This is a genomic window from Methylobacterium sp. OAE515 (genome assembly GCF_041806315.1).
Lineage (GTDB): Bacteria > Pseudomonadota > Alphaproteobacteria > Rhizobiales > Beijerinckiaceae > Methylobacterium > Methylobacterium tardum.
The window spans coordinates 5,078,330-5,191,507 of the sequence record NZ_JBGMUV010000001.1 but is presented as its reverse complement, the minus strand read 5'-3'; the positions used below and the strand labels follow the sequence as shown (position 1 = coordinate 5,191,507).

Genomic DNA, 113,178 nt, shown 5'->3' with positions numbered 1-113,178 from the left:
AGCGGATCGTGGCCGCGACAGGCCTGCGCGGCCTTGCCAGCGCCGACCTCCTGGTCGACGGGACCGACTGGTGGCTCACCGAGATCAATCCGAGGCCCGGCGCAACCCTCGACATCCTCGACCGGCGCGGGACGCCGCTGCTCGCGGCCCACATCGTCGCCTGCCTCGGCACGATGCCGGATCCCGGACCGCATCCGGCGGGTGCGGCGGCCGCGCAGATCTGTTACGCGGACCGTGAGCTTGCGCCTGTGCCGGCCCTCGACTGGCCGGACTGCGTGCGCGACCGACCGTGCCCCGGCTCGGTGGTCCGCCGCGACGCGCCGCTCTGCACGGTGCTGGCCGAAGGCGTGGACCGGGCGGAGGTGCTCGCCCTGTTAGAAACGCGGACGGCACACCTGCGGGCCGTCTGCGCGGCGAAGAAAACACACCCCGAGGAAGCCCCGTCATGAGTGCCAGCCAATCCTACCCCAGCATCAACGCGCTCTCAGGCCCCCTGGTCGAGCGGCTCGTGGCCGACGCCGCGACGCTGCGGCTCTCCGTGTCGCAGGCCGCCGGCGGCGCCCGCATGGTCGATGCCGGCGCGCAGGCGCGGGGCTCGATCGAGGCCGGGCGGCGGATCGCCGAGATCTGCCTCGGCGGCCTCGGAACCGTCACCATCGTGCCGAGCGGTCCGATCGCGTCCTGGCCGTACTCGGTGACGGTCCACTCGGCCGACCCGGTGCTCGCCTGCCTGGGCAGCCAGTACGCCGGCTGGAGCCTCGCGGACGAGACCGGTGATTCCGGCTTCTTCGCCCTCGGCTCGGGCCCGGGCCGCGCGGTGGCGGCCGTCGAGGACCTGTACCAGGAGCTCGGCTTCCGCGACTCCGCCACCAAGACCGCCCTCGTGCTGGAAGCGGCGGGCGGCCCGCCCGAGAGCGTCGTCGCGAAGGTCGCCGAGGCCTCCGGCCTCAAGCCCGAGGATCTGACCTTCATCTTCGCGCCGACCCAGAGCCTCGCCGGCTCCACCCAGGTCGTGGCCCGCGTTCTCGAGGTCGCCCTCCACAAGGCTCACACGGTCGGCTTCGATCTGCACGCCATCGTGGACGGGATCGGCTCGGCGCCGCTGTCGCCGCCGCACCCAGACTTCATCAAGGCGATGGGCCGCACCAACGACGCGATCATCTACGGCGGCCGGGTCCAGCTCTTCGTGGATGCCGACGATTCCGACGCCAAGCAGCTCGCCGAGCAGCTGCCCTCGACGACGTCGAGCGATCACGGCGCGCCCTTCGCCGAGATCTTCGCGCGGGTGAACGGCGACTTCTACAAGATCGACGGCGCCCTGTTCTCGCCGGCCGAGGCGATCGTCACGTCGGTGCGCTCCGGCGCCACCTATCGCGGCGGCCGCCTGGAGCCGACGCTGGTCGACGCGTCCTTCGTCTGAGGGGCGACGCTTTCCCGGGGCGATGCGCCGGCACCTCCCCGTCATCCCGGGGCCGCGCAGCGGAACCCGGAATCCAGACACACCGAGGTGCCAGGGATCGGCACCGACGGCGGTTCTGGGTTCCGGGGTCGCCAGTGGCGCCCCGGAAGGACGGCGCGGCTGGTCGCCCGAGAAGCGGCTCGCTCGCGCAAGACAAGGCTTCCCATCCGTGGACCTCGAGCGGGCGGGAGACCGACCCCGCCTCGGGCTTGCTCCCGGCCCGTCGGGCCCTGCCGTGAAGGCGGCTCTCTCCCGTGACAATCAGGACCCCCATGCGCATCGGGCTCGCGGCCGATAACGGCACCTGGCACAGGAACCGCCTGCTTGCGGCCCTGCGCGCGAGCGGCGTCGAGCCGGTGCTGTTCTCGCTGGCCGACGTGGCCGTGGTGACCGGCGGCAACGAGCCCCTGCGCGTGCCGGGCTTCCCCGACGCCCTGCCGGACGGCGTCCTGATGCGGACCATCGCGGGCGGCACCTTCGAGGCGACGACGATGCGGCTCGGCGTGCTGCACGCCCTGGTCACGGCGGGGGTCACCGTCTGGAACGCGCCGACCGCGATCGAGCGCTCGGTCGACAAGGCGGCGACCTCGCTGCTCATCGACCGGGCCGGGCTGCCTACGCCGGCCACCTGGGTGTTCTCGAAGCGCGAGGCGGCCGCCGACTTGGTCGCCGCCGAGGCGCGTCCGGGCGCGCCGCTGGTCCTGAAGCCGTTGTTCGGCTCGCAAGGGGAGGGGCTCGCCCTGATCGAGCGCCCGGAGGACCTGCCCGATGAGGAGGCCGTGGCGCGGGTCTACTACCTCCAGCGCTACGTGCCGCGCCGGGACGGTCTGTGGCGCGACTACCGGGTGTTCGTCTGCGACGGCCGGGCGATCGCCGGCATGATCCGCGAGGGCGATGGCTGGATCACCAACGTCCACCGGGGCGGCCGGCCGCTGCCCTGGGCGATGCCGCGCGCCGCCGCCGAGCTGGCCGAAGCGGCTGCCGCCGCGGTCGGGGTCGATTATTCCGGCGTTGACCTCGTCGAGGACGGGGAGGGCGGGTTTTCGGTCCTCGAGGTCAACTCCATGCCGGCCTGGTCGGGGCTCCAGACCGTATGCGAGGCCGACATCGCCGCCGCGGTGGTGCGCGGCTTCCTCACCGCGACCCGCGGCGCTAGCCGCCCCCGGCTCGTGGTGGCATGACCGGGCTCGACGCAGCGCTGATCGGCACGCTCTACCGGGCCGCCTGCCTCGCCGAACTCGACGCCCTCAAGCCCGGCAACGTCCACGCCTACGCGGCCGGCCACCGCATGGAGGTGGCGGATTTCGTCACGAGCGCCGACGTCTCAGCGGGCGCCCTTGCCGAACAGGGCGCGCAGGTCGGCGCCCGGATCCGCGGCGGCGTCGCCGCCACGATGGCGGCGGTGGGCCAGAACACCAATCTCGGCATTCTCCTCCTCTGCGCGCCGCTGGCCGCCGCCGCCGAGCGGGGCCAGACCGTCGCGTCTGTGCTCGGCAACCTCGACCGCACGGATTCGGAGGCGGTCTTCGCGGCGATCCGCCTCGCCAATCCCGGCGGGCTCGGCCGCGCCGGCCGGCACGACGTCTCCGCCGCGGCGCCCGGCTCGCTCATGGACGCGATGGCGGAGGCCGCCGACCGGGACCGCATCGCCCGGGCCTACGTGACCGGCTTCGCGGACGTGCCGGCGATCGGCCTCGCGGCCCTGAACACGGCCCGCGCCGAGGGCCTCGATCCCGCTTGGTGTACGACCGCCATCCACTTGGCCTACCTGCGCGCGGTGCCCGACAGCCATATCGCCCGCAAGCACGGCCCGGCTTCGGCCGACGGCGTCCGCCGGGAGGTCGAGGCTGCCCTCGCCGGGCTCGATCTCGCCCAGCGGCCGGTCGACGCGCTGCTCGCCCTTGATGCCTCGCTGAAGGCGCGCGGCCTCAACCCAGGCACGAGCGCCGATTTCACGGTGGCGACGCTGTTCTGGGACGCGCTCGCGGCCGCCGGTGCAGCTCTGGCCTGAACCGCGCGCACGATCCGGTGTTTCCCGTACGGACGACTTAGAAATTCCTTCATGTCAGGGCCTTGCGCGGGTTGTGAGCCGCAGGGCCCCGCTGTAGGGTCCGCCGCGCTGTCCGGCCCAACCGGCTCGGCCCATCCGGCTCGGCCGGCATGGTCGGGCGCCGATAACAAGGATGGCTTCCCGGCCGCGGCACCGCCCGGCGCGCGGCTTTTTTCGGAATCCAGGGAGAGACACCGAATGGCGAAGATCACCAAGGTTCAGGTCGGCGAAGCGCTCGTCGGCGAAGGCAACGAAGTCGCCCACATCGACCTCATCATCGGACCGCGCGGTTCGCCGGCCGAGACGGCCTTCTGCAACGGCCTCGTGAACAACAAGCACGGCTTCACCAGCCTGCTCGCGGTCATCGCGCCGAACCTGCCGTGCAAGCCGAACACCCTGATGTTCAACAAGGTCACCATCAACGACGCCCGTCAGGCCGTCCAGATGTTCGGCCCGGCCCAGCACGGCGTTGCCAAGGCCGTGCAGGACGCGGTGGCCGAGGGCATCATCCCGGCGGACGAGGCCGACGACCTGTACATCCTGGTCGGCGTGTTCATCCACTGGGAGGCGGCCGACGACGCCAAGATCCAGAAGTACAACTACGAGGCGACCAAGCTGTCGATCCAGCGCGCCGTCAACGGCGAGCCGAAGGCTTCGACGGTCACCGAGCAGCGCAACTCCGCGCAGCACCCCTTCGCCGCCAACGCTTAGATCGGGGACGGTCCTGGGCAGAGCGCGCCTCCGCCCGCACCGCGGGGCCTGATCCAGCGACTGGCTTCGATCTTTCTTGGCCGATAGGTAGGTCCTTGAACGGGACGGCGCGAGCCGTCCCGTTTTTTTGTGCGTCGCGTGCCGGCCATCGCGCGGCGCAGGACGTCATTGCAGGCCCACGGCATTCCTGGCCTTCTGAATTCCGGGTCGCTCCGCTGCGCGCCGCGATGGTTCATCCGGTCACCGATCCACGTCGACACGTGTCTTCGACCCGCCCCGTCATCCCGGGGCCGCGCAGCGGAACCCGGGATCCAGACACGCCGACGCGGCAAGGTCGGGCACCGCCAGCGGGTCTGGATTCCGGGCTCGCCTTCGGCGCCCCGGAATGGCGGCGCGGGGTTCCGCAGCGCCGCGAGAATCCAGGCGTCGGCTCGTCAACGCACGGGATCCGACCCTCGCGGCGCTGCGCCATCCTCAGTGCCAGGCGATCTGGACATTGAGGTCCCGGGTCTTCGCGGCGACCGCCGTGCCAGCCGTCAGGCCGGTCGTACGCACCGTGATCGGCGGTTCGACGCCGTTCGCCTCCAGGACGTTCAGGGCGATCGTGGGCTTGATCGCGAAGTCGACGTTCTGCGGGACGTCGCTGGACGCGAACGCCACCTGCTCGGGTCACGCCAATCACGTTCCCGTACTGATGCCGCGGACCGCCGCGGCAGACGTCATGCAGGCCGGCCACAACGTCGTCTTGACCAGAGCCCGGCCGCGGCAGCGGCAGGGGGAGCAGAGTCCAACAGAAAAGGGGCCGCCCTTCGGCGACCCCCTTCCTTCGTCTCGACGGGTGGCTTGGACTTAGAAGTCCATGCCGCCCATGCCGCCGCCGCCCGGCATCGCGGGAGCGCCGCTGTCCTTCTTCGGGGCGTCAGCGACCATCGCCTCGGTGGTCACCAGCAGGCCGGCCACGGAAGCCGCATCCTGCAAGGCGGTGCGCACCACCTTGGCCGGATCGACGATGCCGGCCTGGATCATGTCGACATACTCTTCGGTCTGGGCGTTGAAGCCGAAGGTCTCCGACGAGGTGTTGTCGGTGATCTTGCCGACCACGATCGAGCCCTCGACACCCGCGTTCTGGGCGATCTGGCGCAGCGGGGCCTCAAGAGCCTTGAGGACGATCTTGATGCCGGCCTGGACGTCCGGGATCTCGGACTTCAGCTCGGCGACCGCCTTCTTGGCGCGCAGCAGCGCGGTGCCGCCGCCCGGAACGATGCCTTCCTCGACCGCCGCGCGGGTGGCGTTGAGGGCGTCGTCGACGCGGTCCTTCTTCTCCTTGACCTCGACCTCGGTCGCGCCGCCGACGCGGATCACCGCGACGCCGCCTGCGAGCTTGGCCAGGCGCTCCTGCAGCTTCTCACGGTCGTAGTCCGAGGTGGTCTCCTCGATCTGCGCCTTGATCTGCGAGATGCGGCCCTCGATGTCGGACTTCTCGCCGACGCCGTCGATGATCGTGGTGTTCTCCTTCTCGATGCGCACGCGCTTGGCGCGGCCGAGCATGGGGAGCGTCACGTTCTCAAGCTTGATCCCGAGATCCTCGGCGATCATCTGGCCCTTGGTCAGGATCGCGATGTCCTCGAGCATCGCCTTGCGGCGATCACCGAAGCCCGGCGCCTTGACGGCCGCGACCTTCAGGCCGCCGCGGAGCTTGTTGACCACCAGCGTGGCCAGAGCCTCGCCCTCGATGTCCTCGGCGATGATCAGGAGCGGCTTGCCGGTCTGGACCACGGCCTCAAGCACCGGCAGCATGGCCTGGAGCGAGGAGAGCTTCTTCTCGTGGATGAGGATGTAGGGGTCCTCGAGCTCGGCGACCATCTTCTCCGCGTTCGTGATGAAGTACGGGGAGAGGTAGCCGCGGTCGAACTGCATGCCCTCGACGACGTCGAGCTCGGTCTCGGCGGTCTTCGCCTCCTCGACCGTAATCACGCCCTCGTTGCCCACCTTCTGCATGGCGTGGGCGATCATCTCGCCGATCTCCTTGTCGCCGTTGGCGGAGATCGTGCCGACCTGGGCGACCTCATCGGAGGTCGAGACCTTCTTGGCGCGCGCGATGATGTCCTTCACGGCGGCCTGGGTGGCGAGGTCGATGCCGCGCTTCAGGTCCATCGGGTTGATGCCGGCGGCGACGTACTTGGCGCCCTCGCGGACGATGGCCTGGGCCAGCACGGTCGCAGTGGTGGTGCCGTCACCCGCGATGTCGTTGGTCTTCGAGGCCACTTCGCGCACCATCTGGGCGCCCATGTTCTCGAACTTGTCGGCGAGCTCGATCTCCTTGGCGACCGTCACACCGTCCTTGGTGATGCGCGGGGCGCCGAAGCTCTTCTCGATTACGACGTTGCGGCCCTTCGGGCCCAGCGTCACCTTCACCGCGTCGGCGAGGATGTCGACGCCGCGCAGCATCTTATCGCGGGCGTCGGCGGAGAAACGAACGTCTTTCGCTGCCATGGTTTGCCTCTTGTCTCGTTGGGTTCTGCCCCAAGGCCTCAGGCGGCCTCAAAGGGCGGGGACGGATGGTCCGATCAGGCGGCGACGACGCCCATGATGTCGGATTCCTTCATGATCAGGAGGTCCTGACCGTCGATCTTGACCTCGGTGCCGGACCACTTGCCGAACAGGACGCGGTCGCCGGCCTTCACGTCGAGCGCGTTGACGCGGCCGGACTCGTCGCGGGCGCCAGGACCGACGGCGACAACCTCGCCCTCCTGCGGCTTCTCCTTGGCGGTGTCCGGGATGATGATGCCGCCCTTGGTCTTCTCTTCGCCTTCGATGCGACGGACGACCACGCGGTCGTGCAGCGGACGGAACTTCATGAGCTGCCCTCTTGCTTCAGGTCTGGAGTTGGCGTTGATGCGGCCGGCGGGACCGCTTGCGAACTCGACTGTTAGCACTCTGTCTCGGCGAGTGCCAAAGACGGCCGCGAGATAGGCCCGGCTTGGTTCCGAGTCAAGGCTGTCGCACCCCCGCGCGACGGTGCGATGACGCGCCGGCGGCTCTCTGTCTCCCACGTGGATAACGCGCTCTCATGCTGAGCCTGCACGGACCTGAAGGCCCGGTGGCGCTGCAACCCGGCAGCCCGATCGCGCACAACACCGTGTGGCTCGACCTGAACGACCCGACGCCGGAGGAGGCCAAGGCCGTCGAGACCGCGACCGGCTTGCGCGTCCCGTCCCGGGCGGCGCTCTCGGAGGTCGAGACGTCGAGCCGCCTGCGGCGGGTGAAGGGCGGGCTCTCGCTGTCGACGCCGATGATCACGTTCGAGCAGAGCGCGTCGCAGTTGAAGCCGCTGGGCTTCCTGCTGACCAAGGACCATCTCGTCACGATCCGTTTCCACGACCTGCGCGCCTTCGATTCCTCCGCGAAGCGCATCGCGGACGGCGACGGCAGCACGGCCCCGAGCGAAATCTTCCTCGTCGTCCTGGAGGAGCTGGTCGACAGCCTCGCGGACGCCCTCGAGGACATGGCGGCGGAACTCGATTCCCTCTCGACCCGGATCTTCGACTTCGACGTCCGCGGCGCAGACCGCCGCCGGCTGGAGAGCCCGCCGCCCCGCCGCCGCGACCTCGCCCTGCGCCGGATCCTGCGCGGCATCAGCAACCGCGGGAAGGTGCTGGGCAAGATTCGCGCGAGCCTGCTCGGGCTGGAGCGGATCGTCCCGTTCGTGTCGGCCGCCTGCGATGGGCTCGGCCTGCCCGAGGATGGGCGCTTCGATACGATCCGAAGGGACATCGAGTCCCTGGACGAGTTCGAGACCCGGCTCGCCGAGAACGTGCAATTCCTCCTCGACGCGGCTTTGGGCCTGATCAACATCGAGCAGAACAACGTCTTCCGGGTGCTGACGGTCGTCTCGGTGGTCGGTGTCCCGCCGACGCTGATCGCCTCGATGTACGGCATGAACTTCAAGCACATGCCGGAGCTGGAATGGGCCTACGGCTATCCCTACGCGCTCGGCCTGATCCTGCTCAGCGCGATCGCGCCGGTGATTTACTTCCGTCTCCGCGGCTGGTTCTGATATTGGCAAGTTCATTATAGTCAATATCAGATATTTCTATAGCAAATTTCGATTTTTAATGCGATGAAGGCGTGAAAACCATTTCGGCGGACCGTATCTTCCGAAGCATTCAGCGATGGCGATATCGCATTTGGACATCGATTAGCGCGTTGTTAACCGGACGGAAGCTATAGAGCCGTCCGGAGGAACCAATTGTGACCATGTTCAAGCGAGCAACGTACAGCGAGGCGCAGGCCAAGATCGAGGCGCTCGACCGGCCCTTGGCCATCATCGAGTTCGCGCTGGACGGCCGCGTGCTGCATGCGAACGAAAACTTCCTTAAGGTGATGAAGTACGCGCTCAATGATGTCGTCGGCAAGCATCACCGCATCTTCGTTGAAGACGCCTATGCCGCAAACGCCGAATATGCGGCGTTCTGGGACAGGCTGAAGGCCGGCCACTACGTGACCGGGGAATTTCCCCGGATCGATAAGGACGGTACCACGATCTGGCTCGAGGCGACCTACAACCCGATCCTCGACGCGAAGGGCCAGCCGGTGAAGGTGGTCAAGTTCGCCTCCGACATCTCGGCGAAGAAGAAGGAGATTACCCGCCTCCTGACGATGATCGACAATGTGCCGGTTGCGGTCATGACCGCCGACATGACCGACGATTTCAAGATCGATTACCTGAACGCCACGTCGCGCAAGACCCTGTCGACGATCGAGCAGCACCTGCCGATCAAGGTCGACGCGATGCTCGGCAGTTCGTTCGACGTCTTCCACAAGAACCCGCACCACCAGCGCACCATGCTGGCCGATGCCAGCCGGCTGCCGCACACCACCAAGATCAAGGTCGGGCCGGAGACGCTCAACCTGCAGGTCACGGCGGTGAACGACGAGAAGGGCCGCTACCTCGGGCCGATGCTGACCTGGGCCGTCGTCACCGCGCAGGTGAACATGGAGACCGAGGTCAAGCGGGTCGTCGAGGCGGTCGGATCCGCGATCCAGGAGATGCAGAGTTCCGCCGAGGGGCTGATGCAATCGGCCGAATCCGCGCGGCACAAGGCGTCGTCGGTGGCCGCCAATTCCGAGCAGATGAACGGCGCGATTCAGGAGATCTCCGGGCAGGTCGGCCGGGTCTCGGAGCGCGCACAACAGATCGCTGTCCAGGCTGAGACCACCGACGCGACGATGCGGCAGCTCGCCGACAACGCCCGCAAGGTCGACGCCGTCGTCGGCATGATCAAGTCGATCGCCGACCAGACCAATCTGCTGGCGCTCAACGCCACGATCGAGGCGGCCCGCGCCGGCGCGGCGGGCCGGGGCTTCGCGGTGGTGGCCTCGGAGGTGAAGGCGCTGGCCGAACAGACCGCCAAGGCCACCGGCGAGATCACCCAGCAGGTCTCGGCGATCCAGAGCGCCACGGGTGATGCGGTCGGCGCCATCGAAATGATAACCGCGGCCGTGGGCGAGCTCTCGAAGCTCACGCTGTCGATGGCGAGCGCCGTGGAGGAGCAAGCGGTCTCGACCCACGAGATGGCCGGTAATATCGGCGGCGTCTCCGAGGCCGCCAACGCCACCGGTCAACTCGCGCAATCGGTCCAGGGCATCGCCGAGAGCCTCGCCGGCCATTCGGCGAGCCTGTCGGAGAGCGTGATCCGGTTCATGAGAACGGCGTGAGCAAACCCGAACGCGTCCCACGCGGGGCGCGCCGTCCTTGCGGGCGCGGCGAGGCCGTCCCGGGCGACGCCACGTCGCGCCATGCCGCGCGGCCCTGGATCACGTTACTTCGCTCGTGATGACGATGACGGCGCGCGCTCAGTCCCGAGCGAGCTGCGCCCGACCGATCGCGAAGACCCGCCCGTCGCCGAGGAGGTGGGCGGTAAAACCCTTCGGGAACAGCCCTTCGATCGCCTTGGCGCGGACGTTCAGGCCGCCGGCATAGGCCCCGAAGGCCGGCATCACGAGGCGCGACCCGTCAGTGACGAAGCAGCGGCGGCGCACCGCCCGCCCGCGCATCGCGACCTTGCCGCAGGGATGCAGATGGCCGGCGATCTCACCGGTCACAGGTTCCGGGCTCGGCTCGTGGCGCAGGACGAGGCCGCTGATCGTCAGCGCGTCGGCGTAGCGGCCGCCGACGCCCTCGCTGACCGCCGCATCGTGGTTTCCGGCGATCCAGACCCAGTCGCGGCCCTCCTGCAGCGCCGCCACCATGGCGCGGTCGCCCGGCTCCATCCGCTCGGGCCCGCGGGCATCGTGGAAGGAATCGCCGAGCGCCACCACGCGGACGGGATCGTGGCGCACCACGGCCTCGTGCAGGCAGGCCAGGGTCTCGCGGGTGTCGTAGGGCGGCAGGAACTGACCCGAGCGGGCCGCGTAGGACGAGCCCTTCTCCAGGTGGAGGTCGGACACGATCAGCGTCCGGTGCTCCGGCAGCCAAAGGCCGCCGCAGAGATCGAGCACCAGGGTCTCGCCTGCCAACTGCAGGGTGGGGTGCTTGTGAGTCTTCTCGAGTCTCAGGCCGGCCGCCAAGATCGCATCCTCGGAATCGTCGGGGGAGGGCGGATCGACGGTCAGGACAGAGCCTCTTGGAGAAGCTCCGCCTCGGCCTCGGCCAGGATCTCGTCGGCACCCTCGCCGTAGACCCGCTCGCGCCCGATCTCGAGCATCACGGATACGGAGAGCGGCGAGACCCGGTCGAGAGACCTGTGGATGATTCGCCCCTGGATGCGCTCTAGCATCATGCCGAGGCGCCTCACGTCGAGGAGTCCGGTTGCCGCATCCTGCCGCGCCGCCCGCAGCAGGAGGTGGTCGGGCTGGTGCTTGCGCAGCACGTCGTAGATCAGGTCGGTCGAGATCGTGACTTGCCGGCCGGATTTCTTCTGACCCGGATGGTGGCGCTCGATCAGCCCGGCGATGACGGCGCATTGCCGGAAGGTGCGCTTCATCATGGCCGATTCATCGAGCCACGCCTCGAGGTCGTCGCCGAGCATGTCGACCGCGAACAGGTCGCCGATGAAGTCCGGGTCGAGGGCGGCACGTTCGGAGACGTCGCGGGTCGTCCAGATCGCGATGCCGTAATCGTTGGCCGCGAAGCCCAGCGGCCGCAGCCCGTCGCGCTCCAGCCGGCGGGTGAGCAGCATGCCGAGCGTCTGGTGCGCGAGACGTCCCTCGAACGGGAAGGCCGTCAGGTAATAGCGCTTGCCCCGCGGAAAGGTCTCGACCAGCAGGTCGCGCTCGCCCGGCAGGACCGAGCGGCGGCGCTGCTGCAGCAGGTACTCGCCGATCTGCTTCGGCAGGCGATCCCACGCGAACGGGTCGGCGATCAGCGCCCGGACCCGCTCGGCCAGGAAGGTCGAGAGCGGGAACTTCGCGCCCGCGTAGGACGGGATCGCCGGGTCGGTCCCAGCCGGTGCGCGGGTCACGAGGCACTCGTCCTCGGCGAGTCCCTCGAAGCGCAGGGTCTCCCCGGCGAACAGGAACGTGTCGCCGACCGTCAGCGTCTTGGCGAACTCGTCCTCGATCTCGCCGAGCACCCGGCCGGTCTTCGGCAGGACGGTACCGGGCTTGCCGCGCAGGGTCCGGCCGAGCCGCACCCGCACCCGCGCCGCCTCGACGATGGTGCCGACATTCATCCGGTAGGCCTGGGCAGTGCGGGCGTCGCGCACGCGCCAGAGCCCGTCCGGCCCGCGCAGGATCTTGGCGAAGCGCTCGTAGGCGCGCAGCGCGTAGCCACCGGTGGCGACGTAATCGACCACCTGCTCGAAGGATTCCCAGGTCAGCCCGGCATAGGGCGCCGCCGAGACGATCTCGTCGTAGAGGTCGACCGGGTCGAAGGCGTCGGCGCAGGCCATGCCGAGCACGTGCTGGGCGAGCACGTCGAGGGCGCCCTGCCTGGCGTCGGGGGTGTCCTGCGCGGCCTCCTCCACGGCGTCGAGCGCCGCCTGGCACTCCAGCATCTCGAAGCGGTTGCCGGGGACGAGATAGGCCTTCGAGGGCTCGTCCATCCGGTGATTGGCCCGGCCGATCCGCTGCATGATCCGGCTCGCGCCCTTCGGCGCGCCGACATTGACCACGAGGTCGACGTCGCCCCAGTCGATGCCGAGATCGAGGGTCGCGGTACAGACGATCGCCCGCAGCTGGCCCGCCGCCATGGCGGCCTCGACCCGGCGGCGCTGCTGCGCGTCCAGCGAGCCGTGGTGGATCGCGATCGGCAGCGCGTCCTCGTTGAGCCGCCACAGCTCCTGGAAGGTGTACTCGGCCTGGAGACGCGTGTTCACGAAGACCAGCGTCGTCCGGTGCTCCTTGATCAGCGCGTAGATCGCCGGCATCGAGTGCCAGGCGGTGTGGCCGGAGATCGGCAGCGCGCGACCGAGGTCGAGCATGCGCAGATCCGCCTTCGCGCCGCCGACGACGGTGACGAGATCGGCCATGGGCGGCGCGACGGGCGCCCTCTCCCGTGCGGGAGAGGAACCCGTGCCCGATTTCTCCACCGCGCTGGCCCTCTCTTCGTGGGATATCGAAGGCGCGCCTGAAGACGGCGGAGGGGGAAGCGGCCCCTGCGGCACCAAATACTTCCGCAGCTCGTCCGGCTCGCGGACCGTCGCAGACAGCCCGATCGCCGCGAGCCCCGGGCTCAGCCGGTGCAGCCGCGCCAGTGCCAGCGACAGCAGATCACCGCGCTTGGACGTCACCAGCGCGTGCAGCTCGTCGAGCACCACGCAGCGCAATCCCGAAAAGAACGCCTCCGCCTCGCGATGGGCGATCAGCAGCGCCAGTTGCTCCGGCGTGGTCAGCAGGATGTCCGGCGGGCGGCTGATCTGGCGGGTGCGCTTGTGGGCCGGCGTGTCGCCGGTGCGTGTCTCGACCCGCACGGGCAGCGCCATCTCGGCGATGGGCGCGTCGAGGTTGCGGGCGATGTCGACCGCCAGCGCCTTCAGCGGCGAGACGTAGAGGGTGTGGAGCCCGGTCGGCTTCAGCTTCTGCGGCCCGCGCTCCGCGAGGGCGACGAGGCTCGGCAGAAAGCCCGCGAGCGTCTTGCCGGCGCCCGTCGGCGCCACCAGCAGGGCCGAGCGGCCCGCCCCGGCGATCCGCAGGAGGTCGAGCTGGTGCGGCCGGGGCGCCCAGCCGCGCGCCGCGAACCAGGCCCGGAACGTCTCCGGCAGGGTTTCAGAGGGAACGCTCAGGCGAGCGCCATCAGGAAGCGGTCGATCAGCTCCAGGGCCCGCTCGCTCATCGGGCTCGGATAGCGGGCGAAGACGTGGCAGCCGCCGGGATAGATCGCCGTGTGGCCGCCATTGCCCGCCGCGGCCCAGCGCGCCGACATGTACAGCGTGTCGTCGAGGAGCGGATCGGCGGTGCCGATGGTGAACAAAGCGGGCGGCAGGCCCTTCAGGTCAGCGTAGATCGGCGACACGTCCGGCCGGCGCCGGTCGATCCCCTCGCGGACGTAGCCGTCGGCAAATTTGGTGAGGTCGCGGGTGTTCACGACCAGGCGCTCCTCGCCCCAGTTCCGCACCGAAGGGGTCAGGCCCAGGTCGAAGAAGCCCGCGTTGAGGTTGGCGCCGCGGAAGGCCCGCGGGAGGTTGTGCTTGTCGCGCAGGCGCAGCAGCACCATCACGGCGAGGTGGGCGCCGACAGATTCACCGCCGATCGTCAGGGCGTGGATACCGAACTCGGCCTTGCCGGGACCGGCGAGCCAGAGGGCCGCGGCCTCGCAGTCGAGCAGGGCCGCCGGGTAGGGGTGCTCGGGCGCGAGGCGGTAATCCACTGAGAGGGCGACGAAGCCGCAGGTGTCGGCGATCCGCTCCAGCCACGGATCCTGCTCGTCGGCCGAGCCCCAGACCCAGCCGCCGCGATGGATGTGCAGATAGGCGCCGCGCAGCTTCGTGCCCGGCTTCGGGTGGACCACGCGGAGCCGGAGCGGGCCGCCCGGACCCTCGATGGTCAGCCATTCGGCGCGGGCGCTGTGCGGCATCGCCGGCGCCGCCTTGGTGCCGGCGCGGCGGCGCTCGCGCACCTCGGCGATCGGCAGCGACCAGGGATCCGGCAGGGCGGCATGCGCCGCGACGATCTCGGCATTGATCCGGATCGTCTCGGGATCGATCGTCGCCGGGTCGAACAGGGCGTGGTCGATCATCGTGCGTTTGGTCCCGTCGGTGCTCGGAGCCTCTCACGAAGCTCCCGAGCCTGGGGAGCGCTCTCCTGAGCCAACGCGGCGCAGCGAAAGTTTCGCGAGGTGCCTCATCCATCGCCTGTCCCGACATCTTGGCGGGACAGGCGCCGCTTGCCATCTGGGGTTCGCGGGAGAAACCCGCCAACGCTCGATCCGCGCTCGGGTTTCGCCGCGGTGTGGTGTGCCGGTCACGGTTCTGCCGGCTTCGTCGCCGATCCGGACGGCTCAAGGCTCACGAGGACGCAATGCTCGTCGATCACAACCGACGCCCGCAGGGCTTCGAGCAGGGAGCCCCGGGTCCGGACGGCGCCTACGGGGCAGGGCCCTATCGAACGCGCGAATCGGGGCTGCGCCGCTTCCTCGGCGGCTCGCCCGTCGGGGTGTTCGTGCGCCTCCTGTTCCTGTCGGTGCTGGTCGGCGCCTTCATGTCGATGCTCGGCCTGACGCCTGGGCGCCTGTTCTGGCACCTATACGATTCCGCCCGGGCGCTGATCGATATCGGGCTCGCCTCGCTGCACGATTTCGGCGGCTGGATCGTCGCCGGGGCGATCGTGGTCGTGCCGCTGTGGCTGATCGCACGGCTGTTCGCGGTCTCGCGCTGAGGCCGTGCCCGCGATCGAGCGAGCCGACGATGATCCGGAGCCGTTCAGACCGGCCCTCAGCCGGTCGTTCCGGGGCCGCGCAGCGGAGCCCGGAATCCAGAGCCGCCGTCTTGGCCAGCCCCGGCATGCCGGTGTGTCTGGATTGCCCGCCGCCCGGCGTGCCCCTCCAGGTCCGAGCTCGCCTGCCGAGCCCGACACGTCGGCGCATGGCTGAGGGTGTTCGATCGCGTCGCGGTTGCTAAGCTTGCGGCATGACACACGCCCTGGTCAGTCCCGGCCGGCCGACGCACCGCCGCGTGCTGGCCCTGGCGCTCCCGATGACGCTGGCCAACGTCACGACGCCGATGCTCGGCTTCGTCGGCGCGGCGGTGATCGGCCGGCTCGGCGACGCGGCGCTCCTCGGGGCCGTGGCCCTCGGCGCCGTCATCTTCGACGCGATCTTCTGGTCCTTCGGCACCCTGCGCATGGCGACCGCGGGCCTGACCGCGCAGGCGGTGGGGGCCCGCGACAGCGCGGAGGTCGACCGCATCCTCGCCCGGACGCTGGCGGCGGGCGGTCTGATCGGGCTCGTCCTGGTGGCGCTGCAATGGCCGCTGGCGGCGGTCGCCTTCGCGATCAGCGGCGCGAGCGAGACCGTCGTCGTCGGCTTGGCGGTCTATTTACACACCCGCATCCTGTCCGCCCCCTTCGTGCTGGCGAATTACGGCGTGCTCGGATCGGTGCTGGGCCGCGGGCGCACGGATCTCGGCCTGCTGCTGCAGGTGGCGATCAACCTGGCCAATATCGGGCTGACCCTGGTTCTCGTCCTGGGCCTCGGCCTCGGGCTGATGGGGGCGGCGTTGGCGACCGTCTGCGCCGAGGCGACCGGGCTCGGCCTCGGGCTGATCGTGCTGGCGCGCCTCGGGTCGCGGCCATTCCGGGTGCCGCTGCGCGACCTGCGCGATGCCGCAGCGCTCCGCCGGACCCTCAGCGTCAACATCGACGTGATCCTGCGGACGCTGGCGCTGATCACCGGCATCGTGCTGTTCTCGGCCCTCGGGGCCCGACAGGGCGACGTGGTGCTCGCCGCCAACTCGGTCCTGTGGAATCTCTTCCTGATTGGCGGCTTCTTCCTCGACGGCTTCGCCACGGCGGCCGAGACCCTCTGCGGTCAGGCGGTCGGCGCCCGGGATGCGGCGGCCTTCCGCGGCGCGGCGTCCCTGTGCCTGCGCTGGTGCCTCGGCTTCGGGCTCGCGGTCAGCCTGCTGTCGCTCGCGGGCGGCCACGGCTTCATCGATTTCGTCACCACCAGCGGGCCGGTACGCGAGACCGCGCGGTCCTACCTGCCGTTCGCCGCGCTGGCACCCCTCGCCGCCGCAGCGCCGTTCGCCTTCGACGGGATCTATATCGGCGCGACCTGGACGCGGGCGATGCGCAACCTGATGCTGTGCGCGCTCGCCGCCTACGGCGCGATTCTGACGGTCGTCCAGGTTCTGGGCCTCGGCAATACCGGGCTCTGGCTCGCCTTCATGGCGTTCCTCGGCGCCCGGGGCCTGGGCCAGGCGATCGCCTTCCCGGCCCTGGCCCGCAGGACCTTCGCGGAGAGAGCGGCGTCTCCCCTCGAACGGGCAGCCTGAGGCGCGCGGGTCCTAGTGCGGATCCTTCCAGCCCGTGCGCGTCGGCGCGGGCGGTGCGGTGCGCGCGACGGCGCCCGTCGCGCGCGGCAGGTCGGCCTCCGCGCGGCGCGGGTAGGACCGCCGCGCGCCCGCGTAGCCGTACCGGCGGCCGCGGCGGACATGACGGCGCCCCCGCTCCGTCGAATTGCCCACGAAGCCGCCGACCACCGCGCCCGCGACCGCGCCGATCGGCCCGCCGACAAGGGCGCCCGCGACCGCGCCCGAACCGACGCCCATCGTGGTCCGGCTCTGCGCCCAAGCCATGCCCGGGGTGGCGAGAGCGCCGACCAGTGCAAGGGCAACCAAGGTCTTGTTCATGCCTGTAAGTCCGATGTCTCAGAACTGACTTCGGTCGGCCTTTAAACGTCGGAACGTGACCAAACCGCGGCTTCGATCCGCGATGACCGGCACCGGTATCAAACCGGGTGCGGACTCACCGGTCCCGACCAATGGGGTGTGGAATGGCCGCGCGCGTGCTTTAGGGTGCACCGCAACGATGGCCGCCGGGCGGCCGCATGAGGGAGGAGCCCATGGCAACGACGACCGACCTGCGCCTGCGCCGGAGCGTGCTGTACATGCCCGGCTCCAACCAGCGGGCCCTCGACAAGGCGAAGTCGCTTCCGGTCGACAGCATCATCCTCGACCTCGAGGACGCGGTCGGGCCGGAGGAGAAGGAGATCGCCCGCGAGCAGGTCTGTGCCGCCGTCAAGAGCGGGGCCTATGGCAGCCGCGAGCTGGTCATCCGCGTCAACGCCCCCCAGACGCCCTGGGGCGAGGCGGATCTGCACGCGGCGATCGAGGCCAAGCCGGACGCGATCCTGATGCCGAAGGTGTCGTCCCCGGCCGTGCTGGAGAGCATCGCCGACCGGCTTGAGTCCCTCGACGCGCCGGAGGGCATCGCGATCTGGGCGATGATCGAGACCCCGGCCTCGATCCTGAACATCCAGGAGATCGCCCGCGCCAAACGCGATCCCCGCAACCGCCTGACCTGCCTCGTCCTCGGCACCAACGACCTCGCCAAGGACACCTGGGCGAAGATCGTCCCCGGCCGCGTGCCGATGCTACCCTGGATGATGATGGCGCTAGCGGCGGCTCGGGCCGAGGGGTTGGCCATCCTCGACGGCGTCTACAACGACATCGCCGACACGGAGGGGTGCCGCGAGGAATGCCGGCAGGCGCGCGATCTCGGCTTCGACGGCAAGACCCTGATCCACCCGACGCAGCTGGAGCCGGCCAACACCTCCTTCGCGCCGACCGAGGAGGAAGTGCGCCGGGCCAAGCTCGTCATCGAGGCGTTCGAGCGGCCGGAATACGCCAAGCGCGGCGCGATCAAGCTGGAGGGCCGGCTCTACGAGCGGCAACATCTCGGCGTGAACCGCCGGGCGGTGACCTGGGCCGAAGCGATCAAGGCGAAGGGGTTCTGAGCGCAGCGCCGCCCGGTATCCGCGCACCCGTCCTGGCGAGCGGAGCGAAGCCCTCCAGGGTGGCGCCACATCCTAGTCTGTCGCGCTGCCCTGGGTCACGTCGCTACGCTTGTGATGACGGCGGAGCCGACGGCACCGAAGGTCCAGAATCGGTGGTCGTGAAGCGCGTCCGCTGCGTGCGCCCGTCGCGCGCCGTCACGGTGACCAGCCCGGCCTCCTCAAGCCCGGCCACCGCCCGCAGCACGAATGCGTGCTCCACCCCGAAGGTGCGGGCGAAGGCGCGGCTGTCGCCGGGCAGGCCGAGGTCGAGCGCGGCCAGGAGACCCGCCTCCAGGGACGTCAGCCCGGGATGCGCGGCCGACATCCGGTCCAGGGCGGCGACGAACGCCGCCTCATCGGGCGTGTCGCTCACGCCGCCGCGCGCGCCTGCAGGGTGACCAGCACCGACTTGGAGGTCGGCGTGTCGCTCTTCTCCCCGAAGGTCGAGAGCGGCACCAGCACGTTCAGCTCCGGGTAATAGCCCGCCAGCGATCCCCGCGGCATATCGAACGGCACGAGCCGGAAATCCTCGGCTCGCCGGGTGATGCCGTCATCGTGCGTGCCGACGATGTCGACGCGCTCGCCCAGCCGGGCGCGGATCTCCGCGAGATCGTCCGGATGGGCGAAGACGACACGGCGCTCGCCATAGACGCCCCGGTAACGGTCATCCAGGCCGTAGATCGTGGTATTGTACTGGTCGTGGCTGCGGAAGGTCTGCAGCACGTAGGTGTCGCGCGTCTTCTGGGCGGCTTGGTGCTCAGTCTCCGCCGGCAGGGTGTCCGCCGAGAAGTTGGCCCGGCCCGTGGCGGTCTCGAACACCCGCTCGGCGGCGAGGTTGCGCAGCATGAAGCCGCGCGGCTTGCGCACCCGGGCATTATAGCCGGTGAAGCCCGGGATTGTGGCGGCGATTGCCTCGCGGATCCGGTCGTAATCGGCGGCGAACCCCGCCCAGTCGATGGACGACGACCCGACCGTCGCCCGGGCCATGCCGGCGATGATGGCGATCTCCGAGCGCAGCTCCTTCGAGGCCGGCTTGTTGATGCCGCCCGACCCGTGGACCATGCTCATCGAATCCTCGACGGTCACGATCTGGATCTTGCCCTCGTCGTTGCGGTCGATCTCGGTCCGGCCGAGGCAGGGCAGGAGGTAGCCGACCGTGCCCGGCACCAGATGGGCGTGGTTGAGCTTCGTGGCGATGTGCACGGTGAGCCGGCAGGAGGCGAGCGCCTGAGCGACCACCGGGGTGTCGGGGGTCGCCCGCAGGAAGTTGCCGCCGAGCCCGATGAAGGCCTTCGACGTGCCGTCCCGCATGGCGCGGATCGCCGCCAGGACGTTGTGGCCGTGCCGGCGCGGCATGGCGAGGCCGAAATGCTGCTCCAGGGACTCCAGGAAGGCGGCGGCCGGGCGCTCGTTGATGCCGACGGTCCGGTCGCCCTGGACGTTGGAATGGCCGCGCACCGGGCACAGGCCCGCGCCGGGCCGGCCGATATGGCCCCGCAGGAACAGGAGGTTGGCGATCTCCCGGATCGTCGCCACCGAGTGACGATGCTGGGTCACGCCCATGGCCCAGGTCGCGATGACCCTTTGCGCCCCGAGATAGACGTCCGCCATCGCGGCGATCTCGTCCATGGTCAGGCCGGATTGGTCGAGGATCGCGTCCCAGGAGGTCGCGTCGACCGCGGCCCGGTAGGCCTCGAATCCCGCGGTGTGGTGCTCCACGAACGCGCGATCCAGGAGCGAGGGCCGGCCGGCCGCCAGGGCCTCGGCCTCGCGGGCGAACACCACCTTGGCGATGCCCCGGAAGGCCGCCATGTCGCCGCCCGAGCGGGGCTGGAGATAGTGGCTGGCGATCGGGCGGCTGGCGCCGCGCAGCATCTCGACGGTGTTCTGCGGGTCGGCGAAGCGCTCCAGGCCGCGCTCGCGCACCGGGTTGAGCACCACGACCTTGGCGCCGCGCTCGGCCGCCCGGCGCAGGTCGCCGAGCATGCGCGGATGGTTGGTGCCGGGATTCTGGCCGACGCAGAAGATCGCGTCCGCCTTCTCGAAATCCTCCAGCAGCACCGTGCCCTTGCCGATGCCGATCGCCTCGATCAGCGCGACGCCGCTCGCCTCGTGGCACATGTTCGAGCAGTCGGGGAAGTTGTTGGTCCCGTAGGCGCGGGCGAAGAGCTGGTAGAGGAAGGCGGCCTCGTTCGAGGCGCGGCCCGAGGTGTAGAACTCGGCCTGATCCGGGTGATCGAGCCCGCGCAGGGTTGCGCCGATCTCCGCGAAGGCCTCGTCCCAGCTCACCGGCAGGTAGCGGTCGCTGGCCGCGTCGTAGCGCATCGGGTGGGTCAGGCGGCCCTGACCCTCGAGCGCGTAATCGCTCCAGCCTCGCAGCTCGGTCAGCGTGTGCTTGGCGAAGAAGGACGGCTTCGTGCGCTTGTCGGTGGCCTCCCAGGAGACCGCCTTCACGCCGTTCTCGCAGAATTCGAAGGACGAGCCGTGCTCCGGGTCGCCCCAGGCGCAGCCGGGGCAGTCGAACCCGTCGGGCTGATTGGCCTTGAGCAGGGCGCGGGCCCCGGTGAGCGGCGCGCGGCTGCCGAGCAGGTGCTTGCCGCAGCTCTTCAGAGCGCCCCAGCCGCCGGCAGCGGATGAGCGCTTGGAAGACCCTTCAGACTGGGCCATGAACCGTCCTGGATTGGGTGACGCGAGGTGTCTCGCAGACGCGAGATAAGCGTCTCCGCGCGGCCCTCACAATGGCGTGCGCGCGCAGGCCCCTCATGCACGGGACACAGGCTAAGCTCCCGCTCCGCAAAGCGTTTCTAAACTGTGCGGCGAAGTTGGGTCATCCTGGTCGTGAGGTGTTCAGGTCCCGGGACCCGCTCCGTCATCGCGAGTGCAGCGAAGCGACCCAGGGCAGCGCGACCTGGATCAATGTGGCGCTGCTGGATCGCTTCGCTCCGCTCGCAAAGACGGCCTTGCGCGGCCCCTTGGGTCCGGGATCCGGATCACGCGCCGCGCGCGAGATCCGCGGCGTCGCGCCCGACGACCTGCTGGAGCGCGGTGATGCCTTCCTCGTTCATGCGCCGCACCAGCCCCGCCTTGATGCGTCCGACGAGGCCCGGCCCCTCGTAGACCAGCGCCGAGTAGAGCTGCACGAGGCTGGCGCCGGCGAGGATCTTGGTCCAGGCGGCCTCCGCGGAATCGACGCCGCCGACCCCCACCAGGGGCAGGCTGTCTCCGATCCGCAGGCGGGTCTGCGCCAGCATCCGGGTCGCCGGCCCGAACAGCGGGCGGCCGGACAGCCCTCCGGTCTCCCGGGCGAGGGCCTGCTCGACCAGGCTCGCGGGTCGCGCGACCGTGGTGTTCGAGACGACGAGGGCCTGCACGCCGCGCCGGAGCGCTGTCGCGCAGACCGCGTCGAGGGCGTCCAGCGCCATGTCGGGCGCGATCTTCAGGAGGATCGCGGCCGAGGCGCCGGCCGCGTCGCGGGCCGCGACGGTCCGGGCGAGCAGCTCGTCCAGGAAGGCCTCGCCCTGGAGGTCGCGCAGGCCCGGCGTGTTGGGCGAGGAGACATTCACGGTGACGAAATCGACGAGCGGGGCCAGCGCCGCCGTGCAGGCCGCGTAGTCGGCGAGGCGGTCGACCGAATCCTTGTTGGCGCCGATGTTGACGCCGACGATGCCGGGCCGTCCTGTCCGGGCGCGCAACCGGGCCGCCACGACATCGAGCCCTTCGCTGTTGAGGCCGTAGCGGTTGATCACCGCACGGTCCGCCGCGAGGCGAAAGACCCGCGGCTGCGGGTTACCCGGCTGGGGCCGCGGTACGACCCCGCCGACCTCGATGAAGCCGAAGCCGAGACCGAGCAGCGCGTCGGGCACACGGGCGCCCTTGTCGAAGCCGGCCGCGAGGCCGACCGGATTGGGAAAGCGGCGGCCGAGCAGATCGACCGCGAGGCGGGGATCGTCTTCGCGCCTCCGGCCGGACGGCAACAGGGCGAGCGCCCGCAGCGTCAGATCATGGGCGCGCTCGGCATCGAGGCCGTGGAGCAGCGGCCGGACGAGGGGAAAGGCGACGTCGATCATGCCGGCAGAAGCCCGGCCGGAAAGACGTGGCGCCCATCCGCGCCGAGGGGGAGCGCATCGACCGATCGCACCGCCGTAAGCGGCAGCGCGCCGTAGAGATGCGGGAACAGATCGCCGCCGCGGGAAGGCTCGTAACGCAGGTCATCCCCGAGCGCCCCGGGCTCGACGGCGACGATGAACAGATCATCCTGTCCGGCGAAGTGGCGGGCGGCGGTCTCAGCGACCTGGGGCGGCCGTGGAAAAGTGGATGAAGCCGTCCTGCCGATCGACCGGTGCGCCGGTGAAACGACCTGCGGCCTCCGCCTCGCGCCACAGCGCGCGTGGACAGATCTTGTAGATGAGCGGCATCGAAGCTCCCCGAAAACCGACGCGTCGATAGAGGCGCCGCGCATCCTCGGCAACTCCGGGACTCCCGTCTGATTCGAGGAGCGATTGCATTCTGCTGCCCGTAGTTCTACTTTCCTACGACTAGGCTGACCGTCACAAAGCCGTGTCCGAGGCGGGAGACCCGTACCGGACCGAGAAATGTCTAGTATTTCGGCGCGTACCCGGCGGGTGCTGAGCGTACCTGGCGGAAAGATCGTCCCTTTGCCTCCGAGGCAGCCGAAGCCCGGCTGCGAGACGGGGGCGCCAGCCCGCTCACGGTGAGCCTCCGAGCCCGCTATGCTGTCGCACGAGCAGATCTGGAACGCCATCGACAGGCTCGCCGAGCGGCACGGCTTCTCGGCCTCCGGGCTGGCCCGGCGGGCGGGCCTCGATGCCACGAGCTTCAACCGCTCGAAGCGCGTGGGCGCCGACGGGCGCAAGCGCTGGCCGTCGACCGAGTCGGTGTCGAAGGTGCTCGCCGCGACCGGGTCCAGCCTGGACGAGTTCCTGCGGCTCATCGAGGCCCGGGAGATCCCGGCGCGCACGATGGTCCCCCTGATCGGCCTAACCCAGGCCGGCGCCGGCCGCCTCTTCACCGACGAGGGCATGCCCACCGGGGGCGCCGGCTGGGAGGAGATCGAGTTTCCGGATCTCGGTGAGGAACGGGCCTTCGCCCTGGAGATCCAGGGCGATTCCATGCTGCCGCTGTTCCGCGACGGGGACGTGCTGATCGTCTCGCCGACCGCGAGCGTGCGCAAGGGCGATCGCGTCGTGGTTCGCCTGCATGGCGGCGAGGTTCTCGCCAAGGAATTGAAGCGGCGCACCGCCCGTACGGTTGAGCTGGCCTCGCTCAACCCGGAGCACGAGGACCGGCTGCTGAACCTCGGCGAGGTCGCCTGGATGGCCCGGGTGATGTGGGTGCGCCAGTAGCGGGCCGGTTCGGTGGCCGATCGCGCGCCGCGGCTTGGCCACGACACGGTTCGTCGCTATCGGTTGCCCGTCGCGGATCTTCCGCATCCGCTCAGCGCGAAGTGAGCATGGCGCAGCCGGGTACGGGTCATGGAGCAGGTCCGGGCGCACCGCTCACGGATGAAGCCCGCAGGCTGCTCGACGCCCTGCCGACGGCGAGCCTCCTCTTCGATGCGGAGGGCCGGATCCTTCACGTGAATCCGTCCGCCGTACGCCTGACCGGCTTCCCGGCGGCCGACCTCACCGCGCGCGGTCTCGACCTGATCCTTGCGCCGCGGGGAAACGCGCCCGATCCGCTTCAGGACGGCGATCAGGAGTTTCCCGCCACCGGCGCGGACGGAACGAGCTTCTGGGCCTGCCTGACGACGGTGCCGCTGCCCGGCTCGGCCTGCCGCGTCGGGCAGATCCTGAACGTCACGGGCCGCCGCGAGGCGGAGGGTGCGCTCGCGCTGTCGCGCCAGCGCGAGGCGCTCGGCCTGCTGACCAACAGCGTGGCGCACGAGTTCAACAACTTCCTGCAGATCCTGATCGGCTACATCGACGGCCTGAAGCGCCGCCTCGGCGACCGCCAGGAGCCGTTCATCCAGCGGGCGATCTCCCGCTCCGCCGATGCGACCGAGCGGGCCGCGATCCTCACGCGCCAGCTGCTGGCCTATTCGCGGCGCATCGCCCCGGAGGTGCGCGCGGTCGATCTCGACGCGATCGTGGCGGAACTCGCCGGGCGCCTCGCGCCCGACCTGCCGGCCGGGATCCGCCTCGTCGTGTCGGCGACGCCGGGCCTGCCGCGGGCGATCAGCAACCCGACGCAGATCGAGTTCGCCCTGCGGCATCTGGTCGCCAATGCCTGCGAGGCGATGCCGTCCGGCGGCACCCTCACCCTCTCGACCTTCCGGGTCGATCCCGGCGATCGGGCGATGCAGCAGCCCGACGAGGGCATCGTCGGGATCGCGGTTGCCGATACCGGCCAGGGAATGTCGCCGGAGATGCTCGCCCGCGCCCTGGCGCCGTTCCAGACGAGCCGCGAGGCCGGGCGCGGGGCGGGCCTCGCGATCGTGCACGGCTTGATGAAGCGCCAGAACGGGACCATCACCCTCGACAGCCGGCCGGCCGAGGGCACGCAGGTCCGGCTGTCGTTCCCGGCAGCGCCCGATCGCACGCTGCATTAAGCACGCTGCGCTCCGGAATCATCGCGCAGGACTAAAACCCGCGCTGAGCCGTTCCCATATCGTCACTGGCGCTCTGCGCCGTTCAGTTCTCGTCCCTAGAGGCGTGTACATGCTTACCCAGATTTCGCGCCGCCGGCGTGTGGCCGCCCTTCTGGCGCTGGCCACGGCGCTGACCGTCGCGGCGCCGGTCGTCGAAGCCCGTCCGGGCGGCGGCGGGTCCTTCGGCTCCCGCGGCTCGCGCACCTACACGGCGCCGTCGGCGACGCCGACCGCGCCCGGCGGCGGCATGACGATGCAGCGCTCGCAGACCGCGCCGTCCCCCGGCATGGGCAGCCCCGGCATGCAGGCTCCGGCCGCGACCGGACGCCGGTTCGGCGGCGGCTTCTTCGCGGGCCTGCTCGGCGCCGGTCTGATCGGCGCCCTGCTCGGCGGCGGCTTCTTCGGCGGCCTCGGCGGCCTGGCATCGATGATCGGCCTGCTGTTCCAGGTCGGGCTCGTGGTCCTCGTCGTGATGATGGCCCTGCGCTTCTTCCGCCGCCGGAACGAGCCCGCCGGCGCCGGTGCGCCCTACGCCCGCTCGTCGCTCGACGATCAGCAGGGGGCCCGCAGCCCGATGGGCGGTGCTCAGGGCGGCCCCGCTTCCGGCATGTTCGGAGGCGGCCAGCGCCCGCCGCAGACGCGCCCGGTGCAGATCGGCCCGGCCGACTTCCAGGCGTTCGAGCGGCTGCTCGGCGACATCCAGGATGCCTATTCCCGCGAGGATCGCGTCACCCTCGGCAATCTCTCGACACCCGAGATGGTGAGCTACTTCGACGAGGAGCTGCGCAACAACGCGGCCCGCGGCGTGGTGAACAAGATCTCGGACGTGAAGCTGCTCCAGGGCGACCTGGCGGAGTCGTGGGGCGAGGACCGCACCGACTACGCCACGGTGGCGATGCGCTACGCCCTCAAGGACGTGATGATCGAGCGGAACAGCGGCCGCGTCGTCCAGACCGACTCCTCCGAGGCGACGGAGCTCTGGACCTTCCTGCGCCAGCCCGGCCGCGGCTGGGTGCTCTCGGCGATCCAGCAGACGCGCTGAGTGCGACCGCGCTCCGGCCTCCGGGCCGGAGCTGCAATCATCTCTTTCACGCCGGCGCCGTCACCGCGGTGCCGGCGTTTCTGTGTGCGTCCCACAGATTGGCAAGATCCACGAAGCCCGCGACCGGGACTTCCTCGGCCCGCGCCGTCTCGGACAGCTGGGCCGCGGCCAGCAGGGCGCCGGCATCCGGAGTCAGCGCCTTGAGGCTCTGGCGCAGCATCTTGCGGCGCTGGCCGAACGCCGCCCGGGTGACGGCTTCCAGCGCCTTGGCCCGGCAGGGCAGGGGCTGCGCACGCGGCAGCAGCCGCACCACGCTCGACGTCACCTTCGGGGGCGGCACGAACGCCGAAGGGCTGACGTCGAACAGGATGTCGGCCTCGGTGCGCCAGCCGCAGAGGACGCCGAGCCGGCCGTAATCGGCCCGGGTCTCGGGCCCGGCGACGATGCGCTCGGCGACCTCGCGCTGGAACATCAGCACCGCCTGATCCCACCAGGGCGGCCAGACCTCGCCGTCGAGCCAGCCGGTGAGCAGCGCGGTCCCGACATTGTACGGCAGGTTGGCGACGATCCGGGCCGGACCCGAGCCCACGAGCGGCCGCGGATCGAAGGCCAGCGCGTCTGCATCGACGACGTGAAGCCGGCCCGGATAGTGGGCGGCGATCTCGGCGAGGGCCGGCAGGGCCCGCGGGTCGCGCTCGATCGCCACCACGCGCGCGGCGCCCTCGGCCAGGAGCGCGCGGGTCAGGCCGCCCGGTCCGGGGCCGACCTCCACCACCGTGACGCCCTCCAGCGGCCCGGCGGCCCGGGCGATCCGGCCAGTGAGGTTCAGATCGTAGAGGAAGTTCTGGCCGAGGGCCTTCTTGGGCTCCAGCCCGTGCCGGGCGACGACGTCGCGGAGCGGCGGCAGGCCGTCACTGGCGGTCACGGCGCGCGCTCACAGCTCATCCTCGGGACCGAAGTGCCGGGCGCCGGCCGTCGGCGGTCGGCCGGCATAGACGCTGAACGGGATGACCTCGGCCCCGCCGGGCGCCGCTCCGGTTCGGCCGGCCTCGGTCGCCGCGAGCCTGTCGGCGAGACGCAGGGCCGCGATCAGGCTGTCGGGCCGCGCGACGCCCTTGCCGGCGATGTCGAACGCGGTGCCGTGATCCGGCGAGGTGCGCACGAACGGCAGCCCGAGGGTGACGTTCACGCCGTCGTCGAACGCGATGGTCTTGATCGGGATCAGGGCCTGGTCGTGGGTCGGCGCCAGGGCGACGTCGTAGGTCTCCCGGGCGCGGGCGTGGAACAGCGTGTCGGCGGGCAGGGGCCCGCGGATGTCGATCCCCTGCGCCCGCAGCCTCGCCACCGCGGGGGCGAGCACGTCGCGATCCTCGTGGCCGATCGTGCCGGCCTCGCCGGCATGCGGGTTCAGACCCGCGAGCACGAGGCGCGGCTCGGGCAGGCCGAAGCGGTCCCGCAGATCCCGGGCCACGATGGTCGCGGTCTCCTCGACGAGCTCCTGCGTCAGGAGGCCCGGCACGTCCTTGAGCGGGACGTGGATCGTCACCGGCACCACCGAGAGACCGGCGCTCCAGATCATCATGACCGGCCGGGGCGGCGTGCGGCCGGCGGGCACCGACAGGGCGGCCAGGAACTCGGTGTGGCCCGGATGGGCGAAACCGGCCCGGGTCAGCACGAACTTGGCGATCGGGTTGGTCACCACGGCGGCGGCGCGGCCGGCCTTCACGAAGCCCACCGCGGCCGTGATCGACTCGATGGTGGCGCCGGCGTTGACGGGATCCGGAATGCCGGGCGCGGCGGCCACGCTCGCGCCGCTCGGCAGCGGCACCACGGGAAGGGCGCGGGGAAACACCTCGGCCGCCGTCTCGGGATCGACCTCGGCCACGGGGACCGGCCGGTTCAGGCGGTGGGCGAGGCGCTCGATGAAGGCCGGATCCCCCACGAGGAAGAACGGCGGCAGCGGCGCGGCGCCGCCACGCCCGAGCCAGGCGCTGAGCGCCAGCTCCGGACCGATCCCGGCGGGGTCTCCGAGGGTGAGGGCGAGGGGCGGCATGGACGGTCTATAGCGCCCGCGCGGCGCGGGCGCATCCTCGGCGCGGGCGGTTCGTGAGGCGCATCGCGGCCGGTGCGCTGTCCTCCGTCATTCCGGGGCCGCGCAGCGGAGGCCGGAATCCAGAACCACAACCGCGCCGAACTGCGGCAGCGACGGCGCGTCGGGGCCGCCCGCCTCCGGCGGCCCCTCCGGGTCCGGGCTCGCCCGCGGCGCCCCGGAAGGAAGGGCTGCTTCGATCAGGCCGCCGGCGCGGATCCAGGAAACCGGTCGCCGCAGCTTGCGGCGGGGCCTCACCGCACCGAGGCGATACCGTCCGCCGTGGTGGCGGTGCCGACGTTCTGGCGCAGATCCGCCTCGCCCAGGGTCTTCAGCTCGACCCGCAGCAGCACGGTCTGGTTGCGCTCGCGCACCCCGGTGGCGGTCGCGATCGGCGAGTTGATGTAGTTCAGCGAGACGGTGGTGCACTCGTCCTGATAACCGCCGCCGAAGCTCGCGCCCGACAGGTAGAACCGGCCCGGGTTCTGGTAGAGCGGCACGGTGCCGATCGGGTTCGCCAGGTAGGACGTCAGCGCGTCCGTGTAGGTGTTGCGCACGTCGAGGTAGTGCGTCAGGTCGACGAGCAGCGAGCCCGAGAGGAACCAGTTCGGCGTGATGTTGTAGGTCGCGGTGGCGGTGATGCCCTCGCGGTAGTGGCTGTAGCCGAGAAGCGGCTGCGCCTCGTAGTACGAGTAGAAGGCCGACACGGTCAGGGGCAGGAACGGCGCGAACCGCGCCGTGGCGCCGGTCTCGAACCGCGCGACGTGGAAGTCGGCCTGGTTGAACCGGGCCCGGGTGATGAACGTGATGTTCTGGTTCGGCGAGACCTGGAACCGGCCGACGAAGTCCGACCGCTGCGTCTCGAGGCCGGAATCGAGGCCGACATTGGCGATGTCGCCGCGCCGGAACGAGTTGACGCCCGCGAGCTGGATCGACTCGCCGAACAGCACGTTCGCGTACCAGCCGGACGGGGTCACCACGGAGTACTGGCCGCCGAGGTTGGTGCGCACGCCGCCCTCGACCCGGTCGTAGCCCGAGAACTTGTCCCACTCGAACAGCGACGTGTCGTCGAACACGAGGCTCTGGGCATCCTCGTTCGGCAGGCGGCCGATCCGGGTCTCGGAGGGACGCGCGATGATCTGGCCGATCGGCTCCAGGGTGTGGACGCCGAGCGCCCCGAAATTGGCGACGAACGGGTAGCGGTAGTCGAGGCCGACGGCCGGCATGACCCGGCCGGCGAAGCCATCATCGATCTTGGCCACCTGCGGCGCAAGGTCGTTCTGGTAGCCCGAGAAGCTCGGGTTGGTGAAGAACGCGTCGGTGCGCAGATACGCGAACGGCGTGAACTTCTGGCCGAGGTCGTCGATGAAGCTGCGGCGCCAGGACAGCTCGGCGGAGGCGCGGGTGTTGGTGCCGGCCAGCCCCTGGATCAGGCAGGTGCCGCGCTGGAAGATCGTGCAGGTCTGGTAGAGCGGGAAGCTGACGCCGTTCACGCTCGGCGAGAACAGGTAGCTCGAGGTCCGCGGCAGGCCCTGGTACTGCGTCGTCTCGCGGGTCAGGCTGGTGATGTTGGCCTGGAAGCGCACCTCGCCGCCGATCTCGGCGGGGCCGTTGATGCGCTTGTCGTAGTCGATGACCGGGGCGACGATCGGCTGCTGCTTCTGCCAGTCGAAGCTCGACAGGCCCTTGAAGTAGTAGCCCCGCGCCTCGAACCACGAGCGGTCGCCCTGGCCGATCAGGAAGGCGGTCGAGGTCGCCTCGCGGAAATAGTCCGTGGTGATGTTCTGGTTGCGGATCCGGTAATTGTCGAGGAACCACTTGTCGGTGACGCCGACGAGGTCCCAGCCGGTGCGCCAGCGCGGGTTGATGTAGAATCGGCCCTGCGATTCCACCGAGCCGCGGAAGTCGCGCTCGCCGGCACCCAGCGGGCTCGGCAGAAAGGCCGAGGGCGTCGTCTGCGAGATGCCGGACAGGCGGATGTTGTAGAAGCCGTTGTCAATCCGCTGGCGGAACTCGCCCTGAGCGAGCAGGCCCTGGCGGCTGAGCAGGGTCGGCGTCAGCGTCAGGTCGTAGTTCGGCGCGAGATTGATGAAGTACGGGAGCGACACGCCGCTGCCGAGGGCGGTCGTCGAAATGAAGCGCGGCGTCAGGAAGCCGGTCTTGCGCTTCACGGTCGGATCCGGCGCCTCGAAATACGGCAGGTAGGCGACCGGGATCCCGGCGAGTTCCAGGGTGGACTCGTCGAAGTAGACCGTGTGGGTCTCGTTGTCGTGGATGATCTTCTTCGCCTTGATCTGCCAGAGCGGCGGCGTCTCGGGGTTGTCCTTACAGGGCTCGCACGCGGTGTAGCTGCCGGACTCGAAGCTCGTCTGCTCGCCGTTCAGCCGCTCGGCCCGCGGCGCGGAGAACCGGGTGCGCACGGTCTCGAACTTGCGCTGGACGGTCTGCTGGCCGCGGAACGCGTCGACGAAGCCGGTCTTGAAGTCGTCGGTGAGCTCCATGCGCTCGCCGGTCACGACCCCGCCGTCGGCCTCCGTCAGGCGGACATTGCCCTCGGCGAAGACCCGGCCGGTGTTGCGGTCGTAGCGGACGCGGTCGGCCTGGAGCGTGCGCGGGCCGTAGTGCAGCTCGGCATTGCCGCGGGCCGTCACGGTGCTGCGGTCGTTGTCGTAGATCAGCTCGTCGGCCTCGACGAGGAGCTTGTCGCCGGGCTTGCCGGCCTTCACGGCGGGCAGACCTTGGGCATGCGCGGACACTCCGCCGGCCAGGGGCACGGCGAGCGCCAGCGCGGCCAGGAGCCCGGCCTTCCGCAGGATGTCGGCGACCTTACGCAACGCGTGTCCCAACCCCTGTGACGTCCACCGCCACGAACCTCAACACCCGTCTCCCTGCCCGCGAAGGATCGCGGATGTCAGCCGTCTTCCTGGTACAGAAGCGTGAGCGTACCGAGAAGACTGCCTACCACGGCGGGGAACCAGGCCGCCACCGGTGCGGCGACGAGTCCGGACGCGCCCAGCCCCTCCATGACCTGCCGGATCACGTAGAGGGCGAAGCCGGCCGCGACGCCACCGAGGACGAGTTTGCCGACACCACCAAAGCGGAAGAACCGTAAGGAAACGGTTGCCGCGACGATAACCATGGCGACGAACAGCACCGGCCTTGCCCACAGGACATCGTACTGGAGGCGGTACCGGGTGGCGTCCAAACCGGCCCGCTCGGTGCGCGCGATGGTTGTGGGAAGTTGCCAGAAAGGCACAGATTCCGGCGGGGTGAAGCGCTGGCGCACCTGCCCGGGGTCCAGGTTCGAGGCGATCAGGTAGGTGTCGAACGACTCGGGCGGTGCGTCCGGTGTGAGAACGCGCACATCGGAGAGCTCCCAGTAGCCGTCGTGGAGCGTCGCGCGGGCCGCCACGAGCTGCTCGGCGAACTTCCCGGCCTCGTCGAAGGTGAAGACCGAGACGCCGGCGAGCGTCGTGCTGCCCTCGATCGCCGTCTCGGCGCGCAGGATCGCCTCGCCGTCGGATCCCCGCTGCCGGATCCACAGGTCCTTGCCCGAGCCGGCCTTGGTGGCTTTGGCGAAGATCTTCGCTTCAATTTCGGTCGAGCGCTGCTTCAGCATCGCCGAGACCGGGTTGTAGACCCCGACCGCCAAGGCGCCGAGCGCCAGCGCCACGAAGACGCCCGGCTGCAGGAACTGCCACGCGGAGATCCCGGCGGCCCGAGCGACCACCAGCTCCAGCTTGCGCGAGAGCTGGAGCAGGGCCGCCATCGACCCGAACAGGACCGCGAAGGGCAGCACGCCTTCCGCCACCGCGGGGGTTCGGTAGAGGGAGAGCTGCGCCATCAGCCCCGTGGAGGCGCCCTGGGTCTCGCCGGCCCGGCGCAGCAGCTCGACGAAATCCAGCGTGTAGACCAGCGCGAACACGGTGACGAAGACGCCGAGCACCGTGCGAGCGAAGCGGGCGGCGAAGTACCGCCCGAGGGTCGGACCGATCAGCATCATCGGATCAGGCCGCCGGCGCGAGGCGCTGTCCGCGCATCAGGCCCCAGGTTCCCCGGACCAGGGCGGCGTTGAACGCGCGCACCCGCGGGCCGAAGAAGATCAGGAGGCAGGAGAGCCCGATGGCGAGCAGCGGCGCGCCGTAGACGGCCGCCACCGCAGCGGGGCTGCGCGCCGCGGCGCTCACCGCCGCGAAACCCGCGATGCGCAGGCCGACCACCGCGAGGATCGCCCCGGCGACCGCGAGGCCGCGCCCTTGGCGCGTCGTGCGGGGATCGCCCAGAGCCGCGAAGGCGATGAAGACGAGCGCCAAGGGGTACAGGCAGGCCGAGAGCCGGTCGTGCAGCTCGGCCCGGAAGCGGCCCTTCTGGAGCTTGTAGTAGCCCTCGGTCGTATCGGGGAACAGGAGCTGCGCCGTCGAGCGCTCGCGCGGCTTGTAGATCGTGTCGGAATCGGGCGGCGCGAACGCCGCGAGGTCGATCGTGTAGCGCTCGAAGGTCAGGATCGAGGAATCGCGCGAGTCCTTCTGCTGCTGGTGGACGCTGCCGTTCTCCAGGATCAGGTAGCTCTGGCCGTCGATATCGACCGCGTTGCCCCGGTCGGCGAGGTAGACCTTGGTCTTCCCGGCCTCGCGCCGGTCCTGGATGAACAACCCCTTGAGGGTGCCCCCCGGCCCGCGCTCGCGGAAATGGAAGGTGATGCCGTTGTCGAGCTGGGTGAACTGCCCTTCCTTAACGACGTTGGCGATGAAGTCGCCGCGCACCCGGGTGATCACGTCGCGCAGCTCCTGGAAGCTCGCCGGCATGACCACAATCACGAGGAAGCCCGCTAGGAAGCTGACGATCAGCGCCAGGGTCAGGAACGGCCGCAGCAGCGAGCGCGGCGGCATCCCGGCCGCCGACATGACGATCAGCTCGGAATCGCCGTTGAGCTTGTTCAGCGCGTAGATCGTGCCAATGAACAGGGCCACCGGGGCGATCACCACGAGGAGAGTCGGCAGCGACAGGCCCGTGACGAACAGGAAGACCAGCAGGGTCTGGCCCTTGGCGGTCACGAGGTCGAGCTCGCGCAGCGCCTGCGTCAGCCAGATCGTCCCGGTCAACCCGACCAGGCAGGCGAGGGTGGCGCCCAGGGCGATCCGAAAGATGTAGCGTTCGATCTGCCTCATCGGCCCGGCAGCCCCGCTCGTCCTCTCGCGCCCTCGGGGCCGCAGGGACCCGACAAAAGGGGCGATTCCAGGGCTGTCGCGCCGCGTTGCGTTCTCCGCCTCAGCGGCTACACAGGGCGAATGACCTGTGCGGCGCGCAGGTGCGTAGTGCAGCTCCGGGATAACGGTCAGGGCGACGGGCATGGCGGACGGTATCGAGATCGGGTTCGGCCCCCTGGAGCAGAGCGGCCAGGGTCCCGGCGGATCGGGCGATCTCGTGGTTTTCGTCGGCGACGACCTCGTCCTCGGAGCGGCGGCCCGCGACGCCCTGGGCGCTTCCGGGGCCGATCTCGTCGCCCGCGCCGCGTCTTCCGAGAAGTTCAAGGGCCGCTCGCTGACGGCGCTCAGCCTCCCGGCCCCGGCGGGCGTCAAGGCCGACCGCCTCGTGGTCGTCGGCCTCGGCTCCGACAAGGACCGCGCCAAGACAGACTGGCCGGCGCTCGGCGGCTTCACCGCCAGCAAGGTGGCGGGGCGGACCGCCCGGGTGGTGCTCGACTGGCCGGGCGCGACGGTGACGGCGGCGCAGGCCGGCGAGTTCGCCCTCGGCGCGCGGCTGCGCAACTACACCTTCGACCGCTACAAGACCAAGAAGAAGCCCGATGCCGACGACAAGTCCGGCACGGCGCTGACCCTGCTGCTCGCCGACCAGGGCGCTGCGGCGCGCGAAGGCGAGAACGCCCGGACGCTGTCGGACAGCGTGATCCTGGCGCGCGACCTCGTGAACGAGCCGCCGAACGTGCTCTTCCCGGAGGAGTTCGCCCGGCGCGCCTCGGAATTGTCGCAGCTCGGCGTCGAGATTGAGGTGCTGGAGCCCGCGCGGATGCGCGAGCTCGGCATGGGCGCGCTGCTGGCCGTGGCGCAGGGCTCCGTCCGCGAGCCGCGGCTCGTGATCATGCGCTGGAACGGCGGCCCCGCCGGCGAGGCGCCCGTGGCGCTTATCGGCAAGGGCGTGATCTTCGATTCCGGCGGCATCTCCATCAAGCCCGGCGGCGGCATGGAGGACATGAAGGGCGATATGGGCGGCGCGGCCGCCGTCGTGGGCGCGCTCCGCGCGCTCGCCGCCCGCAAGGCGCGCTGCAACGTGGTCGGCGCCATCGGCATCGTCGAGAACATGCCGGACGGCGGCTCGTACCGGCCCTCCGACATCGTGACGTCGATGTCGGGCCAGACCATCGAGGTGATCAACACCGACGCCGAGGGCCGCCTCGTGCTGGCCGACGTGATCACCCACATCGTCCGCAGCGCCAAGCCCAAGGCGATCGTCGACCTCGCGACGCTGACCGGCGCCATCATCGTGGCGCTCGGCCAGGACATCGCCGGGATGTTCTCGAACGACGACACGCTGGCGAGCAACATCAACGCCGCCGGCGAGGCGACGGGCGAGAAGGTCTGGCGGATGCCGCTGATCCCCGCCTACGACAAGGCGATCGATTCCAAGTTCGCCGACATGAAGAACACCGGCGGCCGTCACGGCGGCGCCGCCACCGCGGCCTCGTTCATCAAGCGCTACGTCGAGGACGTGCCGTGGGCGCATCTCGACATCGCCGGCGTGGCGATGTCGTCGAACGCGAGCGAGATCAACCGCAGCTGGGGCGCCGGCTGGGGCGTCCGCCTGCTCGACCGGCTGATCCGGGATCACTACGAGGCCCGGTAGGATCGCGCGCGGGCCGTCCGCGGACGGACCGCCATCAAGCCCGCTCACGGAGCGGGCCGACCCCGCGTTTCGGACGCCGCGCCCGGCTCGGGACCCTGCATGATGCCTGCGCCCTCGCACGCCGCCTTCCAGCCAACCGCGACAGGCCTCGCGGCAGGCCAGCACCGGGGCGGCAATCTCCTGCAGGCCTCGATCCCGATCCTGGCCATGCTGATCGCCGTGGCGCTCGTGGCAGGGACCGGCTTCAGCCAGCGCTCGGCGGTCCCGGAGGTCGCCGAGCCGTGGGTCTTCGGGTACTTCGCCGGGCGCTATCCGCTCTTCGCCTTCGCGCTGGTCTACGGTCTCGCGCACCTCGCGACGGCGGCGGCGGAGCCGGGTCCGGCCTCCGTCCCGCGCCGGGTCCTGTTCGGCCTCGCCGGCGCGGCATTCCTGCTGCTCGCCGGCCTCTACCCGACCTTCGGGGGTCTCGTTCTGCGCGCCGGTTTCGCGACGGGCGGGATGGCGTTCCTCACGCATCAGCCCCTCTGGCTGGCCTACGCGCTCGGCGCGGGCGTGGCGGCGGCGGTGTTCGGCGGCGTGCTCGGCCTCTTCGTGATCGCGGCGAACCGCGCCCTGAGGCCGCGGCTCAGCCGGATCGGCTCCGGACTCCTGGCCTTCCTGGCCCTCTGGTTCGGCGCGGCCGTGATCGGTCTCGGCGGCAGCCTGGGCCTCGGCCCCTGGCCGCACCGCGCGCTGCGGCCCGACGAGGCCGGTCTGGCCGCGCTCCTCCTGGTCGCCGCCGCCCTGCCGCATGCCGCGCTGGCGACAGTGAGCCGGCATCGACGCGGCGCCTGAGGCCCGCGCCTTGCGGGCCGGCCTCCGTTCCCGCAGAGTTGCCGGGTTCTGCGTTGGGGGGACTCGGCCGTCCAGAGCCGTGCCCACGGGAGGCATCGCGATGCATGAGGCGAACGTGATCGTGCACGGCGCTCAAGCGCCCAGGTCCGTACGGAGGCCGTCCCCACCGACCGATCTGGCGTCGGATCGCCCCTGGCTGGCCTCATACCCGGCCGGTGTCCCGGCCGAGATCGACGTCGCGGGCCTCGGGACGCTGGTCGGCCTGTTCGAGTCCAGCGTCGCCGCCTTTGCCGATCGCCCCGCGATGCTGTGCTTCGGCTCGGCCATGACCTACGCCACCCTCGGGCAGCAGGCGCGCGACCTCGCGGCCTGGCTGCAGGGGCAGGGCCTGGCGAAGGGCGACCGCGTCGCAATCATGCTGCCGAACGTGCCGGCCTACGCAGTGGCGATCTTCGGCGTCCTTCTCGCCGGTGGCACAGTGGTCAACACCAACCCGCTCTACACGCCCCGCGAATTCGCCCAGCAGATCAACGATTCGGGCGCACGGATCCTGATCGTCCTGGAAAATTTCGGCGCCACGGTCGCGGCGGCGTTACCGGACGTGAAACTCGACCGGGTTGCCCTGGTCGGCCCGGGTGACGGGCTCGGGCTCAAGGGTCAGGTGATCAACCTCGCCAGCCGCCACGTGCGCAAGGCGGTGCCGCCGTTCCGGCTGCCGGAAGGTCTGGCGGTGCCGTTCACCACCGTCCTGCGCCGGGGCCGCAGCCTGCCGCGGGCCTCGGCGCGGGTCGAGCCGGAGGATCTGGCGTTCCTGCAATATACCGGCGGCACGACCGGCATCGCCAAGGCCGCGATGCTCAGCCACCGCAACATCATGGCCAATGTCGAGCAGTCGCAGCTCTGGTTCAACTCGAAAGATCCGAGCATCCGGCGCTGCGCGGTGACGGCCCTGCCGCTCTACCACATCTTCGCGCTGACCGCGTGCTTCTTCCAGTTCATGCGCAACGGCGGCGCGTGCCTGCTGATCCCGAACCCGCGCGACTGCGACGGCATGGTGAAGACGCTGAGCCGCACCCGCTTCACCCACCTGATGGGCGTCAACACGCTGTTCAACGTGCTGATCAACCATCCGAAGATCGGCACGGTGGACTTCTCGCATCTCGACTTCGTGGTCGGTGGCGGCACGGCCGTGCAGCGGGCCGTGGCCGAGCGCTGGAAGGCGCTGACCGGCAACACGATCATCGAGGGCTACGGCCTGTCGGAGACCTCGCCGGTGGTCTGCGTCAACCCGCACGGGATGCGCGACTTCTCCGGCACGATCGGCTTCCCGCTCCCCTCCACCGAGGTCTCGATCCGCGATGTCGCCGGACAGGTCGCGCCCGTCGGGCAGCCGGGGGAGATCTGCGTCCGCGGCCCGCAGGTGATGCGCGGCTACTGGAACCGCCCCGAGGAGACGGCCCGCGCGATGACCCCGGACGGGTTCTTCCGCACGGGCGACGTCGCGGTGATGCAGGCCGACGGCCAGTTCCGCATCGTCGACCGGATGAAGGACATGATCCTCGTCTCGGGTTTCAACGTCTATCCGAACGAGGTCGAGGACGTCCTGGCCGCCCACCCGGCCGTGCTCGAATGTGCCGTGGTCGGCGCGCCGAGCGAGGAGACCGGCGAGATGGTCGTCGCCCACATCGTCCTGAAGGATCCCTCGGTCTCGACCGATGCCATCCGTTCCCACGCGCGCACCCAGCTCACCGGCTACAAGGTCCCCCGGCGGGTGGTCCTGCACGACACGCTGCCCAAAACCAATGTCGGCAAGGTGCTGCGCCGGATGCTGCGCGACGAGACGCCCGCGGCCTGATCGCCGGATGCCGGCCTGCGTCGCGACGCCGCCCTCGCGGCGCGTAACCGCAACGCGCACGGCGCCGAAAGGTGAGGCTGCGGCGCTTACCCACCTGTCGGCCCGGGCCGATCTGTGGGTTGTGCGCATAGGACATCCGAGGAGGCGGCCATGTTGATCAAGCGCAGGCGCGGTTGGGAGATTCCGGAGCATCTGGTCACGCCGGAGGCCGTCTTCCTGAACCGGCGCGCGCTGATCGGCGGTGCGGCCGGACTCGCAGCCGGATCGCTCCTGGGTGGCCGATCTGTCCTCGCCGCGGGCGATCAGCCGCTCTACCCGGCGCCGCAGAACCCCGCCTACACCCTCGACCGGCCGCTGACGCCGGAGCGCTATAGCGCCGACTACAACAATTTCTACGAGTTCGGCACATCGAAGATGGTGCTGCCGGCCGCGAACGCGCTCAAGACCCAGCCCTGGACGCTGAAGATCGACGGGCTCGTAGAGAAGCCCTTCGAGATCGGCGTCGACGACCTGATCCGGAAGGTCGGCCTCGAGGAGCGGCTCTACCGCCACCGCTGCGTCGAGGCGTGGTCCATGGCGGTGCCGTGGACGGGCTTCCCGCTCTCCAAGCTTGTGGCGCTCGCCAAGCCGACTTCGGGGGCGAAGTACATCCGCTTTGAGACGTTCATGGACAAGGCGATGGCGCCCGGTCAGCGCGCGTTCTTCTATCCCTGGCCCTACACCGAAGGCCTGACGCTCGCCGAAGCCGGGAACGACCTCGCCTTCATGGTCACCGGGATCTACGGCAAGCCGCTGCCCAACCAGTTCGGCGCACCGATCCGCGTCGCGGTGCCGTGGAAGTACGGCTTCAAGTCGGCGAAGTCGCTGGTGAAGGTGTCGTTCACAGCCGACAGGCCGAAGACCTTCTGGGAAGGGCTCCAAGCATCGGAATACGGGTTCTGGGCCAACGTGAATCCGGCTGTTCCGCATCCGCGCTGGAGCCAGGCCACCGAGCGCGTGCTCGGGACCGACCAGCGCGTGCCGACGCTGATCTACAACGGCTACGGCGAGCAGGTCGCGGGCCTCTACAAGGGGCTGGAGGGCGAGCGGCTGTTCGTGTGATGCGGCTTCCGCTCGACCGCTTCGGTCGATGCGTTCCTCGCCGTCATGATGCGTAAGGCGAAGCGACCCTGGGCAGCGGAACGTCGGAAGGCGTCGCGCTGCCTGGATTGCTTCGCTCCGCTCGCAAGGACGGCGGGGCTGATGTGAGCCGACGGAAGCGGATATGAACCGCGCGCAGCGCTCAGTAGGTCCAGCGCTGCGCCTTCGAGACCAGGAAGTCGCGGAACGCCTGGACCCGGGCCACGGAGCGCATCTCCTCGGCATAGACGAGATAGCTCTCGAGGCTCGGCATCTCGGTGTCGCGCAGCACCTGCACCAGCTGCTGGTCGCCGTCGACCGCGTAATCCGGCAGGATGCCGATCCCGGCGCCGGCCTCCATGGCGCGCTGCAGGGCACCGATGTTGTTCACGGTGAGGTGCACGTGGCGCCGCTCCCGCCCGTCGCGGCCGGCATCGGCCAGCCAGTGCGCGGCGAGGAGGTATGACGGCTCGTTGCCGCCGAACGACACGAGGCGGTGGTCGTCGAGATCCTCGATCGTCTTCGGCTCGCCGAAGCGCTTGACGTAATCCTGGCTCGCGAAGGCGTGGTAGTGGACGGTGAACAGCCGCCGCTGGATCAGATCCGGCTGGGCCGGACGCCGCATGCGGATGGCTACATCCGCCTCACGCATGGCGAGATCGAGCTCCTCGTTGGTGAGGATCAGCTCGATCCGCACGTCCGGGTAGAGGTCGAGGAACTCGCCCACACGCTGCGACAGCCACGACGTCCCGAGCCCCACGGTCGTGGTGACCTTCAGGTCGCCGGTCGGACGCTCGGAGGTCTCGACGAGCCGCGCCCGCGTGTTCTCCAGGCGGAGCTTCATGTCGCGCGCGGCGCGGAACAGAAGATCGCCCTGCTCGGTGAGGAGCAGACCCCGCGCATGGCGGTGGAACAGCGGCGCCTTCAGTTCGCGCTCCAGGGCACTGATTTGCCGGCTGACGGCCGACTGGCTGAGCCCGATATCGTCGCCCGCCTTGGTGAAGCTGCCCGCCTCCGCGACGTTGAGGAAGATCCGGATCTTATCCCAATCCAAGGCAAGAACCCCTACCAGCGCGAGCTCGGCGCCCATGCCCGAAGGAGCCGGGCAGGCGGCGTACGAAGCGGATCGCCGGGCGAACTGCGCGGTACCGATGGCGGAGAGGCACTCCCGGCACCGCGCGGGTATGCAATTGCTGCATCCCGGCGCAGTCAGCACTCCTATGCGCATGGTGCATGATCCGGCGCAAGCACCCGGATCGGGAAGTTGTTGAAAGCACGGCCCGCCAGCACCGGTTGTGTGCTGGCGTCGGCGCCTCATTCGGCCGCGGCAGCCTGGACCGGGCTCTCGCCGATCTCGAGATTGGCCAAGAACTTCTCGGCCTCGAGGGCGGCCATGCAGCCCATGCCGGCGGCGGTGATCGCCTGCCGGTAGACGTCGTCCGTCACGTCGCCCGCCGCGAAGACGCCCGGGATCTCGGTCTCGGTGGTTCCGGGCTTCACGCTCAGGTAGCCGCCATGGCGCATGGGCAGCTGCCCCTCGAAGATCGCGGTCGCCGGCTGATGGCCGATGGCCACGAACACGCCGTCGGCCTTCACCTCGCTGATCTCCCCCGAGCGCGGATCCTTGAGCCGGACATGGGTCACGTTCGGCGCGGGCTTCTGCACGCCGCAGATCTCGGCAATCTCCCGGTGCCAGAGCACCTCGACGTTGGGATGCTTGAACAGGCGCTCCTGCAGGATCCGCTCGGCCCGGAAGCTGCCGCGGCGGTGAACAACCGTCACCTTGCTGGCGATGTTGGCGAGGTAGAGCGCCTCCTCGACCGCGGTGTTGCCGCCGCCGACCACCACGACCTCCTTGCCGCGGAAGAAGAAGCCGTCGCAGGTCGCGCAGGCCGAGACGCCGCCGCCCTGGAAGGCCGCCTCGGAGGGGATACCGAGCCACTTGGCCTGGGCTCCGGTGGCGATGATCAAGGCATCGCAGGAATAGGTCTCGCCGGAATCGGCCTCCAGCCGGAACGGCCGCTGCTTGAGAGCGACCTTCGTAATGTACTCGGAGACGATCCGGGTGCCGACATGCTCGGCCTGGAGTCGCATCTGCTCCATGAGCCACGGGCCCTGGATCGCCTCGGCGAAGCCCGGGTAGTTCTCGACATCCGTGGTGATCATCAGCTGGCCGCCCGGCTGGAAGCCGGAGATCAGCAGCGGCTCGACCATGGCGCGGGCGGCGTAGATCGCCGCCGTGTAGCCGGCGGGTCCCGAGCCGATGATCACGAGCTTGGCGTGGGTGTGGGCCATCTGTCTCGATCTCCTCAGGCCGGTCCGGCCGCGCGGCGCGCAGCATAGGCGTCGGCGAGCGCCTGCGCGATCACCGGCGTGGCATCGATGGGCTTGTACGTCAGATCCGCCAACTGACCGGTGAACGGGCGCAGAGCCCCGGCGATCGCCAGCCCGGCGAACATCCGCCGATGCCGGATATAGGTGCGCGGCAGGTCGAACAGCAGGACCGGCGCACCGGTGGACACGGCCTCGCTGACCATGTTGGCCGAATCGGAGGTCACGACGATCGCCTCGGCGAGCGCCAGCATGGCGACGTAGGGGTTCTCGCCGGTGCCGTCCCAGAGAAAACCGCCGGTCTCGGCGGCAAGGGTTTTGACGGCGTCCCGGAGCGGGTTCGGCGTCCGGCGGGAGATCGTCACCATCAGCCGGCAGCCCTGCTGGGCCAAGCCGCGCAGATCCTCGACGAGGCGGGCCATATCGGTCTTGCGGTAGCTCAGGTGGCGGCTGTCGCCGCCGACCAGCACCGCCACGCGCGGGCCGTCGAGGCGCGCGAGCCGGGGATCCGGCCGGGCGCGGGCTGCAGCCAGGCGCGCCGCGGTGACCAAGTGCGGGGCCGTCAGGGTGGTGAAGACGTTGGGACCGCGCAGGTCGTCGTAATCCGGCACCCAGATGAAGTCGGCACTGTCCGCGCCGGTCCGGGGATCCTTCAGGAAGGCCGTGAACGTCCGGCCGGCCGTTGCGCGGCGCACCACCCGCAGATAGGGCACCGACCGGCGCCCGGAAGCGATCAGGAGATCGGGATAGGGTCCCGACAGGGCGCCGCCCCGGCGGCGCGGCCCCTCGCGCGGATCGATCGGTCCCCAGGGCGCCATCCAGCCGAACGGCCCGGAGGCCGGCACCTGTCGGATCTCGAAATCGAGGCCCAGCGTCTCGGCGATGCCGACGCACTGGTTCTCATCGCCGGCCTTTCCGTCGGTGACGATCCAGGCGCGCGCGCGGGCCAGTTCGGGCAGAGGTTGAAATCGCGCGTCCGGGCGGTTGCGCAGGGCGGATGTCGCCTCCGTCACATCGATGCTTGCCATGCGCTTTGCTCGGGAAACCCGCTTCTGCCCCGGTGCCGAACCCGACCGCCGGAGCACCGTATTTCGAGATCAACCCTCAAGCTTACTCCCGCGGGAGATCCCGGGCGAGCCACTGGGCGTAGATGTCGGCGATGGCGGCGAGGCGACGTCCCTCGAATTGCGGCCCATACCACGCCCCGCCATAGCTCGACGGCGTCGCGGTCATCTGCGGATGCCGTCCGAGCACTTGGCCCTTGGGCCCGACCAGCAGGGCCTCGCCCTCCATGTAGTCGGTCTGGAAGTTGCCGCCGAAGCCCGGCCGGCCACCGCTTCCGGCATAGGGCCGCAGCGACAGGCTGCTCACCACCACGACAAGGCGCGGCCCGCGGCCACCGATCCGGCCGGCGAAGTTCTTCCGCAGGGCGTCGGTCAGGTCGGCCGCCAGCGCCTCGGCTTGAAGACCCGCGCCCTTATCGAGCAACGGCCGGACATCGACGCGGATGTCGGAGAAGAGCGGTGTCGCGGGGAAATCGCTCGCCGCCGCGGATCCCGCGACGGCACCGAGGAGCAGGCCAGCGAGCCGGCCCCAGGAACGCGGCGGCATGGTTCAGGCGCCGTACTGGACGGCGACGACCTCGTAGGACTTGCCGCCGCCCGGCGTCGTGACCTCGACCGTATCGCCGACGCCCTTGCCGATCAGCGCCCGGGCGATCGGCGAGGTGATCGAGACGCGGCCGGAGCGCACGTCGGCCTCCGGCTCGCCCACGATCTGGTAGGTCTTCTCCTCCTCCGTGTCCTCGTCGACGAGCTTCACGGTGGCGCCGAACTTGATCTTGTCACCGGAGAGCTTCGTGACGTCGATCACTTCTGCCCGCGCGATCATGCTCTCGAGCTCGAGGACGCGGCCCTCGTTATGCGACTGCGCCTCCTTGGCGGCGTGATACTCGGCATTCTCCGACAGGTCGCCCAGCGCGCGGGCTTCCGCGATCGCCTGGATGATGCGCTGGCGCTCCACCTGCTGGCGGTGCTTCAGCTCCTCTTCGAGGGCTGCGAGCCCGCGCACCGTGATCGGAACCTTGTCTATCGCCATCGTCTCGCGCCACAATGAAGAGGCCCGGCCGAGAGTGTAGCACTCCCTCCGGGCCACGAAATGAAGTCAGCGGAGCCCTGAGGCTCAGGCCGCGAAGTATTCCTGCAACGCACGAACCTTGAGATCGCCTTCTAGATAGGCCTTGATCCCCTCGGCCGCGGCCATCGCGCCGGCTAGAGTGGTGTAATACGGCACCTTATGCAAGAGGGCCGCGCGCCGGAGCGAACGTGAGTCCGAAAGGGCTCCGGCCCCCTCGGTGGTGTTCAGCACGAGGTGGATCGCGCCGTTCTTGATCGCGTCGACCACATGCGGTCGGCCCTCGAGAACCTTGTTGATCCGCTCCGCCGGAACGCCGTGCTCCACCAGATAGCGCTGCGTGCCGCCGGTCGCCAGGATGGTGAAGCCGAGATCGGACAGCAGCTTCATGGTCGGGAGGATGCGCGCCTTGTCGGCATCCCGCACCGAGACGAACACGGACCCGGCCTTCGGCACCTGCGTGCCGGAGCCGAGCTGGCTCTTGGCGAAGGCCACGCCGAAGCTGGCGTCGAGCCCGATCACCTCGCCGGTGGAGCGCATCTCCGGCCCGAGCAGCACGTCGACGCCGGGGAAGCGCGCGAAGGGGAAGACGGCTTCCTTCACGGCGATGTGCGGCAGCACCTTCGGCTTGAGCCCGAAAGTCGCCAGCGGCTCGCCCGCCATGATCCGCGCCGCGATTTTGGCGATCGGCTCGCCGATGACCTTGGCGACGAACGGCACCGTGCGCGAGGCGCGGGGGTTCACCTCCAGCACGTAGATGACGCCGTCCTTGATGGCGTACTGCACGTTCATCAGGCCGACGACGTTCAGCGCCAGCGCCATGGCCTTCGTCTGCCGCTCCAGCTCATCCATGGTCTCGGGCGAGAGCGAGCGCGGCGGCAGGGAGCAGGCCGAGTCGCCGGAATGGATGCCGGCCTCCTCGATGTGCTCCATGATGCCGGCGATGAACACGTCCTTGCCGTCGCAGACCGCGTCGACGTCGACCTCGACCGCGTCCGACAGGTAGCGGTCGAACAGGAGCGGGTTCTTGCCCAGCACCGTGTTGATCTGGCCGGTCTTGTCGTTCGGGTAGCGGGCCTTCACCTCGGAGGGGATCAGGCTCGGCAGCGTGTCGAGGAGGTAGTCGGCGAACTGCGTCTCGTCGCGGATGATCGCCATGGCGCGGCCGCCGAGCACGTAGCTCGGGCGCACCACGAAGGGCAGGCCGAGATCGGCCGCGACCAGCCGGCTCTGCTCCACCGAGTAGGCGATGCCGTTCTTCGGCTGCTTCATCGCGAGCTTGTCGAGGAGCCGCTTGAACTGGTCGCGGTCCTCGGCGAGATCGATGGCGTCGGGCGAGGTGCCGAGGATCGGCACGCCGGCGGCCTCCAGCGCTCGGGCGAGCTTCAGCGGGGTCTGGCCGCCGAACTGTACGATCACCCCGTGCAGGGTGCCGGCCTGCCGCTCAGTCTCGATGATCTCCAGCACGTCCTCGGCGGTGAGCGGCTCGAAGTAGAGCCGGTCCGAGGTGTCGTAGTCGGTCGAGACCGTCTCCGGGTTGCAGTTGACCATGATGGTCTCGTAGCCGGCGTCCGACAGCGCGAAGCATGCGTGGCAGCAGCAATAGTCGAACTCGATGCCCTGGCCGATCCGGTTCGGGCCGCCGCCGAGGATCACGACCTTCTTGCGGTCCGAGGGCTGCGCCTCGTCGACGACGGTGCCGGCGAAGGGCGCCACGTAGGTCGAGTACATGTAGGCGGTGGGCGACTTGAACTCCGCCGCGCAGGTGTCGATCCGCTTGTAGACCGGGCGCACCGCGAGCGTCCGGCGCTTGGCCCGCACTTCGGCTTCCTCCAGGCCGGCCAGCACGGCGAGGCGCGCGTCGGAAAAGCCCGCCGCCTTGAGCTGGCGGAAGGCGCCGGCCGTGCCCGGCAGGCCGTGGGCTTTCACCCGGTTCTCCAGATCGATGATCGCCTGGAGCTGCTCCAGGAACCACGGGTCGATCTTGCAGGAGGCGTAGACCTGTTCGTGGCTGACGCCGAGCCGCAGCGCCTGCGCGACCTTGAGCAGCCGGTCCGGGGTCGGGGTGCCGATGGCGGCCTTGATGGCGTTGTGGTCGTCGCCCTTGCCCAGCCCCTCGATTTCGATGTCGTCGAGACCGGTCAGGCCGGTCTCGAGCGAGCGGAGCGCCTTCTGCAGCGATTCCGCGAAGCAGCGGCCGATCGCCATGGCCTCGCCCACCGACTTCATGGCGGTGGTCAGCGTCGGCTCGGCGCCCGGGAATTTTTCGAAGGCGAAGCGCGGGATCTTGGTGACGACGTAGTCGATTGTCGGCTCGAACGAGGCCGGCGTCGCGCCGCCGGTGATGTCGTTGGCGATCTCGTCGAGCGTGTAGCCGACCGCGAGCTTGGCCGCGACCTTGGCGATCGGGAAGCCGGTGGCCTTCGAGGCGAGCGCCGAGGAGCGCGATACGCGCGGGTTCATCTCGATCACGATCATGCGCCCGTTCTCGGGGTTGATCGCGAACTGCACGTTCGAGCCGCCGGTCTCGACGCCGATCTCGCGGAGCACCGCCAGCGATGCGTCGCGCATCACCTGGTATTCTTTGTCGGTCAGCGTCAGCGCCGGAGCGACGGTGATCGAATCGCCCGTGTGCACGCCCATCGGGTCGATGTTCTCGATGGAGCAGACGATGATGCAGTTGTCGTTCCTGTCGCGGACGACCTCCATCTCGTACTCTTTCCAGCCGAGCACGCTCTCCTCGATGAGCACCTCGTTGGTCGGCGACGCGTCGATGCCGCGCTCGACGATGTCGAGGAACTCCTCGCGGTTGTAGGCGATGCCGCCGCCGGTGCCGCCCATGGTGAAGGACGGCCGGATGATCGCCGGCAGCCCGACCTCGGCGAGCGCCATCAGGGCCTGGCCGATCGCGTGCTCGCCGTAGCGCTTGCGCCGCTCCGTCTCGCCCGCGGCCCAGCTCTTCTCGTAAGCCGTCAGCGCCGCCTGGCGGGCCGCCGGATCGGTATTGGCCGCCTCGATCCTGGCGATCTCGGCCAGGTAGGCCTGACGGTCGGCCTTCTTGGCCGCGGAGGCGTTGGCGAGCGCCGATTTCGGGGTGTCCAGCCCGATCTTGGTCATGGCGTCGCGGAATAGGCTTCGGTCCTCGGCCTTGTCGATGGCCTCGGCCGTCGCGCCGATCATCTGCACGCCGTACTTGGCGAGCACGCCCATCTTCTGCAGCGACAGGGCGCAGTTCAGCGCCGTCTGGCCGCCCATGGTCGGCAGGATCGCGTTGGGGCGCTCCTTCTCGATGATCTTGGCGACGATCTCCGGGGTGATCGGCTCGACATAGGTCGCGTCCGCCATGTCCGGGTCGGTCATGATCGTCGCGGGATTCGAGTTCACCAGGACGATGCGGTAGCCCTCCTCGCGGAGCGCCTTGCAGGCCTGGGTACCGGAATAATCGAACTCGCAGGCCTGTCCGATGATGATCGGACCCGCACCAATGATCAGGATCGAGGAGATGTCGGTGCGTTTGGGCATCGTGGGCCTTCTCAGGCCAAGCGCGCCCGATCGGGCACGGCTCGACTGTGGCCCTGCTCCCGGACGCGCGTGGCGGGAATATCGTTGAGCCCCGCGTTTACACGGGCCTCGGGCGCTTTGGAAGGCCGGTGCAACCGCGCAGCCGGGCTACGCGCCCGGCGCATGGCACCTGTTGAAATCTGGCTCAGAACCCGGCGTGGAGCGCCGCCAGGGCCCGGTCGATCGACAGGTAGAACATCCCGAACGCAACCACGGCCGCGGCCGCGAACTCGACGGCGACGTTCGAGAGCGTCTGCGCGCGGCGCAGCGCCTCGCGGCCGAAATAGACGGAGACCCAAGCGAGCGCGAGGACGGCCGGCATGGCGAACAGGTAGGACACCGTGCTCTCGACGCGATCGAAGCCGCCCGTCGGATCGATCAGGGCCCGGATGTTGCGCACCCAGGGGGCGTAAAAGGCGGCATAGAGGGCGGTCAGCCAAGACAGGCCCACGGCGACGCCGAGATGGAAGGTGAAGCTGCGGTGCAGGCGAGAGAAGTCGTCGCGCGCCTCGTCGATGGTCATCCGGCATTCCCCTGCGACGGGCCGCCGCCGGCGGACGCGGATGCGCCGCCATTCACAGGCCGTCGAAGGGATTCTTAAGCCGTCCGATCTGGCGGATTTTATGGCCTCGGCGCGGCTCGATTGGGGTCCGGCGTCAGGCGCCCTTCGTAGTCTCCGGCTCGCCGGAGCGCATCAGGGTCACGAACCGCTCGAACAGGTAGTGGCTGTCACGCGGGCCGGGCGAGGCTTCCGGATGGTGCTGCACCGAGAAGGCCGGGCGGTCTGTCAGCGTGAGGCCGCAATTCGAGCCGTCGAACAAGGAGACGTGCGTCTCCACGGCCGAGTCCGGCAGGCTGTTCGGATCCACCGCGAAGCCGTGGTTCATCGAGACGATCTCGACCTTGCCGGTGGTCTTGTCCTTCACCGGGTGATTCGCGCCGTGATGGCCCTGGCCCATCTTCACGGTCCGGCCGCCGAGGGCGAGGCCCATGAGCTGGTGGCCGAGGCAGATGCCGAAGGTCGGCACCTTCTCATCCAGCAGCTTGCGGATCACCGGAACCGCGTAGGCGCCGGTGGCCGCCGGGTCGCCGGGGCCGTTCGACAGGAACACCCCGTCCGGCTTCATCGCCAGGATCTCGTCGGCCGTCGTGGTCGCCGGTACCACGGTGACGTCGCAGCCGGCCTGAGCAAGCAGCCGCAGGATGTTGCGCTTCACCCCGTAATCGATGGCGACGACCTTCAGACCCTCGCCGGGCGCACGCTTCCCGTAGCCGTTGCCGAGCGCCCAGACGGTCTCGGACCATTCCGACGGCGCGCGGCTGGTCACCGGCGGCACGAGGTCGAGGCCTTCCATCGGCGCGAGCGCCGCGGCGCGGGCTTTCAGGGCCTCGCGGTCGAATTGGCCCTGGGGATCGTTGGCGATCACCGCGTTAGGCATGCCCATGTCGCGGATGCGGGCGGTGAGCGCCCTTGTGTCGACGCCGGTGATGCCGACGATGCCGCGGGCCTTGAGCCAGCCGTCGAGATGCGAGGACGAGCGCCAGCTCGACGGCTTCGTCACCGCCGAGGCGATCACCGTGCCGCGGACGCCCGAGGCGGGTGCCGCCTCCAGGCTCTCCAGATCCTCGTCGTTGGTGCCGACATTGCCGATATGCGGGAAGGTGAAGGTGACGATCTGCCCAGCATAAGACGGGTCGGTCAGGATCTCCTGATAGCCGGTCATGGCCGTGTTGAAGCAGACCTCGCCGTCGGCGATTCCGGTCTGCCCGATGCCAAAGCCCTCCAGGATGGTACCGTCGGCGAGCACCAGCAGAGCCGTCGCGACGGGTTCGGCCCAGGGCTCGGGAGCCCGAGCCTCGGGGGCATGCGCGGCGGCGTCTTGCAGCATCGGGTGAGTCTCGCTTATGTCCGGCCGAAGGCGGGCGCCGGGTTGCGGCGCTCTCGGCTTGCGGCATGATCGTGTGCGGCGCTCTTAGCGAGCGGCCCGCGATGGGGTCAATGTGGCCTCGCTTCCCTCAGGGCTCAACACCCGCAAATCGCAGGCCAGCCCTTCGTTTCGACCGTTGGAAGGTTCACCCAGATGCTGCGCGCCCGCTTCACCACCGAGATGAAGGAGGCCATGAAGGCCGGCGACAAGGGCAGGCTCGCCACAGTGCGGATGATCCAGGCTGCCCTCAAGGACAAGGATATCGAGGCGCGGGGCCTCGGCAAGGAGCCGGCCTCCGATGAGGAGATCCTGTCGCTGCTCCAGAAGATGATCAAGCAGCGCACCGAATCGGCCGCCGTCTACGAGCAGGGCGGCCGCCCGGAACTCGCCGCCAACGAGCGCGCCGAGATCGCGATCATCGAGAGCTTCCTGCCGAAGCAGATGGACGAGGCCGAGACGCAGGCCGCCATCGAGGCGGCGATCGCGGAGACCGGCGCCGCCGGCCCGAAGGACATGGGCAAGGTGATCGCCGCCCTGAAGGGCCAGTTCGCGGGCCGGATGGATTTCGGCAAGGCGAGCGGGCTGGTGAAGGCGGCTCTGGCCGCGAAGGGCTGAGGCTGTCCCCATAATCCCCGGCGCTTTGAAGCTGGCGGACGCTGCCGGGACTCCGACACGGCCGGCACGCTATACTCGGCGGTCCCGCAAACCCTCCCAGGCCCCGTGCGCTACCCGCCCCATATCCTGGAAGAGATTCGTGCCCGGCTGCCGGCCTCGTCGGTGGTGGGGCGGCGCGTGCAGCTCAAGAAGGCCGGCCGGGAATGGCGCGGCCTGTCGCCGTTCAACGCCGAGAAGACGCCGTCCTTCTACGTGAACGACCAGAAGCAGTTCTACCACTGCTTCTCCTCCTCCAAGCACGGCGACATCTTCACCTTCCTGATGGAGACGGAAGGCCTGAGCTTCCCGGAGGCCGTGGAGCGGCTGGCCGGGGAGGCGGGCGTCAGCCTGCCCGCACCGACTGAGGATAGCCGCGCCGCCGAGACTAAGCGCGCCGGCGCCATCGAGGTGATGGAGATGGCCGCTCGCTGGTTCGAGGACCGGCTCCAATCCGGGCAGGGCAGCGAGGCGCGCGCCTATCTGGAACGCCGGGCCCTCGGGCGCGAGATCCAGGAGAAGTTCCGGCTCGGCTACGCGCCGAACGACCGCTACGCCCTGCGCGATCATCTGGCCGGGCAAGGCGTCGAGAAGGGCCTCATGCTCGAGATGGGGCTGCTGGCGACCGGGGAGGGCGTCTCGGTCCCGTACGATTATTTTCGCGACCGGGTCATGTTTCCGATCACCGACACGCGCGGCCGGGTCGTGGCTTTCGGAGGGCGGGCGCTCTCGAAGGATGTGCGCGCCAAGTACCTGAACTCGCCCGAGACACCGCTCTTCCACAAGGGTCGCACGCTCTACAACCTCCACGGCGCCCGCAAGGCCGCGCACGAGCGGAGCTCGATCATTGCGGTCGAGGGCTATGTCGACGTCATCGCCATGACGCTCGCCGGCCATCCCGAGACGGTCGCGCCTCTCGGTACGGCGCTCACGGAAGAGCAGCTCGGCCTGCTCTGGCGCCATGCCGATGAGCCGATCCTCTGCTTCGACGGCGACAAAGCCGGACAGCGGGCGGCGTTTCGCGCCCTCGACCTCGCGCTGCCGCTCCTCGAACCGGGCCGCTCCCTCCGGATCGCGCTCCTGCCGGGCGGTCAGGATCCCGACGACCTGCTGCGCTCAGGCGGCCCCGCGGCGATCGATCAGGTGCTGGCGGCGGCCCTGCCGCTCTCCGAGCTGCTGTGGCGGCGCGCCGTCGAGGCCGGGCCGGTCGATACGCCAGAGCGGCGAGCCGGACTGACGCAGACGCTGCGCACCACCGTGGCGACGATCCGCGACGAGACCGTGCGCCGCTACTATCGCGACGACATCGAGGAGCGCCTGCGCGGCCTGTCGCCCCGCAGCGCCCGCGCCGCCGGGCCGAGCCCCCGCGGCCGACCGCGTTTCGTCCGGCCCGGCGAGCCGGTATCGCCGCGTATCACCGGCAGCCCAAGCCCGTCGGTGACCGCGTCCGCGGGCTTCACCGGCGCCGCCCCGGTGCGCGAGGCGGTGATCGTCGGCACCCTGCTGGCGCATCCCGAGATGATAACCGAATTCGGCGAGGAGATCGCCGAACTCGACTTCGAGGATCCGGACGCCCGGGGGCTGCTGTCGGTCCTGCTGGCCTGCGCGGCCGAGGACGAGCGGACGGCGCCTGAAGTGTTGCAGAACCGCATCAACCGCGCCGGACTCGCAGCTGCGGCCGACAGAATCCTCGCGCTCGCACGCTCTCGGGACCGCACGACGCTGGCTCCGCATGCCGACCCCGCACTCCGCGCAGACGCGCTCCGACAGGCGATGATCTTGCACCGGCAGGCAGGAGCGCTACATAGCGAACTTCGCGAAGCACGGCAGGCGTTTGAGAACGATCCGACCGATGCCGGATGGGCATGGCTCTGCGAAGTGAAGGCGAGGCTGGAAACCGTCATCGCCGCCGAGGCTGAGGCCGACGTCCCGGTGTCGAGCGACTCGACGGCCGCGTGATCGCTGTGCAATGGCGGTGGCGGCGGGCGAAATCCCGCCATAGTTAACAATCGGTCAAGCCTCGGGCTTGCATACGGAAACCGACGACTCAAGGCGACTGGAGCGATCCGGCGCCGTTCTCATATAGCGGCGCTGCCGGCGTGGAGCGGCCTCCCTGGGCCTCCGCGGCGCGCCGCACGCGAAACAATAGGCTGATCATGGCGACGAAGGCAACGGAACGGGACGAGACGGACGCTGCCCCCGAGCAGCAGACCGACGGGCCGCTCCTCGACCTGACGGATGCTTCGGTCAAGCGGATGGTCAAGCTCGCCAAGAAGCGCGGCTACGTGACCTACGAAGAGGTCAACGAGGTTCTGCCCGAGGGCCAGTCCGATCCGGACCAGCTTGAGGACGTGCTGTCGCAGCTCTCCGAGATGGGCATCAACGTCGTCGAAGCCGAGGAGACCGATGAGGCGGCCGGCGAGAAGGCTGCCGAGGGCGAGGAAGAGGAGGCCGAAGGCGGCGAAGTCGCCGAGGTCGCGCCCGCGCGCGCCGTCGCGGTGACGACGACCACCAAGGAGCCGACCGACCGCACCGACGACCCGGTGCGCATGTACCTGCGCGAGATGGGCTCGGTGGAGCTCCTGTCGCGCGAGGGCGAGATCGCCATTGCCAAGCGCATCGAGGCCGGCCGCGAGGCGATGATCGCGGGCCTCTGTGAGAGCCCGCTGACCTTCCAGGCGATCATCATCTGGCGGGACGAGCTCGTGGAGGGCAAGGTCCTCCTGCGCGACATCATTGACCTTGAGGCGACCTACGCGGGTCCGGACGGCAAGAACGCGCCGCAGATCGCCGAGGGCGAGGAATCCGAGGACGGCGAGCCGCCGGCGCCCCCGGAGGGCGGCGACGACGAGGACGACCTCGAGAACAACGTCTCGCTCGCCGCGATGGAAGCCGAGATCAAGCCGCGGGTCCTGGAGACCTTCGACGCGATCGCCGCCAATTACCGCAAGCTGCGCAAGTCGCAGACCGAGGGCACGGAGCGGAAGGCCGCGGGCGAGAAGAACACCCCGGCGCAGGACCAGAAGCAGATCGAGCTGAAGGACACCGTCGTCGCCGACGTGAAGTCGCTGTCGCTTAACAACAACCGCATCGAGGCGCTGGTCGGCCAGCTCTACTCGATCAACAAGCAGCTGATCGGCCACGAGGGCCGGCTGATGCGCTACGCCGAGAGCCACGGCGTGGCCCGCGACGAGTTCCTTCGCCACTACCAGGGCTACGAGCTCGATCCGAACTGGATGGAGCGCGTCGGCACGCTGGGCGGCAAGGGCTGGAAGAACCTGGTCGAGCGCGGCTCGAAGCAGGTCGCCGAGCTACGCGCGCAGATCCTCGACCTCGCCTCCGAGACGGGTCTGGAGATTGGCGAGTACCGCCGCATCGTCAACATGGTCCAGAAGGGCGAGCGCGAGGCCCGGCAGGCCAAGAAGGAGATGATCGAGGCGAACCTGCGCCTCGTGATCTCGATCGCCAAGAAGTACACGAACCGCGGCCTGCAGTTCCTGGACCTGATCCAGGAGGGCAACATCGGCCTGATGAAGGCGGTCGACAAGTTCGAGTACCGGCGCGGCTACAAGTTCTCGACCTACGCCACGTGGTGGATCCGGCAGGCGATCACCCGCTCGATCGCCGACCAGGCGCGCACGATCCGCATCCCGGTGCACATGATCGAGACGATCAACAAGATCGTCCGGACCTCGCGCCAGATGCTGCACGAGATCGGCCGCGAGCCGACCCCGGAGGAGTTGGCCGAGAAGCTGGCGATGCCGCTGGAGAAGGTCCGCAAGGTCCTGAAGATCGCCAAGGAGCCGATCTCTCTCGAGACGCCGATCGGCGACGAGGAGGACAGCCACCTCGGTGACTTCATCGAGGACAAGAACGTCGTCCTCCCGATCGACGCGGCGATCCAGTCCAATCTGCGCGAGACCACCACGCGGGTGCTCGCCTCGCTGACCCCGCGCGAGGAGCGCGTGCTGCGGATGCGCTTCGGCATCGGCATGAACACCGACCACACCCTCGAGGAGGTCGGCCAGCAATTCTCGGTGACCCGCGAGCGCATCCGTCAGATCGAGGCGAAGGCACTGCGCAAGCTGAAGCACCCGTCGCGCAGCCGGAAGCTCAGGAGCTTCCTGGACAACTGAGCCCCGCCGCGGCTCCGGCCGCGGTGCTCTCCCGCTTACCGCGTTGCCACGGCGCTCCGCGGCATCCAATCTGGCGCCATGCTCGAACGCCGCCCGCCAACGCCCGGATCGCCGACGGCCTTCGCGGATGGCTCGGAGGCCGACGACGTGCCCTTCGGCGCGCTCCAGCCCTCCGTGGGCATCCGCGACTGGCTGCTCGGCGAGGGGGCTCGGATGCCCAACGCCGAGGAGATGCTCGCCGGCCTTGCCGAGCGGCTGATCGCCATCGGCGTGCCGGTGGACCGCGCCTCCACGGCGATCGACACCCTGCACTCGGAATATGCCGGCGTCGGCCGGATCTGGACCCGGGACGGCGGTACCTCCGTGCGGCTGTTCCCGCACGGCGCCCGCTCGACGGACGCCTATCTCAACAGCCCATTTCACACGGTCCACGAAACCGGGGAGTGGCTGATCCTCGACCTCTCCGAGACGCCGGACGACGCCTACGCGATCATCCCGGACCTGAAGGCGGGCGGCTACACGCACTACGTCGTGGCGCCGCTGTTCTTCACCAACGGCACCAAGAACGGCATCACCTTCGCCACCCGCGCGCCGGAGGGCTTCGGTGAGGACGATATCGCGATCCTGCGCTTCGTGATGCCGGCCCTCGCCGCGGTGGCGGAGATGAGGGTCCTCAACAAGCAGCTCGACCACGTCCTGCGGCTCTACGTCGGCGACGAGCCGCACCGCGCGATCCTGGCGGGGGACATCCGCCGGGGTCAGGTCACGCGGATCCGCTCGGCGATCCTGTTCGCCGACATGCGCGACTACACCCGGACCTCGGCCGACATGACCCCCGAGGAGGCGGTCGGCCTGCTCAACGTGTTCTTCGACTGCCTCGTGCCGCCGATCGAGCGGGAAGGCGGCGAGGTGCTGAAGTACCTCGGCGACGGCCTGCTGGCGATCTTCCGTGAGTCCGGCGACGATCTCGGTGGCGCCGCCAAGGGTGCGCTCACGGCTGCCCAGCACGCCCTGGCGGCCCTCGACGAGGCCAATGCCCTGCACCAATTCCCGGTCCCGGTGGCCGCCGGCATCGCGCTCCATCACGGCGAGGCGGCCTACGGCAATGTCGGCTCGGGCTCGCGGCTGGACTTCACGGTGATCGGGCGCGACGTGAACCTCGCGAGCCGCCTCGCGCAGCTGAACCGCATCCTCGGCGAGCCGCTGCTGATGTCGAAGCCGTTCGTGGATTTCCTCTGGGGCGATCCGATCCCCCTCGGCGAGCACCAGCTGAACGGCTTCGCGGAGCCCATGGCGGTGTTCCGCCCCAAGTTCCTGCGCCCGCGCAAGCCGAACTGACGGTCGACGCGACGACCGGATCATCGGCCGGAACCGCCCTCCGAACCGAGCAGAGGAGAGAGCGGCTCTGGGACGCGGCGCAATCTGCACGCACGTGCGGCGCCGGGTTCCAGGCTCTCATAAGTGCCAGGACGGGAGGAAGGCCGACCGGTAGGATGACGGCTGACAGCCCCAGGCCGGATCGATCATCCCGGCGAGGGCTTGACGCGCGAGCGCGCTCGTCCGTGATAGAACATCCTCAGGAACGTCCGGCTGTTCCAGGATGTCGAGACAGGCCGACAAGCAGGCGCGAAGCTGACCCGTGTGGAAGGCATGAGCAGAACATTCCTCCCGCAGCCCGTAGCTGTATACCCACGGATGCAGGGAGATCCCCTCAGCCGGTAGCGGCAGGGCAAGCCCCGCTTCAGCGTATCGATACCCGACGGCGAACTTCCTTCTCCGTCTGCAAAAACGGCTGGCGCCGAGCCGCGCTTCCGCCCGCGCCGGGCAGATCGGGATCATTCGATCGTACAGGGCCAGCACAGCATCTTCGGGCTCGTTCAAAGCCTCCATGATGTCGGCAGCGCACAGCAATCCGATGTAAATCTCTTCGTTCCAATACCCTAGATCGGCTCTCTTCAGATAATACTCTACGGCCTTGCGGGGCTCTCCGCCGTCTCGATACGAGTTCGCCAGATAGAACGTGTATCGGGCGACCATGAAGGGATCGTCCTCGACGGCCAGGGCATCTTCCAGCATAGCGATGTCGCGCGACTCGGTCCCGTCATCGCGATGCCGCGCCCCATCATTGCCGCGACGCATCGCCAGCGGCAGGGTCGTCAGACTGGGATTTCCAGGGCATTGCAGAAATTCGTGCAGAACGCCGCGGTAACGCCAGTCCTTCCGGTTGTCGACGAGTTGTGTCCGCCAGTATCGCGTGGCTCCATCCAAAATTTCGAGTTTGTACCCGGCCTCGGTGAGCTTGGGCATGACGAACCGTTGCGCATCAATCAGTTCGTCATCGGCGTCGATGATCAGTGCATAATCCGCGTGCGGACGCGCCAGCGTCAAAGCCTCGGTCCGGTTGAAGGCGAAATCGACCCACGGTCGCTCTACGAGAGCACCGGGCAGATCGGCCAACGCTGCCCGGATGACATCCTGCGTCCCATCGGTCGATCCGGTGTCTACGATCACCCAGTGATCAATGAGAGTCCGAACAGAAGCTAAGCATCTACGGATGACATCAGCCTCGTTCTTGACAATCATCGACAGACAAATCGTTTGTCCAAAGCTGTTCATATCGATTTGAAGCCGATCGCTCTAGAGTGGCGCGCACAGACATTGTGAAAAGCCGCCTGCGTCACCAAAATTGCGTGACGCGGAACGGTGTGAGGCTGGGGTTGGCGCGTGAAATACGCAGGCTGGATCGACCCAGACTGGTGCGGAACCTTCGGTGCTGCACTTGGATTCGATTGACCCGCGTTGACGCCGCTTGGCGTGCTCATCCTTGCCAAACAGGCGTGAGTTCCGACCTGTAAGCAGAGTGCTGGAGCCCCCAGACCGGGTCGATCATGGTGGCGAGTGACTGTCGGGCCAAGGTGCAAACGCGCGAGCGAACCTCCTCGGGAACTTCTGATTGCTCAAGTATGCTCAGGCACACGGACAGACAAACTCGAAATTGCCCTGTGTGATAAGCGTGAAACGCCAATTCATCTCGCAAACCGTATGCATACACCCACGGATTCAGGGATAGCCCTTCGCTGGGCATTGGCAGCACCACGCCGGCCTCGGCATAGCGGTACCCGGCAGCGAAGTTGCCCGTGATCCTGCAATACCGGCTGGCGGCGTGGCGCGCCTCGGCGCGCGCGGGACAGACGGAGATTGCACGATCATAGACCGTCAAAATTTCCTCCCCGGGCCTACCCAGCGTTTCCACGATAAGGGCGGCGTTAAGCAGACTGAGGTATACCTCTTCCATCCAATATCCGAGATCAGCTCGCTTTAGATAAAACTGGAGAGCCTTAGCAAGATCACCAACATCACGGTAGGATCTCGCCAGATAGAAGGTGTACCGTGAGATCATGAAGGGGTCGGTCTCAACGGAAAGTGCCTTCTCCATGGTCATCAAGTCGCGATATTCTGACATTTCATCTTGGTGACGCGCACCGTCGTCGCCGCGGCGCATAGATAACGGCAGCATCGGCGTGCCTGGATTCCCCGCACATTCCAAAAATTCGTGGACCACACCGCGATAATGCCAGTTAAAACCGTTGTTTATCATCTGTATTCTAAAATATTTTGTTGCCCCGTCTAAGATTGTAAACATATACCCCGCTTCCGAGAGCTTCGGCAAAACGAAGCCTTTCGGAACGATAAGCTCATCGTCGGCGTCGATGATCAGTGTGTAGTCGGCGTGCGGACGCGCGAGTTTCAGCGCCTCGGTCCGATTGAAGGCGAAGTCGACCCACGGGCGCTCCACGAGTCGACCCGGACAATCGGCCATCGCCGCTCGGATGACGTCCTGCGTCCCGTCCGTCGATCCGGTATCAACGATAATCCAATAATCGATGAACGGCCGAACAGAATCGAGACACCGTCGTATGACATGTGCTTCATTCTTGACGATTATCGACAAACAGATGGTCTGACACAAAGTGTTCATGGCAACGAATTTCAAGCTTATAAGAATGACTGTTCGAACAGTGACCACGTGCGTAGCATTAAATTAGGTAGCCACAAAGTGACCTCGCAAGGATCAGAAACAGCTTGTCAGTTTGCAAGGAACCTAAGATTAGAACAATCTGCTAGATACAATCGATTTGGTCATCAACCGCTAGAACAATCATGAATTTTTAAACTTGCTATACTGAGATATGGCGATCTAAATAATGCGCGTTTGCGAGCGCGACGGCAAACAAGCTTCCTTTCCGGGCCAAATGGCGCAGCGCGGCATACGCAGGCGCCACTGCGATCTGGCCTGGGTGTGGCCGGTCCGGGTTGCAGGCGTTCGCTTCGATTATGGCCCACGCGGCGGCGCGCCGGATTCCCTCGGCCGACGGTCTGCCAGAGGCATCCGGGCGCGGTGTCGGTACGGGCCTCGGTGACGCCTCAGCCCCGCAGGGTCATCGTGCCGCCGCTGACGGTGAAGTCGCGCAGGCGCTTCAGGAACGACATGCCGAGCAGGCTCGTGCTGAGACGCCCACGCGGAATCACCACCGCGTCCACGTCCCGCACGATGATCGAACCGACCTGCAGGACGGAGATCCGGATCGGCGCCACGCGAACCGTCCCGTTCGCGGTGTTCCAGACACGGCTGAAATCGCCCGCACGGACGCGGATCCCGATCCGCTCGGCATCCTCCTCCGAGAAAGCGCAGGAGCTCGCGCCGGTATCGACCATCATCGCTAGGGCGCGACCGTCTATCAGGGCATTCACGAAGAAGTGGCCGTTGCGCCCGGCGTGAAGCGCAACGCCGGCCACCGCGCCGTCGGGAACCGGCGTCGTTGCCGCGGTGGAGGCCGGCGCAGCCGGATCCGAGCGGATCCGCTCGCGCAGCTTCTGGAAAGCCGTCACCGACAGGAAGCCAATCGTGCAGACGACCACGAATGTGCGCACGCTTCCCGCCCCGGCCCTACAGAGTGATGAATTCTTGCCCGGATCCGTGAAGGGCCGGTGCCCGGCAGCCGGATTTCGTCCGGCTTGGTATCCGGGCGGTGACTGCGTCCGAGGAATGTCCGTCCGCCGGGTGATGCCGATTGGCGGCGGGGTTGACCGATGCGGCGCGGGCGACCAAATCTATCCCCGTTCCAGGGAGATCCCCGGCAAGGGGCTGAGAAACCGCTGGCACGTCCGTCAGGACCTGCGGCGCGGAAATCCTTCGAACCTGATCCGGCTCATACCGGCGTAGGGATTGGACCGCGGCCGCCCGAAAGGCAGGCCACAGCTTCTCACCGAAGCACACGGCCCGGTTCCCGCGACGGCAATCCGCGGAGATGCCCGTGCCCCTCGAACGCCCTGCCTCACCGATCGGCCGCCGCCGCAGTCCCGACGGCGGTGTCGCGCCCACGGCCCTGCCGGCGCGGACCGACGTCGCCGTCATCGGCGGCGGGCTGATCGGCCTGTCGATCGCGTGGCGGCTCGCCCGGGCGGGCCGCGCCGTGACCGTGCTGGAGCAGGACACGATTGGCGCGGGCGCGAGCCTCGCGGCTACCGGCATGCTGGCTCCCGCCGCGGAGCACGAGCCCGGATCCGACCCGCTGCTGCCGCTCGCCTTGGCATCCCTTCGGCTCTGGCCGGAGTTCCGCGATGCGCTGGAAGCCGAGTCCGGCCGCGCGATCGATTACCGCCCCGATGGCACCCTGGTCCTGGCGGTCGGCCGCGACGAGGTCGAGCGCCTGCGCTTCCGCTTCGATCTGCAGCGCCGGTCGGGGCTCGACGCGACTTGGCTGCCGGGCAGCGAGGTGCGGCGGCTGGAGCCCGGCCTGCGCCCCTCGGTCACCGCCGGGATCCACTGTCCGTTGGATCACCAAGTCGATCCCCGTTTGGTCATGGACGCCCTCACCGAGGCCTGCCGTCGGGCCGGCGTAATTTTGGCGGAGCGGACCCCCGTCAGCGCCCTCGACTGGTCGGCCGGCCGTGTCGCTGGCGTCCGGGCCGGGGATCGCGGTGTCGCGGCTGAGACCGTGGTGCTGGCCTCCGGTGCCTGGAGCGGTGAGGGCAGCTTGCTGCCGGAGGGGCTCACCCTGCCAGTCCGGCCGCTCAAGGGCCAGTCCCTGGCCCTGCGCACCACCCCGCGCACCGGCACGCTTGGCCGGATGATCTGGACCGAGCAGGTCCACATGGCGCCGAAGAGCGACGGCCAGCTCATCGTCGGCGCTACCGTGGAGGATTGCGGTTTCCGGCCGGGCGTCACCGCGGGCGGCCTCTACGCCCTGCTGGAGGGCGCACGACGGGTGCTGCCGGGGATCGAGGAGATGGAGGTCGACGCCGTCTGGAGCGGCTACCGCCCCACCTCGGACGACGACGCGCCGATCCTCGACGTGATCGCCCCCGGGCTCGTCGCCGCGACGGGCCATCACCGCAACGGCTACCTGCTTGCCCCGATCACCGCCGACGCCATTGCCGGTCTGGTGACGGACGGCGTGCTGCCGGAGGTCGCCCGGCCGTTCACCCTTGCGCGGTTCGGCCGCCCCGAGCCCCGGAGGGTTTCGGCATGAGGCTCTTCGTCAACGGCGAGCCGCGCGAATGCGCTGCCGAAACCGTGGACGCCCTGTTCCGTCTGGAGGCGGAGGAGAGCGGGATCGAGAGCCCGCAGGGCGTCGCCATCGCGCTGAACGGCCGGGTGCTGCGCCGCCGGGACTGGGGCGAGACCCCGGTCGCGGACGGCGACCGTGTCGAGATCGTCCGCGCCATGCAGGGAGGTTGAGCATGGACCAGATACTTACGCCGCTGCGCCCGGAAAGCGGGGACGACGGCCTGACCATCGCCGGGGTGAGGCTGTCGTCCCGGCTGTTCATCGGCACCGCCGGCTACCCGACCCAGGCGATCATGCGCGACGCCGTCGAGGCGAGCGGCGCCGACGTGGTCACCGCCTCGATCCGCCGGGTCTCGCTCCAGGGACACGGCTCGGACACGGTCAAAATCCTGAAGGGCAAGCGTTTCCTGCCGAACACCGCGGGCTGCGAGACGGCCCGCGACGCGATCATGACCGCCGAGCTCGCCCGCGAGGCGCTCGACACCAACTGGATCAAGGTCGAGGTGATCGGCGACCGGGAGACGCTCTACCCGGACGTCACCGAGCTGATCGAGGCCTGCCGCCACCTCGTGGACGATGGCTTTGTGGTCCTGCCCTACTGCAACGACGACCCGATCATCTGCCAGCGCCTAGAGGATCTCGGTTGCGCCGCCGTGATGCCGATGGGCTCGCTGATCGGCTCTGGGATGGGCGTCGCCAACCCGGCCAATCTCGAGCTGATCTGCCGCCGGGCGAAGGTGCCGGTGGTGGTCGATGCCGGGATCGGCACCGCGTCCGATGCGGTGATCGCCCTGGAACTCGGCGCCTCCGCCTGCCTGATCAACACCGCAATCGCCAAGGCCGACGATCCGGTGAGGATGGCCCGCGCGATGGGCCGGGCGGTGGAGGCTGGGCGCGACGCGCATCTGGCCGGGCGGATTCCCTGCCGCGGCCGGGCCGAGCCGTCGAGCCCGCAGCTCGGCCTCGTCGGCTCGTGAAGGCGCTGCCGTCGCCGCTGCTGGCGGTGACGGACCGGCACGGGCATCCGCGGCCGCTCGTTGAGACCGTGCAGGCGATCCTCGACGGAGGCGGGCGGTGGATCTGGTTCCGCGACCGCGACCTGGAGCCGGAGGCGCGGTTTCGCCTGGGTGAAGCGGTGGCCGAACGCGTGCGGGCGGCCGGCGGGGTTCTGACGATCGGGGGAGATGTCGCCCTGGCCCGGGCGCTCGGCGCTGACGGAGTGCATCTCGGCGGCGGATCGGACGCGGCAGCGATCGCGGCGGCGCGGCACACGCTAAGGTCGGGTGCGCTGATTGGCGTGTCCGCTCATGCGCCGCAGGAAGTCGAGCAGGTCGCGGCGGCCGGCGCCGATTACGTAACGCTCAGCCCGATCTTTCCGACTGCGAGCAAGCCCGGTTACGGTCCGGCACTCGGTTCCGAGGGCATCGTCACCGCGCGGAGGGCGGGTCTGCCGGTGGTGGCACTCGGCGGTATCGGATCCGACGCGGTCGCGGAGTGTCGGGGGGCCGGGGCGGCGGCCGTCGCCATCATGGGCGGGTTGATGCGCGCCGGCGACCCGGCTGGAGCCGCGCGGGCCTTGCTGAAGGCCTGGGAGAAGCGAGCGCCGCGCAATCCAGATGGCGAGGGTGCATCACCTTTGGGGACCCATCACCCCCCTTCATCCTGAGGTGACCGTGAAGCGGGCCTCATGGAGGGCTCCAGGGTAGCCCTGCCATCGCTCTGCTTGCGTCAGACCGCCTCGCCAAGCCACGGAAAAAATGCCTTCATCCCGACATGAGTCGGAGTAACGCTTCGCCGCAGGCTAACCGAGCCACCTTCGGCTGGCACTGGCTAGCGCGCGCCCTGGCACTTCGCCGAGGCCAGGCGATCCGCCTGATGCTTGCCATCGCGGCTGGCTACGGCGCCGGTTTGGTCTTCCCAATCGCCACACAGCGGATCGTCGATGCCGTTGTGGGCGGCCGAGTCGATCTGCACCTTGTCGGCCTCAGTATCCTCGCCGTCCTATCGATTGGCCTGGAGGTGGCGTTGTTCTCCCTGCGCCAAACTCTCATCATCGATCTGGCCGTCTTCCTGGATAGGAGGATTTCGCATCGGGTCTTCGTTCATCTGATGCGCGTGCGCGTCGACGAGGCGGCCTTCCAATCCGGTCAGGTATTGAACCACTTCCAGCAGATCACGAAGATCCGCGACTTCATCCTGTTCCAGTTGCCCAACACGGTGATCGATGCAGGGGGCGCCCTCGTCTCCTTGGGCCTCGTCCTGTCCTACGATCCGATCGTCGGCTTCGCTCTGCTTGCCGCGGTGCCGGCCATTATCTTGATGTCGGGCAACCAGATGATGGGTATCCGCAGCACGGCGCGGGCCTTCTATGACGCCTTGAGTGTCCGCGACGGGACGCTCGCCGAGACCGTCACCGGCTTGGTCACCGTGAAGGCGCTGGCCCTGGAGGGGCCTCGCTTCCGACGCTGGCGCGTCGTAACGGATGGGGCGCTGAAGGAACTGCACACTCTGATGAACCGGCAGCGCCGTTTCAGTGAGCGAACTCAGCCTTTCTCGCGCGCCATGACGCTCCTCGTGACCGGCGTCGGCTGCTGGCGCATCTACGGCGGTCACCTGACCGTTGGGGAATTCCTGGCGATACAAGTGGTCTCGGCCCGGATTACCGGACCGCTCATGAGCAGCGCCGACATCCTGCGCATGACCCAGGAGGTGAGCGTCGCGCTCCGGCAGATCGGCGAGTTCCTCGATATACCGCGCGAGCGTGCGGTGCGGATGCCGCCGCTCCGCCACATCGGCCCAGGTGGCATCCGGTTTACCGATGTCTCGCTGACCTATTCGAACGCCGCGCGCCCGGCCCTTCAAAGTTTGAGCGTCAGGCTGCCTGAGCGCGGCGTCGTGGCGATTGTCGGCCGCAACGGCTCCGGGAAGTCGACCCTGCTGCGCATTCTGCTCGGCCTGCAGCGCGGGTACACCGGCCGCGTCGAGATCGGCGGGGCGGATCTACGCGATTACGATCCGCGCTGGCTCCGCAACCGGATCGGCACGGTCGATCAGGACACAGTGCTGTTCTCCGGAAGCGTGCACGACAATCTGGCGGCCAGACGATCGGATCCTGACGCGCTCGATGCGGCCTTGCGCTTCGCGGGGGTGCGCGACCTGATCGAGTGCCTGCCGGACGGGCTGGCGACCGACCTCGGCGAAGGGGGCCGAACTCTATCGGGCGGGCAGCGCCAGCGCCTCTCCGTCGCCCGCGCCGTGGTCCGCGATCCTCCGATCGCGCTCCTCGACGAACCGACGGCCTTCCTCGATCCGGAGGCTGCGCTGGCGCTGGAGCGTAACCTGATCGCCTGGGGCCGGGACCGCTTACTGATCCTGGTGACCCACCATCTCGCGGCGGCGCGCCAAGCCGACCGCATCCTGGTGCTGGACGCGGGGCGCCTCGTCGGCGCGGGCCGGCACGAGGAGCTGCTGCGTACGGCGCCCGTCTACGCCAAGCTCTGGGCCGATCACGATCGCACTCAGGGCCGAAATACGGTGACGGCTTGAGCGCTACTTCTCCGAAGGCCCATATGGCGGGCGCGGAATGGCCCGGTGCGCGGCCCGGAGCGCCGCCGACCAGCGCTCGCGCAGGTCGTGGAAATAGCCCTCGCCGGCCTCGATCCGGTGGTTCACCTCCAGCGTCAGCGCGCTCCGGCGAGCCAGGGCGATGTCGATCGGCAGGCCGACGCCGAGGTTCGACCGCATGGTCGAATCCATCGAGACGAGGCTGACCTTCAGGGCGTCGTACAGCTCGGTCGTGTACCTCACCGCCCGGTCGAGGATCGGCTTGCCGTATTTGTGCTCGCCGATCTGGAGGAACGGCGCGTCGGTGCTGCACTCGATGAAATTGCCGGCCGAGTAGATCAGGTACAGCCGCATCTCGCCGTTCCCGATCTGACCGCCGAACAGCAGCGAGATCGAGAACCGGATATTGGCGGCCTCGAACCCATCCTTCTCGATCGATCGTACCCGCCGGATCGCCCGGCCGATCAGCTGCGCCGCCTGGAACATGGTCGGCGCCTCGACGAGCTTCTGCGGCGGCTCGCCGTCCTCCTCGCCGGGCACGCCCTCCTGGAGCAGGCTGAGCACCGACTGGGTGATCGAGAGGTTGCCCGCCGAAGCGAGCATCATCACCCGCTCGCCCGGCACGTTGAAATGGTGGAGCTTGCGGTAGGTCGAGATGTCGTCGAGCCCCGCATTGGTGCGGGTATCGGCGACCATGACCAGTCCTTCCTCGACCAGGACACCGACGCAGTAGGTCATCGTCTTCGGGCCCTCGTGCGGTCGGCGGACCGGTGTCTGAACGATCAGGATTGAGCGGAGGCCCTGCCTTGCTCGACCCGAAGCTTCACGTCCAGTGTCTCGGTGCCACCACCGGTGCGGCTGCCGCGGATCGGCGCCGCGCCGAGGTAGTCGAGACCCGTGGCGACGCGGATGTAATTGTCCGCCGGACTGACGTCGTAGCAGGGGTCGAAGGCGACCCAGCCGAGGTCCGGGACCAGGGCCTCGACCCAGCCGTGGGGCGCCTCGACATCCGCCTGGCCGTCGTCCCGGGCCCGGTAGCCGGCGACGTAGCGGGCCGGGATGCCGATGTGGCGCGCAGCGGCGATGAACACGTGGGCGAGGTCCTGGCAGACGCCGCTGCCGGCCGCGAACGCTTTGGCGGCCGGAACCGCGTTGCTCGCGGGACCGGGCTCGTAGGCGACGGCGTTCTGGACCGCACTCATCAGCCGGTGAAGCAGGGCCAGGACAGCGCCGTCGCCCTCCGTGGCGACGCGCTCGGCGAAAGCGTGCAGCTCCGGACTCGCGGCGCACAGGTCCGTGTCGCGCAGGTAGAACTGATCCGGAAGGCGCTCGACCGTACCGCGGACGATGCCGTTCGTGTCGTCGGTATCGACCTCGCCGGTGACGCGGATGGTGAGGGCGTCAGCCGCCTCGTCCGGCGTGAACCAGTGGACGACGTTGCCGAAACCGTCCTCGCGGGCGGTCAGGCGACCGTCGACGGTGGTGTCGATCCGCCACGTGCGGACGTACTGCCCGTCATGGTCGCGCGGCGTCAGGCGCAGGACCTGCACCAGCCCGCGGGCCGGCTGCTCGTAGGTGTAGATGGTCTCGTGAACCACGCGGATGCGCATGCGCTGTCCCGTCCGTCTCGTTCAGCCGACCAGATACTGCTTGGCGATCGCTTCGCCTACGCTGTTGTTCTCGGCGATGAACGCCTCCACGAACTCGTGCAGCCCCCCGGCGAACACCCGGTTGATATCCTCGCCGTCGAGCTTCGCGAGCATGTTGCCGGCGAGCCGCTGGCTCGGGCCCCGGCGGCCATACGAATCGGCGATCAGGTCGAGATACTCCACGATGACGCCGTAGCAGTTCGCGAAGGAGCGCGGCATCTGCTTGTTGAGCATCAGGAGGTCGGCCACCAGTAGCGGCTTGATGCTCTCCCGGTAGACCCAGTGATAGGCGTTGAAAGCCGAGACCTCGCGCAGGATCGTGGTCCATTGAAAGTAGTCGAGGCTGCCGCCCACCGTCTCGTCGTGCGGCAGCAGGATCTGGTACTTCACGTCGAGGATGCGGGCGGTGTTGTCGGCCCGCTCGATCGCCGTGCCGAGCCGGGTGAACCAGAAGGCGTCGTTGCGCAGCATCGTCCGGAAGGCCGAGCCGTCGAAGGTCAGCGAGACGGTCTTCACCCAATCGAGGAAGCGGCCGAACTCGTCGCGGTTCAGGTCCTTGCCGGCGTAGTTGCGCAGCTCCAGCCATGCGCCGTTGATTGCGTCCCACATCTCGGTGGTGAGCGCCGTGCGCACCGAGCGGGCATTCTCGCGGGCCGCCTCGATGCAGGAGCGGATCGAGGACGGGTTGTGCGGGCTGAACGCCAGGAAGTCGCACACCGTGTCGGCGTTCACCGCGCTGTAATGGGTCTTGAACGCGTCCGGATCGCCGGCCGAGGCGAGGGCCGAATCCCACTCGTTGCTGCCGCCGCCGCCGTAGCTCGTCGGCAGCGACGCGAAGCGGTGGGCCGCGTCGAGGATGCGGGCGACGAAGTCGGCCCGCTCGACGTAGCGCGAGAGCCAGAAGAGGTTGTCGGCAGTCCTGGAAAGCATCGGTCTTCAGCCAAGTCGTGCGGACCACGATGTCCGCGCCTCGGAACGTCCGGACGTTATGGCCCTCAGGCGTCGAGCACCCAGGTGTCCTTCGTGCCACCGCCCTGGCTGGAATTGACCACCAGGGAGCCTTCCTTCAGCGCCACCCGGGTCAGTCCGCCCGGCACGATGCGGATCTGATCGGCGCCGCACAGCACGAAGGGCCGCAGGTCGACGTGGCGCGGGGCAACCCCGGAGGCCACGAAGGTCGGGCAGGTGGAGAGCGACAGGGTCGGCTGCGCGATGAACCCGTCCGGAGCATGTTTGAGCTTCTTGGCGAAGTCGTCGAGCTCGCGCTTGCTCGCGTGCGGCCCGACCAGCATGCCGTAGCCGCCCGAGCCGTTGACCTCCTTCACGACGAGTTCGGACAGGTTGTCCATCACGTACGCGAACGCGTCCTTCTCGCGGCAGCGATAGGTCGGCACGTTGTGCAGGATTGGCTCCTCGCCGGTGAAGAACTTCACGATCTCCGGCATGTAGCTGTAGACCGCCTTGTCGTCCGAGATGCCGGTTCCGACCGCGTTTGCGAGGGTCACGGAGCCGCGCTCGTAGGCGTTCATCAGGCCCGGCACGCCGAGGACCGAATCCGGGCGGAAGACCAGCGGGTCGAGGAAGTCGTCGTCGAGCCGGCGGTAGATCACGTCGACCTTCCGCGGCCCCTCGGTGGTGCGCATGTAGACGACGTCGTCTTTGGTGAAGAGGTCGGACGCCTCGACCAGCTCGACGCCGAGCTTGTCGGCCAGGAACGAGTGCTCGTAGAACGCAGAATTGTAGCGCCCGGGGGTCAGCAGCACGACCGTCGGGTCGCGGGTCGCCGAGCCCGGCGCGAGGCTGCGCAGGGTGGCGAGCAGGGCGTCCGGGTAGTTCTCCACCGGCGCGACCCGGTGCTTGGAGAATAGGTCCGGGAACAGGCGCAGCATCACCTCCCGGTTCTCCAGCATGTAGGAGACGCCGGACGGGATGCGGGCGTTGTCCTCCAGCACGAAAAAATCGTTCTCGCCGGTCCGGACGATGTCGATGCCGGCGATGTGCACGTAGAGGTCATGCGGCACGCGGAAGCCGCGCATCTCCATGCGGTAATGGGCGTTGCGGTAGACGAGGTCAGCCGGGATGATGCCGGCCTTGATGCATTCCTGGGCGCCGTAGATGTCCTTCAGGAACAGGTTGATGGCGGTGACCCGCTGCTTCAGCCCCCGCTCCAGGAAGCCCCATTCCGGCTTGGTGATCACCCGGGGGATGATGTCGAACGGGATCAGGCGCTCAGTCGATTCGTTGTCGCCGTAGACCGCGAAGGTGATGCCGATCCGGCGGAACAGCAGCTCGGCCTGGCTGCGGCGGGTGTTGAAATGCTCCGGCGGCGTCGAGTCCAGCCACGCCTTGAGCTGACCGTAAGCGTCGCGAACGGCGGCCGGATCAGCGGCACCGGTGCCGAATCCGTTCATCTCGTCGAAGGCCGTTACCGCCATCTCGCTCCTCCCCTACGCTCCCGCTCTTGAGGCAAGAGGCGCGCCACGCGTTCATGGCTATAGCCGCAGGCGATAACGCTCAAGGCGGCCGGAGGATCAGATCAGCTTCAGACCTTTCAGGCTGGCATGACCGTTCCGGCCGAGGATGACGTGGTCGTGGACGACGATCTTCAGCGGCGCCAGCACGCTCACGATCTCGCGGGTCATCGCCACGTCGGCGCTGGACGGCGTCGGATCGCCGGAGGGATGATTGTGGGCGAGGATGATGGCGGTCGCCGAAAGCTCCAGAGCCCGGCGGGCGACCTCGCGCGGATAGACGGGCGTGTGGTCGACGGTGCCGCGGCCCTGCACCTCGTCGGCGATCAGATGGTTGCGCTTGTCGAGGAACAGCACGCGAAATTCCTCGCGGGGTGCGAACGCCATGGTGGCGCGCAGGTACTCGTGGAGGGCGCTCCACGAATCGAGCAGCGCGCGCTCGCGAACAGCACCGCGGGCGAGGCGCCGGGCGGCGGCCTCGACCACTTTCAGGTCGGAGGCGACCCCGGCACTCACACCCTCCACTTCCATGAGCCGTGCCGGCTCGGCGCTCACCACCTCGGCGAAGCTGCCGAACCGGGCGACCAGGGCCTTGGCGAGAGGCTTCACGTCGCGCCGGGGGATCGCCCGGAACAGGACCAGCTCGAGCAGTTCGTAATCAGGCAAGGCGTCGCCGCCGCCAGCCGCGAATTTCTCCCGCAGGCGGTCGCGGTGGCCGTGATAGTGGGGCGGCTCCTTCTCGACATGGGACGGAACGGCGCTGTCGGCGAACAGCCCCGCGTCACCGTCGTCAGCCCCGGGGATCACGGCCGGTCAGGCGGCGGGATTGACGGGCTGGTGCAGCCCCTTCGGCGAGATCGTGAAGATCTCGACGCCGGTCTCGGTGACGCCCACGGTGTGCTCGAACTGGGCCGAGAGCGAGCGGTCGCGGGTCACGGCGGTCCAGCCGTCGCCCAGCACCTTCACGGCGGGCCGCCCGAGATTGATCATCGGCTCGACCGTGAAAAACTGGCCGGGCTTGAACGGAACGTCGTAGCTCGCCTCGACGTAGTGCAGGATCGTGGGCGCGTCGTGATAGGTCCGCCCGAGCCCGTGCCCGCAGAAGTCGCGCACCACCGAGCAGCGCTCGCTCTCGGCATAGGTCTGGATCGCCCGGCCGATATCGTTGGTCGAGCCGCCGGGCTTCACCGCCGCGACTCCGCGCATCAGCGCCTCGTAGGTGATCTCGCACAGGCGCTGCGCCTTGCGGGGGACCTCGCCGACATAGGCCATGCGGCTCGAATCACCGTGCCAGCCATCGAGGATCAGGCAGATATCGAGGTTGACGATGTCGCCCTCGCGAAGCGGCTTGTCGTTCGGGATGCCATGGCAGACCACGTGGTTGATCGAGGTACAGATCGACTTCGGGTAGCCGCGATAGAGCAGCGACGCCGGATAGGCGCCGTGATCCATGGCGAATTCGTAAGCGAGCTTGTCGAGCGCCTCGGTGGTGACGCCGGGCTGAGTCGCCTCCATCAGCAGATCGAGGGCCTCGGCCGTGAGGCGGCCGGCCCGGCGCATCCCCTCGAAGCCCTCGGGACCGTGGATCGGCGGCTCCGGGGCGCGGCGCGTGCCCTGCGCGGTGGCCTGTTCCTGCTGCATCGTCGGGACTTTTCGCGGGTCATCAATCGGGCGTGCGACCTATGTACGGTCTGGGAGGCGGCAGGCCAAGCGGGGCCCGGGTAGAGGCGGGCGAGGCTTGCGCCGGTCGCGGGGCTGGCGGCATAAGCGGCCGCGAGGCACCCGGGCGTGCGCAGGCAGAGTCGCCGCGCAATCGGGTTCGGGTCAGGCGAGGGCCGGATGGCAGGCAAGGCGGTACCGCACTTCCACAACGAGCCGGGCGTCCCGGTGATCACGGTCGGCGTTAAGGAGTTCATGTGCATCGGCGCGCTGCCGCCGTTCGACCACCCGCATGTCTTCCTCGACATGGGCGCCGACTCCGAAATCATCTGCCAGTACTGCTCGACGCTCTACCGCTACCGCGCCGGCCTGAAGGCCGACGAGGCGGAGCCGCAGGCCTGCGTGTGGCGGGACGACGCCAAGCTCGCGGCGGAGTAGGCGCGCACTCGCAGTGTCCTCGGACCTTCGACCTCTGCGCATCGGGATCGTCGGGGCCGGGATCGGCGGTCTCACGGCGGCGCTCGCCCTGTCGGATGCCGGCCACGCCGTCACGGTGATCGAGCGCCGCACGGGCTTCAGCGAGGTCGGAGCCGGCATCCAGATCTCGCCGAACGCCAGCAGGGTTCTGGCCGCCTTGGGCCTTTCGGCTGCCCTGCGCCGGGCGGCGAGCGAGCCGCCCGGGGTTGAGGTGCGGGCCCTCGACAGCGGCCGCCGCATCGGCGGCGTCGCCTTCGGCGCGGAGGCGCAAAGGCAATTCGGCGCGCCCTATTACGTGATCCACCGGGCCGACCTGCAGACGCTGCTGCTCGACGCGCTGCGCAGCCGTCCGGCGATCCGCCTGATGATGGGACGCACCGTCGCGGCGCTCGCCGAGACGCCGTCCGAGGCCGTCCTGACGGTGGAGGGGGCAAGCGGCTCCCAGGATCTCGCCTTCGATCTCGCCATCGGGGCGGATGGGCTGCGCTCGCGCCTGCGGCCCCATCTCGATGCGGCCCCGCTGCGCCAGGGTCGGGCCGCGGCGTGGCGGGCGCTGGTCCCCATGGAGGCGGCTCCGGAGATGTTGCGCGGCGCCGCGACCGGGCTGTGGCTCGGCCGCGGCCGGCATGTGGTGCATTATCCGGTGCGGGACCGCCAGTTCCTCAACGTCGTGGCCGTGGTCCCCGAGGCGGTGGGCGACGGGGGCTGGGGCCGCCTCGGGGAGCCGGCCGTGCTGCGCGGGCATCTCCGCGGCTGCGCGGGCCCCCTGCGCGACCTCCTGCGCCTGCCGGATTCCTGGCTGGTCTGGTCGCTCGCCGACCGGGCCGTGGCGCGCCCGCTCGCCCGCGGCCGGATCGCGCTGATCGGTGACGCGGCCCATCCGGTCCTGCCCTATCTCGCGCAAGGCGCAGCCCTTGCGATCGAGGATGCGGCCGTCCTGACGCGCGCGCTTGCGGATCACGCGGATGTGCCGGCGGCGCTCGCCGCGTTCTCCGACGCCCGGACCGCCCGGGTGCGGCGGGTCCAGAAGGCGGCGCGGAGCAATGGCCGGACCTACCATGCCGGCGCCTTGGTTTCGCTCGCGCGCAACGCCGTAATGGCCCGCCTCGGCCCGGACGGCATGCGCGACCGTTACGCCTGGCTCTACGGCTGGACGCCCCCCGCTTGATCAGGCTCGCAGCGACCGCTACCGAAGGCGGCATGCGGACGTGGCGGAACCGGTAGACGCACGAGACTTAAAATCTTGCGGCCGCAAGGCCGTGCGGGTTCGAGTCCCGCCGTCCGCACCAGCGCGCTCACAAACCATCCGCCGCCCGATACACTCTGCCCCGCGCCGCCGTTGGTCCGAGGCGCCGGAGGGACTGGGCTTGGTGTACGTGCTGATCATCATGCTAGCCGGATCGGGCTCCGCCGTTGGATCCGTCGAGTTCAACAGCAAGCAGGCCTGTGAGGTCGCCGCGCAGATGATCGCCCATGCGGATCGACCCTACGGCGGAGCCTCCGCGATCACGGTATGCGCGCCAAAGGGTTGATGCACCGGCGGCGCGCGTCGCCTTGGATCGCTCGCATTTGAGCGATCGCCGAAACCGGGCCTTGTCGACTACCTGTCAGGGTCGGCTCCGGGAGATTCCGGCATGATCGACGCCCTTCAGACCGCCGCGACCGGCATGACCCGGGCCACCGACCGGCTCGGGAAAGCCGCCGAGACCATCGCGGCGAGCGGTGCCCCGGTCGGCGACACGGCCCTGCCGCCCGCCGCCCAGCTCGACCTGTCCGGGGCCGCCGCTGACCTGATCGGATCGAAGTCGGCCTTCGCGCTGAACGCCGCGGTGGCCCGGACCGCTGATCGCATGATGGGGCAGATCCTCGACATCAGCGCCTGAGGGCGGGGAGGGCGAGGCAGGCCAGGATCCCGGCCGCCGCGAACAGCAGCGCCACGCCGATGAGGCGATAGGCCACCACGCCCACCAGCCCGCCGACCAGGAACGCCGCGACGGTCAGCAGGTGCAGCCGCAGCCGCTCGGGATCGTGCGGCTTCAGCGGATCTGGGACGGATGCGCCGCGGTCGAGCCAGCGGGCGAGCTCGATGCCGATATCGGTGATCATGCCGGTCACGTGGGTGGTGCGCACGCGCGACCCGGAGATCTTGGTCACGGCCGCGTTCTGCAGGCCCAGAACGAAGCTCAGGCCGAGAACCAGGGCGTGGCTCCGGACCGGCTCGTGGAGCGGCAGCACCAGCAGGCCGACGGCGACCAGCAGGATCGCCTCGGCGCAGACGCCGTAGGCGTAGGCGCTCGGCCCGGCCGTCCGGCGGCGGCGGCGGATCAGGAGCGTCGCGGTCGCGGCGCCGAGCACGAACAGGATGACGAGCAGGCAGGCCTGAGCCGCCAGGGCGAGATTGCCCGTGCCGGCACGGTCGGAGATCGCCGAGACGTTCCCGGTCATGTTCGAGGCGAAGAGGCCGACGGCGTAGAAACCCGCGGTGTTCAACGCGCCGGCCACCGCCGCGAGGGACAGGGCGAGCGCCCGGTCGTCCTCGGCGGTGCGCGTCTCGCCTTCATGAACCAGCATGGATCCGTCGGTCTGGTTGCGGGAGACCGAATTCAGCCCGGTCTCGCCGCAGCCTTCAAGTCATCCGGTGCCTCACCAGCCGCGATAACCGTCGCCGCCGTCCCAATCCCGGTGCCAGTGGCGGGCCGGACCGTAGCCGACGGGCACCCGCTCATAGGTCACTGTCCGTCGCGTGGCGTAGACCGGAGCGTCCTCCTCGTAGACGCGATAGGCGGGGGCCGGCCGCACCACGACCGGGGCCGGGGCGTAGCCGTAATCCGCATAGCCATAGCCGTAGCCGGGGGCCGCGTGGGCCTGGGTGGCGGCGCCGATCAGCGCGCCGGCGGCGAGGCCGCCGATGATGCCGGCCGCGATGGCCCCGCCGCCGCGGGCTTCCGCGGCCGTGGAGGCCAGGGTGCCCGCGCCGATCAGCGCGGCGGCCGAGAGCAGAGCGATGCGTGTCATGACCTGTCTCCGAGGTAAGCGCGGGACGCCGGAGGCGTCCCGAATCACGGATCAGACCATCCCATAACCGCGCTGCACCGCGCCTGAAGTCGCTCTGCAGCCACCGTTCAGCTTGCCGGCTCGCCGACCGCGCCGGGCAGGGCGCGGATATAGCCGCGGGAGATCAGACGGCTACGCTCCCGGGTCCGCCGCTCGGCCTCCATCAGGTCGGACAGGGCGTCGGCGATGGCGCAGCGCAGGGCGATCCCGGCATCGCCGCCGGCGAAACCGAGATATGCGGCGCTGATCGCCTCGACCGGACAGGCATGGTCCTCCCGCGCGGCAGCGGCTTGGGTCAGCATCGTGGCCTCCTTCGTTGCGGTCGCGAACGAAAAGAGAACAGGCCACAATGGTTAACGTTTGGTCAACGCCCCTGATGCTTCCTCGGTCGCCCGCCGAAAGCCTGTGGAAAACGGGGATCCAGCTTCTCCACGTCTGTGGATAAGGCCGGTCACTCCGGCATCCGCGGCAGGAGCTTGCCGTCGGCGGGAATCGCGTAGCGCGCCGCGTTCAGCTCCATCGCCAGGAAGGTGTAGTAGCCCGAGATCGCCGCCAGATCGACGACGCCGGCCTTGCCGAACCGGGCTTCCGCCCGGGCGAAGGTCGCGTCCGAGACGCGCTTGGTGTCCTGCAGCTCGGAGGTGAACTCGTACACGGTCGTCTCGTCCTCGCTCATCTGGGCCGGCCTGCGCCCGTCCCGGATCGCCGCGATGATCTCGGGTGCGATCCCGGCCTTCTGGGCGATCGGGGCGTGCACGTACCATTCGTAATCCTGCGTCCAGCGTCGGGCGGTCATCAGGATCACCAGCTCCGAGAGCGTGGTGCCGATCTTGGGCTTGTAGCGAAGGTAATCGCCCATCGATCGGGCCAGGGTCATCACCTCGGGGGAGTACATCAGCGGCTCGAACGGGCCGAAGGGCGGCTTGCCCCGCGCCTGCGCGAAGGCCTCGGCGGCCTGCTTCTGCTCCGGCGTGTAATCCTGCGGCGGGATCGTCGGCAGTCGGTCCTGGGCCTGCGCCGCCGCGAGCGTCGACAGGACGGCGACCGGTAGCGCGGCCAGCGCCAGCGCGCGGCAAAGACGTGTCATCGTTTCACTCCCAAACTTTCTTGTTCTCGCGCGGCACGATCGCGTCTGCCCGCGCGATCGGCCAGGGCCTCAATGACCGGAGCAGTACCGAAACCCGCGCGCCGTCACCGGCCGGCCGGAAAGGTTGCGCTGAGCGGCGGGCCGTTCCATCAGCGGCAACGATGCCTGCTCCCTCAACCGCGCTGCCGATCGAGGCGGCGCTCCCGGATCTGCGCCAGGCCCTGGCCGCTCGGAATGGCGCCGTGCTGGTGGCCCCGCCGGGCGCCGGCAAGACCACGCGGGTGCCTCTCGATCTGCTGGACGCTCCCTGGCTCGCCGATCGCAAGGTCATCCTGCTGGAGCCGCGCCGGCTGGCGGCACGGGCCGCCGCCGCCCGCATGGCCCAGACTCTGGGCGAGCCGGTCGGCGGCAGGGTGGGCCTGCGCGTCCGGCTGGGCTCGAAGATCTCGGCGCGCACCCGGATCGAGGTCGTGACCGAGGGGGTGTTCACCCGCATGATCCTCGACGATCCGGAACTCTCCGGCATCGGCGCGGTCCTGTTCGACGAGTTCCACGAGCGCTCCCTCGACGCCGATCTCGGGCTCGCGCTGGCGCTCGACGCGCAGGGCGGATTGCGGGAGGATCTGCGCATCCTCGTCATGTCGGCGACGCTCGACGGCGCCCGGGTCGCGCGGTTGATGGGCGAGGCACCGGTGATCGCCTCCGAGGGCCGCGCCTTTCCGGTGGAAACCCGCTACGTCGAGCGCGACCCGAACCGGCGGATCGAGGATTCGGTCGCCGACGTCACGCTGCGGGCGCTGCGCGCCGATCCGGGATCCGTCCTGGTGTTCCTGCCCGGGCAGGCGGAGATCCGCAGGACCGCCGACCTCCTGGCCGATCGGGTCGATCCGGAGGTTCAGGTTGCCCCCTTGTACGGCGCGTTGACACCGGCCGAGCAGGATCGCGCGGTCGCGCCGGCACCGGCCGGAACCCGGAAGGTGGTTCTCGCCACCAGCATCGCTGAGACTTCGCTGACCATTGAGGGCGTCCGGATCGTGGTCGATTCCGGGCTGGCGCGGGTGCCGGTCTACGAGCCGGGCCTCGGCCTGACACGCCTGGTCACGGCCCGCGCATCCCGAGCCTCCGTGGACCAGCGCCGGGGTCGCGCCGGCCGCACCGAGCCGGGGCTGTGCTGGCGCCTCTGGTCCGAGGCCGGCACCAAAGCTCTCGAACCGTTCTCGCGGCCGGAGATCCTGTCGGCGGATCTCGCGGGCCTGCTGCTCGACTGCGCCGCCTGGGGCGTGGCCGATCCGCGAAAATTGGCGTTCCTCGATCCGCCGCCGGCGCCGGCCCTGGCGGAGGCCCGCGCCCTGCTGGTCGATTTGGGTGCGCTCGACGCGGACGGGCGCCTCACCGAGACCGGCAGCCGTCTGCGCGCGCTGCCATTGCCGCCCCGCCTCGCCCGCATGGTGACGGTCGCGGCCGACGCAGGCGAGGCGCGCGCGGCAGCGGATCTCGCCGCCGTGCTGGTCGAGCGCGGGCTCGGCGGCGACGGCATCGACCTCGACGCGCGAATCGAGCGCTTCCGGCAGGATCGCGGCGGCCGGGCCGCCGACATGCGCCGGCTCGCGCAGGGCTGGGCGCGGATCGCCGGCGACGGCCCGCAGGATCGGCCGGCATCGGCCGGCCCGCTCCTGGCGCTCGCCTATCCCGACCGTATCGCCCGGAATCGCGGCCGGGACGGCGAGTTCGTGATGGCGAGCGGCCGGGCTGGCCGCCTCGACCTGGCGAGCCCCCTCGCGCGGGAGACCTACCTGGTCGTCGCCGAGCTGGCCGGCGCGGCCGGACAGGCCCGGATCCTCGCCGCGGCGGCGATCGAACCGGAGGCGATCGAGCGGCTCTTCGCCAGCCGGATCGAATCCCGCACCGAGATCACCTTCGACCCACCGGCCGGCGCCCTCCGAGCCCGGGCTGTCCGGCGCCTGGGCGCGGTCAACCTGGGCGCGCGGCCCTTGCCGGTCCCGGCGGAGCCGGAGAGCGCCGAGATCCTGGCGAACGGCATCGCCGCCCTCGGTCTCGACAGGCTGCCCTGGACACCGGCGCTGTCGCAGTGGCGAGCCCGGGTGCAGTTCCTGCACGCCACAGAAGGCGATGGCTGGCCAGACCTGTCGGATGAGGCCCTGACCACGAGTGCGGGCACGTGGCTCGCACCGGCGCTCGTCGGCCGAACCTCCGTCGCGGCGATCACGGCCGAGGACCTCGCGGGAGCCCTGCAGAGCCTCGTATCCTGGCAGCTCCGGTCCCGCCTCGACGCGGAGGCGCCGACCCATGTCGAGGTGCCCACCGGCTCACGCATCCCGGTGGATTACGGGGCCGAGGAACCGGTGCTGGCCGTCCGGGTGCAGGAGCTGTTCGGCCTCGACCGTCATCCCGTCGCCGGCGGACGTCCGCTCGTGCTGCACCTGCTCTCGCCCGCGCACCGGCCGATCCAGATCACCCGCGATCTGCCGGGTTTCTGGCGGGGTTCCTGGGCGGCGGTGCGCGCGGAGATGCGCGGGCGCTACCCGCGCCATCCCTGGCCGGAAGATCCGCTCAGCGAGGCTCCGACACGCCGGGCTAAGCCGCGCGGGACGTGACCCCGGCCGCCCCTTCCACGTTCCCGATATTCGGATAGGACGCCATGACGACCGAGACGAACGTCTTCGACCCATCTGCAGCCGGCTGGACGCTCGTGCAGGACGAAGGCTTCATCGCCCATGTCGGCCCGCTGCACATCCGTGGCACGGACGGCGCCTACGCGTTCCGGGCCGAGCAGAAGCACGCCAACCTGATCGGCGTCGTCCATGGCGGCATGCTGATGAGCTTCGCCGACCGCGCCCTCGGCGAGACTGCCATGCGCGCTGCCGACGGCGCCAATTGCGTGACCATTCAGCTGGAGATGAAGTTCATCGATGTCGGGCGTCTCGGCGACTGGGTCGAGATCCGTCCGCAGGTGGTCAAGCGCACCGGCTCCCTCGTGTTCATGCGGGGCGACGTTCGTGAGGGCACACGCCTTCTGGCCTCGGCCGACGGCGTCTGGAAGATCCTGCGGCGGCGTCCGGGTTGACCGAAATCAGGATATCAGTCCTAGTATCGCGGCTTGCGCCGCCGATTGGAGCGGGCAAAGGCTGGGGGGCCGCATGCCAGATCCGCAGACGAATCCGTCCGTTGAAGGGGCCGCAGGCGGGCGCGTCGCGCCGTCGCGACGTGCCGTTCTCGCGGCCGCCGGGACCGTCCTCGCGACAGGCGGCAGCGCAACGGCTCGACCGGCGCCGCCCAGCACCATCACCGATCCGCCGCGGGACTTCCGACCCGGTGCGGCACCGACCACCTATTTCACCGATCCCGACGTGATCACGGTGGACCTGGCCTTCGATGCGTATGTGGTGCCGAACAGCGCCATTCGCCGTCTCTGGACCGGTGCGCTCTGGGCGGAAGGACCGGCCTGGAACGCCGTCGGGCGCTTCCTCGTATGGAGCGACATCCCGAACAATCGCCAGTTGCGGTGGCTCGAGGAGGACGGGCACGTCTCGGTATTCCGCGCACCGAGCGGCAATTCGAACGGGAACAGCTTCGACCGCCAGGGCCGGCAAGTGTCCTGCGAGCACGCCGCCCGTCGGGTGGTCCGCTACGAACTCGACGGCTCGGCGACGGTGCTGGCCGACAGCTTCGAAGGCAAACCCTTCAACGCGCCCAACGACGTGGTCCAGCACATCGACGGCTCCTATTGGTTCACGGATCCGCCCTACGGCGGCCAGCTCTACGAAGGGCTGCCGGACGAGGCGGGCGGCCCCTCGAACCCGAAGGGCCATCTCAATCCGCGGCTCGGGCAGCCGGCCGGGGTCGTGACGGCGCGGCGCGTCCTGCCCAATGCGCTCTACCGCATCGATTCCACCGGCCGGATCGATCGGGTCCTCACCGACGATCAGGTTCCGGATCCGAACGGCCTGTGCTTCTCGCCCGATCACCGGACGCTCTACATCTGCTCCACCGGGAAGGGACCCGGCGACACGGGCCCCGGCGGCAAGAGTGAGATCTACGCGTTCGATGTCGGGAGCGGCGCCGCCTTGTCGAACAAGCGCCTGTTCGCGGATTGCGTCGTCGATGGGGTCAAATGCGGGCCCGACGGCTTGCGAACCGACGTCGATGGCAATCTCTGGGTGTCGAGCAATGCCGGCCGCGCGGTCGGCTATAACGGCGTCACGGTCTGGAGTCCGGCGGGGACGTTGATCGGGCGGATCCGCCTGCCGGAGGTCTGCGGCAATCTCACGTTCGGCGGCCCGAAGCGGAACCGCCTGTTCATGGCGGCCAGCCAGTCGATCTATGCCCTGACGGTGAACACGCAGGGCGCAGGTCCGGCCTAAATCGCCGTTGAAGGATCCTGCGGCTCCGGCGCGGGTCCGCGCCGGAGAGACCGTGTCATCGGCCATGGCTGACGACGCTGCGGAGCGCTATCTGTAGCGGGCATGACCGCGGATTTCCCCTCAGACGACCCCACCTTGAGCCGGCTCAGTGCGGCTCTGGGGGATTTGCCGAAGCGCGGGCTACCGCCGGTCGAGCGATGGAATCCGCCCTATTGCGGCGCGATCGACATCCGCATCGCGGCCGATGGCACGTGGCACCACAACGGCTCGCCGATCCGGCGCGACAAGATGGTCAAGCTGTTCTCCACAATTTTGCGGCGCGAGCCGGACGGGCGCATTGTTCTGGTTACGCCTGTGGAGAGCGTCGGGATCACCGTTGAGGACGCAGTCTTCGTCGCCGTCGAGATGGCGGTCGATGGCACGGGAGAGGCGCGGCGCATTGCGTTCCGCACCAATGTCGACGAGTTGGTGAGCGTCGACGCGGACCACGCCCTGCGCTTCGAGGAGGGGCCCGACGGCGCGCTCAAGCCTTACCTCCACGTCCGGGGCGGCCTGTGGGCGCTGATCACCCGGGCGCTGACCTACGACCTGGTGGATCTGGCCGAGGACCGCGTGATCGACGGGCAACCCTGGCTCGGCCTCTGGGCCGGCGGCGTCTTCCACCGCATTGCGCCGGCCTCCGCCGCGTGAGCGATTCCCTCGCCGATTTTCTGGCTCGGGCCGCATCCGGTCTGTCGCCGCATCCGCCCGGACCGGACGATCCGACCTCCAATCCGCGCGGTGACCACAGCCTGGATCCGGACGGCGCGGCCCTGATTCCGCCCCCGCCGCACCGGCGGGCCGCGGTGCTGGTCCCGGTGGTCTTCCGTGCCGCCGGGCCGAACCTCGTACTGACGCAGCGCGCCGCGAACCTGCGCGATCATTCCGGTCAGGTTGCGCTGCCCGGCGGAAAGATCGATCCGTCGGATCCGGGACCGGCGGATGCAGCCCTTAGGGAGGCATTCGAGGAGATCGGCCTGCCGCCCGAATCGGTGCGCCTGCTCGGCTATATCGACCCGTACCTATCCGGAACCGGCTTCCTCGTGACACCGGTCATCGGTCTGGTCTCCGAAGAGGCGACATTCCGGCCGAACCCCAGTGAGGTCGCGGACGTTTTCGAGGTGCCCCTGTCGGTGCTGATGGATCGCGAGCGCTACCGGTTGCGGTCGCGGGAGTGGCAGGGTCGAACCCGATGGTTCTACGCTCTCCCCTTCGGAGAACGTCTGATCTGGGGCGTCACCGCCGGGATCCTCAACAACCTGCGGGAGCGGCTCTACCCGGAACCGGAGCCGAGTCAGGTCCGCCGGTCGGCGGGATAGGCTACGAATCGCCATGCTGCGTCGCGTCCTCGAAGAGTTCGGCCTCTTCCTCATCCCCTTCGCGCTGTTCCTGATCTATCTCGTCCTGGCCGGGCGCAACCCGCTGCGCCGGGTACATTGGGACGCCCATCTCTGGCGCCTCATCCTCGCCGGCTTGGCGGTGGTGATCGGCACGCTCGTCTACGAAGGCCTGTTCTCCGAGCGGCGCGCCGGCGGTTACGTCCCGACCCACATGGAGAACGGTCGGCTCGTCCCGGGTGGCTTCCGGTGAGGCGCGACCTCGAACGCGGCGGCCTCTCGGCCCTGCTCGATCGCCGGGGGGTGCGTCAGGCGCTCGCCGCCCTGGATGCACCCGGCGCCGAGACCCGGTTGGTTGGCGGGTGCATCCGCGATGCGCTTCTGGGGACGCCGTCAGCCGATATCGACCTCGCGACGACGCTGCTGCCCGAAGCGGTGATTGCCGCCGCGGGACGCACCCCGGGGCTAAAGGCGGTTCCAACCGGAATCGAGCACGGCACCGTCACGCTTGTCACCGAGGACGGACCGATCGAGGTCACCACCCTGCGCGAGGATGTCGAGACTGACGGACGCCATGCCGTCGTCCGGTTCGGTCACGATTTCGCCCGTGATGCCGAGCGGCGCGACTTCACGGTCAACGCGCTCTCGCTCAGTCCGGACGGCCGGCTGCACGACACCGTCGGCGGTCTTCCGGACCTGGAAGCCGGCCGGGTGCGCTTCATCGGCGACCCCGCGACCCGCATCCGCGAGGACGCCCTGCGGATCCTGCGCTTCTTCCGCTTCCACGCCCGGTTCGGCGGCGGCCCCCCTGACGCGGAAGCACTCGCTGCCTGCGTGGCCGCACGCGACAGCCTGGACCGGCTGTCGCGCGAGCGCGTCCGCGCGGAATTCCTGAAGCTGCTGGCGGCCTCCGGCGGTGCGGCCCTGGTGGCGACCCTGAGCGGTACCGGTTTGCTGCTCCGGATCACCGGCGGCGTCGGCGAGCTCGGGCGACTGGAACGCGCGTCAGCCGCGAAGATGTCTCCGATCCTGCGCCTCGCGGCCCTCGCGGTCGGCGCCCGTCACGATGCCGACCGCTTGCAGATCCGCCTGAGGCTTTCCAAGAGCGAGCACGCCCAGCTCACCGACTACGCGAATGTTCTCGCCGCGCTGCACGATCAAGCCGCGCTCGACGGCGCGGCTTTGCGGGCCCTGGCGGCCCAGCATGGCCTGGCGCCGCTGGCCGATGCCCTGGCGATCGTCGCCGGCGAGCCGCGCCCTGCACTGACCGGGGAAGCACGGATGGTTCTCGACGCGCTCAGCGGAGAGGGCGGTTCGCCGGTCTTTCCGCTGGCGGGCGCGGATCTGGTGGCGGCGGGCATCGCGCCCGGCCCCGCAATCGGCCGCAGACTCGCCGCGGCTCGGAAGGTCTGGCTGGAACGCGGCTGCCCGACGGGCGCGGCGGCGCGGGCCGACCTGCTGGCGCTGGCGCTGGACAGCGCCCGCTGAACCGCGATCAGAGCTTCAGGAGCGCCTTGGTTTCCTGCAGCTGGACGATCTGGCCGTTCAGCTCCTCGCGCTTCTGCAGGTCCTCGGTGGCATCGCGCTGCATCTCGACCGCCTCGATATCCCGGTCGAGGGATTCGTGCGTCAGCTCCTCGATCGGCGCGGCGCGCTCGGCGAGCACGGTTACGGACGTCGGCCCGATATCGGCGAAGCCGCCGCGGACATAGATCCGCTTGCCGCTGCCCTGGCTCTCGGTGACCACGATGACGCCGACGCGCAGGGAGGTCAGCACGGGCGCGTGGCCCGGCATCACGGTCATCTCACCCTCGGTGCCGGGCAGCTGAACGGCGGTCACCTCGCCGGAATACAGCGTCCGCTCGGGGCCGACGAAATCGAAGTGGAAGGTGGCCATCTCAGGACGATCCCGGATCCGCGACAGGCTCTCCTCCCCCTTGCGGGGAGGAGGTGGAGGTGGGGGTGGTGCAGACGGCACCGGGGCGCTTCATCCTGAACCACCCCCACAGCCGACCCCTCCCCACAAGGGGGAGGGCAGGGAAGCACGGCCTCTTATGCGGCCTTCAGCTTCTTGGCCTTCTCCTGGGCCTCCTCGATGGTGCCGACCATGTAGAAGGCCGCCTCCGGGAGGTCGTCGTAGTCGCCGTTCACGAGGCCCTTGAAGCCCTTGATCGTGTCTTCCAGCGCCACCTGCTTGCCCGGCGAGCCGGTGAACACCTCGGCCACCGAGAAGGGCTGCGAGAAGAAGCGCTCGATCTTGCGGGCGCGGGCCACGGTCAGCTTGTCGTCCTCGGACAGCTCGTCCATGCCCAGGATCGCGATGATGTCCTGGAGCGCCTTGTAGCGCTGCAGGGTCTGCTGGACCCGGCGGGCGACGTCGTAATGCTCCTCGCCGAGGATCGCCGGCGACAGCATGCGCGACGTAGAGTCGAGCGGATCCACGGCCGGGTAGATGCCCTTCTCGGCGATCGAACGCGACAGCACGGTCGTGGCGTCGAGGTGGGCGAAGGAGGCGGCCGGCGCCGGGTCGGTCAGATCGTCGGCCGGCACGTAGATGGCCTGCACCGAGGTGATCGAGCCCTTGGTCGTGGTGGTGATGCGCTCCTGCAGGGCGCCCATGTCGGTGGCCAGCGTCGGCTGGTAGCCCACCGCCGAGGGGATGCGGCCGAGAAGCGCCGACACCTCGGAGCCCGCCTGCGTGAAGCGGAAGATGTTGTCGACGAAGAACAGCACGTCCTGGCCGTCGTCGCGGAACTGCTCGGCGATGGTCAGGCCGGTCAGGGCGACGCGCGAGCGTGCGCCCGGCGACTCGTTCATCTGGCCGTAGACCAGGGCGCACTTCGAACCCTCGGCGGAGCCGTGCTCCTTCGGGTCGACGTTCACCTTGGACTCGATCATCTCGTGGTAGAGGTCGTTGCCCTCGCGGGTGCGCTCACCCACGCCGGCGAACACCGAGTAGCCCGAGTGCACCTTGGCGATGTTGTTGATCAGCTCCATGATCAGCACGGTCTTGCCGACGCCGGCGCCGCCGAACAGGCCGATCTTGCCGCCCTTGGCGTAGGGGGCGAGCAGGTCCACCACCTTGATGCCGGTGACGAGGATCTGCGCCTCGGTCGACTGCTCGGCGTAGGACGGGGCCGGCTGGTGGATGGCGCGGTAGGTGGTGGCCTGGACCGGGCCGGCCTCGTCGATCGGCTCGCCGATGACGTTCATGATGCGGCCGAGGGTGTTCATGCCCACCGGAACCTTGATCGGCTCACCGGTGTCGAAGCACTCCTGGCCGCGGGTCAGGCCCTCGGAGGTGTCCATGGCGATACAGCGGACGGTGTTCTCGCCGAGTTGCTGGGCAACCTCGAGGACGAGACGAGCGCCGTTGTTCTTGGTCTCCAGCGCGTTCAGGATCTCGGGCAGGTGGCCCTCGAACTGCACGTCGACCACGGGGCCGATGACCTGGGTGATCTTGCCGGCCTTGTTGGAGCCGGTGCCGGGGATTGCGGTGTTCGCCATCGTAAACCTACCCTTCAAGCTGTGCGGTCGGGCTGCGGTGCCTCAGAGGGCTTCCGCACCCGAGATGATCTCGATGAGTTCCTTGGTGATCATGGCCTGACGCGTGCGGTTGTAGATCAGCGTCTGCTTCTTGATCATCTCGCCCGCGTTGCGGGTGGCCGAGTCCATGGCGCTCATGCGCGCGCCCTGCTCGGACGCGGCGTTCTCCAGGAGCGCCCGGTAGATCTGCACCGTGAGGTTCTTCGGCAGCAGCGTCTCCAGGATCGCCTCTTCGGACGGCTCGAACTCCAGGGCGGCGTTGCCGGCGGTCGCCTTCGCGGTCGCGTCGGCCGGCGGCAGCTCGGCCGGGATCAGGCGCTGCGCGGTCGGGATCTGCGAGATCACCGAGCGGAACTCGGAGTAGAACAGGGTCGCGACGTCGAACTCGCCGTTCTCGAAGCGGGTCAGGATCTTGTCGGCGATGGAGGCCGCGAAGTCGTAATCCACCGGGCGGTTGCCGCGGATATCCATGCTCTCGACGATCTGGTCGCGGTACTGCCGGCGCAGAGCGTCAAGACCCTTCTTGCCGACCGTCATGATCTTGACGGTCTTGCCCTCGGCGGCGAGCTTCTGCGCGTGCTCACGCACCGCAAGGCGGACGATCGACGAATTGAACGCGCCAGCAAGGCCGCGGTCGCCGGTGCAGACGACGAGGAGGTGCGTCTGCTCCGAGCCGGTCCCGGACAGGAGCCGCGGGGCGCCGACGCCGCCGACGAGGTTGCCCGCAAGGTTGCCCAGCACCACCGACATCTTCTCGGCATAGGGACGGCCCGCCTCGGCGGCCATCTGCGCGCGGCGCAGCTTGGCGGCGGCGACCATCTGCATGGCCTTGGTGATCTTCTGCGTCGCCTTCACCGAGGTGATGCGGTTGCGCAGGTCCTTCAAACTCGCCATCGGGTGAGGTCCAGGTCCGTTCTATGGGCCTCTCCTTCCCTCGGCGGGAAGGAGCCGGAAGTTCGGGCGGTGCGGCGAGGACCGAGATCCTCCCGCACCATCCAAGATCCCTCCCCGGGGGGAGGGGCCTCACATCAGCCGATCGACTTGGCGACGCTCTCGACGACGCTCTTCAGCTTGCCGGCGTTCTCGTCCGACAGGTCCTTGGAGGCGGCGATCGAGTCGAGCAGGTCCTTGTGCTTGGTGCGCAGGGTGCTGAGCAGCGCGTCCTCGAAGGGACGGACCTTGCTGACCGGCATCTTGTCCAGATAGCCGTTCACGCCGGCGTAGATCACCGCGACCTGCTCTTCCATCTTCAGCGGCGAGAATTGCGGCTGCTTCAGGAGCTCGGTGAGCCGCGAGCCGCGGTTCAGGAGCTGCTGGGTGGAGGCATCGAGATCCGAGCCGAACTGCGCGAAGGCCGCCATCTCGCGGTACTGCGCGAGCTCACCCTTGATCTTGCCGGCAACCTTTTTCATCGCCTTGGTCTGGGCCGAGGAGCCCACCCGCGACACCGAGAGGCCGACGTTCACCGCCGGGCGGATGCCCTGGTAGAACAGGTCAGTCTCAAGGAAGATCTGGCCGTCGGTGATCGAGATCACGTTGGTCGGGATGTAGGCCGAGACGTCATTGGCCTGAGTCTCGATGACCGGCAGGGCGGTCAGCGAGCCGTTGCCGGCGGCGTCGCCCATCTTGGCGGCGCGCTCCAGCAGGCGGCTGTGGAGGTAGAACACGTCGCCCGGATAGGCCTCGCGACCCGGCGGGCGGCGCAGCAGCAGCGACATCTGACGGTAGGCCACGGCCTGCTTGGACAGATCGTCATACACAATCACGGCGTGCATGCCGTTGTCGCGGAAGTACTCGCCCATGGCGCAGCCGGCGAAGGGCGCGATGAACTGCATCGGGGCCGCGTCGGACGCCGTGGCGGCGATGATGATCGAGTATTCCAGGGCGCCCTGGTCCTCCAGGACTTTCACGAACTGGGCCACCGTCGAGCGCTTCTGGCCGATGGCGACGTAGATGCAGAAAAGCTTGGCCTTCTCGTCCATGCCGGCGGCGTGACCCGGCTTCTGGTTCAGGATCGTGTCGAGGGCGATGGCGGTCTTGCCGGTCTGGCGGTCGCCGATGATCAGCTCGCGCTGGCCGCGGCCCACCGGGATCAGCGCGTCGATCGCCTTCAGGCCCGTGGCCATCGGCTCGTGCACGGACTTCCGCGGGATAATCCCCGGGGCCTTCACGTCGACGCGGCGGCGCTCGGTGGACTGGATCGGGCCTTTGCCGTCGATCGGGTTGCCGAGGCCATCGACCACGCGGCCGAGCAGACCCTTGCCAACCGGCACGTCGACGATGGCGCCGGTCCGCTTGACGGTCTGGCCCTCCTTGATCTCGCGGTCGGAGCCGAAGATCACGATGCCGACGTTGTCCTGCTCGAGGTTCAGGGCCATGCCGCGCACGCCCGACTCGAACTCGACCATCTCGCCGGCCTGGACGTTGTCGAGGCCGTAGGCGCGGGCGATGCCGTCACCGACGGACAGGACCTGCCCGACCTCGGAGACCTCGGCCTCTTCGCCGAAGTTCTTGATCTGCTCTTTCAGGATTGCGGAGATCTCGGCGGCGCGGATGTCCATACTCGGGCCTCTGTCGCTGATGCGTCTATAAGTGTTCGGGTCGGATGGGGGCGCTTACGGCGCGGCCCGCATCGCGAGGCGGATACCGTTGAGCTTGGTCTTGAGGGAGGCGTCGACCATGCGCGAGCCCATCTTCACGACGAGGCCGCCGATCAGGCTCGGGTCGATCACCAGGTCGACGTCGACATCGGCCTTGGCGATATCGCGCAGCGACGCCTTGATCTCCTCGATCACGGTGTCGGAGGGCTTCTCGGCGACCCGGACCTGGGCGCGCACGATCCCCTTCGAATCCTGGACCAGGGTCCGGAACGCGTTGATCATGTCAGGAAGCGCGAAGAGACGGCGGTTCGAGGCCGCGAGGCGGATGAAGTTGCCGGCGAGGCCGCCGATCCCGGCCTTGCCCAGCACGGCGCCGATGGCAGCTTCCTGCTCCTCGGCGCTGAAGACCGGGCTGCGGACGAGGCGGCGAAGATCCGGGCTCTCCTTCAGCAGCGTGTCAAATTGATTGAGGGAGTCGGCGACCGCGTCGACCTGGCGCTCGTCGCGCGCGAGATCGAACAGGGCGGAAGCGTACCGGCCCGCCACGCCTGCGACCAGGGGACCAGCCTCGGAACCGTTCTGCGCCACCCGTCGCTCTCTTCTCTGGTTGCCCGCCCGCTCCGCGCGCTCCGGCAGGAGCGCGGTGCGTGACCGTTCGGGACGTGGGATCGCGCCGGCAACGGACAGGGTCGAGAACTGTCCTCGCGGCGCGGCGACCGCCTAGCATGCCAGCATGGCCGCGCGCAACACGGCAGGCACGCCTCGCTGCGCGTCAGGACGGCGGAAGTGTGACGCAGGACCCGCCTCAGCAGGCGAGCCGGTCGCAGCGCCGGACGCTGGCGATCATCTTGGCCATGGCGCGGGCACCCGGATGGCCGAGGATGCCACTGTTGCCGAGGACGTAGGACGGCGTCGCGTAGAGACCGAGATCCGCCGCCATGCGCATCTGGCTCTTGAGCGCCGCGCGCACCTCCTCGCTATCGGCGATCTCCTCCACCTCCGCCTGCGGGATGCCCAGAGCGGCCGCGGCGGCGAGGGCGCCGGGCCCGTCGATCCGTCCGGGCTTGCCGAGCAACGTCTGGTAGAAGCGCCACGCGGCCTCGGATCCGAGCCTGCGCTGGACGGCCAGCATCACCTTGGCGGCCTGAGCCGATTGCGGCGACAGGATCGGATTGTGGACAAGCCCGATCCGCAGCTCCGGATCGCTGTCGTGCAAGGCAACCACGTCGGCGGCCGCCTTCCGACAGTACGGGCAGTTGAAGTCGTAGAACTCGTAGAGCGTGGTTCCGGCGTCCCGCGGTCCGACATACGTGACCCCACGCAGGGCCGGGATCTGTCCGGTGATCTCACCGGGCAGGATCGAGTTCGCCACCGCCTTGCCGTCGTCGCCGGTGACCGCGACGCGCTGGCCGTAGGACTGCGCCCAGACAGGCGTCAAGCCGGCCCCGAGGGTGGCGGCTGCGGCGAGGAGAAGGCGTCGCGAAACAGGCATGGGACTCGTCCGGGGCATCGCTGTCCCGCTCCGGCCGCGCCGAAGCGGAGCCGGACCAGAACCAGGGGGTCGAGTCGGTTTGATGGCCGAACGTCGTGAACGCGGCCCTACCGCAGCCCCTTCGGCCGATCGCCCGTCGCCCAGGCCAGGGCCTGATCCAGGCGATCATTGCCCCAGAACAGCTCGCCGTCATCCGCCAGGAAGGTCGGCGCCCCGTAGATCCCGCGCGAGCGCGCCTCCTCGACGCTGACCCGCAGCTTCGTCTTGTTGGCCTCCGCGGCCGCGGCTCGCACAGTCTGCGTCCCGTCAAGCCCGAGCGAATCGAGGATCTCGGCCACCGCCGCCGGCTCCGCAATGGAGCGTCCCTCGGCGAAGCTCGCGGTGAACACCGCCTTAGAGAACGGCACCAGCCAATCCTGGTCCTGGCCAAGGATGGCGACCCGCACCGCGCTGAGGCTGTTCTGCGGGAACTGGGCGGGGCGCGTCACCGGCGGCAGGCCGAGGCGCGCGGCCTCGCGCTCGACATCGCGCCACATGTTCTTGCCCTTGGCCGCGTAGAGGTTGAACGGCGAGGTCGTCCAGCCCTGCGAGGCGAAGAGCGGCCCGACCAGGAACGGCCGCCACCGGATCGCGACACCAGCCTCGGCCGCCGCCGCCTCGATGCGCATCGCCGCGAGGTAGGAGTACGTGGAGGCGAATTCGTACCAGAACTCCAGAATCGGCTGGCGCGCCATAGACTTCGCTTCTCCGATGCACTCTTGCGGCGATGACGACTGGCAACGCCCGCGCCATTTCTTGCACGGCCGCAAGGCCACCGTGAGGCGAAACGCGGCCGATCTTCCGGCATCTGGCCTACGCGCGAGACGGCGCGCCGGTTGCAGGCCGGTGACACCCGCGATAAGCCGCAGACGCCCCGCCTCAGTTCCGGAAGCCGCATGTCCGTCCCCGCGAAGAGCCCCGTGAAGAAGGTCGTGCTGGCCTATTCCGGCGGCCTCGACACATCGATCATCCTGAAGTGGCTGCAGACCACCTACGGCTGCGAGGTCGTGACCTTCACGGCCGATCTCGGCCAGGGGGAGGAGCTGGAGCCGGCCCGCCGCAAGGCCGAACTCCTCGGCATCAAGCCCGAGAACATCTACATAGAGGACCTGCGCGAGGAATTCGTCCGCGACTACGTCTTCCCGATGTTCCGGGCGAACGCCGTCTACGAGGGCGTCTACCTGCTCGGCACCTCGATCGCGCGACCGCTGATCGCCAAGAAGCAGATCGAGATCGCCGAACGCGTCGGCGCCGATGCGGTCTGCCACGGCGCCACCGGCAAGGGGAACGACCAAGTCCGGTTCGAGCTCGGCTACTACGCGCTTAAGCCCGACGTGACGGTGATCGCCCCGTGGCGCGAGTGGGACCTGCGCTCCCGCGAGCAACTCATCGCCTTCGCCGAGCAGCACCAGATCCCGATCGCCAAGGACAAGCGCGGCGAGAGTCCGTTCTCGGTGGACGCCAACCTCTTGCACGCCTCCTCGGAAGGCAAGGTGCTGGAGGATCCGGCCGTTGAGGTGCCGGACTACGTCTACTCGCGCACGCTCTCCCCCGAGGAGGCGCCGGACCAGCCGACGATCATCACGATCGGATTCGAGCGTGGCGACGCGGTCTCGATCGACGGGGAGAAGCTCTCACCCGCGAGCCTGCTGGCCAAGCTCAACGAGCTCGGCCGTGCCAACGGCATCGGCCGGCTCGACCTCGTCGAGAACCGGTTCGTCGGCATGAAGAGCCGCGGCATGTACGAGACGCCGGGCGGCACGATCCTGCTGCCGGCGCACCGCGCCATCGAGTCGATCACGCTGGACCGCGGCGCCGCCCACCTCAAGGACCAGCTCATGCCGCAATACGCGGAGCTGATCTACAACGGCTTCTGGTTCTCGCCGGAGCGCGAGATGATCCAGGCGCTGATCGACAAGAGCCAGGAGAAGGTCACCGGCACGGTGCGGCTGAAGCTCTACAAGGGCGGCGTCCACGTGATCGGCCGCGAGAGCCCGCACTCGCTCTACGACCAGGACCTCGTGACCTTCGAGGAGGGCGCCGTCGCCTACGATCACCGCGACGCGGCGGGCTTCATCAAGCTCAACGCCCTGCGGCTGCGCACCCTGGCGCAGCGCAGGAAGCGCGAGGGCTGAGCCCTCAGGCCGGCTGCCAATCCGAGGTCGGAGCCGGACGCCGGAACGCGCCCGGCCCGAGATCGGCGTAGCGCAGGAAGATCTGAAGGGCTGGCTGCATCTCGCGGTGGAGCCGGATCCGGTGCGTCTCGCCGTCCTCGTCATCGTTGGCGGCCGTCTCGGGGACGGCGGCGAGATGGCGCGCCATTGCGGCGGTATAGGGTCCTGTCCCGCCGTAAGGCTGCTTCGGGTCCACGCAGGGCACGTTCCGCGCCGCATCCCAGCCATAGGCGAGCCGCGGGATCAGCGCGAGGTGTTCCGGGGTCACCGCGAAGGTGATGTGCTCGGGCGTCTGTCCGGTCTGCGCATCCCGGAAGACGTCGCCGACCTCGCCGTGGTCGAGCTTGGCCAGCCCGTTGTGGTACTGGTAGCGGCCGGGCTTCAGCAGGGCGTTCTGGGCGAAGACCGCGAGGCCGTCCTCCAGCGCCCGGTGCTCCTCCTCGGCCCCCTCGTCATCGCCCGTGACATTGGCGATGTCGCCGTCGCGGTCGAGGCTGCCATAGGGAGCGTCCGGGTGGACGGTCGGCGCGCCGGGTTCGGCACCACCCCAGGCGACGACCATCCGCCGGATCAGGGCGATGCGCTCCAGGGTGAGGTCGTAGACGGCGTCGCTCATCGAATATCGGTCCCAGGCTCTGGCTCTGAAGGCCGTCTTACAGAGGCGGGGCGGCCGCTGCTACCGGCGGACCGGGCCTGATGCGCTTGGTGTTCAGTCCGGCCGGCAGCCCGCCGAGCATTAGCCGCGACCCGTGACGCCGACACGGCCGTCGGCTGAAACACTCCCGTGCCGCCTACCGGCGCACGCAGCCCGTCAAACCCTCGATCTGGCCCATCATGGCCTGGATCTGCGCGGCGCGGCGGCGGACGCCGGGCGAGGGACGCCCGGCGCTGCGCGTGATCGGGTTCGGCAGGACTGAGGCGAGCAGGGCGGCCTCGCCGCGGGTCAGCCGGCTGGCATCCTTGTTGAACCAATGCCGACTGGCGGCCTGCGCGCCGTAGATCCCGTCGCCCCATTCGGCGACGTTCAGGTAGATCTCCATCATGCGGCGCTTGCCCCACAGGGTGTCGAGCGCCAGCGCCAGCGGGATTTCGACCGCCTTGCGGATGTAGGAGCGGCCCGGCCACAGGAAGACGTTCTTGACGGTCTGCATCGCGATCGTCGAGGCGCCCCGGCTCGGCGAATCCTCATCCTCGACCACCTCGCGGATCGCCCCGAGATCGACGCCGTGGTCGAGGCAGAAGCGCTGGTCCTCCGAGGCGATCACCGCCTGCGGCAGCGCCGGCGCGATCTCCGAGAGGCTCACGGCATCGCGGCTCACAGGCTGAAGCGTCAACCACCGCCCCAGCATCAGGGTCGACGGCGGCATCACCGCGCTATAGACGAGCGCCAGCGTCAGTACGACGACGAACGCGACGGCGGGGAGCAGGAGCAGCGCCCCGACGATCTGGCGGACCGGGCGGGAGCGCCGCGGGCGCGCGAGCGGAAGGTCACGACCCGCCGCTTCCCGCCTGCGTCCTGCCTCGCCCACCGCGATCTCGTTCCCGCTCAACTGACACTCGATTGGTTTTCGCAAGGCTAGGACCGGACGCAGCGCCCGATGACCCCGACCCCCTCAACGCAGGCACCGACCGGTTCGGTCAAGACTGACACGCAGGCCGTCGCGTTTTCCCACAGGCTGGCTGAAGTCGCCGGCATGGTCGAGACCTTCCTGGTCGAACGCCTCGGCCCTGATCTCGGCCCCGGCGAGATCGCGCGGCCGCCCCGCCTGATGGAGGCCATGCGCCACGCCGTGCTCGGCGGCGGCAAGCGCCTCCGGCCCTTCCTGGCCATCGAGACCGCTCGGATGCTCGGCGGCTCCGAGGCGGCGGCGCTCGCCGCCGGCGCCGGCGTCGAGCTGGTGCATTGCTACAGCCTCGTCCACGACGACCTGCCGGCCATGGACGACGACGACATGCGCCGCGGCAAGCCGACGGTCCACAAGGCCTACGATGAGGCCACGGCCATCCTGGTCGGCGACGCGCTCCAGACGCTCGCCTTCGAGATCGTCGCCGACCCGGCCTGGCAGCCGGACGCCCGGATCCGCGCCGACCTCGTGCTCGGCCTCGCCCGGGCCTCGGGCTTGGGCGGCATGGTCGGCGGCCAGCTCCTCGACCTCACCGCCGAGGGCCGGTTCGGCGCGGCCAACATGGATGTGGACGACACCCTGCGGATGCAGGCGATGAAGACCGGCGCCGTCCTGGCCTTCTCGGTGGAGGCCGGCGCGATCGTCGGCGGCGCCGATGAGGGTCAGCGGGCCGCCCTCCTACGCTACGGTCTCGCCTTGGGCCAGGCCTTCCAGATCGCCGACGACATCCTGGACCGCGAGGCCTCGCCGGAGGCCATGGGCAAGGCGACCGGCAAGGACAAGGATGCCGGCAAGGCCACGCTGGTCGACCGCCTCGGCATCGATGGAGCCCGGGCCGAGTGCGACCGCCTCGTCGGTGTCTGCGAAGATGCGGTCGCATCCTGGGGTGAGGGTGCCCGCATCCTGCGGGATGCCGCCCGCTTCACGGTCGCGCGCAAGACCTGAGCGGTTCGGCCGGCGGTGCCCGGTCCGACGGATTAAGGGGCCGCCGGTTCATCCCCAGCGTTCTCGTCGATGGGTTCATAGCGCGGAGCGAAGCGGTCCGGGGAACGCGGCATCATAGGGGCTTGGCGCCGCTGGATCGCTCCGCTGCGCTCGCAAAGACGTATCTGCGCTGTTCCGATCCCATCCGCGGAAGGCGACGGGGTCGGATTGTGCAGGCCCTCAGGCCCGGTTGTTCTTGTTGTAGACGTCGAGGCAGACGGCGGCGAGCAGCACGATCCCTTTGATCACCTGCTGGTAGTCGACGCCGATGCCCAATATCGACATGCCGTTGTTCATCACGCCGATGATGAACGCGCCGATCACGACGCCTGAGACCTTGCCGATGCCGCCGGCCGCCGAGGCGCCGCCGATGAAGCAGGCCGCGATCACGTCGAGCTCGAACCCGACACCGGCCTTCGGCGTCGCGGTATTGAGCCGGGCGGCGAAGATCATGCCCGCGAGGCCGGCCAGCGCACCCATATTGGCGAAGGTCAGGAAGGTGAGCCGCTCGGTCTTGATGCCTGACAGCCGTGCGGCCTTGATGTTACCGCCGAGCGCGTAGATCCGCCGGCCGATCGTCGTGCGGGTCGTGACGAAGCGGTAGAGCATCACCAGCGCGAACATCACCAACAGCACGTTGGGCAGGCCGCGATAGGCGCTCATCTGATACGCGAAGGCGAGGATCACGATTGTGGTCATGCCGTTGCGGAAAATGAACGCCGCCCAGGATTCGGCCTCGCCGCCGTTGCGCAGCCGCGCGGCCCGGCGGCGCCCGTTCAGGCCGACGAGGATCAGCGACAGGGCGAGCGCGATGAGCAGGGCGGTCCAGGGGCCGGCGAAGTTGGCGAGGAAGCCCTTGGCGAGAAGCTGGAATACCTCCGGGAACGGCCCGATCGAGGCGCCTTGCAAGAGTGCCAGCGTCAGGCCGCGGAACACCAGCATGCCGGCGAGCGTGACGATGAAGCTCGGAATGCCGAGATAGGCGACGAAGTAGCCCTGCAGCCCGCCGATCGCGGCGCCGACCGCCAGGCACAGGACGGTGGCGGTGAATGGATCGAAGCCGAATCGGACCATCAGAAGGGCCGCGAGCGCCCCCACGAATCCGACCACCGAGCCGATCGACAGGTCGATATGGCCGGCCACGATGACCAGCAGCATCCCCAGCGCCATCACGACGACGTAGCTGTTCTGCAGGATGAGGTTGGTCAGGTTCAGCGGCTGGAACAGCACGCCGCCGGTGGCATACTCGAAGAACAGGGTGATCGCCGCCAGGGCGAAGACCAAGCCGTAATCGCGCAGCTGCGCCATCGCCAAGCGCCCGCGCCGGGCCTGCGGCTCGCCCGCAGCCTTGGTGCCCGGAAGGGGTTCGGTCAGACGGATCATGGCCTTGCTCACAGAGATGTCGCTCATCCGTTCAGCTCCTTGGAGCGCATGATCGCGCGCATGATCGCTTCCTGGCTGGCCTCGGCGCGCTGGAACTCGCCCACGAACCGCCCCTCGTTCATGACGTAGATGCGGTCGCACAGGCCGAGCAGCTCGGGCATCTCAGACGAGATCATCAGGACGCCCCGGCCGGCATCGGCCAGCTCGTTGATGATGCTGTAGATCTCGTACTTGGCCCCGACATCGATGCCGCGCGTCGGCTCGTCGAGGATGAGCACCTTGGGCTGGGTGAACAGCCACTTGCTGAGCACGACCTTCTGCTGGTTTCCGCCCGACAGGTTCACGGTCTGCTGCTCCACGCCGAAGGAGCGGATGCGCATCTTCGAGCGGTAGGCATTCGCGACGCGGTGCTCCGCATCCTCGTCGATGACCGTGGCGGTGGAGACTCCGGGCAGGTTGGCGAGCGTGGTGTTCTTGGTGATGTCCTCGCCGAGCACGAGCCCCAGTTGCTTGCGGTCCTCGGTGACGTAGGCGATGCCCGCCGCGATCGCCTTGTCGATCGTCGAGACATCGACCTCCCGGCCCTCGAGGCGGACAATCCCGCTGGTGCCCTGGCCGTAGGACCGGCCGAAGACGCTCATGGCGAGTTCCGTCCGGCCCGATCCCATCAGGCCGGCGATCCCGACGATCTCGCCCCTGCGCAGATTCAGGCTGACATCGCGTACGACCGCCCGCTCGGCATGGACGGGGTGGTGGACCGTCCAGCCCTCCACCTCCATCAGCACGTCGCCGATCCGCGGCTCGCGGACCGGGTAGCGGTTGGCCATCGTGCGGCCGACCATGCCGCGGATGATCCGATCCTCGTCGATGCCGCCGTTCCGGCAGTCGAGGGACTCGACGGTGGTACCGTCGCGCAGCACGGTGATCCGGTCGGCGACCTTGGAGATCTCGTTGAGCTTGTGCGAGATCAGGATCGACGCAATGCCCCGGTCCTTGAAGCTGAGGAGCAGCTGCAGCAGCGCCTCGCTGTCCGTCTCGCTCAGGCTCGCGGTCGGCTCGTCGAGGATGAGCAGCTTGACCTTCTTGGAGAGCGCCTTGGCGATCTCGACGAGCTGCTGCTTGCCAACGCCGAGATGGGTCACGAGGGTGTCGGGATTCTCGGCAAGGCCGACCATGGCCAGCAGCTCCCGGGACCGGTCATAGACCCGGTCCTGGTCGATGATGCCGAAGCGGGCGGGCTCGTTGCCGAGAAAGATGTTCTCGGCGATCGACAGGAACGGGACCAGGGCCAGTTCCTGATGGATGATCACGATGCCCAGGCGCTCGCTGTCGGAGATGTCGCGGAACTGGCCGGGCTGTCCCTCGTAGGTGATCTCGCCATCGTAGGATCCGTGCGGATACACTCCGCTCAGGACCTTCATGAGCGTCGACTTGCCGGCGCCGTTCTCGCCGACCAGGGCGTGGATCTCGGCCGGTGCGATGCTCAGATTGACGTCGTTGAGGGCTCTGACGCCGGGAAACGTCTTGGAGATCCCCCGCATTTCGAGGACGGGCTGCATGCGACCCCTTCCGGCTCGGTCTGCACAGGTTTCTGCCCACGCCGGCGGCACCGGCGCGGAGACGGGTTCGGCCGGGGCGGCGCGGGCCGCCGCGCTCACTTGAGCTGGTCGAGGGTGTAGTAGCCGGTGTCGACGAGGGCCGGCTTCCAATTGGCCTTGGTGACGATGACCGGCGTCAGCAGGAAGGACGGGACAATCTTCTTGCCGTTGTTGTAGGTCTTTGCGTCGTTGATCTCAGGCTGCCGGCCGGCCTCGATCGCGTCGATCATCGCGACTGTCACCTTGGCCAGTTCGCGCGTGTCCTTGAAGATCGTCGCCGTCTGCTCGCCCGCGATGATCGACTTGACCGCCTGCAGCTCAGCATCCTGGCCGCTGACCACCGGCAGCTTCACATTGCCGGAGCCGTAGCCGACGCTCTTCACCGACGAGATGATGGCGGTGGAGATGCCGTCGTAGGGCGAGAGCACCGCGTCGAGATGTGCGTTGCCGTAATAGGCCGAGAGCAGGTTATCCATCCGGGCCTGCGCGGTCGCGGGATCCCAGCGCAGCGTGGACACCTTGTCCATGCCGAACTGGCCCGAGCGCACGACGAGTTTCTTGGCATCGATGTAGGGCTTCAGCACCGACAGGGCGCCGTCGTAGAAAAAGTATGCGTTATTGTCGTCGGGCGAGCCACCGAACAGCTCGATGTTGAACGGTCCCTTCCCGTCCTTCAGGCCGAGCGCGTCGACGATAGAGGTCGCCTGCTGGACCCCCACCTTGTAGTTGTCGAACGTGGCGTAATAATCGACGTTCGATGTTCCCTTGATCAGCCGGTCGTAAGCAATGACCTTCACGCCGCGCTCGCTCGCCTTTGCCAGCACATCGCTGAGCGTGGTTCCGTCGATTGAGGCGATCACAAGCAGCTTCACACCCTTCGTGAGCATGTTCTCGATCTGCGCGAGCTGTGTCGGAATATCATCGTCGGCATATTGCAGATCCGGCTTGTAGCCCTTGGCCTGCAGCAGCTTCACGATGTTGTTGCCGTCGTCGATCCAGCGCTGCGACGACTTGGTCGGCATGGCGACGCCGATCGGATCACCACCGGCCGCCCGCGCCGCCTGCGCAGCCAGCGCGCTCAGGAGTGAGGCGCCCAGGACGAACTTGAGAAACATTGGCTTGACGATCATGGCTCCCCCGTTCTTGTTGTCTTTTGCGGACCTACGGCACAATCCCAGAACCGCCGACCGGATCAGCGCCGACTCGGACACTCGGTTAAAATCCGAGATTAATTTCTACGCGCCTCAGATATGCGGCCAAATACGCGCTCGTTCCTGCCGAACGACTTACATTTACGACAAACTTACGATCGAAGACCGACACAAATCGTCGGTATCACACAACAGCGCGGAGCAGCAAAGCCGGTCGAGACGGTGTGCAGTCAGCGTTTTTCCTCTCCTATGGCACCGGGTTGGGTCCCGGCCGTTCTTCGTTCTCATATTTGTATGAGTTATTGAAACGATCGTCAATCGCGGGCGTGCGCGGCTGGCCTTGCAGCAGCCACCTGTGGATGGCATCTGACGCGGGTCGGTGCGCCCGTGATCAGCGTGCAGCTGGATCGGGACGTTCGCGGTTCGGGATTTCTGCAAGCCGCCGGTTGTCGAGACGAGATTGCTCGCCCGGATCTGAAACCTGCCGGGACGAACGGGCCACGCGGGCCCGGATTCCAGGGCTCGGCGGCAGCTCGGGAAGCGCCGCTATGCGGATCATGTGGTCCGCATAGCGGGACAGGAGCGGCGGCTCAGCCGCGTCCGACGAACGGCATCTTGGTCGCCATGATGGTCATGAACTGCACGTTGGTTTCGAGCGGCAGGCTTGCCATCGTGAGGACCGCCTGTCCGACGTGATCCGGATCCATCACGGCTTCGGGCCGGAGCGACCCGTCCGCCTGGCGGACGCCCGCCTTCATCTTGCCGCCCATGGGCGTGTCGGCGTTGCCGATATCGATCTGCCCGCAAGCAATGTCGTAGGCACGGCCGTCGAGGGACGTTGCCTTGGTCAGGCCGGTCACGGCGTGCTTGGTCGCCGTATAGGCGATGGAATTCGGCCGCGGGGCGTGTGCCGAGATCGAGCCGTTGTTGATGATCCGGCCGCCGCGGGGATCCTGGTCGCGCATGATCCGGAAGGCGTGCTGCGTGCACATAAACAGGGCGGTCAGGTTGGTGTCGACCACCTGCCGCCATGTCTCCAGCGGCAGGTCCTCGAGGGGCACCGGCGGGGCGCCGATCCCGGCATTGTTGAACAGCAGGTCGAGTCGCCCGTATTCCGCCCGCGTGCGGGCGAACAGGTTGGCGATCGAATCGGGATCGGTCACATCGGTGGGCACCACGAGCGCCCGGTCGCCGCCGATCTGGGCCGCTGTCTCGTCGAGGGGCGCGGGCCGCCGCCCGGACAGCACGACGCGCCAGCCGGCTCCAGCCAGCGCCAGGGCCGCGGCCTTGCCGACCCCCGTCCCCGCCCCGGTCACGATCGCGATCCGACCTGCTTCCGACATGCGCTCCTCCCGGCCTTGTTGTCGCCCGGCTGTAGCGGATGGCCGCCGCGGCGCGAAGGCATCGGCGTTTCAGATGCGCGGCTCGGTCACGCGGCGCCCGCTTGACGGCGGGCGCGCTATGGTGGCCCGAACATGCGAGAGCGGGGAGGGGACGGAACGATGCGGCGGAGACCGACGGCAGAGCTGCGCCGCGTTGCGTCTCCGGCGGTGCACCGGTGAGCGCGCCCGAGATCCCGTTCCTGTCCGGTCTCGATGCCGCGGCCGCCGCGGCGGTCCGGGCCCGCATGGTCCCGGTCGCGGTGCCGGGCGGCCAGATCCTGTTCGAGCAGGGCGCCTCGGGAGACGCGCTCTACACCCTCGTCTCCGGGGCAATCGGCGTCTCGGCCCGCGACCACAACGGCAGCCCGACCCGGATCGCGCGCCTGCGCCCACCCGAGACCTTCGGCGAGATGGCTCTGCTGTCGGAGGCCCCTCGGGCGGCGACCGTGATGGCCCTGCGCGACTCCCATCTGCTGAAGCTGACCCGCGACGCCTTCGAGGCGGTGATCGCCGAGCATCCGCAGACGCTCCTCTACTTCGCCCGCATGCTGGCCGAACGGCTGCGGGCGATCTACGACGGTTACTCGGTGCATCACGCGCCCCGGATCTTCACGATCCTGGCGGTGACCGAAGGGCCGAACCCGGAAATCCTCGCCCGGCAGCTCGCGGCCGCCTTCGACGCGCTCCTGCCGGGCGAGACCGGCTGCCTCACGGACTGGCCTGAGGGCGCCGACGAGGCGTGGTTCCAGACCTTCGAGGGCCAGCACGCGCGTACCATCTTCGCTGCGCACGAGATCGACTGTCCCTGGTGCCGACAGAGCCAGCGCCGGGGCGACCACGTGCTGCTACTGGCCGAGCCCGGCGCCCCGCCGCGGTCGGGGGGCGGCGGAATACCTGGAGCGGGTGCGCTCCGACTGGATCCGCATGGACCTGGTGATCCGGCAGGATCCCGATGTGCGGCGCCCGAAACCGCTCCATCCCGCCGTCTCGGCGCTGCCGGCCGCGATGCGGATCCAGGTCCGCGACGGACGGCAGGACGACCTCCACCGGCTGGCCCGGCTCGCCAGCGGCGCGGCCCGGGGTCTGGTGCTCGGCGGCGGCGGCGCCCGCGGCCTCGCTCATCTCGGGGTCCTGAAGGCCCTCGACGAGGTCGCCTGCGCGCCGGACTTCGTCGGCGGCACCAGCATGGGCGCGATCATGGCGGCGAGCCTCGCCATGGGCTGGCCCCTCTCGGAGATCCAGTCGCAGATCGAGGCATTCTTCGCCACCAGCAACCCGCTCAACGACTACACCCTGCCGCTCCATGCCCTGACCCGGGGCGCCAAGGTCGATGCCGGCCTGGCGGCGCGCTACGGCGGCGTGCGCATCGAGGATCTGTGGCTGCCGTTCTTCTGCGTGTCGTCGAACCTGACCACCGGGAACACGATGGTCCATCGGTCGGGCGACCTGCCGAAGGCGCTGCGTGCCAGCATCGCCATCCCCGGGCTCCTGCCGCCGGTCCTGTGCGACGAGGGCGTGCTGGTCGATGGCGGCATGATGAACAACCTCCCGGCCGACGTCGCCGCCGGGCTGGAGCGCGGCCCGGTGCTCGCCGTCGATGTCGGCAGCGACCGGGCCTTCCAGGACATGCCCCATCGCGGCTGGAGGGGCCGGCTCGTGCGCAAGCTGATCGGCTCGCCGCTGGCCATGCCCGGCCTCGCGCCGCTGCTGCTGCGCGCCGCGACGGTCTCGAGCGACGCGCAGAGCCTGATGGCGGCGGCCCACGCGACCGCCGTGCTCAAGCCGCAGCTCTCCGGCATCGACCTGCGGGCGTGGTCGCGCTTCCGGGAATCGGCCGAGCTCGGCTACCGCGAGACGCGTGCCGGCCTCGACGCCGGCACCCTGGCGCGCTGGCTCGATCCGCTGCGCTGACGTGTCCTCGTGCGGCAGCGCACGCGCATGTCCCAAGGCCCTGTAACCCCCGGCGCCGGGCGCCGATCTCCCGTCAGAGACGGAATCAGGAGACCAGCGTCATGACCCAGTTCGCCACTCTTCCGGCCGAGGCCCCTGCCGCGGCCTCCCGGACCCTGCTGCACGGCGCGGCCTTCGTGTTGCTCTGCCTGTGGACCCGCAGTTCGCCGGACGAGCTGCGCGACCAGCTCTCCGCCGAAGCCGGCACCTGCGCGGCGCTCGGTTTCTGACGGGATCACCCGCGTGGGCGCGGGCGTTCTCCGCCGATCAGCAGGGAGCGCCGAAGCGGATGGACGTTGCGGGTGTGAATCTTCGCCAAGTCGCTCTGCCGGAGGTGCGCCTGCACGTGGCCGAGGCGGGTCCGGAGAGCGGCCCGCCGACCATCCTGCTGCACGGTTTCCCCGAGTTCTGGTTCGGCTGGCGCCACCAGATCGGGCCGCTCGCCGAGGCTGGCCTGCGGGTGATCGTGCCGGATCAGCGCGGCTACAACCGCAGTGACAGGCCGCAGGGCCTCTCCGCCTACCACCTCGATAGGCTGGCCGGCGACGTGCTGGCACTGGCGGATGCCTACGGCCTCCCCACGATCCGGCTCGTCGGCCATGATTGGGGCGGTCTCGTCGCGTGGTGGCTGGCCAGCCGCCATCCCGAGCGGATCGAGCGGCTCGCGATCCTCAACGCGCCGCATCCCGGCATCGTCGGCGCGTATATGCGGCACCATCCCGGCCAGTGGCTGCGCAGCGTCTATGTCGGCCTGTTCCAGCTCCCCGGCCTTTCCGAGCGGCTGCTGACGGCCGACCGGTGCCGCGCCCTCCAGCACGCGCTGACCTCGACCAGCCGGCCGGGCGCGTTCTCGGCCGCCGATCTCGATCGCTACGTGGAAGCGTGGCTCCAGCCCGGCGCGATGACCGCCATGCTAAACTGGTACCGGGCGCTGGTGCGTCTGCCGCGGGACGAGCCGGCCCGAGTCCGGGTTCCGACCCTGATCCTCTGGGGCAAGCAGGATACAGCCCTTCAATCCGGCCTCGCGGAAGCGAGCCTGGCCTTCTGCGACGCGGGCCGGATCCGCTGGTACGAGCGCGCCAGCCACTGGCTCGCGCACGAGGAGCCGGATTCCGTCAACTTGGAATTGACGCGTTTCCTGTCCTGATCGGCACGGGCGAGCGCGACACAGGCATACGCCGCCAGATTGCACAAAGCATCTGGCTTCACTTTTAAGTTATAAATGCCTCCGCACCGAATGTCGGCAACACGCGTCACACGAGAACTTATTCCACGTCAGAGATGGAATCGACAGCTTCATTTTTCCTGCACGCTCCGGAACTTCCCTGCGACCATTCTCTTGGGTGGTGGCTCATACGGTAGGATCGGAGTTACTCGAACATGTCTATGCGTTCTCTTCTGACGGCAGGCCTGCTGATCGGCGGCCTGGTGGCCGGCGCGGCGACCGCTCAGGCGGCACCGGCCATGCCTCAACCCGGCCTCGCCGGCCACGACATGGTCGAGTCCGTCGTGATGCATCGCCATCACCGCATGCATCACCACCGGATGCACCGGCACCACACCACGCGGCACGAGCGGCGGATGCGCCGGCTCAACACCATGCGTCACGGCAACCCGAACGCGAAGAATCCCGCCCTGCGCGGCTACCAACAGAATCTGGGCGGCACCACGAACGGCCCGCGCTACTAAGGCCCGGCAGGTCTTCTACGTCGGCCGCGGTCGCGTTCGCCGTGCCGGCCCCAAGGCCGCGATGAACCCATCCACCGCCGACGCGGCTTCTCCCCAGCCGCGTCGGTGTGCGTGTCCTGATTCGCGGGCGGCGCTCTGCTAAGAGGCGGCATGGCCCGTACCGCCGTCCGCCCCGCCGCCGACATGACGCCCGCCCCCGGCCTGGATCCGGCCGGCGCGACGCCGATGATGGCGCAGTACATCGAGATCAAGGCCGCCAATCCGGACTGTCTGCTGTTCTACCGGATGGGCGACTTCTACGAGCTGTTCTTCGAGGACGCGGAGATCGCGTCCCGGGCGCTCGGCATCGTGCTGACCAAGCGCGGCAAGCACGCTGGCAGCGAGATCCCGATGTGCGGCGTGCCGGTCGAGCGCTCCGACGACTACCTCAACCGCCTGATCGCCCTCGGGCACCGCGTCGCCGTCTGCGAGCAGACCGAAGATCCGGCCGAGGCCAAGAAGCGCGGGCCGAAATCGGTGGTGCGCCGCGAGGTGGTGCGGCTCGTCACCCCTGGGACGATCACCGAGGATCGGCTCCTTGACCCGGCCAGGGCCAACCTCCTCCTGGCGATCGGCCGCCGCAAGACCGGGGAGGGCGCCGTTGCCTACGGCCTCGCGGCGGTCGACATCTCCACGGGGCGCTTCGCCTTGAGCGAGGTCGCGGGCGGCGATCTGGCCGGGGCGATCGCCCGGCACGATCCGCGGGAGATCGTCCTGTCCGAGGCGATCCACGCCGATCCGGCGCTCGCGCGGATCTGGCAGGAGAGCCGGGCCGCCATCGTGCCCCTGGCGCAGGCCGAGCTGGAACCCGCGGCGGCGGAGCGGCGCCTGCGTGAGCAGTACGGGGTCTCGACACTGGAGGGCTTCGGCCAGTTCACTCGTGCCGAGATCGCGGCCGCCGGGGCGGTACTCCTCTACATCGCCCGCACGCAGCTCGCGGCCCGGCCGACCCTGGCCGTGCCAACCCGCGAGGATGGCGGCGCGACTTTGGCGATCGATGCGGCGACGCGCGCCAACCTCGAACTCACCCGGACCTTGTCGGGGGAGCGGACCGGGAGCCTGCTCGCCACGATCGACCGGACCGTGACGGCCAACGGCGCGCGGCTGCTGGCCGAGCATCTCGCCGGACCGCTCACCACGCTCGACGCGATCGCCCGGCGGCACGCCGCCGTGGCGCATCTGGTCGATGACGGCTCGCTCCGCGGCGCCCTGCGCGAGGCCCTGGCCCGAGCGCCGGATCTCGCCCGGGCGCTGTCGCGTACCGGCCTCGGCCGGGCGGGACCGCGGGATCTGGCGGCGATCCGGGACGGCTTGGCGGTGGCGGCGCAACTCGGCGCCCGCCTCTCCGCCAACCCGAACTTGCCGGACGACCTCGTCCGTCTCGCCGGGCACCTGGCCGAGGCCGATTCGGAGCTGATCGCGACCCTGGCGGCGGCGCTCGCCGACGATCTTCCGTTAAGCCGCCGCGACGGCGGGTTCGTGCGGCAGGGCTATCATCCGGAAATCGACGAGGCGCGGACCCTGGGCCAGGATTCCCGTAAGGTGATTGCCGCCCTGCAGGCCCGCTACGCCGAGCAGACCGGCTGCCGGACCTTGCGCATCAAGCACAACAACCTGCTCGGCTACTTCATTGAGGTACCGCAATCGGTCGGCGAGGCCTGCCTGAAGGGTCTGCAGAGCGAATTCGTCCACCGCCAGACGATGGTCGACGCGATGCGCTTCACCAGCGTCGAGTTGGGCGAACTCGAATCCAAGATCTCCGGCGCCTCCGACCGGGCGCTGGCCCTCGAAGGCGGCGTGTTCGACGACCTCTCCGCCCGCGTGCTCGCCAAGGCCGATTCCATCGCCGAGGTGGCTGAGGCGCTGGCCGGGCTCGACGTCGCGGCGAGCCATGCCGAGCTCGCGGTCGAGCTCGACTGGCGACGACCCATGGTCGACGACTCGCTCAGCTTCGTCGTGGTCGGCGGCCGTCATCCGGTGGTCGAGGCGGCCCTCCGCCGGGCGGGTGAGCCGTTCATCGCCAACGATTGCGATCTGTCGGGCGACACGCGCGGCCGGATCCGGCTGATCACCGGCCCCAACATGGGCGGTAAGTCCACCTTCCTGCGCCAGAACGCGCTGATCGCGGTGCTCGCTCAGATGGGCGCCTTCGTGCCGGCCGCCGAGGCGCGGATCGGGCGGGTCGACCGGCTGTTCTCCCGCGTCGGCGCCGCCGACGATCTCGCCCGCGGGCAATCGACCTTCATGGTCGAGATGGTCGAGACCGCGGCGATCCTCAACCAGGCGACGCGGCGCTCCCTGGTGATCCTCGACGAGATCGGCCGCGGCACCGCAACCTTCGACGGTCTCTCCATCGCCTGGGCCTGCCTGGAGCACCTGCACGAGGTGAATGCCTGCCGGGCGCTCTTCGCCACTCATTTCCACGAACTCACCGCGCTGGGCGACCGTCTGGCCCGGCTGGAGAACGCGACCCTCAAGGTCGCCGAGCATCGGGACGGCGTCGTGTTCCTGCACGAGGTCGTTCCCGGCGTCGCCGAACGGAGCTACGGCCTGCAGGTGGCCCGGCTGGCGGGCCTGCCGGGCAGCGTCGTGTCGCGGGCCGGAGCAATCCTAAAGAGCCTGGAGAAGGCGGAGCGCGGCCGCCCGGCGCGGGCGCGAATTGACGACCTGCCGCTCTTCGCAGCACTAGCGCCGCCTCCGCCGCCGGAGCCGCCGCCGGAGGATCCGCTCGGGGCGCTGCTCGATTCCATCGACCCGGACGCGCTCACGCCCCGGGAAGCGCTCGACGCGCTGTACCGGCTGAAGCGCGAGCGGACGGGCGGGCGCTGAGCGGGCGATCCAATCCCATCGCCTCAAGAATAGAGGTGACTGCAACAACCGCCCGTCATCCCGGAACCGCGCAGCGGAGCCCGGGATCCAGAACCGCCGACACGCCAAGGACTTGCGCAAAGTGAGGGTCCGGGTTCCGGACTCACCTGCGGCGCCCCGGAATGAAGGAACGACGCCGCATCCAAAGCGGCCCAGAGCCAGAGGCCGAGCTTGCGGCCTGCTCAGACCGGGGCGGGCGAGAAGCCGTCCGGGCAGGCCGGCTCCTGGCGGCCAGACCGGCGGTCCGCCACGTAGTCGAGGGTGCTGGCCACGACACGCTCGGAATAGGGTTTCGCGATCACGCCGATCGCGCCCGCGAAGTCGTTCGGGATGCGCTTGGCGTTCGCGGTCATGAACACCACGGTGGTGCGCTGGTCGGCGGAAAGCGCCCGGGCGACCTCGATACCCGTCGGGCCGTCGACCAGGTGGATGTCCACCAGGGCGACATCGGGCGCCGTGGACCGGCCCATCGCGATGGCTTCGGCCGCGTTGCCGGCGACGCCGACCGTCACGTGCCCGAGGTCGTCCAGCAGGCTCTCGAGTTCGAGCGCGATGAGGGCCTCATCCTCGACCACGAGGATGCGGAGCGCGGTTTCCGCGGCGGCGTTCCCGGTCCCCATGCGCTCTCCGATTCCCGGCTTCGCGGCCGCTGAGCTTGAAATGTCCGCGCGGATTTCTCAAGCCGCGGGTTGCAGCGGGATGTCGATCTCCACGGTCGTACCGGGACCGGCATCCGACCACGCGATGGTTCCGCGCATCTGCCGGACGACCATCTCCACCAGATTCCGTCCGAAACCGGCCGGGTTGGGGGGCGCTGCCGCGAGGCCGACCCCGTCATCCCGGATGGTCAGGTGCATGCCGCCTTCGTTGCGGCGGGCTACAATAGAGACACGGCCCTCGCGCTCGTCCGGGAAGGCGTGGCGCAGGGCATTCGCGGTCAGCTCGTGGATGAGCAGGGCGAGGGGCGCCGCCATCGCGGCCGCGACCGCGATCGGCTCGACATCGGCCTCGACCCGGAGGTGATCCGGGTCCAGCCCGGCATTCATGTCGGCGAGGAACTCGGCCGCGAAGTCCCCGAGATTGAAATGCGTGATGTCGCCTTCGGAGTAGAGCATCCGGTGGGCGGTCGACAGCGCGCCGATGCGTTCGGCCATGCTCTGAAGCGCGTCGCGTGCCTCGCCCTCCGGCGTCCTGCGGGCCTTCAGCAGCATCAGCGAGGAGATCACCTGCAGGTTGTTCTTCACCCGGTGATCGACCTCATGGAGCAGCGCCGTCTTCTGCTCCAACGCCGCGCTGAGGTCATGGGTACGCGCGCTGACGAGGCGCTCCAACTGATCGTTGGTGCCGCGCATGGTGACTTCCATCTGGTGGACATGGGTCATGTCCGCCTGGGCGGCGTAGAAGAAGGCCACGCCTTCCGCGTCGGAGACCGGCGTGATGGTCATCGCATTCCAGAACGCCGTGCCGTCCTTCCGGTAGTTGAGCAGCTCGACCGAGATCGGCTCCGCGGCCCGAACCGCGTTGCGGATCCGGTCGACCGTGGTCCGGTCCGTGGCTGGCCCCTGCAGCATGCGGCAATTGCGTCCGACAATCTCCTCCGCGGCGTAGCCGGTCGCCTGGAGGAATGCGTCGTTCGCCCAAGCAATCGGGTTGTCGGGCGCGCGGGCGTCGGTGATCACCATGGGTGATGGGCTGCGCGCAAACGCATCGACCAACGTCGCGGGCGGTGGACTGGGCTCGGGTCGGGCACTCAACTCGGTATTCCACACTCAGGCGGCGTCAACCGTTCGTCCTGCGGCACCTCGATCGCGCCGCGCCGCGCGGGACGTGGGCGCCGCGTTAAGCAAGCTTCGATCAAGATTGAGGCAAAAGACATCACAATCCAGCGAAATTCCATGCGGCGTAAGGCTGCCACGATTTCGCGGGATCAAGGCCACGAAGGCTCAGGAGTTCCATGCCATGGCCATCCAGCCACAGGCGACGCGCCGTTTCCGGCTCCGCGACATCGTCGAGGATCGGCGCATCATGCTGATGCTCGCCCTCGGGTTCTCCTCGGGCCTGCCGCTGCTGCTCGTCCTCGGGACGTTCACGCTCCGGCTCGCCTTCTCGGATATCGACGTGCGCGCCATCGGCCTGTTCAGCTACGTGGCACTGCCGTACTCGCTGAAATTTCTCTGGGCGCCCGCGATCGACCGCCTCACCGTGCCGGTCCTCGGCGCGCGCCTAGGACGCCGCCGCGCCTGGATGGTAACGACACAAGCGGCCGTCGCCCTGTGCCTCGTCCTGATGGCCTTCTCCGACCCGAAGACCAGCCTCGCGCTCCTCGGCCTCGGGGCGTTCCTAGTGGCGTTCTGCGCGGCCAGCCAGGACGTGGTGATCGACGGCTGGCGCATCGACGCGGCCGGCAGCGACTTCCAGGGCATCCTGGCGGCGACATCGAACCTCGGCTACCGCCTCGGCCTGATCACGGCCGGGGCCGGGGCGCTGTTCATCGCCTCCGCTGGGGGCTGGACCCTGGCCTACCTGATCATGGCCGCGCTGATGCTGGTCGGGATGATCGCCGCCCTGCTGGCCCCGTCCTTCGACACGGCCCGCGCTGCCCAGACGGAGACACCGGCCCGTTCCCGATTCTGGTCGATGCGCCGCGCCGTGCTGGAGCCGCTGACCGAGTTGCACGCGCGCTTCGGCGGCGCGCTCTGGGGCATCCTGCTGCTGGTGGCGCTCTATCGCCTGCCGGACTTCCTGTCCGGCGTCATGGCGAGCCCGCTCTATCGGACGCTGGGCTTCGACCTGAAGGAGATCGCCACCGTCACCAAGCTCTACGGAATCTGGATCGGGATCGCGGGCGGCTTTGCCGGCGGCTGGGCGCTGGCCCGGCTCGGACTGTTCCCGACCCTGCTTCTGGGCGCCTTCCTGGCCGCCTCCTCGCACCTGGCCTTCGCTTGGCTCTCGGCCGGACCGGCCGACCTATGGCGGCTGACCGTGGCCATCTCCATCGAGAATTTCTGCGGCTCCTTCGCAGGGATCGTGCTGATCGCCTACATGTCGAGCCTCACCAGCGCGGCCTACGCGGCGACGCAGTACGCGCTGTTCTCCTCCCTGTACGCGCTGCCCGGCAAGCTCGTCGCGGGCTCATCGGGCTTCGTCGTCGCGGCGATCGGCTACCCGGCCTTCTTCGTGATGACCTCCCTGGTGGGCATCCCGGTGTTGGCGCTCTGTCTCGCGGTCGGACGCCGCAGCGGCCGTCCGGCCGCGAAACCCGCGTCGCGCGAGGCCGACGAGGCGGGGAACCGCATCCCGGGGCCCGAACTTCCTTCCACGGCGCGCGCGCCGGGTGCGGCGTGAGCGGGATCAATCCAGGAATTCGCGGATGAGCACGAGCGACCTCACCCTCGCCGGCGAGACGCTGCCGGCAGCGGCCCCAGAGACGGTCCTGAGCGACGCGGATTTGGCGGCCCTGCGTCGGGCCGTTCAGGTCCTGGAGCGCCCGAGCCTCGCGGCCCGCCTCTCCGCGGCGGCGGGCGCCCCGCTCGACATCATCGGCCGCTCGCTGCCCGCCCCGGTCACAGATGCGGTCGGCCGCAGCACCGAGGCCGCCATGCGCGGCGCGATGCGCGTCGCCCTGGCCACGCTCCCGCGCAAGGAACTCGTTCCGGCTGAAGGCGGGGACCTCGGCTCGACCGCCGGGAAGATCGAGGGCCGGCTCGCGCGGCTGCTCGGGTCGGGTGAGGCCAAGCACAAGGCGATGGCGGCCCTTTCCGGGGCGGTCGGCGGAGCCTTCGGGCTCACGACGCTGGCCGTCGAGCTGCCGGTCTCCACCACCCTGATGCTCCGCTCCATCGCGGAGATCGCCCGCGAGGAGGGCGAGGATCTGGGAACGCCCGAGGGTGCGCTCGCCTGCGTTCAGGTCTTCGCGCTGGGCGGCCGCACCGCTGCCGAACCGAAGGAGGGCTCGCCGCTGACCGAGAGCGGCTACTTCGCGGTCCGGGCTGCCCTCGCCAAGACGCTGGCGGAAGCGGCCCGCTACGCCGGCAGCAAGACCCTGCTCGATCAATCTGCCCCCGCGCTGATCCGCTTCACCGCGCAGATCGCGGCGCGGTTCGGCCTCGTGGTCTCGCAGAAGGTTGCAGCGCAGGCCGTGCCGATCCTAGGCGCTTTCGGCGGCGCGGCGGTCAACACCGCCTTCATGAACCACTTCCAGGGGACCGCGCGGGCGCATTTCACCGTCCGGCGCCTGGAGCGGACCTACGGGGCCGCCGCCGTCCGAGCCGCCTACGAGGTCGAGAAGGCCGCCCTCGGCATCGCTTGATAAGCCGGCTCAAAATCCGCAAGGATCGTCCGCTTTCGCACATGGCGGATGATGGGAGGCGGACCTGATCGGCAACGCGGAGATGGTGGCCCGGCTGGCGCTGGCGGCACTGTTCGGCAGTGTGATCGGCCTGGAACGCGAGCGCCTGCTCTGGGCGGCGGGTCTGCGGACCCACATGCTGGTCTGCGTCGGTTCGTGCCTGATCATGCTGGTCTCAGCCTTCGGCTTCGCCGACGTGCTCGGGACCGACCATGTCGTGCTCGACCCGTCCCGTATCGCCGCACAGGTGGTGTCCGGCATCGGCTTCCTCGGGGCCGGCACGATCCTGCTGCGCGGCGAGGTCGTGAAGGGCCTGACCACGGCTGCCAGCCTCTGGGGCGTGGCGGCGATCGGGCTCGCCATCGGCAGCGGGCTCTACGTGCCGGCGCTCGCCGCCACGGCGCTGATTGTCGGCATCCTGGCCGGGGTGAAGCCTTTCGAGGAGCGCTGGCGCGACCGGATGCGGGCCCAGACCCTGCGGCTCACCGCGCGCAAGGGTGCGCTGTCGATCGACACCCTGCAGGCGGCGACCGGCGAGCGCGCCTCGCGGGTGCGGACCTTCACGGTCCGCCCGAGCGCCGACCCAGAGTTCGACGAAGTCACCGTGACCTTTGTCCGCCTGTCCCGCACGAGCTTCGAGGCGATCGCCTCGAAGTTGCGGGCCATGCCCGACGTGACGGCCGCAGAGGAGGCGGACGAATGACCGGGGAGCCGGCTCACGCCGCGCCGGCACCCTCGCCATCGAGGAACAGGCGGTAGGCCGGGTTCTCGGTCTCGTCCGTGGCCGGGTAGCCGAGCGCCTCGACGACCGCGTCGAACCGGGCCCGTTCGCCCGGCGACACCGCGATGCCGGCGAGCACCCGGCCGTAATCGGCGCCGTGGTTGCGGTAATGGAACAGCGTGATGTCGAAGTCCGGGCCCAACGCCTCGAGGAACTTCATCAGCGCGCCCGGCCGCTCCGGGAACTGGAAGCGGAACAGCCGCTCGTGCGCGACCCCGACGGCCCGGCCGCCGACCATGTAGCGGACATGGACCTTGGCCATCTCGTTGTCGCTCATGTCGAGGACCCGGTAGCCGGCCTCGCGCAGGGAGCCGATCAGCGCCTGCTTCTCGCGCTTGCCCCCGCTGACGTTGATGCCCACGAAGATCTGCGCCTCGGCGCCGGGGGCGTGGCGGTAGTTGAACTCGGTGACGGCGCGCGGACCCAGCGCCTGGATGAAGGCCCGGTAGGCGCCGGGCCGCTCCGGGATCGTCACCCCGATCAGGACTTCCCGCTGCTCGCCGATCTCCGCCCGCTCGGCGATGTGACGCAGGCGGTCGAAGTTGAGGTTGGCACCCGACGAGATGGCGATCAGCGTGCCGTCGCCGCCCTCGCGCTCGGCATAGAGCTTGGCGCCGGCCAAGCTCAGCGCGCCGGACGGCTCGGACACGGCGCGGGTATCGTCGAAGATATCCTTGACGGCCGCGCACATGGCGTCGGTGTCGACGGTTATGACCTCGTCGAGATGCTCGCGGCAGAGCCGGAAGGTCTCCTCGCCGGCCTGACGCACGGCGACGCCGTCGGCGAACAGGCCGACGGAGGGCAGGCTGACCCGCGTGCCGGCGGCCAGTGCCGCAGCCATGCAGGCGGCATCCTCGGGCTCGACGCCGATCACCTTCGTGCCGGGCCGCAGGTACTTCACGAAGGTCGCGATGCCGGCGGCCAGGCCGCCGCCGCCCACCGGCACGAAGATCGCCTCGATCGGTCCGGTATGCTGCTCCAGGATCTCCTTGCCGATCGTGCCCTGGCCGGCGATCACGTCGGGATCGTCGAACGGGTGCAGGAAGGTCAGGCCCTGCTCGGCCTCGAGGATCTTGGCCTGGGCCAGCGCCTCATCGAAGGCGTCGCCGTGCAGCACCACCTCGGCACCGCGGGCCCGGCAGGCATCGACCTTGATGGAGGGCGTGGTCCGCGGCATCACGATCACCGCCCGGGCGCCGAGCTTGGCGGCGGCCAGCGCCACGCCTTGCGCGTGGTTGCCCGCCGAGGCGCAGACCACGCCGCGGGCGATCTGGTCCGCGCTCAGGCCGGACATCTTGTTGTAGGCGCCCCGCAGCTTGAACGAGAAGACCGGCTGCAGATCCTCGCGCTTGAGCAGGACCCGTCGGCCCAGCCGCTGCGTGAGGCGCGGCATCGCGTCGAGCGGGCTCTCGATCGCCACGTCGTAGACGCGGGCGGTGAGGATCTTGCGGATGTAGTCCGTCACGGTGTGGGGTCTCGGCCGATCTGCGGGGCTATGCCGGCCCAATAGACCCTCCGGCCCGCGGATGCGAGCGCGCACCCCTGGCGCAGATCAGCCCAGCCGCTCGATCAGCGCCGCCACCCAGACCAGCAGCGCCGCCATCTGAGCCATGAAGGTGCCGGCGGAGGCAAGGTCCTTCACGGTGCCGATCATCGGATGGTGGCCCGGATGGACGTGGTCGCAGAGCTTCTCGACGGCGGTGTTGAGGAACTCGGCGGCCAGCATCAGCAGCAGGCTGACCATCAGCGCGACGCGCACCCACAGCGTCGCGCCGAGCAGAAGGGCGACCGGCACGCCGAGCGCCAGCAGGACCAGTTCCTGCCGCACGGCCCGCTCGGTGCGCGCCCCGTGGCGCAGGCCGCGCCAGGAATTGAGGAAGGCGAGGACCAGGGCGTTCATCGGGCCGCCTCCGGCACGGAGCGGCTGATCCACTTGGCGAGCAGCGGGCCGGTGAGCAGCACCACGAACAGGCGCAGCGTCTGCACCGCCAGCACGAAGGACACGTCGGCCTTCGAGCCGACCGCGATGATCGCCACGGAATCGAGACCGCCGGGGCTCGTCGCCAGCACCGCGGTCAGCAGATCGATCGGCAGCAGCAGGGTCAGCCCAAAGCCCCAGGCGGCGCACAGGGCGATCACCGAGAACGTCGCCGCCAGGATGCCTGGCAGGGCCGTGAAGGTCAGCCGCAGGGTCTCGCGGGTGAAGCGCAGGCCGACATAGACGCCGATGCAGGCGTAGGCGAGTTCGAGGAGCGGTACCGGCAGCGCCATGCGCACGAGCCCGGTAGCGTGGAGCAGGCTGCCGAGCACCATCGGGCCGACCTGCGCGCCGGCCGGGACCCGCAGGGCGAGCGCCGCCCCGGCGCCAACAACGGCGACTGCGAGCGTCGCCAGGAGGGAGAGCGGCCCGGTCACCTCGCCGGCCCCCGCGGCGGCACCCGGAACAGGAGCCTCCATCAGGAAGCGCGCCGCCAGGGAGGCCGAAAACACCACGGCGGCGACACGCACATACTGCATGAAGGCGACGAGGCGCGGATCCGCGCCGAAATCCTCGGCCATCGCCACCATGGCGGAGGCGCCGCCCGGAGAGGAACCCCAGGCGGCCGTGGTCCCGGGCAGGACCCGCAGCCGGGTGAGAATCCATCCGACGAGGCCGCTGACCGCGACGGTCACCAATACGACCGCGACGATGAGCGGTCCGTCCTCCAGCAGGGTCTGGGCGATCTGGCCCGTGACGGCGTGGGCGACGAGGCAGCCGATGGCCGCCTGCGAGGCCTGGAATGCGGCGCGGGGCACGCGCAGGCGCGAGCCGCCGACCCCGAACGCAATGGCGCCGATCATCGGCCCGAGCAGCAGTGCGGCCGGAAACTGCGCGCGCACCAAGCCGTAGGAGATGAGCGCGGACGCAGCGATGAGGGCGGCCCAGAGGCCGAGTGTGCGGGGAGAGAGCAAGGCGACCGACGAGGAGGTGCCCGCAAGGACCGTCGGGCGTCAGGCGCGCTATAGCGCAATCTTGGCCCTGTCGCGGCAGAGTTTCGGCACGCCGGCCGTGCGCGTCCGTCAGGGCTCTTGGCTCAAGGATCCTGCGTCAGGGCCGCGAAGGCTTTGTCGAGGCGCGCCCGGGCATCGGTCAGGCTCTGGCGCCGGCTCTCGAGCCAGCCCCGGTCCGCCTCCAGCCGCGCCCGGGCGACGCCGAGCATGCGCCGGATCTCGGCGGGCTGCGGTCCGCCGAGGCCCTTGGCGGCATCGATCATGCCCCGCGCCGACAGCGCCGCCCGGAAGCGGGCCTCGTCGAGGGGCAGCTCCGGCTTCAGCCCGGACCCGGCGGCGGCCTCGGCGTAGATCTTCTGCACCTCCGGGAAGGGGAGATCGGCCGGGCGCAGGTCGTGGCCGCGGCCGTAGCTCACAAGTTCGGACGCGAAGTGATGGCCGAGCCGGAACGGCACGTCCGCCTCGCGCTGGAGCGTGTCGGCGAGTTCGGTGGTCGTCGCGTAATCCGCCGCGACCTCGTCGGCGGCCCGCGCCCGGTCCACGACCAGCCCGTCCAGCACGCGGGTCCAGCGCCGGCACATCTCGGTGGCCTCGGCGAGGGTCCGGCCCGGCGGCTCGGCCTGGTTGCGCTTGTAGTCCGGCATGCCCGAATCGACGTTGTGCGCCATGATCACGAAGGCCTGCGCGGCACCGACGACGTCGCTCGCTTTCATCCGCAGCCCGTAGAGCGCCACCGGATTGCGCTTCTGCGGCATGATGCTGCTCGGGCCCGTCAGCGCACCCTCGCGCAGCAGGATCCACGGCCGGGTCTGGTGATACTGCGCGTAGAGATCCTGCGCGAAGCTTCCCGCGGTGGTGGCGAGATTCGCCGCGAGCCCGGTCAGTTCCAGGCCCATATCCAGCGGCGCGAGCTGGCCCGCGTCGTAGCTGTTCTCCACGGGCGCATCG

At 69.3% G+C, this 113,178-nt stretch carries 101 protein-coding genes, 1 tRNA gene, 2 pseudogenes and 1 riboswitch (2 of these 105 only partly in view); of the genes and pseudogenes, 48 read left to right on the top strand and 56 right to left on the bottom strand.

Features of this window, described 5'->3' with window-relative positions:
* The 5 genes from ABIE45_RS25330 to fae all read left to right on the top strand — a co-directional run.
* Window positions 1-449, top strand: the 3' end of a protein-coding gene (locus ABIE45_RS25330) for an ATP-grasp domain-containing protein (protein WP_192710796.1). The gene continues 703 nt to the left of window position 1, outside the view; only the last 449 of its 1,152 coding nucleotides appear in the window; its start codon lies off the left edge, out of view; the stop codon is at window positions 447-449.
* A complete protein-coding gene (gene mch, locus ABIE45_RS25325; protein WP_192710795.1) occupies window positions 446-1,420 on the top strand; it encodes a methenyltetrahydromethanopterin cyclohydrolase in 975 nt (324 codons plus the stop codon). The genes ABIE45_RS25330 and mch overlap by 4 nt, the downstream gene beginning before the upstream one ends.
* 311 nt (window positions 1,421-1,731) lie before the next feature.
* A complete protein-coding gene (locus tag ABIE45_RS25320) occupies window positions 1,732-2,640 on the top strand; it encodes a RimK family alpha-L-glutamate ligase (protein WP_192710794.1) in 909 nt (302 codons plus the stop codon).
* Window positions 2,637-3,470, top strand: a complete 834-nt coding sequence (locus ABIE45_RS25315; RefSeq protein WP_192710793.1) for a triphosphoribosyl-dephospho-CoA synthase — start codon at window positions 2,637-2,639, stop codon at window positions 3,468-3,470. The genes ABIE45_RS25320 and ABIE45_RS25315 overlap by 4 nt, the downstream gene beginning before the upstream one ends.
* A gap of 237 nt (window positions 3,471-3,707) precedes the next feature.
* Window positions 3,708-4,220 (top strand): 5,6,7,8-tetrahydromethanopterin hydro-lyase, encoded by a 513-nt coding sequence (gene fae, locus ABIE45_RS25310; RefSeq protein ID WP_043353182.1) that lies wholly within the window; start codon window positions 3,708-3,710, stop codon window positions 4,218-4,220.
* Window positions 4,221-4,694: 474 nt separating this feature from the next.
* On the opposite strand, the gene ABIE45_RS25305 is transcribed toward fae, so the two are convergent.
* The 3 genes from ABIE45_RS25305 to groES all read right to left on the bottom strand — a co-directional run bounded on the left by ABIE45_RS25305 (window position 4,695) and on the right by groES (window position 7,078).
* Window positions 4,695-4,880 carry a hypothetical protein gene (locus ABIE45_RS25305; RefSeq protein WP_192710792.1) on the bottom strand — a complete coding sequence of 62 codons (186 nt, stop codon included), beginning with the start codon at window positions 4,878-4,880 and terminating at the stop codon, window positions 4,695-4,697.
* Between the two features lie 189 nt (window positions 4,881-5,069).
* Entirely contained in the window at window positions 5,070-6,713 is a 1,644-nt protein-coding gene (gene groL, locus ABIE45_RS25300; RefSeq protein ID WP_373622637.1) for a chaperonin GroEL, read from the bottom strand.
* A gap of 74 nt (window positions 6,714-6,787) precedes the next feature.
* Entirely contained in the window at window positions 6,788-7,078 is a 291-nt protein-coding gene (gene groES / locus ABIE45_RS25295) for a co-chaperone GroES (RefSeq protein ID WP_091779337.1), read from the bottom strand.
* A 212-nt stretch (window positions 7,079-7,290) separates the two neighbouring features.
* On the opposite strand from groES, the gene ABIE45_RS25290 reads away from it, so the two are divergent.
* Window positions 7,291-8,277 (top strand): CorA family divalent cation transporter, encoded by a 987-nt coding sequence (locus ABIE45_RS25290; RefSeq protein WP_192709055.1) that lies wholly within the window; start codon window positions 7,291-7,293, stop codon window positions 8,275-8,277.
* 200 nt (window positions 8,278-8,477) lie between these two features.
* On the top strand, window positions 8,478-9,938 hold the full coding sequence (locus ABIE45_RS25285; RefSeq protein WP_192709054.1) for a methyl-accepting chemotaxis protein: 1,461 nt from the start codon (window positions 8,478-8,480) through the stop codon (window positions 9,936-9,938).
* Window positions 9,939-10,076: 138 nt separating this feature from the next.
* Here the strand turns inward: ABIE45_RS25285 and pdeM are convergent, their stop codons facing one another.
* Genes pdeM through ABIE45_RS25270 form a run of 3 tightly spaced genes read right to left on the bottom strand, consistent with a single transcriptional unit; the run spans window position 10,077 to window position 14,397 of the window.
* A complete protein-coding gene (pdeM, locus tag ABIE45_RS25280; RefSeq protein ID WP_192709053.1) occupies window positions 10,077-10,790 on the bottom strand; it encodes a ligase-associated DNA damage response endonuclease PdeM in 714 nt (237 codons plus the stop codon).
* A gap of 41 nt (window positions 10,791-10,831) precedes the next feature.
* On the bottom strand, window positions 10,832-13,444 hold the full coding sequence (locus ABIE45_RS25275; RefSeq protein ID WP_192709082.1) for a ligase-associated DNA damage response DEXH box helicase: 2,613 nt from the start codon (window positions 13,442-13,444) through the stop codon (window positions 10,832-10,834).
* Entirely contained in the window at window positions 13,441-14,397 is a 957-nt protein-coding gene (locus tag ABIE45_RS25270) for an alpha/beta hydrolase (RefSeq protein ID WP_192709052.1), read from the bottom strand. Before ABIE45_RS25270 ends, ABIE45_RS25275 begins: the two co-directional genes overlap by 4 nt.
* Window positions 14,398-14,678: 281 nt before the next feature.
* Between ABIE45_RS25270 and ABIE45_RS25265 the strand changes: the two genes are divergently transcribed.
* On the top strand, window positions 14,679-15,035 hold the full coding sequence (locus tag ABIE45_RS25265; RefSeq protein WP_192709051.1) for a DUF6460 domain-containing protein: 357 nt from the start codon (window positions 14,679-14,681) through the stop codon (window positions 15,033-15,035).
* Window positions 15,036-15,286: 251 nt separating this feature from the next.
* Window positions 15,287-16,651 (top strand): MATE family efflux transporter, encoded by a 1,365-nt coding sequence (locus ABIE45_RS25260; RefSeq protein ID WP_192709050.1) that lies wholly within the window; start codon window positions 15,287-15,289, stop codon window positions 16,649-16,651.
* Window positions 16,652-16,663: 12 nt separating this feature from the next.
* On the opposite strand, the gene ABIE45_RS25255 is transcribed toward ABIE45_RS25260, so the two are convergent.
* Window positions 16,664-17,008: a hypothetical protein gene (locus tag ABIE45_RS25255; protein ID WP_192709049.1), complete on the bottom strand. Its 345-nt coding sequence runs from the start codon at window positions 17,006-17,008 to the stop codon at window positions 16,664-16,666.
* 212 nt (window positions 17,009-17,220) lie between these two features.
* Between ABIE45_RS25255 and ABIE45_RS25250 the strand changes: the two genes are divergently transcribed.
* Window positions 17,221-18,114, top strand: a complete 894-nt coding sequence (locus ABIE45_RS25250; RefSeq protein ID WP_192709048.1) for a CoA ester lyase — start codon at window positions 17,221-17,223, stop codon at window positions 18,112-18,114.
* A 103-nt stretch (window positions 18,115-18,217) separates the two neighbouring features.
* Here the strand turns inward: ABIE45_RS25250 and ABIE45_RS25245 are convergent, their stop codons facing one another.
* The 4 genes and pseudogenes from ABIE45_RS25245 to ABIE45_RS25230 all read right to left on the bottom strand — a co-directional run bounded on the left by ABIE45_RS25245 (window position 18,218) and on the right by ABIE45_RS25230 (window position 22,568).
* Entirely contained in the window at window positions 18,218-18,526 is a 309-nt protein-coding gene (locus ABIE45_RS25245; protein WP_192709047.1) for a MarR family transcriptional regulator, read from the bottom strand.
* Window positions 18,523-20,820, bottom strand: coding sequence for an FdhF/YdeP family oxidoreductase (locus tag ABIE45_RS25240; protein WP_192709046.1), 2,298 nt, complete (start codon window positions 20,818-20,820; stop codon window positions 18,523-18,525). Before ABIE45_RS25240 ends, ABIE45_RS25245 begins: the two co-directional genes overlap by 4 nt.
* Before the next feature lie 323 nt (window positions 20,821-21,143).
* Entirely contained in the window at window positions 21,144-22,220 is a 1,077-nt protein-coding gene (locus ABIE45_RS25235) for a quinone-dependent dihydroorotate dehydrogenase (RefSeq protein ID WP_192709045.1), read from the bottom strand.
* Window positions 22,217-22,568 (bottom strand): annotated as a pseudogene (locus ABIE45_RS25230) (DUF952 domain-containing protein). Before ABIE45_RS25230 ends, ABIE45_RS25235 begins: the two are co-directional and overlap by 4 nt.
* Window positions 22,569-22,883: 315 nt before the next feature.
* Here ABIE45_RS25230 and ABIE45_RS25225 point away from each other — a divergent pair.
* The 3 genes from ABIE45_RS25225 to ABIE45_RS25215 all read left to right on the top strand — a co-directional run bounded on the left by ABIE45_RS25225 (window position 22,884) and on the right by ABIE45_RS25215 (window position 25,802).
* Entirely contained in the window at window positions 22,884-23,516 is a 633-nt protein-coding gene (locus ABIE45_RS25225) for a helix-turn-helix transcriptional regulator (RefSeq protein WP_192709043.1), read from the top strand.
* Window positions 23,517-23,623: 107 nt separating this feature from the next.
* Window positions 23,624-24,721, top strand: coding sequence for an ATP-binding protein (locus ABIE45_RS25220; protein ID WP_192709042.1), 1,098 nt, complete (start codon window positions 23,624-23,626; stop codon window positions 24,719-24,721).
* 109 nt (window positions 24,722-24,830) lie between these two features.
* Window positions 24,831-25,802: a TIM44-like domain-containing protein gene (locus ABIE45_RS25215; RefSeq protein WP_192709041.1), complete on the top strand. Its 972-nt coding sequence runs from the start codon at window positions 24,831-24,833 to the stop codon at window positions 25,800-25,802.
* Window positions 25,803-25,848: 46 nt separating this feature from the next.
* Here ABIE45_RS25215 and rsmA read toward each other — a convergent pair whose 3' ends face one another.
* From rsmA to lptF, 5 genes are all read right to left on the bottom strand, one after another.
* Window positions 25,849-26,727, bottom strand: a complete 879-nt coding sequence (gene rsmA / locus ABIE45_RS25210) for a 16S rRNA (adenine(1518)-N(6)/adenine(1519)-N(6))-dimethyltransferase RsmA (protein ID WP_192709040.1) — start codon at window positions 26,725-26,727, stop codon at window positions 25,849-25,851.
* Window positions 26,728-26,736: 9 nt separating this feature from the next.
* Window positions 26,737-27,855 carry a 4-hydroxythreonine-4-phosphate dehydrogenase PdxA gene (gene pdxA, locus ABIE45_RS25205; protein ID WP_192709039.1) on the bottom strand — a complete coding sequence of 373 codons (1,119 nt, stop codon included), beginning with the start codon at window positions 27,853-27,855 and terminating at the stop codon, window positions 26,737-26,739.
* Between the two features lie 290 nt (window positions 27,856-28,145).
* A complete protein-coding gene (locus ABIE45_RS25200; RefSeq protein ID WP_192709038.1) occupies window positions 28,146-30,725 on the bottom strand; it encodes an LPS-assembly protein LptD in 2,580 nt (859 codons plus the stop codon).
* Between the two features lie 77 nt (window positions 30,726-30,802).
* Window positions 30,803-31,891, bottom strand: coding sequence for an LPS export ABC transporter permease LptG (gene lptG / locus ABIE45_RS25195; RefSeq protein WP_192709037.1), 1,089 nt, complete (start codon window positions 31,889-31,891; stop codon window positions 30,803-30,805).
* 7 nt (window positions 31,892-31,898) lie between these two features.
* Window positions 31,899-33,059, bottom strand: coding sequence for an LPS export ABC transporter permease LptF (gene lptF / locus ABIE45_RS25190; RefSeq protein ID WP_192709036.1), 1,161 nt, complete (start codon window positions 33,057-33,059; stop codon window positions 31,899-31,901).
* A gap of 181 nt (window positions 33,060-33,240) precedes the next feature.
* On the opposite strand from lptF, the gene ABIE45_RS25185 reads away from it, so the two are divergent.
* From ABIE45_RS25185 to msrP, 4 genes are all read left to right on the top strand, one after another.
* A complete protein-coding gene (locus tag ABIE45_RS25185; protein WP_192709035.1) occupies window positions 33,241-34,752 on the top strand; it encodes a leucyl aminopeptidase in 1,512 nt (503 codons plus the stop codon).
* Window positions 34,753-34,851: 99 nt separating this feature from the next.
* Complete coding sequence (locus tag ABIE45_RS25180; RefSeq protein ID WP_373622627.1) at window positions 34,852-35,586, top strand: hypothetical protein; 735 nt, start codon at window positions 34,852-34,854, stop codon at window positions 35,584-35,586.
* A 100-nt stretch (window positions 35,587-35,686) separates the two neighbouring features.
* Entirely contained in the window at window positions 35,687-37,441 is a 1,755-nt protein-coding gene (locus tag ABIE45_RS25175) for an AMP-binding protein (RefSeq protein WP_192709034.1), read from the top strand.
* 150 nt (window positions 37,442-37,591) lie between these two features.
* Window positions 37,592-38,542, top strand: coding sequence for a protein-methionine-sulfoxide reductase catalytic subunit MsrP (gene msrP / locus ABIE45_RS25170; protein WP_192709033.1), 951 nt, complete (start codon window positions 37,592-37,594; stop codon window positions 38,540-38,542).
* Between the two features lie 181 nt (window positions 38,543-38,723).
* Here msrP and ABIE45_RS25165 read toward each other — a convergent pair whose 3' ends face one another.
* The 8 genes from ABIE45_RS25165 to carA form a co-directional block, all read right to left on the bottom strand.
* Complete coding sequence (locus ABIE45_RS25165; RefSeq protein ID WP_192709032.1) at window positions 38,724-39,614, bottom strand: LysR family transcriptional regulator; 891 nt, start codon at window positions 39,612-39,614, stop codon at window positions 38,724-38,726.
* A gap of 260 nt (window positions 39,615-39,874) precedes the next feature.
* The gene (gene trxB, locus ABIE45_RS25160; RefSeq protein WP_192709031.1) at window positions 39,875-40,855 is read right to left on the bottom strand and encodes a thioredoxin-disulfide reductase; all 981 of its coding nucleotides are present in this window, start codon (window positions 40,853-40,855) and stop codon (window positions 39,875-39,877) included.
* Between the two features lie 14 nt (window positions 40,856-40,869).
* Entirely contained in the window at window positions 40,870-41,919 is a 1,050-nt protein-coding gene (locus ABIE45_RS25155) for a mitochondrial fission ELM1 family protein (protein ID WP_192709030.1), read from the bottom strand.
* An 82-nt stretch (window positions 41,920-42,001) separates the two neighbouring features.
* Window positions 42,002-42,502: a hypothetical protein gene (locus ABIE45_RS25150; RefSeq protein WP_192709029.1), complete on the bottom strand. Its 501-nt coding sequence runs from the start codon at window positions 42,500-42,502 to the stop codon at window positions 42,002-42,004.
* Between the two features lie 3 nt (window positions 42,503-42,505).
* A complete protein-coding gene (gene greA, locus ABIE45_RS25145) occupies window positions 42,506-42,982 on the bottom strand; it encodes a transcription elongation factor GreA (protein WP_192709080.1) in 477 nt (158 codons plus the stop codon).
* 90 nt (window positions 42,983-43,072) lie between these two features.
* Window positions 43,073-46,546: a carbamoyl-phosphate synthase large subunit gene (gene carB, locus ABIE45_RS25140; RefSeq protein ID WP_192709028.1), complete on the bottom strand. Its 3,474-nt coding sequence runs from the start codon at window positions 46,544-46,546 to the stop codon at window positions 43,073-43,075.
* Between the two features lie 184 nt (window positions 46,547-46,730).
* Entirely contained in the window at window positions 46,731-47,108 is a 378-nt protein-coding gene (locus ABIE45_RS25135; RefSeq protein WP_192709027.1) for a hypothetical protein, read from the bottom strand.
* Between the two features lie 133 nt (window positions 47,109-47,241).
* Entirely contained in the window at window positions 47,242-48,474 is a 1,233-nt protein-coding gene (gene carA / locus ABIE45_RS25130) for a glutamine-hydrolyzing carbamoyl-phosphate synthase small subunit (protein ID WP_192709026.1), read from the bottom strand.
* 192 nt (window positions 48,475-48,666) lie between these two features.
* Between carA and ABIE45_RS25125 the strand changes: the two genes are divergently transcribed.
* The 4 genes from ABIE45_RS25125 to ABIE45_RS25110 all read left to right on the top strand — a co-directional run bounded on the left by ABIE45_RS25125 (window position 48,667) and on the right by ABIE45_RS25110 (window position 54,638).
* Window positions 48,667-49,128 carry a GatB/YqeY domain-containing protein gene (locus ABIE45_RS25125; RefSeq protein ID WP_192709025.1) on the top strand — a complete coding sequence of 154 codons (462 nt, stop codon included), beginning with the start codon at window positions 48,667-48,669 and terminating at the stop codon, window positions 49,126-49,128.
* Window positions 49,129-49,233: 105 nt separating this feature from the next.
* The gene (gene dnaG, locus ABIE45_RS25120) at window positions 49,234-51,123 is read left to right on the top strand and encodes a DNA primase (protein WP_192709024.1); all 1,890 of its coding nucleotides are present in this window, start codon (window positions 49,234-49,236) and stop codon (window positions 51,121-51,123) included.
* A gap of 197 nt (window positions 51,124-51,320) precedes the next feature.
* Window positions 51,321-53,300: an RNA polymerase sigma factor RpoD gene (gene rpoD / locus ABIE45_RS25115; protein WP_192709023.1), complete on the top strand. Its 1,980-nt coding sequence runs from the start codon at window positions 51,321-51,323 to the stop codon at window positions 53,298-53,300.
* 78 nt (window positions 53,301-53,378) lie between these two features.
* Complete coding sequence (locus ABIE45_RS25110; RefSeq protein ID WP_192709022.1) at window positions 53,379-54,638, top strand: adenylate/guanylate cyclase domain-containing protein; 1,260 nt, start codon at window positions 53,379-53,381, stop codon at window positions 54,636-54,638.
* A gap of 117 nt (window positions 54,639-54,755) precedes the next feature.
* Here ABIE45_RS25110 and ABIE45_RS25105 read toward each other — a convergent pair whose 3' ends face one another.
* The 3 genes from ABIE45_RS25105 to ABIE45_RS25095 all read right to left on the bottom strand — a co-directional run bounded on the left by ABIE45_RS25105 (window position 54,756) and on the right by ABIE45_RS25095 (window position 58,232).
* Window positions 54,756-55,883, bottom strand: coding sequence for a glycosyltransferase (locus ABIE45_RS25105; RefSeq protein WP_373622624.1), 1,128 nt, complete (start codon window positions 55,881-55,883; stop codon window positions 54,756-54,758).
* Between the two features lie 235 nt (window positions 55,884-56,118).
* Window positions 56,119-57,327, bottom strand: coding sequence for a glycosyltransferase (locus ABIE45_RS25100; protein WP_373622623.1), 1,209 nt, complete (start codon window positions 57,325-57,327; stop codon window positions 56,119-56,121).
* A gap of 398 nt (window positions 57,328-57,725) precedes the next feature.
* Window positions 57,726-58,232 carry a TIGR02281 family clan AA aspartic protease gene (locus tag ABIE45_RS25095; protein ID WP_373622622.1) on the bottom strand — a complete coding sequence of 169 codons (507 nt, stop codon included), beginning with the start codon at window positions 58,230-58,232 and terminating at the stop codon, window positions 57,726-57,728.
* Between the two features lie 184 nt (window positions 58,233-58,416).
* Window positions 58,417-58,545, top strand: a riboswitch (TPP riboswitch).
* Between the two features lie 64 nt (window positions 58,546-58,609).
* Here ABIE45_RS25095 and thiO point away from each other — a divergent pair.
* The 5 genes from thiO (at window position 58,610) to ABIE45_RS25070 (ending at window position 63,417) form a co-directional block, all read left to right on the top strand.
* The gene (gene thiO / locus ABIE45_RS25090; protein WP_192709020.1) at window positions 58,610-59,833 is read left to right on the top strand and encodes a glycine oxidase ThiO; all 1,224 of its coding nucleotides are present in this window, start codon (window positions 58,610-58,612) and stop codon (window positions 59,831-59,833) included.
* On the top strand, window positions 59,830-60,042 hold the full coding sequence (thiS, locus tag ABIE45_RS25085; protein WP_192709019.1) for a sulfur carrier protein ThiS: 213 nt from the start codon (window positions 59,830-59,832) through the stop codon (window positions 60,040-60,042). The genes thiO and thiS overlap by 4 nt, the downstream gene beginning before the upstream one ends.
* A gap of 2 nt (window positions 60,043-60,044) precedes the next feature.
* On the top strand, window positions 60,045-60,848 hold the full coding sequence (locus ABIE45_RS25080) for a thiazole synthase (protein WP_192709018.1): 804 nt from the start codon (window positions 60,045-60,047) through the stop codon (window positions 60,846-60,848).
* Window positions 60,845-61,537, top strand: coding sequence for a thiamine phosphate synthase (locus ABIE45_RS25075; protein WP_192709017.1), 693 nt, complete (start codon window positions 60,845-60,847; stop codon window positions 61,535-61,537). The genes ABIE45_RS25080 and ABIE45_RS25075 overlap by 4 nt, the downstream gene beginning before the upstream one ends.
* 209 nt (window positions 61,538-61,746) lie before the next feature.
* Complete coding sequence (locus tag ABIE45_RS25070; RefSeq protein ID WP_192709016.1) at window positions 61,747-63,417, top strand: ATP-binding cassette domain-containing protein; 1,671 nt, start codon at window positions 61,747-61,749, stop codon at window positions 63,415-63,417.
* Window positions 63,418-63,420: 3 nt separating this feature from the next.
* Here ABIE45_RS25070 and ABIE45_RS25065 read toward each other — a convergent pair whose 3' ends face one another.
* From ABIE45_RS25065 to map, 6 genes are all read right to left on the bottom strand, one after another.
* Window positions 63,421-64,173 carry a peptidase gene (locus ABIE45_RS25065; protein WP_192709015.1) on the bottom strand — a complete coding sequence of 251 codons (753 nt, stop codon included), beginning with the start codon at window positions 64,171-64,173 and terminating at the stop codon, window positions 63,421-63,423.
* A 44-nt stretch (window positions 64,174-64,217) separates the two neighbouring features.
* The gene (locus ABIE45_RS25060; protein WP_192709014.1) at window positions 64,218-65,045 is read right to left on the bottom strand and encodes a transglutaminase family protein; all 828 of its coding nucleotides are present in this window, start codon (window positions 65,043-65,045) and stop codon (window positions 64,218-64,220) included.
* Between the two features lie 21 nt (window positions 65,046-65,066).
* Complete coding sequence (locus ABIE45_RS25055) at window positions 65,067-66,014, bottom strand: alpha-E domain-containing protein (RefSeq protein WP_192709013.1); 948 nt, start codon at window positions 66,012-66,014, stop codon at window positions 65,067-65,069.
* A 65-nt stretch (window positions 66,015-66,079) separates the two neighbouring features.
* Window positions 66,080-67,519, bottom strand: coding sequence for a circularly permuted type 2 ATP-grasp protein (locus tag ABIE45_RS25050; RefSeq protein WP_192709012.1), 1,440 nt, complete (start codon window positions 67,517-67,519; stop codon window positions 66,080-66,082).
* Window positions 67,520-67,615: 96 nt separating this feature from the next.
* Window positions 67,616-68,362, bottom strand: a complete 747-nt coding sequence (radC, locus tag ABIE45_RS25045; RefSeq protein ID WP_192709011.1) for a DNA repair protein RadC — start codon at window positions 68,360-68,362, stop codon at window positions 67,616-67,618.
* A gap of 6 nt (window positions 68,363-68,368) precedes the next feature.
* Window positions 68,369-69,196, bottom strand: a complete 828-nt coding sequence (map, locus tag ABIE45_RS25040) for a type I methionyl aminopeptidase (protein WP_192709010.1) — start codon at window positions 69,194-69,196, stop codon at window positions 68,369-68,371.
* Window positions 69,197-69,394: 198 nt separating this feature from the next.
* Here map and ABIE45_RS25035 point away from each other — a divergent pair, with 198 nt between their 5' ends.
* The 5 genes from ABIE45_RS25035 to ABIE45_RS25015 all read left to right on the top strand — a co-directional run bounded on the left by ABIE45_RS25035 (window position 69,395) and on the right by ABIE45_RS25015 (window position 71,574).
* Complete coding sequence (locus ABIE45_RS25035; RefSeq protein ID WP_091779433.1) at window positions 69,395-69,652, top strand: zinc-finger domain-containing protein; 258 nt, start codon at window positions 69,395-69,397, stop codon at window positions 69,650-69,652.
* A gap of 13 nt (window positions 69,653-69,665) precedes the next feature.
* Window positions 69,666-70,859 carry an FAD-dependent monooxygenase gene (locus tag ABIE45_RS25030; RefSeq protein WP_192709009.1) on the top strand — a complete coding sequence of 398 codons (1,194 nt, stop codon included), beginning with the start codon at window positions 69,666-69,668 and terminating at the stop codon, window positions 70,857-70,859.
* 34 nt (window positions 70,860-70,893) lie between these two features.
* Window positions 70,894-70,980 (top strand) — tRNA-Leu (locus ABIE45_RS25025).
* Window positions 70,981-71,058: 78 nt separating this feature from the next.
* Window positions 71,059-71,223, top strand: a complete 165-nt coding sequence (locus ABIE45_RS25020) for a hypothetical protein (protein ID WP_192709008.1) — start codon at window positions 71,059-71,061, stop codon at window positions 71,221-71,223.
* Between the two features lie 102 nt (window positions 71,224-71,325).
* Window positions 71,326-71,574 (top strand): flagellar protein, encoded by a 249-nt coding sequence (locus ABIE45_RS25015; protein WP_192709007.1) that lies wholly within the window; start codon window positions 71,326-71,328, stop codon window positions 71,572-71,574.
* Here ABIE45_RS25015 and ABIE45_RS25010 read toward each other — a convergent pair.
* The 4 genes from ABIE45_RS25010 to ABIE45_RS24995 form a co-directional block, all read right to left on the bottom strand.
* Window positions 71,564-72,262 carry a YoaK family protein gene (locus tag ABIE45_RS25010; RefSeq protein WP_192709006.1) on the bottom strand — a complete coding sequence of 233 codons (699 nt, stop codon included), beginning with the start codon at window positions 72,260-72,262 and terminating at the stop codon, window positions 71,564-71,566. The genes ABIE45_RS25015 and ABIE45_RS25010 overlap by 11 nt on opposite strands.
* 72 nt (window positions 72,263-72,334) lie before the next feature.
* A complete protein-coding gene (locus tag ABIE45_RS25005) occupies window positions 72,335-72,706 on the bottom strand; it encodes a hypothetical protein (protein ID WP_192709005.1) in 372 nt (123 codons plus the stop codon).
* A 107-nt stretch (window positions 72,707-72,813) separates the two neighbouring features.
* Window positions 72,814-73,047: a hypothetical protein gene (locus ABIE45_RS25000; RefSeq protein WP_192709004.1), complete on the bottom strand. Its 234-nt coding sequence runs from the start codon at window positions 73,045-73,047 to the stop codon at window positions 72,814-72,816.
* Between the two features lie 149 nt (window positions 73,048-73,196).
* The gene (locus ABIE45_RS24995; RefSeq protein WP_192709003.1) at window positions 73,197-73,832 is read right to left on the bottom strand and encodes a carboxymuconolactone decarboxylase family protein; all 636 of its coding nucleotides are present in this window, start codon (window positions 73,830-73,832) and stop codon (window positions 73,197-73,199) included.
* Between the two features lie 161 nt (window positions 73,833-73,993).
* Here ABIE45_RS24995 and hrpB point away from each other — a divergent pair, with 161 nt between their 5' ends.
* The 7 genes from hrpB (at window position 73,994) to ABIE45_RS24960 (ending at window position 81,078) form a co-directional block, all read left to right on the top strand.
* Complete coding sequence (gene hrpB / locus ABIE45_RS24990; RefSeq protein ID WP_192709002.1) at window positions 73,994-76,447, top strand: ATP-dependent helicase HrpB; 2,454 nt, start codon at window positions 73,994-73,996, stop codon at window positions 76,445-76,447.
* A gap of 44 nt (window positions 76,448-76,491) precedes the next feature.
* Entirely contained in the window at window positions 76,492-76,917 is a 426-nt protein-coding gene (locus ABIE45_RS24985; protein WP_192709001.1) for a PaaI family thioesterase, read from the top strand.
* Between the two features lie 73 nt (window positions 76,918-76,990).
* Complete coding sequence (locus tag ABIE45_RS24980; RefSeq protein WP_192709000.1) at window positions 76,991-78,214, top strand: SMP-30/gluconolactonase/LRE family protein; 1,224 nt, start codon at window positions 76,991-76,993, stop codon at window positions 78,212-78,214.
* A 102-nt stretch (window positions 78,215-78,316) separates the two neighbouring features.
* Window positions 78,317-78,904 (top strand): DUF1285 domain-containing protein, encoded by a 588-nt coding sequence (locus ABIE45_RS24975; protein ID WP_192708999.1) that lies wholly within the window; start codon window positions 78,317-78,319, stop codon window positions 78,902-78,904.
* Entirely contained in the window at window positions 78,901-79,572 is a 672-nt protein-coding gene (locus tag ABIE45_RS24970) for a CoA pyrophosphatase (RefSeq protein WP_192708998.1), read from the top strand. The genes ABIE45_RS24975 and ABIE45_RS24970 overlap by 4 nt, the downstream gene beginning before the upstream one ends.
* A 13-nt stretch (window positions 79,573-79,585) precedes the next feature.
* On the top strand, window positions 79,586-79,843 hold the full coding sequence (locus ABIE45_RS24965; RefSeq protein ID WP_192708997.1) for a DUF6111 family protein: 258 nt from the start codon (window positions 79,586-79,588) through the stop codon (window positions 79,841-79,843).
* Window positions 79,840-81,078, top strand: coding sequence for a CCA tRNA nucleotidyltransferase (locus tag ABIE45_RS24960; protein ID WP_192708996.1), 1,239 nt, complete (start codon window positions 79,840-79,842; stop codon window positions 81,076-81,078). Before ABIE45_RS24965 ends, ABIE45_RS24960 begins: the two co-directional genes overlap by 4 nt.
* 7 nt (window positions 81,079-81,085) lie before the next feature.
* Here ABIE45_RS24960 and ABIE45_RS24955 read toward each other — a convergent pair whose 3' ends face one another.
* The 7 genes from ABIE45_RS24955 to ABIE45_RS24925 form a co-directional block, all read right to left on the bottom strand.
* Complete coding sequence (locus ABIE45_RS24955; RefSeq protein WP_192708995.1) at window positions 81,086-81,487, bottom strand: F0F1 ATP synthase subunit epsilon; 402 nt, start codon at window positions 81,485-81,487, stop codon at window positions 81,086-81,088.
* Window positions 81,488-81,642: 155 nt separating this feature from the next.
* Complete coding sequence (gene atpD / locus ABIE45_RS24950; RefSeq protein ID WP_192708994.1) at window positions 81,643-83,097, bottom strand: F0F1 ATP synthase subunit beta; 1,455 nt, start codon at window positions 83,095-83,097, stop codon at window positions 81,643-81,645.
* 42 nt (window positions 83,098-83,139) lie between these two features.
* On the bottom strand, window positions 83,140-84,030 hold the full coding sequence (locus ABIE45_RS24945) for a F0F1 ATP synthase subunit gamma (RefSeq protein ID WP_192708993.1): 891 nt from the start codon (window positions 84,028-84,030) through the stop codon (window positions 83,140-83,142).
* 134 nt (window positions 84,031-84,164) lie between these two features.
* Complete coding sequence (gene atpA, locus ABIE45_RS24940; RefSeq protein WP_192708992.1) at window positions 84,165-85,697, bottom strand: F0F1 ATP synthase subunit alpha; 1,533 nt, start codon at window positions 85,695-85,697, stop codon at window positions 84,165-84,167.
* Between the two features lie 54 nt (window positions 85,698-85,751).
* On the bottom strand, window positions 85,752-86,324 hold the full coding sequence (locus tag ABIE45_RS24935; RefSeq protein ID WP_192708991.1) for a F0F1 ATP synthase subunit delta: 573 nt from the start codon (window positions 86,322-86,324) through the stop codon (window positions 85,752-85,754).
* A gap of 217 nt (window positions 86,325-86,541) precedes the next feature.
* Entirely contained in the window at window positions 86,542-87,228 is a 687-nt protein-coding gene (locus ABIE45_RS24930) for a DsbA family protein (RefSeq protein WP_192708990.1), read from the bottom strand.
* Window positions 87,229-87,335: 107 nt separating this feature from the next.
* Window positions 87,336-87,962: a 2-hydroxychromene-2-carboxylate isomerase gene (locus ABIE45_RS24925; protein WP_192708989.1), complete on the bottom strand. Its 627-nt coding sequence runs from the start codon at window positions 87,960-87,962 to the stop codon at window positions 87,336-87,338.
* Window positions 87,963-88,163: 201 nt separating this feature from the next.
* On the opposite strand from ABIE45_RS24925, the gene ABIE45_RS24920 reads away from it, so the two are divergent.
* On the top strand, window positions 88,164-89,402 hold the full coding sequence (locus ABIE45_RS24920) for an argininosuccinate synthase (RefSeq protein ID WP_192708988.1): 1,239 nt from the start codon (window positions 88,164-88,166) through the stop codon (window positions 89,400-89,402).
* A 4-nt stretch (window positions 89,403-89,406) separates the two neighbouring features.
* Here the strand turns inward: ABIE45_RS24920 and ABIE45_RS24915 are convergent, their stop codons facing one another.
* Together ABIE45_RS24915 and mtgA are read right to left on the bottom strand one after the other, a co-directional pair.
* Window positions 89,407-90,057: a hypothetical protein gene (locus ABIE45_RS24915; RefSeq protein ID WP_192708987.1), complete on the bottom strand. Its 651-nt coding sequence runs from the start codon at window positions 90,055-90,057 to the stop codon at window positions 89,407-89,409.
* 175 nt (window positions 90,058-90,232) lie between these two features.
* Window positions 90,233-90,991, bottom strand: a complete 759-nt coding sequence (mtgA, locus tag ABIE45_RS24910) for a monofunctional biosynthetic peptidoglycan transglycosylase (RefSeq protein ID WP_210331810.1) — start codon at window positions 90,989-90,991, stop codon at window positions 90,233-90,235.
* 48 nt (window positions 90,992-91,039) lie between these two features.
* On the opposite strand from mtgA, the gene ABIE45_RS24905 reads away from it, so the two are divergent.
* On the top strand, window positions 91,040-92,011 hold the full coding sequence (locus ABIE45_RS24905) for a polyprenyl synthetase family protein (protein ID WP_192708986.1): 972 nt from the start codon (window positions 91,040-91,042) through the stop codon (window positions 92,009-92,011).
* 219 nt (window positions 92,012-92,230) lie between these two features.
* Here ABIE45_RS24905 and mmsB read toward each other — a convergent pair whose 3' ends face one another.
* The 4 genes from mmsB to ABIE45_RS24885 form a co-directional block, all read right to left on the bottom strand.
* Window positions 92,231-93,460, bottom strand: a complete 1,230-nt coding sequence (gene mmsB / locus ABIE45_RS24900) for a multiple monosaccharide ABC transporter permease (RefSeq protein WP_192708985.1) — start codon at window positions 93,458-93,460, stop codon at window positions 92,231-92,233.
* Complete coding sequence (gene mmsA, locus ABIE45_RS24895) at window positions 93,457-94,992, bottom strand: multiple monosaccharide ABC transporter ATP-binding protein (protein ID WP_192708984.1); 1,536 nt, start codon at window positions 94,990-94,992, stop codon at window positions 93,457-93,459. Before mmsA ends, mmsB begins: the two co-directional genes overlap by 4 nt.
* 95 nt (window positions 94,993-95,087) lie before the next feature.
* Window positions 95,088-96,161: a multiple monosaccharide ABC transporter substrate-binding protein gene (gene chvE / locus ABIE45_RS24890; protein WP_373622902.1), complete on the bottom strand. Its 1,074-nt coding sequence runs from the start codon at window positions 96,159-96,161 to the stop codon at window positions 95,088-95,090.
* A 611-nt stretch (window positions 96,162-96,772) separates the two neighbouring features.
* The gene (locus ABIE45_RS24885) at window positions 96,773-97,525 is read right to left on the bottom strand and encodes an SDR family oxidoreductase (protein WP_192708983.1); all 753 of its coding nucleotides are present in this window, start codon (window positions 97,523-97,525) and stop codon (window positions 96,773-96,775) included.
* 215 nt (window positions 97,526-97,740) lie between these two features.
* Between ABIE45_RS24885 and ABIE45_RS24880 the strand changes: the two are divergent.
* From ABIE45_RS24880 to mutS, 5 genes and pseudogenes are all read left to right on the top strand, one after another.
* Window positions 97,741-99,475 (top strand): annotated as a pseudogene (locus ABIE45_RS24880) (patatin-like phospholipase family protein).
* 101 nt (window positions 99,476-99,576) lie between these two features.
* A complete protein-coding gene (locus tag ABIE45_RS24875; RefSeq protein WP_192709085.1) occupies window positions 99,577-99,744 on the top strand; it encodes a hypothetical protein in 168 nt (55 codons plus the stop codon).
* Window positions 99,745-99,803: 59 nt separating this feature from the next.
* Window positions 99,804-100,661: an alpha/beta fold hydrolase gene (locus ABIE45_RS24870; protein WP_192708981.1), complete on the top strand. Its 858-nt coding sequence runs from the start codon at window positions 99,804-99,806 to the stop codon at window positions 100,659-100,661.
* Between the two features lie 233 nt (window positions 100,662-100,894).
* Window positions 100,895-101,203 (top strand): hypothetical protein, encoded by a 309-nt coding sequence (locus ABIE45_RS24865; RefSeq protein WP_192708980.1) that lies wholly within the window; start codon window positions 100,895-100,897, stop codon window positions 101,201-101,203.
* A 150-nt stretch (window positions 101,204-101,353) separates the two neighbouring features.
* Entirely contained in the window at window positions 101,354-104,071 is a 2,718-nt protein-coding gene (gene mutS, locus ABIE45_RS24860; protein WP_192708979.1) for a DNA mismatch repair protein MutS, read from the top strand.
* A gap of 221 nt (window positions 104,072-104,292) precedes the next feature.
* Here mutS and ABIE45_RS24855 read toward each other — a convergent pair whose 3' ends face one another.
* Together ABIE45_RS24855 and ABIE45_RS24850 are read right to left on the bottom strand one after the other, a co-directional pair.
* Window positions 104,293-104,730, bottom strand: a complete 438-nt coding sequence (locus tag ABIE45_RS24855) for a response regulator (protein ID WP_192708978.1) — start codon at window positions 104,728-104,730, stop codon at window positions 104,293-104,295.
* A gap of 57 nt (window positions 104,731-104,787) precedes the next feature.
* Window positions 104,788-105,825 carry a histidine kinase dimerization/phosphoacceptor domain -containing protein gene (locus tag ABIE45_RS24850; RefSeq protein WP_373622901.1) on the bottom strand — a complete coding sequence of 346 codons (1,038 nt, stop codon included), beginning with the start codon at window positions 105,823-105,825 and terminating at the stop codon, window positions 104,788-104,790.
* Window positions 105,826-106,069: 244 nt separating this feature from the next.
* Here ABIE45_RS24850 and ABIE45_RS24845 point away from each other — a divergent pair, with 244 nt between their 5' ends.
* The 3 genes from ABIE45_RS24845 (at window position 106,070) to ABIE45_RS24835 (ending at window position 109,161) form a co-directional block, all read left to right on the top strand.
* Complete coding sequence (locus ABIE45_RS24845; RefSeq protein WP_192708976.1) at window positions 106,070-107,455, top strand: MFS transporter; 1,386 nt, start codon at window positions 106,070-106,072, stop codon at window positions 107,453-107,455.
* Between the two features lie 25 nt (window positions 107,456-107,480).
* Window positions 107,481-108,419, top strand: a complete 939-nt coding sequence (locus tag ABIE45_RS24840; RefSeq protein ID WP_192708975.1) for an EcsC family protein — start codon at window positions 107,481-107,483, stop codon at window positions 108,417-108,419.
* An 82-nt stretch (window positions 108,420-108,501) separates the two neighbouring features.
* Window positions 108,502-109,161: an MgtC/SapB family protein gene (locus ABIE45_RS24835; protein ID WP_192708974.1), complete on the top strand. Its 660-nt coding sequence runs from the start codon at window positions 108,502-108,504 to the stop codon at window positions 109,159-109,161.
* Window positions 109,162-109,174: 13 nt separating this feature from the next.
* Here the strand turns inward: ABIE45_RS24835 and ilvA are convergent, their stop codons facing one another.
* The 4 genes from ilvA to ABIE45_RS24815 all read right to left on the bottom strand — a co-directional run.
* Window positions 109,175-110,704, bottom strand: coding sequence for a threonine ammonia-lyase, biosynthetic (gene ilvA, locus ABIE45_RS24830; RefSeq protein WP_192708973.1), 1,530 nt, complete (start codon window positions 110,702-110,704; stop codon window positions 109,175-109,177).
* Window positions 110,705-110,791: 87 nt separating this feature from the next.
* Complete coding sequence (locus ABIE45_RS24825; RefSeq protein ID WP_192708972.1) at window positions 110,792-111,139, bottom strand: diacylglycerol kinase; 348 nt, start codon at window positions 111,137-111,139, stop codon at window positions 110,792-110,794.
* Window positions 111,136-112,191, bottom strand: a complete 1,056-nt coding sequence (locus ABIE45_RS24820; protein ID WP_192708971.1) for an AbrB family transcriptional regulator — start codon at window positions 112,189-112,191, stop codon at window positions 111,136-111,138. The genes ABIE45_RS24825 and ABIE45_RS24820 overlap by 4 nt, the downstream gene beginning before the upstream one ends.
* A gap of 122 nt (window positions 112,192-112,313) precedes the next feature.
* A protein-coding gene (locus tag ABIE45_RS24815) for an argininosuccinate lyase (protein WP_192708970.1) crosses the window boundary here: on the bottom strand, window positions 112,314-113,178 show its 3' portion. The gene runs 623 nt beyond the window's last position; only the last 865 of its 1,488 coding nucleotides appear in the window; its start codon lies beyond the right edge, outside the window; its stop codon occupies window positions 112,314-112,316.

What these genes read in the sequence shown, in the direction of transcription:
- mch (WP_192710795.1), top strand. Translation starts at nt 446, where the DNA reads ATGAGTGCCAGCCAATCCTACCCCAGCATCAACGCGCTCTCAGGCCCC.
- ABIE45_RS25320 (WP_192710794.1), top strand. Translation starts at nt 1,732, where the DNA reads ATGCGCATCGGGCTCGCGGCCGATAACGGCACCTGGCACAGGAACCGC.
- ABIE45_RS25315 (WP_192710793.1), top strand. Translation starts at nt 2,637, where the DNA reads ATGACCGGGCTCGACGCAGCGCTGATCGGCACGCTCTACCGGGCCGCC.
- fae (WP_043353182.1), top strand. Translation starts at nt 3,708, where the DNA reads ATGGCGAAGATCACCAAGGTTCAGGTCGGCGAAGCGCTCGTCGGCGAA.
- groL (WP_373622637.1), bottom strand. Translation starts at nt 6,713, where the DNA reads ATGGCAGCGAAAGACGTTCGTTTCTCCGCCGACGCCCGCGATAAGATG.
- groES (WP_091779337.1), bottom strand. Translation starts at nt 7,078, where the DNA reads ATGAAGTTCCGTCCGCTGCACGACCGCGTGGTCGTCCGTCGCATCGAA.
- ABIE45_RS25290 (WP_192709055.1), top strand. Translation starts at nt 7,291, where the DNA reads ATGCTGAGCCTGCACGGACCTGAAGGCCCGGTGGCGCTGCAACCCGGC.
- ABIE45_RS25285 (WP_192709054.1), top strand. Translation starts at nt 8,478, where the DNA reads ATGTTCAAGCGAGCAACGTACAGCGAGGCGCAGGCCAAGATCGAGGCG.
- ABIE45_RS25270 (WP_192709052.1), bottom strand. Translation starts at nt 14,397, where the DNA reads ATGATCGACCACGCCCTGTTCGACCCGGCGACGATCGATCCCGAGACG.
- ABIE45_RS25265 (WP_192709051.1), top strand. Translation starts at nt 14,679, where the DNA reads ATGCTCGTCGATCACAACCGACGCCCGCAGGGCTTCGAGCAGGGAGCC.
- ABIE45_RS25260 (WP_192709050.1), top strand. Translation starts at nt 15,287, where the DNA reads ATGACACACGCCCTGGTCAGTCCCGGCCGGCCGACGCACCGCCGCGTG.
- ABIE45_RS25255 (WP_192709049.1), bottom strand. Translation starts at nt 17,008, where the DNA reads ATGAACAAGACCTTGGTTGCCCTTGCACTGGTCGGCGCTCTCGCCACC.
- ABIE45_RS25250 (WP_192709048.1), top strand. Translation starts at nt 17,221, where the DNA reads ATGGCAACGACGACCGACCTGCGCCTGCGCCGGAGCGTGCTGTACATG.
- ABIE45_RS25240 (WP_192709046.1), bottom strand. Translation starts at nt 20,820, where the DNA reads ATGGCCCAGTCTGAAGGGTCTTCCAAGCGCTCATCCGCTGCCGGCGGC.
- ABIE45_RS25235 (WP_192709045.1), bottom strand. Translation starts at nt 22,220, where the DNA reads ATGATCGACGTCGCCTTTCCCCTCGTCCGGCCGCTGCTCCACGGCCTC.
- ABIE45_RS25225 (WP_192709043.1), top strand. Translation starts at nt 22,884, where the DNA reads ATGCTGTCGCACGAGCAGATCTGGAACGCCATCGACAGGCTCGCCGAG.
- ABIE45_RS25220 (WP_192709042.1), top strand. Translation starts at nt 23,624, where the DNA reads ATGGCGCAGCCGGGTACGGGTCATGGAGCAGGTCCGGGCGCACCGCTC.
- ABIE45_RS25215 (WP_192709041.1), top strand. Translation starts at nt 24,831, where the DNA reads ATGCTTACCCAGATTTCGCGCCGCCGGCGTGTGGCCGCCCTTCTGGCG.
- pdxA (WP_192709039.1), bottom strand. Translation starts at nt 27,855, where the DNA reads ATGCCGCCCCTCGCCCTCACCCTCGGAGACCCCGCCGGGATCGGTCCG.
- lptG (WP_192709037.1), bottom strand. Translation starts at nt 31,891, where the DNA reads ATGCTGATCGGTCCGACCCTCGGGCGGTACTTCGCCGCCCGCTTCGCT.
- lptF (WP_192709036.1), bottom strand. Translation starts at nt 33,059, where the DNA reads ATGAGGCAGATCGAACGCTACATCTTTCGGATCGCCCTGGGCGCCACC.
- ABIE45_RS25185 (WP_192709035.1), top strand. Translation starts at nt 33,241, where the DNA reads ATGGCGGACGGTATCGAGATCGGGTTCGGCCCCCTGGAGCAGAGCGGC.
- ABIE45_RS25180 (WP_373622627.1), top strand. Translation starts at nt 34,852, where the DNA reads ATGATGCCTGCGCCCTCGCACGCCGCCTTCCAGCCAACCGCGACAGGC.
- ABIE45_RS25175 (WP_192709034.1), top strand. Translation starts at nt 35,687, where the DNA reads ATGCATGAGGCGAACGTGATCGTGCACGGCGCTCAAGCGCCCAGGTCC.
- msrP (WP_192709033.1), top strand. Translation starts at nt 37,592, where the DNA reads ATGTTGATCAAGCGCAGGCGCGGTTGGGAGATTCCGGAGCATCTGGTC.
- trxB (WP_192709031.1), bottom strand. Translation starts at nt 40,855, where the DNA reads ATGGCCCACACCCACGCCAAGCTCGTGATCATCGGCTCGGGACCCGCC.
- ABIE45_RS25155 (WP_192709030.1), bottom strand. Translation starts at nt 41,919, where the DNA reads ATGGCAAGCATCGATGTGACGGAGGCGACATCCGCCCTGCGCAACCGC.
- ABIE45_RS25150 (WP_192709029.1), bottom strand. Translation starts at nt 42,502, where the DNA reads ATGCCGCCGCGTTCCTGGGGCCGGCTCGCTGGCCTGCTCCTCGGTGCC.
- carB (WP_192709028.1), bottom strand. Translation starts at nt 46,546, where the DNA reads ATGCCCAAACGCACCGACATCTCCTCGATCCTGATCATTGGTGCGGGT.
- ABIE45_RS25135 (WP_192709027.1), bottom strand. Translation starts at nt 47,108, where the DNA reads ATGACCATCGACGAGGCGCGCGACGACTTCTCTCGCCTGCACCGCAGC.
- carA (WP_192709026.1), bottom strand. Translation starts at nt 48,474, where the DNA reads ATGCTGCAAGACGCCGCCGCGCATGCCCCCGAGGCTCGGGCTCCCGAG.
- ABIE45_RS25125 (WP_192709025.1), top strand. Translation starts at nt 48,667, where the DNA reads ATGCTGCGCGCCCGCTTCACCACCGAGATGAAGGAGGCCATGAAGGCC.
- rpoD (WP_192709023.1), top strand. Translation starts at nt 51,321, where the DNA reads ATGGCGACGAAGGCAACGGAACGGGACGAGACGGACGCTGCCCCCGAG.
- ABIE45_RS25110 (WP_192709022.1), top strand. Translation starts at nt 53,379, where the DNA reads ATGCTCGAACGCCGCCCGCCAACGCCCGGATCGCCGACGGCCTTCGCG.
- ABIE45_RS25105 (WP_373622624.1), bottom strand. Translation starts at nt 55,883, where the DNA reads ATGATTGTCAAGAACGAGGCTGATGTCATCCGTAGATGCTTAGCTTCT.
- thiO (WP_192709020.1), top strand. Translation starts at nt 58,610, where the DNA reads ATGCCCGTGCCCCTCGAACGCCCTGCCTCACCGATCGGCCGCCGCCGC.
- thiS (WP_192709019.1), top strand. Translation starts at nt 59,830, where the DNA reads ATGAGGCTCTTCGTCAACGGCGAGCCGCGCGAATGCGCTGCCGAAACC.
- ABIE45_RS25080 (WP_192709018.1), top strand. Translation starts at nt 60,045, where the DNA reads ATGGACCAGATACTTACGCCGCTGCGCCCGGAAAGCGGGGACGACGGC.
- ABIE45_RS25070 (WP_192709016.1), top strand. Translation starts at nt 61,747, where the DNA reads ATGCTTGCCATCGCGGCTGGCTACGGCGCCGGTTTGGTCTTCCCAATC.
- ABIE45_RS25065 (WP_192709015.1), bottom strand. Translation starts at nt 64,173, where the DNA reads ATGACCTACTGCGTCGGTGTCCTGGTCGAGGAAGGACTGGTCATGGTC.
- ABIE45_RS25060 (WP_192709014.1), bottom strand. Translation starts at nt 65,045, where the DNA reads ATGCGCATCCGCGTGGTTCACGAGACCATCTACACCTACGAGCAGCCG.
- ABIE45_RS25055 (WP_192709013.1), bottom strand. Translation starts at nt 66,014, where the DNA reads ATGCTTTCCAGGACTGCCGACAACCTCTTCTGGCTCTCGCGCTACGTC.
- ABIE45_RS25050 (WP_192709012.1), bottom strand. Translation starts at nt 67,519, where the DNA reads ATGGCGGTAACGGCCTTCGACGAGATGAACGGATTCGGCACCGGTGCC.
- map (WP_192709010.1), bottom strand. Translation starts at nt 69,196, where the DNA reads ATGCAGCAGGAACAGGCCACCGCGCAGGGCACGCGCCGCGCCCCGGAG.
- ABIE45_RS25035 (WP_091779433.1), top strand. Translation starts at nt 69,395, where the DNA reads ATGGCAGGCAAGGCGGTACCGCACTTCCACAACGAGCCGGGCGTCCCG.
- ABIE45_RS25015 (WP_192709007.1), top strand. Translation starts at nt 71,326, where the DNA reads ATGATCGACGCCCTTCAGACCGCCGCGACCGGCATGACCCGGGCCACC.
- ABIE45_RS25010 (WP_192709006.1), bottom strand. Translation starts at nt 72,262, where the DNA reads ATGCTGGTTCATGAAGGCGAGACGCGCACCGCCGAGGACGACCGGGCG.
- ABIE45_RS25005 (WP_192709005.1), bottom strand. Translation starts at nt 72,706, where the DNA reads ATGACACGCATCGCTCTGCTCTCGGCCGCCGCGCTGATCGGCGCGGGC.
- ABIE45_RS25000 (WP_192709004.1), bottom strand. Translation starts at nt 73,047, where the DNA reads ATGCTGACCCAAGCCGCTGCCGCGCGGGAGGACCATGCCTGTCCGGTC.
- ABIE45_RS24995 (WP_192709003.1), bottom strand. Translation starts at nt 73,832, where the DNA reads ATGACACGTCTTTGCCGCGCGCTGGCGCTGGCCGCGCTACCGGTCGCC.
- hrpB (WP_192709002.1), top strand. Translation starts at nt 73,994, where the DNA reads ATGCCTGCTCCCTCAACCGCGCTGCCGATCGAGGCGGCGCTCCCGGAT.
- ABIE45_RS24985 (WP_192709001.1), top strand. Translation starts at nt 76,492, where the DNA reads ATGACGACCGAGACGAACGTCTTCGACCCATCTGCAGCCGGCTGGACG.
- ABIE45_RS24980 (WP_192709000.1), top strand. Translation starts at nt 76,991, where the DNA reads ATGCCAGATCCGCAGACGAATCCGTCCGTTGAAGGGGCCGCAGGCGGG.
- ABIE45_RS24975 (WP_192708999.1), top strand. Translation starts at nt 78,317, where the DNA reads ATGACCGCGGATTTCCCCTCAGACGACCCCACCTTGAGCCGGCTCAGT.
- ABIE45_RS24965 (WP_192708997.1), top strand. Translation starts at nt 79,586, where the DNA reads ATGCTGCGTCGCGTCCTCGAAGAGTTCGGCCTCTTCCTCATCCCCTTC.
- ABIE45_RS24955 (WP_192708995.1), bottom strand. Translation starts at nt 81,487, where the DNA reads ATGGCCACCTTCCACTTCGATTTCGTCGGCCCCGAGCGGACGCTGTAT.
- atpD (WP_192708994.1), bottom strand. Translation starts at nt 83,097, where the DNA reads ATGGCGAACACCGCAATCCCCGGCACCGGCTCCAACAAGGCCGGCAAG.
- ABIE45_RS24945 (WP_192708993.1), bottom strand. Translation starts at nt 84,030, where the DNA reads ATGGCGAGTTTGAAGGACCTGCGCAACCGCATCACCTCGGTGAAGGCG.
- atpA (WP_192708992.1), bottom strand. Translation starts at nt 85,697, where the DNA reads ATGGACATCCGCGCCGCCGAGATCTCCGCAATCCTGAAAGAGCAGATC.
- ABIE45_RS24930 (WP_192708990.1), bottom strand. Translation starts at nt 87,228, where the DNA reads ATGCCTGTTTCGCGACGCCTTCTCCTCGCCGCAGCCGCCACCCTCGGG.
- ABIE45_RS24925 (WP_192708989.1), bottom strand. Translation starts at nt 87,962, where the DNA reads ATGGCGCGCCAGCCGATTCTGGAGTTCTGGTACGAATTCGCCTCCACG.
- ABIE45_RS24920 (WP_192708988.1), top strand. Translation starts at nt 88,164, where the DNA reads ATGTCCGTCCCCGCGAAGAGCCCCGTGAAGAAGGTCGTGCTGGCCTAT.
- ABIE45_RS24915 (WP_192708987.1), bottom strand. Translation starts at nt 90,057, where the DNA reads ATGAGCGACGCCGTCTACGACCTCACCCTGGAGCGCATCGCCCTGATC.
- ABIE45_RS24905 (WP_192708986.1), top strand. Translation starts at nt 91,040, where the DNA reads ATGACCCCGACCCCCTCAACGCAGGCACCGACCGGTTCGGTCAAGACT.
- mmsB (WP_192708985.1), bottom strand. Translation starts at nt 93,460, where the DNA reads ATGAGCGACATCTCTGTGAGCAAGGCCATGATCCGTCTGACCGAACCC.
- mmsA (WP_192708984.1), bottom strand. Translation starts at nt 94,992, where the DNA reads ATGCAGCCCGTCCTCGAAATGCGGGGGATCTCCAAGACGTTTCCCGGC.
- chvE (WP_373622902.1), bottom strand. Translation starts at nt 96,161, where the DNA reads ATGATCGTCAAGCCAATGTTTCTCAAGTTCGTCCTGGGCGCCTCACTC.
- ABIE45_RS24885 (WP_192708983.1), bottom strand. Translation starts at nt 97,525, where the DNA reads ATGTCGGAAGCAGGTCGGATCGCGATCGTGACCGGGGCGGGGACGGGG.
- ABIE45_RS24875 (WP_192709085.1), top strand. Translation starts at nt 99,577, where the DNA reads ATGACCCAGTTCGCCACTCTTCCGGCCGAGGCCCCTGCCGCGGCCTCC.
- ABIE45_RS24870 (WP_192708981.1), top strand. Translation starts at nt 99,804, where the DNA reads ATGGACGTTGCGGGTGTGAATCTTCGCCAAGTCGCTCTGCCGGAGGTG.
- ABIE45_RS24865 (WP_192708980.1), top strand. Translation starts at nt 100,895, where the DNA reads ATGTCTATGCGTTCTCTTCTGACGGCAGGCCTGCTGATCGGCGGCCTG.
- mutS (WP_192708979.1), top strand. Translation starts at nt 101,354, where the DNA reads ATGGCCCGTACCGCCGTCCGCCCCGCCGCCGACATGACGCCCGCCCCC.
- ABIE45_RS24855 (WP_192708978.1), bottom strand. Translation starts at nt 104,730, where the DNA reads ATGGGGACCGGGAACGCCGCCGCGGAAACCGCGCTCCGCATCCTCGTG.
- ABIE45_RS24845 (WP_192708976.1), top strand. Translation starts at nt 106,070, where the DNA reads ATGGCCATCCAGCCACAGGCGACGCGCCGTTTCCGGCTCCGCGACATC.
- ABIE45_RS24840 (WP_192708975.1), top strand. Translation starts at nt 107,481, where the DNA reads ATGAGCACGAGCGACCTCACCCTCGCCGGCGAGACGCTGCCGGCAGCG.
- ABIE45_RS24835 (WP_192708974.1), top strand. Translation starts at nt 108,502, where the DNA reads ATGGTGGCCCGGCTGGCGCTGGCGGCACTGTTCGGCAGTGTGATCGGC.
- ABIE45_RS24825 (WP_192708972.1), bottom strand. Translation starts at nt 111,139, where the DNA reads ATGAACGCCCTGGTCCTCGCCTTCCTCAATTCCTGGCGCGGCCTGCGC.